This is a genomic window from Streptomyces griseomycini, assembly GCF_014203535.1.
GTDB lineage: Bacteria > Actinomycetota > Actinomycetes > Streptomycetales > Streptomycetaceae > Streptomyces > Streptomyces griseomycini.
The window spans coordinates 1-115343 of sequence record NZ_JACHJI010000007.1 but is presented as its reverse complement, the minus strand read 5'-3'; the positions used below and the strand labels follow the sequence as shown (position 1 = coordinate 115343).

Below are 115343 nucleotides of genomic sequence, written 5' to 3'. Positions count from 1 at the left end.
ATGCCGGGATCCCAGAAGTAGGCACGGATCAGCCGTCCGGCCTCCGCGTACGCCTGGCGCCACTCCGCCGCCGGGTCGGCCTCGTGCAGGATGCGGCGGGCGTCGATCCACACCGTGGAGTCGCTGTCCCCGGGTTCGGTGGAGGGGGCCGCGCGCAGTTCGCCCTCGTCGACCACGACCAGCCGGGTGCCGTCGCCGCTGACGGAGAAGAAGTCGAGGTGGTCGACGAGTTCGGACTTCTTCGCCTTGCTGACGTTGAAGTACTCCAGGGTCGGCCGGCCGCTGACGTCGTTGGGATTGGCGAAGGTCTCGCCGAGCGCGCCGGAGATCGGCCAGCGCAGCCACACCAGGCCGCCGCCCGCGACCGGGTGCAGCGCCGAGTACTTGGAGGCGGTGACCGGGAAGGGGGTGACCCTGCTCTCCAGTCCCTCCGCCTCGATGGTCACCGCACCGCCTTCGCCGCCCTCCTCCGCGTCCTCGCTCTCCACCGGGTCCAGGCCCCCGGCGGCCGGGCGGCCCTCGGGGTTCAGGGCGAACGGGGAGGGGGTCGCCGAGGACAGCGGCACCAGGTAGGGGCGGCAGCCCAGCGGGAAGGACAGGTCGCCGGTGTGCACGTCGTACACCGGGTCGAAGCCGCGCCAGGACAGGAAGGCGAGGTAGCGGCCGTCCCGGGTGAAGACCGGGTTCTCGTCCTCGAAGCGGCCGTTGGTGACGTCGACGACCGTCCGGGCCCCCTCCGTCGTTCCGGCGATCCGGGCGAGCTTGATCTGCCGCAGCGACCGCCCGATCCAGGGGTGCGACCAGGCCAGCCACGCGCCGTCGGGGGAGAAGGCGAGGTCGCGCACCGGCCCGTTGACGGAGCGGATCAGCTCGGTGACCCCGCCGTCCCCCTCCTCGTCCGTGTCGACCAGCAGCAGCCGCCCGTCGTGCGCGGCGACGGCCAGCCGCTCCCCGTCCGGGTCCGCCGCCATCTCCAGCACCCGGCCCACCTGCCCGGAGGCCAGCCGCCGGGGCGGGCGCTGGCCGCTCGCCCGGGGCAGGGAGGCGATCTCGACGGCGTCCTCGCCCTCGGCGTCCGTCACGTACGCCACCCGTCCGCTCGCGCCGAGCATCTCCGGCAGCCGCACCCGCACGCCCGGGGTGTCGGTGAGGGTGCGCGCGGGACCGTCGCGGTGGGTGAGCCAGTACAGGCTGCCGCGGACGACGACGGCGCTCGCCCGGCCGGTCTCGTCGACCGAGATCCCGTCCAGGTGGTGGGCGGCGGGGACCTGGTACCGGCGCCGCCCGGCGCGCGGCCCGCCCAGCCGTACGTCGAGCCGGCGCGGGACGGAGCCGGGGGACAGGTCCTCCACGATCCACAGGTCGCCGGCGCACTGGTAGACGACCCGGGTGCCGTCGCTGGCGGCGTGCCGGGCGTAGAAGGCGTCGTGGTCGGTGTGGCGGCGCAGGTCGGAGCCGTCGTACGCGCACGAGTACAGGTTGCCGACGCCCTCGTGGTCGGAGAGGAAGGCGATCCGGCCGCCGACGAACATCGGGGAGTGCAGATGGCCGTCGACGCCCTCGAGCAGCCGCCGCCCGTGCAGCCACAGCCTGCCCGTGGCCCCGCCCCGGTAGCGCTTCCAGGAGGCCGGCTCGTGCGGCGGGGTGCCGGTGAGCAGCAGCGACCTGCGCTCCCCGGCGAGGTCGGCGACCTGGATGTCGGTCACCGGGCCCCAGGGCAGCTTGCGGCCCGGGCTGCCGTCGCAGGCGATCTTGTAGGCCCAGGTGAAGTGCGAGAAGGGCTCGCCGTACGAGGCGACGGCGAGGATCTCGGCGCTGCCGTCCCCGTCGGGGGGCGCCCAGCCGCAGACCCGGGTGTCGGAGTTGCCCCAGTAGGTCAGCCGGGTGCTCGGGCCGCCGTCCACCGGGACGAGGTGGACCTCGGGGTCCAGACTGCGCCAGCTCGTGTACGCGATGTGACGGCCGTCGGGCGAGAAGCGGGGGTGACCGAGCTTGGTGCGGTCGACGGTGAGCCGCCAGGCCCGGCCAGGGCCGTCGAGCGGGGCCAGCCAGAGGTCGTCCTCGGCCACGAAGCACAGCAGGTCGCCGTTGAGGTGCGGCAGGCGCAGATAGCTCACCCTTCCCATGCTTTTCCGGGGGGCGGGCCGCAGCAACTCGGGCGGGCGGGGGGGGGGGCGGCGGGGACGTGACCCAGAGCACGTACGAAACGGTTTCGTTTCTTTGCGGGAGTGGGGTACATTCGATGTGTACGAAACGGTGTCGTTCGGCGCGATGAGCCGGACCGAGGGAGAAGGTGAGCGGAATGGGCGAAGCCGCGACGGCGCGTCGCAGCCGGATCACCCCCGAGCGTGAGGCCGAGCTGTACCGGGCCGTGCTCGACCTGGTCCGCGAGGTCGGCTACGACGCCCTCACCATGGACGCCGTCGCCGCCCGCACCCGGTCCAGCAAGGCCACCCTCTACCGCCAGTGGGGCGGCAAGGCCGAGCTGGTGGTGAGGGCGATGCGGAACCAGAAGCCGGGCGGCATCGCCGACATCGACACCGGTTCCCTGCGCGGCGACCTGCACGCCATCGTCGCGCGTGAGGACGACTGCTCCATGGAGCAGAACGCCGCCCTGATGCGGGCGTTGGCCATGGCCGTGCACATGAACGACGACCTGCGTCAGGCGTTCAAGGAACTCATGGTCGAACCGGAGGTCGAGGAGTTCCGGCGGATCGTCCGGCGGGCGGTCGACCGGGGCGAGGTCCGCCCCGACAACCCCGCGCCGGACTACATGGTGCACATGCTCGTCGGCGCGTTCGCCACCCGGACGCTGATCGACGACCTGCCGCCCACGCGGGAGTTCCTCGTCTCGTACATCGACGCCGTGGTCCTCCCCGCCCTCGGCGTCCCCACCCACTGACCGTCCCCCCGGTCACCCAGCACCTGACGCCACCGCTCACGTCGTCGGGCTGATCCACCCTGCCCCGAAGTACCCACGACCTGATCGGGAGTACGCCCCCGTGGCCACTTTCCTCTACCGACTCGGCCGGTTCGCCTTCCGGCGACGGCATCTCGTAGCCCTGTTCTGGGTGGCGCTGCTGGCGCTCGCGGGCGCCGGCGCGGCCGGCGCCCCGGCGGCCGGCACCACCTCCTTCTCCATACCCGGCACCGAGGCCCAGAAGGCCTTCGACCTGCTGGAGGAGCGCTTCCCCGGCTCCAGCGCCGACGGAGCGACCGCCCGCGTCGTCTTCAAGGCGCCCGCCGGCGAGAAGATGACCGACGCCGGGAACAAGGCGACCGTCCAGAAGACCGTCCGGGAGCTGTCCGGCGGCTCCGAGGTCGCCCGCGTCACCGATCCCTACCAGGGCGGCGGGGTCAGCCAGGACGGCACCATCGCCTACGCCTCGGTGAGCTACAAGGTCTCCGGCATGGAGCTGGAGGACTCCTCCCGCGACGCGCTGGAGGGCGCCGCCGAGGACGCCCGCGACGCCGGGCTGACCGTGGAGATCGGCGGTGACGCGCTCCAGGCCGTCCCGCACACCGGTACCGCCGAGATCATCGGCATCGGCGTCGCCGCGGTCGTCCTCGTCATCACCTTCGGCTCGCTGCTCGCGGCCGGTCTGCCGCTGCTCACCGCGGTCATCGGCGTCGGCATCGGCGTCGCGACCATCACCGCGCTGGCCTCCGCCCTCGACCTCGGCTCCACCACCTCCATCCTGGCCTCGATGATCGGCCTCGCGGTCGGCATCGACTACGCGCTGTTCGTCGTCTCGCGCTACCGCGCCGAACTGGCCGAGGGCCGCGCGCGCGAGGAGGCGGCCGGCCGCGCCGTCGGCACGGCGGGCTCCGCGGTGGTCTTCGCCGGCCTCACGGTCGTGATCGCCCTGGTCGGCCTGTCGGTCGTCAACATCCCGATGCTGACCAAGATGGGCATCGCCGCCGCCGGCACGGTCGCCATCGCGGTCCTCATCGCCCTCACCCTGGTCCCGGCGCTGCTCGGCCACGCGGGCCGCAGGGTCCGCCCGGCCGGCGAGAAGAGCAAGCTGCTCGGCGGCGGCCGCGCCGCGAAGAAGCCGCAGCGCCCGAACATGGGCACCCGCTGGGCGAGCTTCGTGGTGCGCCGTCCCGTGGCGGTCCTCCTGCTCGGCGTCGTGGGCCTGGGCGCCGCGGCCGTCCCGGCGGCCTCCCTGGAACTGGGCCTGCCCGACGACGGCTCGCAGCCGACGTCCACCACGCAGCGCCGCGCCTACGACCTGCTGTCCGAGGGTTTCGGCCCCGGCTTCAACGGCCCGCTGGTGGTCGTGGTCGACGCCCGGGGCAGCGACGACCCGCAGGCCGTCTTCAAGCGGACCGGCGACGACGTCAAGGCCCTCGACAACGTGGTGAACGTGTCCCCGGCGGCCCCCAACAAGGCCGGCGACACGGCGACGATCACCGTCGTCCCCGACGCCAAGCCCTCCTCGGTGACGACCGAGGACCTGGTGCACGACATCCGTGACGCGGGCGCGGACATCAAGGCCGACACCGAGGCCGACGTCCTGGTCACCGGCGCCACGGCGATGAACATCGACGTGTCCCAGAAGCTCAACGACGCGCTGGTCCCGTACCTGATCCTGGTCGTCGGCCTGGCGTTCCTGCTGCTGATCGTGGTCTTCCGCTCGATCCTGGTCCCGCTGAAGGCGGCCCTCGGCTTCCTCCTGTCGGTGCTGGCGGCCCTCGGCGCGGTGGTCGCGGTCTTCCAGTGGGGCTGGCTGTCCGGCCTGATGAACGTGGAGCAGACCGGTCCGGTCATGTCGATGATGCCGATCTTCATGGTCGGCGTGGTCTTCGGCCTGGCCATGGACTACGAGGTGTTCCTCGTGACCCGGATGCGGGAGGCCTACGTCCACGGCGAGAAGCCGCGCCAGGCCGTGGTGACCGGCTTCCGGCACGGCGCCCGGGTGGTCACGGCCGCCGCGGTGATCATGATCGCGGTCTTCTCCGGCTTCATCGGCTCCAGCGAGTCGATGGTCAAGATGATCGGCTTCGGCCTCGCGGTCGCCGTCCTCTTCGACGCGTTCGTCGTCCGCATGGCGATCGTCCCGGCGGTCCTGTCCCTGCTCGGCGACAAGGCCTGGTGGCTGCCGAAGTGGCTGGACCGGGCCCTGCCCAACGTGGACGTCGAGGGCGAGGGCCTGCGCACGGAGGACGACAGGGACGGGGACCGGGCACTCGCCCGGGTCTGACGGCCCGTCCGACAGGAGAACCGGCCGGTGAGGGCCCCGTGGGAACGGGGCGCCCTCACCGGCTTTCCCGTGCGGCCGGTGCGGAATCCGGTCGCATGGCCGGTACACCGACCGCTAGCGTGCCCTGCATGACGACAGCCGCCACTGACGCCGAGGGATCCGGAGCCCACCCCCGATTCGCCGAGGCCCTGCGCGAGATGGGGCTCACGGAGGTGACCGGGCGGGTCCGCCGCTTCCCGGAGGCCACCCGCACCGCCGCCGAGGCCGCCGCCGCGATCGGGTGCGAGTTGAGCCAGATCTGCAAGTCGCTGGTCTTCGCCGCGGACAAGGTGCCGGTGCTGGTCCTCATGGACGGCGCCTCGCGGGTGGACGTCGAGCGGGTGCGCCGGGAACTCGGTGCCGAGAAGGTCACCCGGGCCAGGGCCGACGTCGTGCGCGAGACCACCGGGTACGCCATCGGCGGTGTGCCCCCCTTCGGCCACCGGACGGCCACCCGCGTCCTCGCCGACCGCTCCCTGCTCGACCACGACATCGTGTGGGCCGCGGCGGGCACCCCCTACACCGTCTTCCCGATGGAGCCCGGAACGCTGATCGCCCACGCCGGCGGCACCCTGGTGGACGTGCGCGAGCGCGCTTCGTGACCCCGCTGGTCACCACGGCCGTCCTGCTCGCCGCGGTCGCGCACGCCGGCTGGAACGCCCTCGCGCACAGGATCACCGACAAGCTGGTCGGGTTCGCGCTGATCTCGGGCGGCGGGCTGCTGATCGGCCTGGCGCTGGTGCCGTTCGTGCCGTTCCCGGCGGCCGGGGCCTGGCCGTACCTGCTGTGCTCGGCCGCGATCCACATCGCGTACTACGCGCTGCTGATGACGTCCTTCAGGCTGGGTGACTTCGGCCAGGCGTACCCCATCGCCCGGGGCAGCGCGCCCCTGGTCGTCACGGTCCTCGCCGCCGTGTTCGCCCACGAGGTGCCGGACGGCTGGGCCGCCGCCGGGATCGTCCTGTCCTGCGCGGGCCTGACCGGCGTCGCCCTGTGGGGGCTGCGCGGGCGCCGGCCCGACTGGGCGGCGCTCGGGGCGGCGCTGGCGACCGGCCTGACCATCGCGGCGTACACGGTCGTCGACGGGCTCGGCGTCCGCGCCTCCGGCTCCCCCCTCGGGTACACCGCCTGGCTGATGGCGGTCCAGGGCACGGTGATCCCGGCGTACGCGCTGTGGCGCTGGCGGCGGCGGACGGGTGCCCTGCTCCGGCCGCACGCGGCCCTCGGGCTGCTCGGCGCCGTGCTGTCCGTCGCGGCGTACGCGCTCGTCCTGTGGGCCCAGACCCGCGCCGAACTCGCCCCCGTCGCGGCGCTGCGCGAGTCGTCGGTCATCGTCGGGGCGGCGATCGGGGCCCTGTTCTTCAAGGAGCGCTTCGGCGCCCCGCGCATCGCCGCGGCCGGACTGCTGGTCGTCGGGATCGGGCTGATGCTGCGCGCGGGGTGACGAGGTGCGCGGCGGAAACCGCCGCCGTGCGGCCGGGTGCGTCCGGGCGGGGGGAGGAGCACCCTGGAATGAGAGCTTCCGGAGGTGATCGTCATGATGCACACCGCAGTGGGATGGCACGTGGAGCTGGAGTTCCAGGAGGACGACCAGCACACGCGCGCGGTCGCGATGGTCCGGCTGCCCGACGGGACCGCGGTGCGGGCGAACGGACACGCGACCCGGCACCACACCGACGCGAATCAGCCCAGGGTCGGAGAGGAGGTCGCCGGCGCACGGGCGCTGAACGAACTCGCCATGCGGCTGCTGACCAAGGCGCACGACGAGATCGACGAGGCGTCGGGGCGCATCTCGCACCCGATCCACGTCTAGGGCGGGCCGCCGCCCCCGGCGGCCGCCGCACCCGGGGCCCTTCGTTCGGATCGGGGAGCGGGGGCCGGTGCCGTGCGTCGCGAGGCGGAGGAGGACGGCAGGGCGGAACCCCGCCGCCCGACGACGACGCGGCGGTGGGGGTCCCTCCCGCGAGGCCGGGCGTGCGGGAGCGGTGCCGGGACCCGCGAGCCCGGCGTGATCCGAACGGGAGACCTAGCGGTCGCCGCCCCGGCCCAGCGCCTGCCGCACCGCCCGGATCAGCGCCTGCGCCCGGGGGTCCGCCGTCACGGTCCTGCGGAAGCCGTTGGTGACGTAGCCGAAGGCGATGCCCGTCTCCGGGTCGGCGAAGCCGAGGGAGCCGCCGCGGCCGGGGTGGCCGAAGGAGCCCGGGCCGAGGAAGGGGGAGGCGCCGCCGTGCAGCATGTAGCCGAGGCCGAAGCGGGTGCCGACGACCAGGACGCGGTCCGGGCCCGCCGACTCCTCGGCGCGGGCGAGGTCGACGGTGGCCGCCTCGAGGAGGCGCACGCCGTTGACCGGCCCGGTCAGTGACGCGTAGAAGCGGGCCAGCCCGTCCGCCGTCGCGATCCCGTTCGCGGCGGGCAGGGCCGCGGCGCGGAACGCCGGGTCGTTCTGGTCCGGGAAGGGGGTGATCGCGGCGAAGGCCCGGCGGGTGAGGGAGGCCGGGTCGGCGTAGGCGTCGGCGACCGAGCGCTTGGGGCGGGCGCGGAGCACGCCGGAGGGCTCCGGCGCGTCGACCGGACCGACCCGGCCCACCCGGCCGGCCTGCGCGTCCGGCAGGCCCACCCACAGGTCCAGCCCCAGCGGGCCGGCGATCTCCGACGCGATCCACTCGCCGGCGCCCCGGCCGGTCACGCGCCGCACCAGTTCGTCGAGCAGCCAGCCGTAGGTGAGGGCGTGGTAGCCGTGGTCCGTGCCCGGCTCCCACGCGGGCGGCTGGGCGGCGAGCGCCTCGGCGCTCCGCAGCGGGTCGGCCGCCTCCCGCGGGGTGAGCGGGCGGTCGAGGACCGGGAGCCCGGCGCGGTGGTTCAGCACGTGCCGGACCAGGACCCGCTCCTTGCCGTGCGCCTTGAACTCCGGCCAGTGCCGGCCGACCGGCGCGTCCAGGTCCAGCTCGCCGCGCTGGTGCAGCAGCAGGAGCACGGCGGCGGCGACGCCCTTGGTCGCCGAGCGCACGACCTGGGCCGTGTCCCGCCGCCACGGCTCGGTGCCGTCGACGTCCCGCGCCCCGCCCCACAGGTCCACGACCCTGCGCCCGTCCCGGTACACGGCGACCGCCGCCCCCCGCTCCCCGAGCGCCTCGAAGTTCCGTGCGAACGCCTCGCCGACCGGCTCGAAGCCCTCGGCCACCGTGCCGTGCACGTCCACACCCACGTCCGTCGGTCCCTTCCCCTCGGCTGCGACAGTGGGTGCAACCGTCGGCGTCCGCCTGCGATTCCTGGGCCGTGCTAACCGAGCACGATCGTTACGTCGATGTTGCCGCGGGTGGCGTTGGAGTACGGGCAGACCTCGTGGGCCGCGTCCACCAGCCGCGCCGCGAGGTCGGCGTCGAGGACCGGGAGGGAGACGCTCAGGGCGACCGCGAGGCCGTAGCCGCGCTGCCGGTTGGGGCCGATGCCGACCTTCGCGGAGACCGTGGAGCCAGCGAGGTCGTAGCCGGCCCGGTTGCCGACCAGGATCAGCGCGTTGTGGAAGCAGGCGCTGAAGCCGGCCGCGAAGAGCTGCTCCGGGTTGGTGCCGTCGCCGTCGCCGCCCAGCTCCGGGGGCATCGCGACCCTCAGGCCGATGTGGCCGTCGTGGCTGGTGACATAGCCGTCCCGGCCGCCGTGCGCGGTGGCCTCGGCGACGTACACGATCTTCGTCGGGCGGGTGTCGGTTGCGGCGGCGGCGCCGTCGGTCATGGCTGGCCCTTCCCGGATCCAGTGTGCGCAAACGTATCGTGCACAAGGTACTGGCCGGTGGCGAGCTGCGGTTACCGGGGGGTAGCAACCGTGGGTAACCGGGCGGTCCGGGTCAGCGCGACCGCCGCGCCGCCGCCTCCGCGCGCCGGGCCAGCCGCCAGAGCTCCTCCCGCAGCCGCGCCGCCTCGGCACCCTCCAGTCCGGTCGCCGCCAGCAGCGCGCCGGGCACCCGCGCCGCCCGCTCCCGCAGCTCCTCCGCGCGCCCCGTGGGCGCGACCAGCACCGAGCGCTCGTCGTGCGCCGCGCGCTCCCGGCGGACCAGACCGGCGCCCTCCAGCCGTTTCAGCAGCGGCGACATCGTGCCGTAGTCCAGGCGCAGGGCGGACGCCAGCTCCTTGACCGTCGTCTCGCCGTGCTCCCACAGCACCAGCAGCACCAGGTACTGCGGATACGTCAGGCCCAGCTCGTCGAGGAGCGGGCGGTACGCGGCCGTCACCGCGCGCTGGGCGGCGTACAGCGCGAAGCACACCTGCTCGTCGAGCAGCAGCGAGCCCTCGGTCTCCTCGTTCGTCACGCGCCCATTGTCACGGACGGCCGGGTACGGCGGGCACCGAGCGCGGACCGGAGCCGTGGGGGAGCTCCAGGCGGCGGGCGCGCACCAGGGCGCCGGCCGCGACCGGTCCGGCCGCGGCGGACACGGGGGCGCCGATGAATCCGTCGGGTGGGTGCGCGGTTCGACGGCGTGGCCGGGTGCGAACGTGCCGCAGGGGCGAGCCGCTCGTCCTCGTCTCCTCCGTGTCCGGCCTGTGACGCCCGCCTCACGGAGGCGCGAATTCCGGAATGGGTGCACGATGGGACCAGGGGGTGGGTACACGGCTTGTACGGCTTCCATGCCGGTGACGCAGCGTAAGGGGCCCACCGATGTCCGCGATCGAGCAGTACGCCCGAGCACACATCCTCACGGATGTCCTGGAAGACGATCGCGGGGCCGTCCCCGTGGTGCTGCGGTACGACCCCGAACGCGATCCCCGGTGCGTCCGGATGCGGCTGCCGGGCACCGGGGCGCGCGAGTGGGCCGTCGAACGGGACCTGCTGGAACGGGGACTGCGCGCCCCCGCGGGCATCGGCGAGGTGCGGGTGTGGCCGTGCGGCCGGGTGCAGACCGTGGTGGAGTTCCACTCCGCGCACGGGGTGTCGGTGGTGCAGTTCGAGAGCAAGGCCCTGACGCGGTTCCTGCGGCGGACGCACGTCGCCGCCGCGGAACCGGTCCCGCACTGACCGCCCGGTCTCCCGGCGTCCTCCGGCTTCCCGGGTCAGCCGCCGCTCTTCAGCAGCGCCGCCACGAGCGGCCCGGCCGTCGAGCCGCCGTGGCCGCCCTGCTGGACCACGCCCGCGGCCGCCAGGTCCCCGCGGTACGCGGTGAACCAGCCGTTGGGCTTCTTCTGCCCGTCGACCTCGGCCGACCCGGTCTTGGCGCCGATCTCGCCGCTCACCCCGGCCATCGCCTCCGCCGCCGTGCCGGAGGTCGCGGTGTACGCCATCAGCTCCCGCAGCTGCGTCAGCGTGCCGGCGGACATGGTGCGCGAGGCCGTCGCCAGCTCGCGTCCGTCCACCTCGGGCGGGACCAGGTACGGCTGGTGGAAGACGCCCGCCCTGACCGTCGCCGACACCGACGCCATGTTCAGCGGGTTCATGCGCACCCCGCCCTGGCCGATGAGCGAGGCCGCCATCGGGGCCTTCGACTGCACCGGAACCGAGCCGTCGAAGGTGGGCACGCCGACCTGCCAGTCGTTCCTCGACAGCCCGAAGACCTGCTGGGCCTGCTCGGTCAGGTCGTCGTCCTCCAGCTCGGGCGCCTGGCTGATGAAGGCCGTGTTGCAGGAGCGGGCGAAGCTCGTCCGGAACGTGCCGTCCTCGATCTGGAACTTGTCGAGGTTCTGGAACTTCCAGCCGCCGTAGCTGAAGTACTTCGGGCACGGGTGCTTCCCGTCCAGGGAGGCGAGGCCCTTCTCGAGCAGCATCGAGGCGGTGACCACCTTCATGGTGGAGCCCGGGGCGAGCGAGCCCTGGAACGCGGTGTTGAAGCCGTGCGAGGAGTTCGCCACCGCCAGGATCTCGCCGGTCGACGCGCGCAGCGCCACCACCGACGCCCGGGCCTTCTTCGCCACCTGCGCCTCGGCGGCCGCCTGCAGGGCCGGGTCCAGCGTGGTCCGCACCGTGCCGGGCGTGCCCTCGCTCAGCTCCAGCAGGGTCTTGTCGGACAGCTTCGCCTTCTCGGACGCCTTGCCGCGCACCACCCGCAGCTCGACGCCCGCCCGGCCGCCCGCCTTCTCCCCGTACTTCTCGCGCAGACCGTCCAGCACCGTGCCCAGGGACGGGTACTTCGCGGTGGTCAGCTCGCCGCCGTTCCGGTCCAGCGCCTTGACCGGCGGGGTGCCGGCCTCCCCGGTGACCAGCCTGTCGCCGTCCTTCAGGTCGGGGTGCACGACGGAGGGCCGCCAGTCGACCCGCGGCGCGCCGTCCCCGGCGCGGCGCACGACGGTCAGCGCGCTGTCGTACGCCAGCGGCTCGCCGAGATCCTCGTACGACACCGTCCCCTTCACGGAGAAGGGGACCTTGTCGCCGGCGCGGGTGCCGGCGGTGAGGGTGACGTCCTTGACGCGGGCGTCCTCGGCGTAGCCGGTGAGCAGGGCGGCGGCGGCCTCCGGGTCGTCGGTGGCGGCGGCGGCCTCGCTCACCTTCCCGGACTGCCAGGCGGTGAGGAAGCGCTCGGCCGCGGCGGTGACCTCGGCGGCGGACAGCGGGCCGGTCCTGACCTCCTCGGCCTGCTGGGCGGAGGCCGTGCGGGTGCCGTCCTCGGCGGCACCGCCGAGCAGCGCGTAGGCGCCGAACCCGGCACCGCCGACGACCACGGCGATCGCCCCGCCGAGTACGGCGGGTCTCGTCTTCCGTCGCTCGGCGACGCGCCCTCTGCTGCCCACTGTGCTCCGTTCCTCCGCTGTTCGCCGGGGTCCCGCCGCCCCGGTGGCGCTCCTGGGCGCCGACGACGGCCCCCACCCTAAAGTCCCGGCCGGCGTGCGGCGCGCTCAGGAGGTCGCTCGTAGCACGGCTGCGACAATCGGACCGGCCGCGTCGCCGCCGTGGCCGCCCTGCTGCGCCATGGCCGCCGCGGCGACGTCGTTCCGGAAGCCGGTGAACCAGCTGTCCGAGGTGGCGTTGCCGTCCACCTCCGCGGAGCCGGTCTTCGCGCCGATGTCCCCGCCGAGCCCGGCCATGGCCTCGGCGGCGGTGCCCTGGGTGGCGGTGAGCCGCATCATCTGCTTCAGCTGGGCGGCGGTGCCCGCGGGCAGGCCCTCGGCCCGTGCCAGCTGCCGGCCGTCGAGGTCCGGGGAGACGAGGTACGGCTGGCGGAAGGTGCCGGTGACGGCGGTGGCCGTCACCGAGGCCATGTTCAGCGGGTTCATCTGCACCTTGCCCTGGCCGATGGCGTTCGCCGCGCGGTCCGGGCCGCTGACGTCGGGGACGCTGCCGTCGAAGGAGACGATGCCGGTCTTCCAGTCGTCCCGGCCGAGCCCGAACCGCTCCTGTGCCTCCCGGGTGAGGGAGGCGGTGGTGAGCGGCTCCTCGTCGATGAGCTTGATGAAGGCCGTGTTGCAGGAGCGCAGGAAGCTGTTGGCGAGGGTGGCGCCCTCGTTCGGCTGCATGCCGGTGAGGTTCTTGAAGGTCTGGCTGTGCCAGGTGGCCGTGGGCGGGCAGGGCGCCGGGCCGTTCATCGTGGTCACGCCGTTGTCGATGAGCATGGCCGCGGTGATGATCTTCATGGTGGAGCCGGGCGCCACCCGGCCCTGGAAGGCCGCGTTGAACCCGTCCTCGCGGTGGTTGGCCACCGCCAGCACCTCACCGGTGCTCGGCTTCACCGCCACCACCGACGACTCGGCGAACCGCTTCACCGCCTTCTCGGCCGCGGCCTGCACCCCGGCGCTGAGCGTCGTGCGCAGCCTGCCCGGCTTCCCCTCGGCGAGGGTCAGCAGCGGGGTGTCGGCGGCGGCCTCGCCCGAGGCCCCTTCGGCGTGCCGGACCACCAGTTCGACGCCGGGGGTGCCGCCCGCCTCGGCGCCGTACTTCTCGCGCAGGGTGTCCAGGATCGGCCCGAGGGAGGGGTACTCCTCCTTCGTCAGCACGGTGCCGTCGCGGTCCACGGCCTCGATGGGCGGCTGCGCGGACTCCTCGGTGACCAGGGTGTCGCCGTCCTTCAGGTCGGGGTGGACGACGGAGGGCCGCCAGTCGACCAGCGCCCGCCCGGTGGTCTTCCCGCGCACGACGGTCAGCTCGCTCTCGTAGGTCAGCGGCTCGGACGTCCCGTCGTGGGTGACGGTCGCCTTCACGGTGAACGGGACGGTGGTGCCGGTGGCCTTCCCGGGCGTGATCCGCACGTCGCCGATGTGCGCCTCGTCGCCGTACGCCGTCAGCAGTGCCCCGGCGTCCTGCGCGTTGTCCGTGTACGACGCCGCCCGGGTCGCCTCCCCCTTCTCCCAGGCCGCGAAGAACTCCCGGCTCGTCTCCGCGACCTCGCCCTCGTCCGGCGGCCCGGACTTCGGCGCCGACGCGCCGGAGCCGCCTCCCCCGTCGCCGCTCACCGCCGACACGAGGTTGTAGGCGCCGTACCCGGCTCCGCCCACCATCACCGCGAACACCCCGCCGACGACGGCGGCCTTGACCCCCTTGCCCATCGGGCCCCTCCCCCTCCGCGCCGAACCCCACGTCTTTCTGAACGTGTTCAGAAAGCTCGGCGGTGAGCACTCTATGCGCAGGGAGTGACAACCGGGATGTTTGTTTCCGTTTGTTGGCCGAACAGAGATCCTCAGGGGACGGAAGGGCTCAGACCCAGGTGTCCAGCCACATCCGCGCCCGCCAGTCGTCCATCGGGATGGCCTGGCCGGTGTAGATCGGCCAGAAGTAGATGAAGTGCGCATGATTCGGCCCTGTAGGGCCCCGACCAGGACGTTCGTCCCTGGCCGGGGCCGGATCAGGCGGCTTGGGCCGTCCCTGGGCCGTGATCTTGAGGGTTCGACGCCAGATAGAGGCTGTCGACGGCCTTCCGAGTGCGTCCCTCACTGCTCGGCATGAGGTGCGTGTACGTCCGGAGCGTGAACCCCGGATCGCTGTGACCGAGGTACTGACTCAGGGCCCGGATGTTCTCGCCGGCGTCCAGCAACACGGACGCGTAGAAGTGCCTGAGCGCGTGCATCCCGTGCTCACGCGCGGACGCGTAACGCTCGCCCGGCTTCGCCTCGGGGATGATGCCGGAGGCGGCCAAAGCGGGCTTCCAGTAGTGATCGTTGAAGTGGCTCACGCGGATGTGGTCGCCCTCAGCCCCGCTGAAGAGGAGCCGCTTGGCCACGAGAGGGCCGTCCGGCGTACGCCAGGGAAGCGTCACGTCGATCGGTTCGCACTCCTTGGCGTGGTCCCGGAGAACGGCCGCCACAGCCTTGGGAAGCGGTACGTCCCGGACCTTGCCGCCTTTGGGGAGGGCGAACACGTACTTGCCCCGGATCCGCTTGAGCTGGTGGCCCACGGCCAGCCACCCGCCCTCGAAGTCGAGTTCGTCAACGGACAGACCGAAGATCTCGCCCTGTCGCAGTCCACATCCCGCTCCGGCATCCACGGCGGCCTGGTAACGCCGGGGGAGGGCCGCGCGCACCCCGAAGACCTGCTTTGCCGTCCACGGGATGACGCGCGGCTTGCCGGCCTTCGGGAGCTGCACCGTGCGGGCCCGGCAGGGGTTCTTGCTCAGAAGCCCGTCGTCGACCGCCGCGCTCAGCGCTGCGGAAACGGTGCCCACGATGATGCGTCGGTGCGACTCCGCCGGCACCGTGGCTTCAAGGGCGGCGATCCAGGCGCGGATGTGCTCGGGCTTGAAGGAGCCGAGCGGGCGCGAACCGAGGTGGGGATAGGCGTGCAGCCGGAGCCGACGCTCCGCGGCCTCACGGCTGTTGATCTCGCCGGTGTGCGTCTGCACCCAGCGTTCCGCGTACTGCCGGAACGTCGTCCGGGAGGCTCGCGGGTCGACGTACTGACCGCGGGACATGTCCGCCTCGATGTGCGCGAGCCACTGCTTGGCGAGCCGCAGTTCCTTGTCACGGAACGACTTGCTCTTCTCGGTGCCGTCCGGGCCGACGTACCGGGCGCGGTAGCGCAGACCCGTTCCGTGACGGTCGGTCTTGGCCTTGACGGGCTTCCCGTTGGCGTCGGTTTCGGTCTTGTACCAGCGGTCTTGGATGTGGCCTGCCATGTGGTGGCGGTCCTCTCTCAACACACAGCAGGGAGAGCCGCTGTGAACGGCTCTCCCTGCTGTCTGTGGTGGTGTCTGGCTAGGCGGCGGTGGCGCTGTTCTTGAGGGTGCTGACGTACGCGCGTACGTCAGCGGGGTCGTAGCGGAGGTGCTTGCCGATGCGGAAACCGGGCGGGCCGGTGCGCTTCTTGCGCCACTGGTAGACGGTCTCCAAGGACACCTCGAAGATCCTGGCGATGTCATCAGGGGTGAGGTACCGGTCGGGGAGACCGCCGCGGAGAGTGGCGCGGGGGTCGAGGACTGCCGGCTGTGCCATAGGGACTCCAAGCGGGGAGGGCATGGCTGCGTCTGTCCGAGGTGCGGATTTCTGCGTCATCGCGTCACCTGCGACGCCTGCTGCTCTGACCTGTGCTTTTACGGTGACGCAGGGATTTGGGGCACGTCATCGGGTGACGCGGGTCTCCGTCACCGGATGACGCAGATGACGCGAGGTGACGCAGCCTCTGGCAGCCTGCGTCACCGCTATAGCGGCAGGTTGTGGACTGCTTGCCGTCGTCGGGTGACGCAGGTGACGCAGAGTCTCTTTTCCTCGGACAAGAGAAGGGGGTGTCTGTTGTGGTGCGGTGCGGCTCAGAGAGTGAAGAGGGAGCCGCTTCGCGGCGCGACCCTTGCAGGGCGGCTGGCGCCGCCGAAAAGCAAGAGGAGCACGCCTGGCCGGGGTGCTCCTCTTGCTTGTGCCGGAGGGCCGTGGTGCCTCCGGTCAGAACGCCGACGGCTGCTCGTGCCCCTGCTGGGGCGGCGTGGCCCGAGGGCGGGTCATCTCGATGTAGCGGGCCGTACTGGTGCGACCCCAGTCGACGAGGACGCCCCGGGCGGCGAGGGTGGGCTGTAGGCGCTTGAGACGGTCGGAGAGCACCTTGCCCGTGGTCGGCCAGCCCTTGGGCAGCGGGCGGCACTCTTCGCCGCTGTACAGGCCGGTGAGGCAGTGCAGCCACTCGGTGGACGTCATCCGTTGCTGTACGCCTGCTTCGAGACCGGCGGCGTGCTTGAGCACGGTCTGCGCCAGCAGGTCGCCCTCGATGACGTCGTCGTTCAGGTCGTCCAGGGCGGCCCGGTAGGCGGTGAGCGCTCCGAGGCCGGTGGCCGCGTCGAGTTGGGCGCACAGGTGGGCGAAGTCGGCCATGCGTAGGTCGGTGGGGATGTCCGCGTCCGCCGCGCGGACCTTGACGGTGAGGTCCAGCAACGAGCCGAGGATGACGGGCAGGACCTCTTCGAACTCCGCCCACAGCTCCGCCTCGGTCCGCCGGACCTGCGGGCGCTCCAGACGCAGCGGCAGGAGGCGTTCGGCGAGGTCGGGACGGATGACGCCGACGTCGATGCCGGTCAGCAGCAGCGGGCGGCGGTAGCGGGCGCGGACGACGTCGCCGTCGGTGTACAGGGCGCGCTTGATGGTCTCGGCGCCAGTGACGATGCAGCACATCAGGTCGGACAGGTCCGGGGCGAGGTGGGAGAGGTTGTCCAGGGCGGTGACCCATCCGGCGGCCACGGCCGCGATCAGGTTCTCCTCGTCCTTCGGGGCTCGGCGCAGGTCGCCGGTCATGCCCTCGATGATCCGCACGAGCATGCGCCCGCCGGTGGACTTCCCCGCGCCCTGGGGGCCGGTGAGGAAGGGGGCGGGGACGGGCACGGACGGTTCCAGGCAGCCGATGAGCCAGGCGATGGCCAGGCACTCGGTCTGGGCGCCGGCGAAGTTGCACAGCCTCAGTAGGAGGTCGATGCCCTTGCCGTCGGTGTCTTTGGCGGGCAGCGGCAGCTCGCCGGTGAGCTGGGTGCGCCGCCAGCACACCTCCCGCGGGTCGGGAACGGCGATGTCCCACCCGGTGGAGTGAATGCGGACCGATCGCCCGTCGTCGCGGCCCAGGTCCAGCCACGTCGCCCCGTCGAACCCGGGAGCTACGCGGATGTGGACGGGCTGCACGTCCTCCGTCAGCGCGAGCGCTTCAATCAAGTCCAACGCCTCCTTGAGGGCGGTGCCGTTGAACACGCCCAGGCCGTCACGGAAGAGGCCGACCATGAGTTCCTGGCGGTGGCTGCCCGTGGTGCCCTGGGAGCGGATCGGGCGGGCCACGGGGTGGCCGTTCTTCTGCGCGTACACGGTGCCGTCGGCGGTGCGGAAGTACCGGAAGTGCTGCTGCGCGTAGTCGGCGATGACCTCGCGTGCGGGGGTCTTGTCGTCGTCGGGCATGGTCACATCCCCAGCCGGATGCGGGCGTTGGCCCACGCGTCGGTGCAGTGCCGCAGGGTCTCGCCCTTGGCCTGCGCGGCGGTGAACAGCCGTGTGATGTGGGTGTCGGTGAGACAGCCGCACCGGCCGTGCCTGGACAGCACCGCGAGGAACGTCCGGTACACGGTCGCGTGGACCGCGCTGGACGCCTCGGTGATGCGCTGCTCGGCCATGGCGATGCCACGCTCCAGGTAGGCGGGCGTGCGGTGCGGGCACTCCCCGCTGCCGGATCCTGCGGGCACGGTGAGGGCGTGCGGCGTCGGCCGGTCCGCGGACGGCTCCTTCACCGCCAGGGCGCGGACGGCGTCCGGCAGGTCGGTCATGGTGCCGGTGCCAGGTCCGAGGTAGCGGGCGTATGCCATGGTCGACTTGATGTCGACGCCGGGGCGGACCGCGTTGCGTGAGGTCATGGCACCCCGGTAGATCCAGTGCTCACCGCGCGTCGTCGGCACGGTCCGCGTGGCAGGCAGAGCGGTACGGGCCCACGCGATGGCTTCCGCGTCGTCCAGGTCCACCACGGTCAGGCCGGTGCCGCCGGGGTGGTAAGCGACGGCGACGGCCCGTCGCCATGTGGCCATCCAGGCTGGGGAGGACAGGACGGCCGGGTCGGTGCTGGCGGCGGCCCACGCGTGGCAGACACCGGGGCACTGGCACGGGCCCGCACACTTCATGTTCGGTCGGCCGCCGCACGCGTTGCCCGCGCAGGTGCGGCAGTTGCCGAACGGCACCTTGCCCCGGCGCAGGGGCAGCACCGGCACACCGGTCGCGGCCAGCGTCAGCGCAGTACGCAGGGGTTCGGGCAGCCGCAGCTGTGGGCCGGGCACTCGCCGGATGGTGGTGGGTTGGGTCATGCTGGGAGACCTCCACAGGTCAGTTGGATGGCAGGTGGACAAGGGCGGCCCCGGACTTTGGCGAGACGGGGGCCGCCCTTGATGTGATCTGGCAGGGAGGGCAGGCGAGCGGGTACGCGTCAAGACATGACGGGTTGGCGCTTAGCTGGACGCGTGTTGGCGGCCTATGCGGTGGGATTCGTGCTGTTTCTCTGCCTGCGGCACTGGCAGGCAGGGCTCCCCTGGCCCGAGGCGGCACAGGATGCGGCGATCTTCGCCTTCGTTCCCACGATCGGCGGGCTGGTGTTCCGTCGGGCTCTTGCCACTGGTGAGAAGCGGCAGGGCTGACGTCAGCCGTGGAAGTGGTTGCGCTTGAACGTGGCCTTGCGGATGTTCACCGTGGCTCCGCCCCGGCTGCCCAGACCGAGGACCTGGACGGCGATCCAGCCGCCGAAGATGACGGCCGCCAGGATGATGAGCTGGGTGATGAACGCGGTCAGGGCGGTGATGAACGAGGTGAGCAGCAGCAGACCGCCGCACACCGCGAGGAATCCGACGCCTCCGAGGGCGAGGTTCACCGCGGTGCGGGAGACGGCCGGCCGGTGGGCGGCCGGGGCGGGCTGGGCGTGGTCGATGGCGTAGCCGGTGACGATCTGGCCGTCGGGCAGGACGACGCTCGCCACCGCCAGAACGGCGCCCGGCTGCACCGGTACGAGCGGTGCCGGCTGGACGACAACCGAGGGCGGGATGGGGGTGGGGCGGTGGACTTCCACGGCCCGCTCGGCGGACGCGCGGCGGACGGGTTCGGGCTGCATACGGAATCCCTTCCGGGGTCGGGTCAGGGATGCGGAGGCACCGCCTTGGGGGTGCCTCGTGGTGTGGGTTTCGGGGGTGGTGACCTGGGGTCCTCCCTGACTCCCTGATGGATCATTCATGCTGGTCAGAGCCAGGGAGGCGGGTCAGGGAGGGGTTCAGGGAGTTCTCCCTGTCTCCCTGATCCGTCGCGGGTCGGCTCCCTGCCGTTAGTCGGCGGAAGCGGAACCGTCCGCGTCGCGGTTGGTGAGGGCGCGGGTGACGCGGTCGTGGGCGACGACCATGCGGCCGTCGGACTTGTAGGGCTCGGCGCCGGTGCCGTCCAGCACGCGCCGCAGGTCGGTGAACGTCCACCGGCCGTAGGCGTCCTCGTTCAGCGCGGTGAGCCGCTTGAGCACGTCCTGGGTGACCAGCCGCGGCGCGTCGCCGAACACGGCCGCGATGTCCGCCAGCGGGTCGCGCTCCTCCCCGTGCTCGATGACCCGCAGCGTGGTCACCCCGTCCCGCAGCCGCTTGGCCCGCTCGGCCACCTCGGTGGCGGTCTCGGTGTCGATGTAGTGCGTCCGCACCGTGATGGACGACTGTCCGGCCGGGATCTCGATGCCGTCCGAGGCGACCACTACCGTGCCCTTGTCCAGGCCGGGGCGCAGCAGGTTGGGGGCGGCGCCGCCGTCGACGGCCTTGTCTCCCAGTGCCATGCGGGCCTGCGACTCGGTGCCCAGCGCGAGGGATGCGCGGGTGTGGGCACCCTCCCGGACGAGCTTGGGCAGGTTCTGGTCGGTGGGGTCCTGGGTGCCCTGCCACAGCAGCACGTTCACCGCCCGCCCCTGGTTGTGGATCTTCCGGGCGGCCATGAAGTACCGGCTGGTGGCCTTGCTGCCCCCGTACGGTCGCTTGTCCTCGTCGGCCAGCGGGCACATGAACGCCACCTGCGCCTCGTCCACCAGCACGATCAGCGGCGGGAACGCGGTGCCGGGCGGCGCCTGGAGGCGGCGTTCCATCTCTGCCACGCCACCCTCGACCATCTCCGTCGCCTGCACCACGTGCTCGTCCGTCGGCCCTTGGATCAGGACCGTGGCGAGGCCGTCGAACATGGCCCAGTCCCCGGCACCCTTCAGGTCCGCCACCCGGAACTCCACCGTGCGGTCCAGGGCGAGCCACAGGGCGAGCGCGCGCAGGGCAGCGGTCTTGCCCTGGTTGGACAGACCGGTGATGAGCAGGTGGCGCTGGTAGAGGGACAGGGCCGCGGCGTCGCCGCGCAGGTCCTGGCCCCACGGGGCGCGGCCCTTGGCGTAGTCCGCGGTCAGCGTCTCGTCGGTGACCAGCGGCGACGGGCCGATCGGCTCATCCAACGCACCCGAGTCGGCGATCCACAGCCGTACCGTGCGGGCCGCAGTCGGGAGGGTGATGAACACTTCGTGCTCGTGCCGGGTCAGGTTCTCGGCGAGCTTGCGCCGGCGGTTCTGTACCTCGATGGTGGAGACGCCGGAGGGGAGGGTGACGTCGACCTCCACGCCGCATCCGGCGATGCGGATCGGCCCGAGCATGGACGCGCCGGCATCCCCCATCTCCTTGATGGCCCGGGCCAGTGCGGGCACTCCGAGGTCGCGCAGGGCCTTGACCACGATGGATGGGGTGATCGGCTCCCCCTCCCCGTTGCGGACGTTGGCGGGCAGCGCCCAGTTCGGGGTGGCCTGCTGCTGGCGGCCGACGGCCCACAGCGCGAGCAGTGCCAGGAACGGGCCGATGGTGACGGCCGGCCCCCACACCACCTGAACGATCCGGATCAGCAGCGCGATGAAGTCGATCGTTGCGCTTAAGGGGGTGATGACGTCCCCGGCGTGGCCCGTGTTGATCGCCATGACGATGCCGAGGGCGACCAGCACCCCGATGCTCATGCCGGTGCCGACCGCGATGCCCTTGGCGGCGTCGACCGGGGAGTGCAGCAGGTCCATGCGGCGGCGGTGCCGGGCGTCGCGGAAGCGCTGTAGCCGCTCCTCCCACTCCTGGGCCACCTCGTAGTTACCGGCGGCCTCCGCCGCGCGCAGCATGCGCTCGTAGCGGGCGCCGGTGCGGCCGTCCCAGGCGCGGCGGGCCACGATCCGCCCGCCGTTGAACGTGTACAGGCCGTGCCGGGCCACCGCCCGGACGGCGGTCGTGGTGCGCTCGTGCGTCACGGCCGTCCGTACGGCGCGGCCGGAGCGCACCCACAGCGGCACTGGCCGCGCCGGCGGGGCGTCGGCGACGACGGTCAGCCGGGTCACGGCCGCCGTGTCGGTGGCCGGGGGGTTGGTGGCCGGGGGGTTGGTGGTCTTGTGCAGGGGGACGACGTTCTCCGCCATGCTGGGAGATCTCCTGACTGCCCCCTGTGGGGGCGGGAGTGAGGAAGAGCCGGGGCGGCCGGGTCCGTGCAGGAAGGCGGCCACCCCGGCGTGCAGGGGGTCGGGGCTGGTCACCACCAGCCGGAGGACTTCTTGGCGGCCTTTTCGTGGGCGGCCTTGGTGATGAGCCGCTGGCGCTCGCCGTGCAGGGCGGTCAGCTCCGCGCTCAGCCGCATCTCCGCGGCGTTGCTGGCGGTCTCGAGCTGCTGCTCGGCGCGGCCGGTGCTGCGACCCCGCAGGGTGCGGTAGGTGCCCCCGGCCACAGCGCGGGCCATTGCCCGGCGCTCGCGGCTGTTCAGCGGCCACAACTCGCCCCGGCGCACGGCATCCAGCTTCTTGGCGGTGTGCCGGATCTCGCGGTCCAAGCGGCGGATGTCGGCGTTGCTCATGGTCGGGTGCTCCTCGGGTCGGTTTCGAGGGGTGCGCCGCTACGGTGTGCGGCATGGGTGGGGGACCAGCGGCCCGGGTGCGACCTTGTCTGTGGTGCGGCACACCGGTGGAACAGCCGCGTAGCCGATGGCGCAGACGACGGCGGTTCTGCAGCAAGGCGCACCGCCGCAGGAACCGCGTCCTGGAGACTGTCTTGAACTTCCTGGACAGCCTGTAGCGATCAGAGGCCCAGAGCCCGTGGTGTCGGGGTGGACGCAGTCATCCGGGCGGGGCGCCACTGGAACACCGGCAGCGCCCCCGTCACGCGGCCACGCGCTTCCACGCGGCCCGCAGCCGGACCTCGGAGGCGGAGTGCCCGGCCGCGCGGAACCGCGTGGCCATCTCGCGGTAGGACAGGGCGGGTGTCTCGCTGGTGCGGATCTCGTCCACGATGACGTCCAGCGCATCATCGGTGAGTGCCGGCGCGGCGTCCAGCGAGCGGGAGCCGACCGGTTCCGTCGGCCCCCACACGGGGAGCTCCCAGCGGGGTGTGACACCGGGTGTGACGCGGGCCGTCACGCTGGTCAGTGCCCTGCCGGTCTCCTCACCGGCGCGGGCCGTCTCCAACGTCGACCACGCGGCGGAAAGGGTCTGGGCGGTCCGTGCCTGGACGCGGGCGATGCGGGCGCCGGCCTCCGTCACGGCCGTCAGCCGGGTCTCCTCGGTGGCTGCCTCCGCCCGTAGGCGAGCGCGGGCCACGGCAGCCTCGTCGCGCGCCTCCTGCTGAATCCCGCGGATCGCATCCAGCGCGACCGGGGTCAGCGCGGTGCGCTCCCACAGACCGTGCACCAGCCACAACGCCTTCGCGGCAACCGGCAGCCACGCCACGGCCAGCCACGCGCCAGCGGAGTGGTCGACGGTCAGGGCGTGCGCGACCAGGACACCGGCCGCAAGGATGCCGAAGGACCAGCCGACGGCGGTCACGGCCGCATTGTGGTCACCCTGCGCAGCAAGGCGGCGCTCATAGGCGAGGGTGGCCAACCATCCCCCGTCGATGCCCAGACCGACGACCACGGCGACCGGCCACGGCACCGCCGTGCCCAGCCACATCACCACCACGGCCAAGGTGAGCACCATGGACACGGCCGTCATCGCGACGGCCGGCAGAACGGTCTTCGCCCTCACGCGGCGCCCCCTTCCCGCTCCCGCACCTCGACGGCCGCGATCAGCAGCACCGGGGTGCTGTCGTCGTCCGGGTCCCGGCTGTCCTCCGACCAGGACCACCCCGCGCCCGACGCCACCTCGTAACCGAGCTCGGCCAGCGCGCGCCGACGCTCCGCCACGGTCGGCACCGGACCCGGGCGCTCCCACCGGACGGTGGGCCACCCGCTCTCGCCGAACAGCACGACGTACAGGCGCCATGTCCTGCCGTCGCTCGACATCTGTGCGGTCAGCGTCTTCACGCCGCACCACCCGGCAGGCTCGCGCCGGCCGCGAGGTTGACCAGCACGACGCGCGCGGCCAGCGCCCGGCGGCGGGCCCGGCGGATGCGCCGGTTGTCCAGCTCGGTCGGCGTGCGGTCGAGGGTGACGATGTGCGCGTCCAGCAGGTCGACGTCCGCCAGGATGACGGGCATCTCCCGCTCGATCGCGTCCAGCTCGACGTCCGTCGGCTCCATGAAGTCGGCGAACGCGGTAACAGCGTCCTGAACAGTGACGATGTGCTCCATTGGGTCGTGTTCCTCTCACAGGGTGAACGGCCCGAGCCGCACCCCCGGTGTTCCAGCACCGGGGGTGCTTGCCGTTGTTTGGAGAAAGCCGCGTGTCACACGCGGCGCGGCCACTGAGCAGCGGCCGCAGTGCCCCGGACCGGACTCGAACCGGTCGGGTGGCCGTACGGGGCACGCCGGTCTTCTCCGCCTTGTTTCCGACCCCTTCGGGCAGGCGGACCACGGGTTACCGGCAGTTCCCTGTGTGGAGTTCTCAAGGCGCTTGCGCTTCCTTCGAGCCCGTTTCACGGAGCCCTCCGGGCGGCATGGGAGCAGACCAGCAGGGACGCTCCTGGCTCGCTGTCCTAGGACTGTGAGCCGTTCGATAAGACCATGACGCACAGTCCCAGGACTGTCAACAGTCCTGGGACTGTGTTTCACTGGTCGATGTCGAGAGGAGTGCTGCATGGCGCCCAAGTGGCGGGAGCTTGCGGACCGACTGGCCGAACAGATCAGGAACGGCGAGTACGCGCCCGGTGCCCAGTTGCCGCAGATCAGGGACCTAGTGGAAGCGGGCGAAGGCTCGAAGTCCACGGTCCACGCGGCCTACAAGGCATTGGAGGCCGAAGGACTGGTCACGTCGTCGCGCGGACACGGCACGGTCGTCCGTGAGCGGACCCCGCTCAAGCGGCTCGGCATCGCGCGGTACGACAAGGCCAAGTGGCGGGACGGCGATGAGGTGGCGTTCATCGCGGACCGCGTGGCGTCCGGACGCACGTACAAGCGGAACGAGCAGACCCAGACCGTCAGCCGTGTCCCGGCGCCGGCCGTTGTCGCCCAGGCGCACGGTCTGCCGGAGGGTGCGGAGGTCTACGCACGTGCGCGCGTGGTCAAGGAGGGCTCGCAGCCGACGCACACGCTGACGAGCTACTACCGCCCCGAACACGTGGAAGGGACGCGCATTGTCGACCCGACGCCGGGGCCCGCCGGCCGGGGCGGTGGCTTCCGCGTCCTGTACGACGCCGGGTACGAGATCGACCACATGCAGGAGACGCTGTTCGCACGCATCCCCACGGCGGACGAAGTCCAGCTCCTCCAGCTCGCGCCGGGTGAATGGGTGGTGGAGCTGCACCGGACGACGTACACGGCCGACGGCACCGTGGTGGAGTTCGCGATCGGCGTGCATGCGGCGACGCGCTTCGCCTGGACGTACGACTTCAAGGTCCCCGACTCAGCGAAAGCGGAGGGCGAGAGTAAGTGATCTCAGCACAGGCATGGGCCGACGCTCAACGGCTCTGGGACTTCCAGCAGATGGGGCACGAGCTGCGCCCATGCTCTGTCGCGATCGGACTCGGCAGCCATGACCTCGGAGTCGCGGACACAACCGCTGATCTCTACCACCGGGGCATGATGCCGTTGATCGTCTTCACCGGGGCGACCAGCCGCACCACACGCGACCGCATGCCGCGTGGCGAGGCTGAGCACTACCGCGAGCGGGCGATGGAACTGGGAGTGCCGGCTGATGCCATCCTCGTTGAGCCGCGGGCCCGGAACACAGGAGAGAACATCCGCTTCTCGCGCGCACTGCTCGAGGAGCACCGGGCCGCCGTGTCGTCCGTCCTGCTGGTCAGCAAGCCCTACGAGGAACGACGGGCCTACGCGACCGCCCGCAAACTGTGGCCCGAAGTCAAGTGGGTCAGCGCGTCCACACCCATGACCCTGGCTGACTACGTCGACTCGATCGGAAACGCGCGCCTGGTCATCGACATGCTGGTCGGCGCGCAGCAGCGGCTCATGATCTACCCACAACAGGGATTCATGATCGAGCAGCGCGTTCCTGATGACGTAATCACAGCATATGAGCGCCTGCGTGATGCCGGGTTCACAAGCCGACTCGTGGCAGATACCGCAGCGCAGAAGTGACGGCATCACGGAAACGCTGTGAAGCCCGTTTGGTTAGTTAGGCAGCTGGGCCGCTGGCTCTTGGTTTTCTTAGTTTCGGAGCCATGCCGTAGGGACCCAGACGGAGCGTCTGGGTCCCTACGACATGTCGCAGGTTGAGAGGCATTATGAGGCTAGGATGCTGCGCCCTGGTCGATTCTGCGGCTAGCCACGGAGAAAGATCGATTTGGTACCGGGGCATCAGCTGAAACTATCTGTGTGTACTCGATATTTAGAGCCTCGACTCTCGACCGTGCATCTTGGAAGTTCAATTCGGCATCAACCGACAGGAAGCGCAATTCGAGATTTATTTTGTGACGCAGGATTGTGTAAGCGCGCGCTGAACTCAGGAAGTCAGCTGCCTTTTTCGTTGTGCCGAGGAAGGCAGCTGTCGCCGCAACTGCACCCGCAACGGCGCTTAGAGCGCCCCAGAGCGGGCGGGATCCGAAGGAAGTCATGAAGCCTGATACTGCCGATAGGCAAGCGGGGGCGAAAACCATGAGTCTGCCCCAAAGCTCGGCGCGTTTCGAGGCTTCAAAGTATGCCTGGGCGCTGTAAAGGCAATTCTCGTGCATCGACTTCAGTTGCTCTTCTAGGGAATCACGCTGTGCGTCAGTTAGTGACATGGGAACCTATCAAGAGACTGGGATGTTCGGGCCGGTACGCAAGTATTTGCACACCCATTTAAGTTGCGGAATGTACTCCTCGACGTCGCGCAAATAACGCTGAGATAGGTTCTGTGACTCATAGAGGGACATGAGAAGTGCTCTACGCATGATAACGTTGGGCTCTTCTTCGAATTTATGGCGGAGCAACTGCGCCTCGGCAACTGAAGCCGATCTACCCAGGTATCGACTAGCGAATTCGCGCGGAAAATCTTCTCGATTCCTGTCCTCCAATATGAGCCAGGCAGACTCTTTCATTCGTTCGTCACTCAAGTCCAACGCAAGGAAGTACCTGAGAATTCTTTGCTCGAGGTAGGGGTAACTTTCACTCGCTCCCGATCTCATAAAGTTAACGAGTTTCTTCTGGACCTCCTCCACTCTGTTTTTGAATACTGCCAGATAGGCGAAAGTCTCCTTGGCGATGTGTGCTATAAACGGAAGGTTGTCCAAGCACCAACTGACCGCATAGTCGTCTTGTAGCTTTGCTAGGCGATTTATGACAAAGCGAAGGCTCCTTGTGTCAGATGGGTCTCCCTTTGTCACCTCGTCGAAATATCGACGAACCTCTATGTGGGCTCCTGGAATGCCTATGTCGCATGCAGCGGACAGTGATGCCTTGCGAACGTCGTGAATCCGCTGAAAGGCGTCGGATGGCTCCAGGATCTGAGTTTTATGGGCGGACATTGAAAGTCTGCGGGCTCTGAGGATCCTGTTAATTTCGCTTAGTACGTCGCGTAGTTCTGTCCAGTCCCGATGGAAGATCATGACGTCGTCTGAATAGCGAAGATACCTCAAATCATTCTTCGCCAGAAACTCGTCGACAGGGGCTAGGTAAAGGTTGGCGAGTATTCCGGATGCATCCGATCCCTGAGGCAGTCCCCATGCGTGATTTATTCGCTGAAAGCTGATAAGAAATTTATTTAAATTTTTGGATTTCTCTGCACTCTGGGACAGGCAGGTCAAGTCGTCCGCAAGTATCTCCACGTCAATGTGTTCATAGAAGGAAGACACGTCCAAGGTAGCCATTCGAAGCCAATTGTCGGACTTGAGGAAATATCGGGCATTGGCCTGCATTTTCTTCCATGGCTTAAACCAGAAGATTGGCCTTCCTGTGTTGTGGTTCCAGCGGTAACTGTAAACAGGGCGTCGTATCTGGCGGTCAATAGATGGAGCTGCCGAGTAGATCAACGCGTCATAAATCAAGCGATCTCTAGCCGAGAATCGGGCTAAGGGGCGGAATGCTATATCGTTCTTCGGGTAATCGACTATTTCGGTATGGCGAGGTATGCAGTCCCCCTCCTTGATCGCGGTTTCGAGATACTCCCGATAGCCTCGAAGCCACTGATGTTCGATGTCGGCGTAAGCGGCCACATCTGGTATTTCGGAGTACTCCTGGTTGCTAACGAGGAGATCTTTAGCGGTCGTCAGCGCCCGCTTCAGCATCAGCGCTTTGACAACATCCCTCATCAAGTCCCCCAAACATGCAGGTCTTTGATGATACGGCCGGTTCAGGAGGCGCCCCGTGAGGCAGGGGCGGCAACTTGCCCTAGGTACACGTGTATAGATGGCTTCACCTGGACGGACACCGGTGTGCTTCGCAGATATTGGGGCCGCCTGCGGGCCGTCCGACGTCGGCCAGCAGCAACCGCTAACGACCAACAACGACCACGAGGGCGCGGCAGACTGCCGCGCCCTCGTGGTGTGTCTGCCCAGCTAGACCCACGTGTCGAGCCACATCCGCGCCCGCCAGTCGTCCATCGGGATGGCCTGGCCGGTGTAGATCGGCCAGAAGTAGATGAAGTTCCAGACGATCAGCAGGGTCAGGACGCCGGCCGCCGTCGCGCCCGCGACACGACGGGTGTCGGTGGAGCGGGGCGGGCCGACGAGCGCGCCCAGGAGCATCGCCACCGCCAGGCACAGGAACGGCAGGAAGACGATGGCGTAGAAGAAGAAGATCGTGCGCTCCTGGTACAGGAACCACGGGGCGTAGCCGGCCGCGATGCCGCAGGCGATGGCGCCCGCGCGCCAGTCGCGGCGGAAGAACCAGCGCCACAGGACGTAGAGGAGGGCGAGGCAGGCCACCCACCACAGCAGCGGGGTGCCGATGGCCAGGACCTCGCGGGCGCACTTCTCGCCCGCGTCGGCGGGGCAGCCGTCCGTGCCGGGGGCCGGGGACTCGTAGAAGTAGGAGACCGGGCGGCCGGTGACGATCCAGCTCCACGGGTTGGACTGGTAGGTGTGCGGCGAGGACAGGCCGACGTGGAAGTCGTACACCTGGTTCTCGTAGTGCCACAGGCTGCGCCACCAGTCGGGGAAGAGCCAGGACCAGGCGCTGTCCTTGCCGTCCCCGGCCGCCCAGTCGCGGTAGTAGCCGCCGGTGCCGTCGGCCGGGGAGAGGATCCAGCCGATCCATGAGGCGAAGTAGGTGAACACCGCCACCGGGACGGTGGACAGGAACGCCCAGCCCAGGTCGCGCCGCAGCACCGCCCGCCGGGGCCGGTGCGCGCCGGCGACCCGGCGGGCACCGACGTCCCAGAGCACCGCCATCACGCAGAACGCGGCCGTGATGTACAGGCCGTTCCACTTGGTGCCGATCGCCAGGCCCAGCATCAGGCCCGCCGCCAGCCGCCAGGGACGGAAGCCGATCCGGGTGTGCTCCGCGACGTACGCGTCCGGGCGGGCCCGGCCGTCGGGGTCCACGGGCAGCGCGGCGGCGAGCCTCTCCCGCGCCCGGTCCCGGTCGACCACCAGGCAGCCGAAGGCCGCGAGCACGAAGAACATCAGCACGCCGTCGAGCAGCGAGGTCCGGCTCATCACGAAGTGCAGCCCGTCCACCGCCATCAGCGCGCCCGCGAGGCAGCCGAGGAACGTGGAGCGGAACAGGCGCCGGCCGATGCGGCACAGCAGCAGGACGGACAGCGTGCCGAGCAGGGCCGTCATGAAGCGCCAGCCGAACGGGGTGAAGCCGAACATCAGCTCGCCCAGTCCGATGACGTACTTGCCGACCGGCGGATGCACGACGTACGCCGCGTCCGTCGGGATGGGGACGCTGCCGCCCGTGGAGAGGATCAGGTCGTTGGCCTTCTTGTCCCAGTTGACCTCGAACCCGCGGTGGACCAGCGCCCACGCGTCCTTGGCGTAGTACGTCTCGTCGAATATCACCGCCTTCGGGCTGCCCAGGTTCCAGAACCGCAGCACCCCCGCCAGCAGCGTGACCAGCAGCGGGCCGCCCCACGCCGACCAGCGGGCGATCCGGTCGGCGAGCACCGGCGGCACCCCGAGCGCCGCCCACAGCCGGTCCGACGGCTTCGTGTAGGGCGGTACCAGGCGGTCGCGGACGTCGCCTCTGGGCCCCGACGCCGAGTAGCCGAAACGGCGCAGCCGCTGCTGCCACGACGGCCGCTGCTCGTGCGGTGCCTGGTCCTGCCGGGTGTCCGTGGAGGACGCGGTACTGGTCACCGCGCCATCGTAGGGAAAGGCGCTGTGGGAGTCCCGTGCATGGGCGGTATGCCCCGTCCGTGCTGCCCCGCGGTCCTGGGAGGATGGGGGCGTGACCGGAATCCTCGTACTCGCAGGCACCCCCATCGGTGACGTCTCCGACGCCCCGCCCCGGCTCGCCGAGGAACTGGCCGGCGCCGACGTCGTCGCCGCCGAGGACACCCGGCGGCTGCGGCGGCTGACCCAGGCGCTCGGCGTCACGCCCAAGGGGCGGGTGGTGTCGTACTTCGAGGGCAACGAGGCCGCCCGGACGCCCGAGCTGGTCGAGGAGCTGGCGGGCGGCGCGCGCGTGCTGCTGGTGACGGACGCCGGGATGCCCTCGGTCTCCGACCCCGGGTACCGGCTGGTCGCGGCGGCCGTCGAACGGGACATCAGGGTCACCGCGGTGCCCGGACCGTCCGCCGTGCTCACCGCGCTCGCCCTGTCCGGGCTGCCCGTGGACCGGTTCTGCTTCGAGGGGTTCCTGCCCCGCAAGGCCGGGGAGCGGCTGGGGCGGCTGCGGGAGGTGGCCGGTGAACGGCGCACCCTCGTCTACTTCGAGGCCCCGCACCGCCTCGACGACACCCTCGCCGCGATGGCCGAGGTGTTCGGGGCGGAGCGCCGGGCCGCCGTCTGCCGGGAGCTGACCAAGACGTACGAGGAGGTCCGGCGGGGCCCGCTGGCCGAGCTCGCCGCGTGGGCGGCCGAAGGGGTGCGCGGGGAGATCACCGTGGTGGTCGAGGGGGCGCCGGAGCGGGGGCCCGAGGAGGTGGACGCCGCCGAGCTGGTGCGCCGGGTGCGGGTGCGGGAGGAGGCCGGGGAGCGCCGCAAGGAGGCGATCGCCGCGGTGGCCGTGGAGGCGGGGGTGCCGAAGCGGGAGGTGTTCGACGCGGTGGTGGCGGCGAAGCGCTCCGCGGAGTAGGCCGCTCCGTCGCGTCCCTCCGGGGCGTCGTCCCAGCCGCCGGGGAAGGGGACGGGACGCCGCGGTGAAGGACGGCCGGGCCCGTCGGGGCGCAGCGGGACGCCGGGGAGGCGTCGGCGGAACACCGTCACCGGCGCCTCCTCGACCTGCTGCACCCTTTCGCCGGGAGGGCCGGGAGGGCCGGTCCCCGCGCCCGGACGGTGCGGCACGTCCCTTCCGTAGGATCGGGGACATGCCTGCGAACGCCCCCGGCAACCCCGGCAACCCCGGCAAGCCCGACAAGAACGCCGCCCCGCCGCTCCCGGAACCCCTGCGGGTGCCGGTCGCGGACTCGCACACCCACCTCGACATGCAGTCCGGCACGGTGGAGGACGCCCTCGCCAGGGCCGCCTCGGTGGGCGTGACGACGGTCGTGCAGGTCGGCTGCGACCTCGCGGGCTCGCGCTGGGCCGCGGAGACGGCCGCGGCGTACGAGAGCGTCCACGCGACCGTCGCGCTGCACCCCAACGAGGCCCCCCGCATCGTCCACGGCGACCCTGGGGGAGGCGGGTCCCGCCAGGGCGCCCGCGCGCCCGGCGGGGACGCGGCGCTGGACGAGGCGCTCGCCGAGATCGACCGGCTGGCCGCGCTGGACCAGGTCAAGGGCGTCGGCGAGACCGGGCTCGACTACTTCCGCACCGGGCCGGAGGGCAAGGAGGCCCAGGAGAAGTCCTTCCGCGCCCACATCGAGATCGCCAAGCGGCACGGCAAGGCCCTGGTGATCCACGACCGCGACGCCCACGCCGACGTCCTGCGCGTGCTGAAGGAGGAGGGCGCGCCCGAGCGCACCGTCTTCCACTGCTACTCGGGGGACGCGGAGATGGCGGAGATCTGCGCTGCCGCCGGGTACTTCATGTCGTTCGCCGGCAACGTCACCTTCAAGAACGCGCAGAACCTGCGCGACGCGCTCGCCGTCGCCCCGCTGGAGCTGGTCCTGGTGGAGACCGACGCGCCCTTCCTGACGCCGGTGCCCTACCGGGGACGGCCGAACGCCCCGTACCTCGTGCCGGTCACGGTGCGCGCCATGGCCGCCGTACGGGGCGTCGACGAGGACACCCTCGCCGCGGCCCTCGGGGCGAACACGGCCCGCGCCTTCGGTTATCCACAGGCGTGACCTGCGGGGTCCCGTGCCCCGTACCCTTGTCCCGTGACCAGCCCCACCCCCGACGCCCTCCTGGGCCCCGCCGACGTCCGCGAACTGGCGGCCGCCCTCGGCGTGCGGCCCACCAAGCAGCGCGGCCAGAACTTCGTCATCGACGCCAACACGGTCCGCCGGATCGTCCGCACCGCCGAGGTCCGCCCCGACGACGTGGTCGTCGAGGTCGGGCCGGGACTCGGCTCGCTCACGCTGGCGCTGCTGGAGGTCGCCGACCGGGTCACCGCCGTCGAGATCGACGACGTCCTGGCCGCCGCGCTGCCCGCCACCGTCGCGGCCCGCATGCCCGGGCGCGCCGACCGGTTCGCGCTGGTCCACTCCGACGCGATGCACGTCACCGAGCTGCCCGGCCCCGCCCCGACCGCACTGGTCGCCAACCTCCCCTACAACGTGGCCGTCCCGGTGCTGCTGCACATGCTCGACACCTTCCCGAGCATCGAGCGCACCCTCGTCATGGTCCAGTCGGAGGTCGCCGACCGGCTCGCCGCCGCGCCCGGCTCGAAGGTGTACGGCGTGCCCTCGGTCAAGGCCAACTGGTACGCCGAGGTCAAGCGGGCCGGTGCCATCGGGCGGAACGTCTTCTGGCCCGCCCCGAACGTCGACAGCGGGCTGGTCTCCCTGGTCCGCCGCGCCGAGCCGCCGAAGACCACCGCCTCCCGGCGCGAGGTGTTCGCCGTCGTCGACGCAGCCTTCGCCCAGCGCCGCAAGACGCTGCGGGCCGCGCTCGCCGGCTGGGCGGGCTCGGCGGCGGCCGCGGAGGCCGCCCTGGTCGCCGCCGGGGTGTCGCCGCAGGCCCGGGGCGAGTCCCTCACGGTGGAGGAGTTCGCGCGCATCGCCGAGCACGCCCCGAGCAAGGAGTCCGGTCAGCAGTGAGCGTCACCGTCCGCGTCCCCGCCAAGGTCAACGTCCAGCTCGCGGTCGGCGCCGCCCGCCCCGACGGCTTCCACGACCTGGCCAACGTCTTCCTCGCGGTCGGCCTCCACGACGAGGTCACCGCCACTCCGTCGCCGGACGGACTGCGGATCACCTGCGACGGCCCCGACGCCGGCCAGGTCCCCCTGGACCGCACGAACCTCGCGGCGCGCGCCGCCCTCGCGCTCGCCGAGCGGTACGGCCGCGACGCCGACGTGCACCTCCACATCGCCAAGGACATCCCCGTCGCCGGCGGCATGGCGGGCGGCAGCGCCGACGGCGCGGGCGCGCTGCTGGCGTGCGACGCGCTGTGGGGGACGGGCGCCTCGCGGGAGGAACTCCTCGACATCTGCGCCGAGCTGGGCAGTGACGTGCCGTTCAGCCTGGTGGGAGGGGCGGCGCTCGGCACCGGGCGGGGCGAGAGGCTGACGGAGCTGGAGGTGGGCGGCACCTTCCACTGGGTGTTCGCGATGGCCTCGCGGGGGCTGTCGACCCCGGCGGTCTTCCGGGAGTTCGACCGGCTGGGGGAGGGGCGGGAGATCCCGGAGCCCGTGGCCTCGCGGGACCTGCTCGACGCGCTCGCCAAGGGCGACCCGGACGCGCTCGCCGCCACCGTCTCCAACGACCTCCAGCCGGCGGCGCTGTCGCTGTTCCCCGAGCTGGCCGACACGCTGGCGGCGGGGCGCGCGGCGGGGGCACTGGCCTCGCTGGTCTCGGGCTCGGGGCCGACCACCGCGTTCCTGGCGCGGGACGCGGGGGCGGCCGATGCCGTCGCGGGTGCCCTGAGGTCTTCGGGCACCTGCCGGACGGTGCGTGCGGCGGCGGGTCCGGTGCCGGGGGCGACGGTGATCCGAGAGGAACCGGATCAGAGCTCGTCGACGGCCGTGAGATCGATGCCGACGGTGTAGGGCTCGTCGACCTTGATCCGGTCGCGGTGCGACGGGACCCTGCTGCCCGCCCTCCACGGCAGCCGTCCGTACCCGGTCACGTCATCACGACGAGTGACTGTCGCCTCGCGCGTCGGACACCCTCCGCCAGGGCCTACGCTTGAAAGCTGATCGATCCACCGGGCAGGAGAGAAATGGCCGTCAACCTGGTCAATGTCGAGAACGTCAGCAAGGTGTACGGGACGCGTGCGCTGCTCGACGGGGTCTCCCTCGGCGTCTCCGAAGGGGACCGGATCGGGGTCGTCGGCCGCAACGGCGACGGCAAGACCACCCTCATCCGGATGCTCGCCCGGCTGGAGGACGCCGACACCGGACGGGTCACCCACTCCGGCGGGCTGCGCCTCGGGGTGCTCACCCAGCACGACTCCCTCGACCCCGAGGCCACCGTCCGGCACGAGGTCATCGGCGACATGGCCGACCACGAGTGGGCCGGGAACGCCAAGGTCCGCGACGTGCTGACCGGGCTGTTCGGCGGGCTCGACCTGCCCGGCTTCCCCAAGGGACTGGACACCGTCATCGGGCCGCTGTCCGGCGGCGAGCGGCGTCGGATCGCGCTCGCCAAGCTGCTCATCGAGGAACAGGACCTGATCGTCCTCGACGAGCCGACGAACCACCTCGACGTCGAGGGCATCGCCTGGCTCGCCCAGCACCTGCGGGCCCGCCGGTCCGCACTCGTCTGCGTCACCCACGACCGCTGGTTCCTCGACCAGGTCTGCACCCGCATGTGGGACGTGCAGCGCGGTGACGTGTACGAGTACGAGGGCGGCTACTCCGACTACGTCTTCGCCCGCGCGGAGCGCGAACGCATCGCCGCCACCGAGGAGGTCAAGCGGCAGAACCTGGTCCGCAAGGAGCTGGCCTGGCTGCGCCGCGGGGCGCCCGCGCGGACGTCCAAGCCGCGCTTCCGCGTCGAGGCGGCCAACGAGCTCATCAAGGACGTCCCGCCGCCCCGCGACAGCAGCGAGCTGATGAAGTTCGCCTCCTCGCGGCTCGGCAAGACGGTGTTCGACCTGGAGGACGTCACCGTCCAGGCCGGTCCCAAGGTGCTGCTCAAGCACGTCACCTGGCAGCTCGGCCCCGGCGACCGCGTCGGCCTGGTCGGCGTCAACGGCGCCGGCAAGACGTCCCTGCTGCGGGCGCTCGCCGAGGCCGCCCGCACCGAAGGCGAGGCGCAGCCCGCGGGCGGGCGGGTCCGCGTCGGCAAGACGGTCAAGCTCGCCTACCTCTCCCAGGAGGTCGCCGAACTCGACCCCACCTGGCGGGTGCTGCAGGCCGTGCAGCAGGTGCGCGAGCGCGTCGACCTCGGCAAGGGGCGCGAGATGACCGCCGGGCAGCTGTGCGAGACGTTCGGGTTCAACAAGGAGAAGCAGTGGACGCCGGTCGGCGACCTGTCGGGCGGTGAGCGGCGGCGGCTGCAGCTGCTGCGCCTCCTCATGGACGAGCCCAACGTCCTCTTCCTCGACGAGCCCACCAACGACCTCGACATCGAGACCCTCACCCAGCTCGAGGACCTCCTCGACGGCTGGCCCGGCTCGATGATCGTCATCTCCCACGACCGGTTCTTCGTCGAGCGCACCACCGACCGGGTGTTCGCCCTCCTCGGCGACGGCACCCTGCGGATGCTGCCGCGCGGCATCGACGAGTACCTGGAGCGGCGCAAGCGGATGGAGGAGGCCGCCGCGGCCAACGCCCCGGCGGCGGCCAAGCCGGTCGCGGAGGCGCCCGAGAAGAGCGCCGCCGACCTGCGCGCCGCCAAGAAGGAACTGCAGAGGATCGAGCGGCAGCTGGACAAGGTCTCCGAGAAGGAGACCAGGCTGCACGCCGCCATCGCCGAGCACGCCACCGACTTCGCGAAGGTGGCCGAACTCGACGCCGAGCTGCGGGAACTGGCCGGTCAGCGGGAGGAACTGGAGCTGCGCTGGCTGGAACTGGCGGAGGACGCCTGACCCGCGCGCGCGGACCCGTCCGCGCGCCTGCGCAGGGGAGCGCACGGCGCGTGAAGAGGGCGTGAAGGCGCGTAACGGGCGCATCACGGGCCGGTTCTCCCTTGGGAACAGGGGCGGACGCGGCCCGGTGGGCCGTCGGTGCCGGGTGATAGAAAGAGCCGTCTGAGAACCGTCTGAATACGACTCTGGGTCCATCACGTGCCTCAGGGCGTGGCTAAAAATCAGTGAGTGAGGGGGAACGCGCTGATGACTCAGCCGCCCAACCAGCCGCCTCAGGGTGGTTTCGGAGCGCCGCAGGATCCGCCGCCGGGTGGTGGCTTCGGGGCTCCGCAGACCCCGCCGCCTCCGCAGGGACCGCCGTCCGGCGCCCCGCAGCCCGGGTACGGCTACCCGCAGCAGTCCCCGCAGCAGCCGGGACCGTACGCCTCCGGGCCGTACGCCTCCGGCCCCTACGGGCAGCCGCAGCAGCCGGGGCCCTACGGCCAGCCCGGGTACGGCTACCCGCCGCAGCCGCAGTTCCCCGGTGCGCCCGGCACGCCGCCCCCCGGATCCGGTTCCCGTAACCCCTTCAAGGGCAAGCCGGTCCTCGTCGTCGGCGCCGCGGTGGCGGCGCTGCTGGTCGTCGGCGGCACCGTGTGGGCGGTCTCCGGCGGCGACGACGGCAAGAAGGACGGGAAACCGGTCGCCGGGAAGAGCGACGACCCCAAGCCCGGCTCCTCCGGCGCCCCCGTCAACCCCGGTGACGGCAGCGGTGACGGCGGCGAGGACCCGGAGAACCTCAACGAGGGCCGCAAGGCCGGCGAGTCGAAGGTGCTCTGGTACAAGGAGGCGCCCGACGCGCCCGGCTCCGGCGCCGACGCCCCCGGCATGTGGATCACCGACAAGACGGCGGTGAAGGCGGCCTACAAGCAGCTGTCCGCGTACAACGTCGGTGACGGCAGGCCCACCTGGGACCCCATCACCTTCCCGCACAAGATCTGCGCGGTCACCCCGGAGAAGACGGCCGACGACAAGGTCGTCGTCGCCCACATGAGCGGCGACAGCGACCGCGCCAAGTGCAACCAGCTCCAGCTCGTCGACCTCGACACCGGCGAGAAGGGCTGGACCGGAGAGGTCGCCGACGGTGACCTGTTCGACTCCGCGATCACCATCGAGCTGACGCTCACCGGCAACACGCTGATGGTGGGCCGCTCGCAGTCCGGCACGGCGTACGACGTGACGAGCGGCAAGAAGCTGTTCGACGCGAAGAAGTACGGCGACGCCTGCTTCCCCGCCGGCTTCGCGGGCGGCGAGCGGCTGATCCAGGTCGCCTCCTGCGGCGCCGGCGGCAGCAACGCGCACGACGAGGTCCGGGAGCTCGACCCGAGGACCGGCAAGACGAAGTGGACCTACACGTACGAGAAGGGCTGGAGGATCGAGCGGGCCTACTCCGTCGACCCGCTCGTCCTCTACAGCACCAAGGAGGAGGACGGCGACAAGAAGCTCTGGAACATCGCCGCCTTCACCGCCGACGGCAAGGTGCGCTCGCAGGTCGGGGTCGACGAGGACTTCGCCCCCGTGTGCGGCTGGGCCATCCTCGCGCGTGAACTCCAGGGCTGCGAGGGCGTCGCCGTCGACGCCGACACCCTGTACCTGCCCACCAAGGCGACCACCGGCGCCAACGAGATCGTCGCGATCAACCTCGCCGACGGCAAGGAGAAGTGGCGGGTCGAGTCCCCGGCGGAGGAGTCGATGCTGCCCATGAAGGTCGAGGGCGGCAAGCTCATCGCCTACGTGGAGCCCTCGTACGACTCGGGCGGCCGGGTCGTGTCCGTCCCGACCGCCGGCAGCAGCCACGAGCCGGTCGGGCTGATGCAGAACCCGCAGGGCGTCGCGGAGATCGAGAACAGCTTCTACAGCAAGTCGATCGACTGGGTCGACGGGCGCTTCTACCTCTCGACCACCCGGCTGACCGGCAATGACGACTCGAAGGAGAAGTTGATGCTCGCCTACGGCAAGTGAGGCGCGTGACGGCGGCGAGGCGCGCCGGCCCGGACGGTCGGCGCCCCCGCCCCGTCCGGTCCTCCCCCGTCGCCGCCCGTCCCCTTCCCCGAGGTACTCACGTCATGACCCAGCCGCCCCAGCCGCCCCAACCGCCCCAGCAGCCCCCGCAGCAGCCGGGCTTCGGACCGCCGCAGGGCGCGGCGCAGCCGCCCGCCCAGCCTCCGCAGCAGCCGCCCGCGCCCGGTGGCCCCGGTCTCCACAAGGCTCCCGAGCCCGGGTACGGGTACCCGCAGGTCCCGCAGTCGCCTCCGGCCGCCCCCGCCACCCCGCCGACGCCTCCGCCGTCCGCCCCGCAGGGGCCCGGGTACGGCTACCCGCAGCAGCCTCCGGGCGGTTACGGCTACCCGGGGCAGCCGCAGCAGCCGGGTCCGTACGGGCAGCCGCAACAGCCGGGTCCGTACGGGCAGCCGCAGCCGCAGCAGCCGGGGCCCTACGGCCAGCCCGGGTACGGCCAGCCCGGATACGGCTATCCCCAGGCGACCATGCCGATGCAGCCGCAGCCGGGCCAGCCGGGCGGCGGCGGGCGGAAGTTCGGCGCACCGCTGGTCATCATCGTCGCCGCGGTCGTGGTCATCGCCCTGATCGTCGGCGGCGGCGTCTGGTACGCGTCCTCCGGCAAGGACGACGACAAGAACAACTCCGCGGACTCCGGCGACAAGGGCTCCAAGGACGCCAAGAACGGCGACGGCGGCACGACCGCCGGTGCCGAGGAGAAGGCGCCGGCCGACCCCGACTCCAAGCTCCTCTTCCAGGTGCCGGCGCCCAAGGTGCCCAAGGGCGTCTCGACCGTCGTCACCTCGGGTTCCTGGCTGACCGACACGGTGTACGCCAAGAGCGGCATCGCCGAGATCGTCGGTTACGACCGCGACAAGGGCACCGAGAAGTGGACGATCGACCTGCCCGGCCCGGTGTGCGCGGCCAGCAGGCACTCCACCGAGGACAACAAGACGGCGATCGTCTACAAGCCGGCCATGCCGACCGAGGAAGATCCCCAGTCGTGCACGCAGGTGGGGCTGATCGACCTGGAGGCGGGCAAGGAGCTGTGGTCCAAGAGCGCCAAGACCGGCACCATGCCGATCAACTTCAACAACGTCACCCTCAGCGGGGGCACCGTCGCCGCGGGCAGCAGCAGCGGCGGCGCCGCCTGGGAGATCGCCTCCGGCGAGCAGCTGTGGGCCCCCAAGACCTCTGACTCCTGCTACGACTCCGGGTACGGCGGCGGGGAGAAGCTGGTCGCGGTGCGCAAGTGCGGCTCGTACGAGCAGCGCCAGCTGCACATCCAGACCATCGACCCGAAGTCCGGGAAGGTGATCACGGAGTACAAGATGGACGAGGGCATCGAGTACGCCGCCGTCGTGTCCACCGACCCGCTGGTCGTGGCCGCCGACGTCGGTGACTCCGCGGGTGACGGCAGCGGCGTCTCGGACTTCTTCTCCGTCGACAACAAGACCGGCAAGCTGCGCACGCGCATCTCCGCTCCGGGCGACGAGTACGAGGTCCGCTGCGACGCCATCTACAAGCTCGAGAACTGCAGCGGGCTGGCGGTCGGCGGCGACCGGCTGTACATCGCGACCGAGGAGCACGAGGGCACGGGCGAGTACAGCCGGACCAACGAGATCGTCACCTTCGACCTGTCGACCGGCAAGCAGACCGGTCAGCGCGCCGACGCGGGTGAGGACTACACGATCACCCCGCTGCGGATGGACGGCGGCAACGTCCTGGCGTACAAGCGCGGCCCGTACGACAAGGGCGGGCAGGTCGTGAGCATCGACGGGGGGTCCTTCAAGCAGACGAAGCTGATGGAGAACCCGGCGACGGAGTCCGTGCGGGACGCGGAGCGGCGGTTGCTGCCGGACAGCGCCGAGATCCTGTTCTCGCAGGGGAGGCTGTACATGTCGGACGTGTACGCCAGTGACTTCTCGACCTCGGAGGAGCAGTACCTGGTGCTCGCCTTCGGCACGGGCTGATCGTCCGTCCGGTCCGTTTCCACGGCCCCGCCCCTGCTCAGGGGCGGGGCCGTGCGCGTACCGCCCAACATGCGCTCATCGCCATCGAACACGAGAATTTCGGCGATCCGGGGCGATTCTCGCCGGTAGGGGGAGCGGAACGTCGAACAAGCGTGTAGCTTCCGGGGGCATCCACGGGGATCCGCAGGAGGGTCCGGGCGGGGATTCGTACGGGGCGGTGGCGCACGGGGGTGCGCGCGGTATGGGGGGTTGGTTGTTCGATGGGAGTGCGGCTGATGGTGGTCGACGACCACCGGTTGCTCGCGGAGGCGTTGGCCTCGGCGTTGAAGCTGCGAGGGCACCGGGTGCTGGCCGCGGCGGCGCCGGCGGCGGGGGCGGCGGATCTGGTGATCAGCCGGGCGCCGGAGGTCTGTCTGCTGGGGACGGCGGTGCCGGCGGAGCCGGGGATCTTCGACCCGGTGGTGAAGATCAAGCGGGAACGGCCGCAGGTGGCGGTGGTGGTGCTGGGGCCGGTGCCGAGCCCGCGCGGGATCGCGGCGGCGTTCGCGGCCGGGGCGTCGGGGTACGTGCGGCACGACGAGCGCATCGAGGGCGTCGAGCGGGCGATCATGAAGGCGCGGGCGGGGGAGGCGGCGGTGGCGCCGCAGTTGCTGCAGGGGGCGTTCGGCGAGCTGCTGAACCCGGCGGCGCAGCCGGACGACGAGGGGCAGCGGCTGTTGCAGATGCTGACGCCGAGGGAGGTGGAGGTGCTGGTGCGGGTCGCCGACGGTGAGGACACCCGTCTGATCGCGGCGGGCATGGGCATCGCCCCGTCGACGGCGCGGACGCACGTGCAGCGGGTGCTGATGAAGCTGGGCGTGGGATCACGGTTGGAGGCGGCGGCACTGGCGGCACGGACGGGCCTGCTGGACCGGGCGGGACCGGTACGCAGGCTGATGTCCGCGGAGGACTGACCCGGCGCCGGGGACGAGCGCGGCGCCCGCGCCCGCTCGGCCGCGGGCAGTCGTGCCTCCCCCTGCTCGAGCGGGGTCGAGAGCGGGGGAGGCACCCCGGCAGCGCCGGCTACTCGTCCCGCCCGTCCGGCGGGACGGCCGGCGGCGGGGCCGTCGGCCTCAGCTTCAGCCAGAGCAGGAACAGCAGGCCCAGGACCAGCATCCCCAGCCCGGTCCACAGGTTGATGTTGACGCCCTCGGCCTTGTCGATGTCCGCGTCGGACGCGACGAGGCCCGCGATCGTGACGATGACGCCGTACACGACGAACAGGCCGCCGATGATGCGCCGGATGTCGAAGAGGCGGGCAGCGGTCGCGGACTTGGTCTCCAGGTCGGTGATCTCCCGCTGGAGGTCGCGCTCGGAGTAGTGGTCGGACATGGTCTCTCCAGCTCCCCAGTCGGAACGTGGTCAGAACGAGAACGGGATGTAGCAGGCGGCGGCCAGGATCACCGCGCCCCAGCCGAGCAGCGCCGGCTTGCGGTACCAGGCGTCGTCGCCCTCCGCGGGCGGCTCGGCCATGCCGGGGGAGCGCGTGCCGTACACCAGGCCCTGGAGCTCCTCGGCCGGCTTGGGGGCGGTGAAGAGGGACACCGCCACCATGACGACGGCGCCGGCGACGAAGCCCGCGATCGCGGAGACGAAGTTGGCGCCCTGGTCGGAGGGGATGTCGACGATCCCCTGCTTGTAGATGACGAAGTAGTTGACCATCGCGGCGGTGGTGCCGGCGACCAGGCCCCAGAAGCCCGACTTCATCGACGCGCGCTTCCAGAACATGCCGATGATGAAGACCACGAACATCGGCACGTTGAAGAAGGAGAACAGCGTCTGGAGGTAGCTCATGATGTTGGAGAACGAGGAGGCCAGGAACGCCGTGCCGATGGAGGCCAGCACACCGACCGCGGTGATCAGGCGGCCGAAGCGGACGTAGTACGCGTCCTCGCGGTGCTTCACCACGTACTTCGCCCAGATGTCGGCGGTGAAGACCGTGTTGAAGGAGGAGACGTTCGCCGCCATGCCCGCCATGAACGCGGCCAGCAGGCCCGTCACCGCGATGCCCAGGACGCCGTTGGGCAGGAGCTGCTGCATCAGGTACGGGATCGCGTCGTTGTACTGGTAGTCCGAGCCGGGCGTGCCGAACCGGGGGATCAGCGCGGCGACGACCAGGCCCGGGATCATCACCAGGAAGACGATGAAGATCTTGGGGAAGGCGGCGATGAGCGGGGTGCGCTGGGCCGCCGAGAGGTTCCTCGCGGACAGGGCGCGCTGCACCTCGGCGAAGTTGGTCGTCCAGTAGCCGAAGGACAGCACGAAGCCGAGGCCGAGGACGATGGTCAGCCAGTTGGCGCCGAGCGGGTTGTCGCTGCCGATGCCGGTGCCGCCCCAGGCGGTCATGAAGTTGTCGCCGTGTGACGCGGTGAGCTTGTCGGACAGGCCGTCCCAGCCGCCCACGCTCCTCAGGCCGAGCACGGTGATCGGGATGAGGGCCGCGAGGATCACGAAGAACTGCAGGACCTCGTTGTAGATCGCGGAGGACAGGCCGCCGAGGGTGATGTAGGCGAGCACGAAGAAGCCGGCGACGACGATCGCCACCCACTCCGGCCAGCCGAGCAGGGCCTCGACGACGATCGCGAGGGCGTAGAGGTTGACGCCGGCGATGAGGACGGCGGCGAAGGCGAACAGCACCGAGCTGAGCAGGTGGGCCGCCCTGTCGAAGCGGAGCAGCAGGAACTCGGGGACCGAACGGACCTTGGAGCCGTAGTAGAACGGCATCATCACCAGGCCCAGGAAGACCATGGCCGGGATGGCGCCGATCCAGTACCAGTGCGTGGTGTAGACGCCGTACTGGGCGCTGTTCGCGGCCATGCCCAGGATCTCGGTGGCGCCCAGGTTGGCGGCGATGAACGCCAGACCGGTCACCCAGGCGGGCAGGGAGCGGCCGGAGAGGAAGAAGTCGAGGCTGGTCTTCACCGAGCGGCGGGCGGCGAAGCCGATGCCCAGGACGACGACGAAGTAGATCCCGAGGATCGTGTAGTCGAGCCAGTTGGTCGGCAGCCGCAGCTCGGCCGCCAGGTGGACGGGGGCCGCCGGACGGGTGAGGGGGGTGAGGGCTGTGGGGGTGTGCATGCGTACTCGCTTCGTTGCGCGAACCGATACCTTGCGGAACCTATGCCTCCGCGTTCAGTGGGTGAACGGTTTTGGTGGTGTTCTCCGTTTGGTCGTGATGAGTGTTGGCTCTGATGGGTTGTGTTTTGGTATGTTGGGTTCTGTTGGAAGAGTGTGAAGCGGTGTGTGCAGTGCCGCGGTGAGCGGCCCGAATGGAGCGTCCGGCGTGAAGAAGACCTCGACCCGGCTGGCCGACGGTCGCGAGATCGTCTACTACGACCTGAGTGACGACATCGTGCGCGACGCGGTCGACCGCCGCCCGCTGGACGCCACCGTCACCACCTCCGAGATCCGCCGCGACCCGCTCCTGGGTGACAGCGTCGCCGTCGCCTCGCACCGGCAGGGCCGCACCTATCACCCGCCGGCCGACGAGTGCCCCCTGTGCCCCTCCGCGGGCGACCGCCTGAGCGAGATCCCGGACTCCTCGTACGACGTGGTCGTCTTCGAGAACCGGTTCCCCTCGCTGGCCGGGGACTCGGGCCGGTGCGAGGTCGTCTGCTTCACCTCCGACCACGACGCCTCCTTCGCCGACCTGAGCGAACGGCAGGCGCGGCTGGTCCTGGAGGCCTGGACGGACCGGACGTCCGAGCTGTCGCATCTGCCCTCCGTGGAACAGGTGTTCTGCTTCGAGAACCGGGGCGCCGAGATCGGTGTCACCCTCCAGCACCCGCACGGGCAGATCTACGCCTACCCCTTCACCACCCCCCGCACCGCCCTGATGCTGCGCCAAGTGGCGGCGCACAAGGAGGCGACCGGCGGGGAGAACCTCTTCGACGCCGTGCTGGAGCGGGAACTCGCCGGGGAACGGGTCGTCCTGGAGGGTGAACACTGGGCCGCCTTCGTGCCGTACGCGGCGCACTGGCCCTACGAGGTCCACCTGTACCCGAAGCGCCGCGTGCCCGACCTGCTCGGACTCGACGAGGCGGCGCGCACGGAGTTCCCCCAGGTCTATCTGGAACTGTTGAGGCGCTTCGACCGGATCTTCGACGGGGGGGACGGGGGGGAGGAAGGCGCGGGGGAGCCCCCGACGCCGTACATCGCGGCCTGGCACCAGGCGCCGTTCGGCGCGCTGGAGGAGTTCGACGGCGTCACGCGCGACGACTTCGCGCTCCACCTGGAGCTTTTCACCATCCGCCGCACGTCCGGCAAGCTGAAGTTCCTCGCGGGCTCCGAGTCCGGCATGAACGTGTTCATCAACGACGTGCCGCCGGAGCGCGCGGCCGAGCGACTGCGGGAGGTAGCGAGTTCATGAGCGGGAAGTACCTGGTGACGGGCGGTGCCGGTTACGTCGGCGGTGTCGTCGCCCAGCATCTGCTGGAGGCCGGTCACGAGGTCGTCGTGCTCGACAACCTCTCCACCGGCTTCCGCGAGGGCGTCCCCGCGGGCGCCTCCTTCGTCGAGGGCGACATCCGCGACGCCGCGCAGTGGCTGGACCCGTCCTACGACGGCGTCCTGCACTTCGCCGCGTCCTCGCAGGTCGGCGAGTCGGTGGTGAAGCCGGAGAAGTACTGGGACAACAACGTCGGCGGCACCATGGCGCTGCTGGCGGCCATGCGCGCGGCGGGCGTGCGCCGGCTGGTGTTCTCCTCCACGGCGGCGACCTACGGCGAGCCGGAGCAGGTCCCGATCGTCGAGTCCGCCCCGACCCGGCCCACGAACCCCTACGGGGCCTCCAAGCTCGCCGTCGACCACATGATCACCGGCGAGGCGGCGGCGCACGGCCTGGGCGCGGTCTCCCTGCGCTACTTCAACGTGGCCGGCGCGTACGGCGCGCACGGCGAGCGCCACGACCCCGAGTCGCACCTGATCCCGCTCGTGCTGCAGGTGGCGCAGGGCAGGCGGGACGCCGTCTCCGTCTACGGCGACGACTACCCGACGCCGGACGGCACCTGCGTGCGCGACTACATCCACGTCGCCGACCTGGCCGAGGCCCACCTGCTGGCCCTGGAGGCGGCCGCCCCCGGCGAGCACCTGATCTGCAACCTCGGCAACGGCAACGGCTTCTCCGTCCGCGAGGTGATCGAGACGGTCCGCGAGGTGACCGGCCACCCGATCCCCGAGGTCGTGGCCCCGCGCCGGGGCGGCGACCCGGCGGTCCTGGTGGCGTCGGCCGCCACGGCCCGCGAGAGGCTGGGCTGGAAGCCGTCGCGCACGGACCTCACGGGGATCGTCGCCGACGCGTGGGAGTTCGCGCAGCGGCGCGCCGGGGAGAACGTGACGAAGGGTCGGGAGGCCGGGGCATGAGCGAGTCCAGCGAGGTCGCCGCGCGGTCCGTCGCCGAGCGGTTCGAGCAGCTGTACGGTGCCGCGCCGGACGGGGTGTGGGCGGCGCCGGGCCGGGTCAACCTCATCGGCGAGCACACCGACTACAACGACGGCTTCGTCATGCCGTTCGCCCTGCCGCACACCGCTCTCGCCGCGGTCGCGCGCCGCGACGACGGCGTCCTGCGCCTGCACTCGGCCGACGTCGACGGCCCGGTGGTGGAGCTGGCACCGGACGCCCTCGCCCCCGGGTCCGACAAGCGGTGGACCGCCTACCCGGCGGGCGTGGTCTGGGCCCTGCGCGAGGCCGGCCACGCGGTGACCGGCGCGGACGTCCACCTCGCCTCCACGGTCCCGGCGGGCGCGGGCCTGTCGTCGTCGGCCGCCCTGGAGGTCGTCGTGGCGCTCGCGCTGAACGACCTGTTCGGCCTGGGCCTGCGCGGCTGGCAGCTGGCCCGCCTGTGCCAGCGCGCGGAGAACGTCTACGTCGGCGCCCCCGTCGGCATCATGGACCAGACGGCCTCGGCCTGCTGCGAGGCCGGTCACGCCCTGTTCCTCGACACCCGCGACCTCTCCCAGCGGCAGATCCCCTTCGACCTGGCCGCCGAGGGCCTGCGCCTGCTCGTCGTCGACACCCAGGTCAAGCACAGCCACAGCGAGGGCGAGTACGGCAAGCGCCGCGCCGGCTGCGAGAAGGGCGCGGCCCTGCTGGGCGTGGACGCGCTCAGGGACGTGCGGTACGCGGAACTGGACGCGGCGCTGGCGCGGCTGGGCGACGAGGAGGAGGTCCGCCGCCTGGTCCGGCACGTGGTCACGGAGGACGAACGCGTCGAACGGGTCGTCGCGCTCCTGGAGTCGGGCGACACCCGGGCCGTCGGCCCCGTCCTGGTCGAGGGCCACGCCTCCCTGCGCGACGACTTCCGCGTCTCCTGCCCGGAACTCGACCTGGTCGTCGACACGGCGCTGGGCGCGGGCGCGCTGGGCGCCCGGATGACCGGCGGCGGCTTCGGCGGCTCGGCCGTCGTCCTGGCCGAGGAGGCCGACGTCCCGGCGATCACCAAGGCGGTGGAGGAGGCGTTCGCGGCGGCCGGCTTCCAGGCCCCCCGCGCCTTCGAGGCCGTCCCGGCGGCGGGGGCGCGGCGACTGGTCTGAGCCCGGGGCGTCCGAGCCCGGGGCGCCGCGGGACGGCCGGCGAGGCGTCCTCGCCGGCCGTCCCGGTCAGCCCAGCCGCTTCGTCAGGGTGTACTCCGTGATGCCCGGCGGGTAGTCGGGGATCACGCAGACCACCTCGTAGCCCTGCTTCCGGTAGAAGTCCGGGGCCTGGAAGTCCCAGGTCTCCACCCGGGAGGACGTGCAGCCGCGTCCGGCGGCGACGCGTTCCGCCTCCGCCAGGAGGCGGGAGCCCAGGCCCGCCCCCCGGTGGCGGCCGTCGACCCAGAGGTAGGTCACGTGCAGCCAGGCCGTCCAGGTGTGGCCGACCAGACCGCCCGCCAGCTCGCCGTCGGCGTTCGACGCCCACACGTGCAAAGCCGACTCGCGTTCGTCCGGCGTTCCGCGCAGGGCGCGCAGCACCGGGGAGGCCGCCGTGTTGGTGTCCCGTAGGCGCCTGCGGAGCAGATCACGTCGGGCCTTGTCGACTTCTGTCTCAAGACGGAACATGCGGCACACCATAAACGCGCAAGGCCGCCAGTTCTGCAAATAACCTTCCGCTCCCGGCCCCCGCCCGTACCCTGATGAACAGCGCCGGTGGGGGCCGGCGTCGATCAGGGGGCGAGAGAAGTCGGGTACGGCGTCCGGGGCGGGGTGGCGGACGGCGCGCGGCGGCGGCCGTGCGGTCGAGGCGACCCGTCCCATGTCCGGTGAGTCCATGACGGGGGCCTCGGCGCCGTACCCGCGCCGGCGCCGTCCCCCGACGATGGGGTGATCCCCTGCTCTGCGGAGAGCTCGGGGAAGGGGGTTTCGTGGTTCGCATCCGAGTCCTGGTCGTCGACGACCATCGCATCTTCGCCGAGTCGCTGGCCGCGGCACTGGCCGCAGAGCCCGACGTCGAGGTGTCCGCGGCGGGCAGCGGCCCGGCCGCGCTGCGCTGCCTGGAGCGGGCGGCCGCCGAGGGGCGGCGGTTCGACGTCTTGCTCGTCGACGCCGACCTGGGCGGCAAGGTGCCGGGCGGGCGGCCGGCCGTGCCGGTGCAGGACGGCGACGAGGACGGGCTCGTCGACGGGATAGCGCTGGTCACCGGGGTGCGCTCCGCGCAGCCGCAGGCGCGGACCGTGGTCCTCGCCGAGAAGGACGACCCGCGCCGGGCCGCGCTCGCCCTGCAGGCGGGCGCCTCCGGATGGGTGGCCAAGGACTGCTCGCTGAACCGGCTGCTCACCGTGATCCGCGGGGTGCTGCGCGACGAGACGCACCTGCCGCCCGCCCTGCTCACCGGCGTCCTGCGCGAACTGACCGCCGCCCGCAGGCACCGCACCGAGAGCGAACGGCTCGTGGAGTCCCTGACCCCGCGGGAGCGGGAGGTGCTGCGGTGCATGGTCGCGGGGCTGGGGCGCAAAGCGGTCGCCGAGCGCCTGTTCCTGTCCCCGCACACCGTGCGCACGCACATGCAGAACGTCCTCGGCAAACTGGGGGTGCACTCCACCCTCGCCGCCGTCGCCCTCGCCCGCCGGGCGGGCGTCGGGCCCGTCGACCTGGACCGGCCGTCAACCGGGGATGTTGTCGAACGGGGCGGTCAACCGGCGTAGCAGCCCGGCCAGCTCCCCGCGCTGCCCGTGGGAGAGTTCCGCGAGGATGGCCCGCTCCTGCGCCAGCAGCCCGGCCAGTGCCTGGTCGGCGCGGTCGCGGCCCTCGTCCGTGAGCCGGACCAGGACACCGCGCCGGTCACTGGGGTCGGGCAGCCGCTCCACCAGCCCCTTCTTGGTGAGGCGGTCGATGCGGTTGGTCATCGTGCCCGACGTGACCAGGGTCTGGGTGAGGAGCTGCCCCGGCGACAGCTGGTACGGGGTGCCCGCGCGGCGCAGCGCGGTCAGGACGTCGAACTCCCAGGACTCCAGTCCGTGTTCGGCGAAGGCGAGCCGACGTGCCCGGTCCAGGTGCCGGGCCAGCCTGCTCACCCGGCTGAGCACCTCGAGCGGTTCCACGTCGAGGTCCGGGCGCTCCCGGCGCCACGCTGCGACCAGCCGATCGACCTCGTCCTCCATGCGGATCAGTGTAGTGGTTGTGTCGACGTGAAGTCTCTTGATGTCAAGTGTCTTGACGTCGAGGTAAATGGGGGTGAGACTGGGTACCGGTCCGTCAGCACCGGGAGGCTCCGTGTCCGCGCCCGCCAGTCCCGCCAGTCCCACCGGCCCCGTCTGGGACCCCGCCCAGTACCTGCGCCACGCCGGCCATCGCGCCCGGCCCTTCACCGACCTGCTCGCCCGGGTCCCCGGCCTCCCGGGTGATCCGCCCCGCATCGCCGACCTGGGCTGCGGCGCCGGCAACGTCACCGCGCTGCTCGCCGACCGCTGGCCCACCGCCCGCGTCACCGGCTACGACAACTCGCCCGAGATGCTCGACGCGGCCCGCACCGGCCACGGGGGCCCCACCCCCGGGGGCGGCCGGCTCGACTTCGCCCCCGCCGACGCCCGCACCTGGACCCCCGACCGGCCGTACGACCTGATCGTCAGCAACGCCACGCTGCAGTGGGTCCCGGGGCACGCGGACCGCTTCCCCGACTGGATCGCCGGACTCGCCCCCGGCGGCACCTTCGCCTTCCAGGTGCCCGGCAACTTCGACGCCCCCAGCCACAGCCTCATGCGCGACCTCGCCGCCTCCCCGCGGTGGCGCGCCCGCCTCGGCGGCGTCCTGCGCCACGCCGGGGCCGTGCTCCGGCCGGAGGCGTACCTGGAACGGCTGGCCGGCCTCGGCTGCACCGCCGACGTGTGGGAGACGACGTACGTCCACCTGCTGACCGGGGAGGACCCCGTCCTGGACTGGGTGAGGGGCACCGGCCTGAGGCCCGTCCTGACCGCCCTCGCCGACGACCCCGGGGCGCGGGACGCCTTCCTGGAGGAGTACCGCACCGCCCTGCGCGCGGCCTACCCGACCGGCCCGCACGGCACCCCGTTCCCCTTCCGGCGGATCTTCGCCGTCGCCGTCAAGGAGGTGTGACCGTGACCACCGCCGTCGACCACGTCCAGCCGGCCGCGCCGCCCGGCTCCGAGGCCCGTCTCCGCACGTACCGCGCCGGCGTCCTCGGCATGACCGAGGTCCCAAGCCGCCGGCCCTCGCCGCACGCGGCGGCTGCTGGTTCCGGGCCGGATCCGTACAGCTCCACCCGGGGATCGAACTGGACTTCCGGCCCGCGGGGGAGGCCCACCCCGGCCTGAGGGGCACCGGGGTCGACGCGTGCGCCGCCCGGCCGGCGGCCCACGGGCCCCGTCACCCGGGACGACGACCTGCCGGGCCACCGCCGCTCCTGCTCGGAGGCCCCGGCGGCGACCGCCTGGAGTTCCTGGAGCCCCGCTAGCTCTTCCGGTGCCCTATCAGCCGCGGCTTGGGCTCCAGCCCGTCCAGGCCGTGCCAGGCCAGGTTCACCAGGTGGGCCGCCACCTCCGCCTTCTTCGGCCTGCGCACGTCCAGCCACCACTGGCCGGTCAGCGCGACCATCCCGACCAGGGCCTGCGCGTACAGCGGGGCCAGCTTGGGGTCGAAGCCCCGGCTCTTGAACTCGCGGCCCAGGATGTCCTCCACCTGGGTGGCGATGTCCGAGATCAGGGAGGCGAAGGAACCCGTCGACTGCGGGATGGGCGAGTCGCGGACCAGGATGCGGAAGCCGTCCGTGTACTCCTCGATGTAGTCCAGCAGTGCGAACGCCGCCTGTTCGCACAGCTCGCGCGGGTGGCCGGCGGTCAGGGAGCTGGTCACCATGTCCAGCAGCCGCCGCATCTCACGGTCCACCACCACCGCGTACAGCCCCTCCTTGCCGCCGAAGTGCTCGTACACCACCGGCTTGGACACCCCGGCCTTCGCCGCGATCTCCTCCACCGAGGTGCCCTCGAAGCCCTTGGCGGCGAACAGGGTGCGACCGATCTCCAGCAGCTGCTGGCGGCGCTCGGCACCGGTCATCCGGGTGCGGCGCGCGCGCCGCGGCTTGTCGTTGCTCGGGGTGCTGGAGTCGGTCGCCACGGCGACCATCATGCCGCCTTCACGGCTTCCTTCCCCCGCCGGGCACCGCCTTCTGCCGCATTGCGGCGCGAATCGATACGCGAGCGTGACGGCCACCGCACGTCGTACGCCCAGCCCAACTGCTCGAACCAGCGGATCAGTCGGGCGCTCGAGTCGAGCTGCCCCCGCTCCACCCCGTGCCGCGCCGAGGTCGGGTCGGCGTGGTGCAGGTTGTGCCAGGACTCACCGCAGGACAGCACCGCCAGCCACCACACGTTGCCCGAACGGTCCCGCGACTTGAACGGGCGCTTGCCGACCGCGTGGCAGATCGAGTTGATCGACCACGTCACGTGGTGCAGCAACGCCACCCGGACGAGTGACCCCCAGAAGAAGCCCGTGAACGCCCCCCACCACGACATGGTGACCAGGCCGCCGATCAGCGCCGGCAGCGCCAGCGACACGACCGTCCACAGCACGAACTGGCGGGAGATCGCCCTGAGCGTCCTGTCCTTGATCAGGTCCGGCGCGTACTTGTCCTGCGGCGTCTGCTCCTCGTCGAACATCCAGCCGATGTGCGCCCACCACAGGCCCTTGATCAGCGCCGGGACCGTCTCCCCGTACCGCCACGGCGAATGCGGGTCGCCCTCGGCGTCGGAGAACTTGTGGTGCTTGCGGTGATCGGCCACCCAGCGCACCAGCGGGCCCTCGACCGCCATGGAACCGGCGATGGCCAGCGCGATCTTCAACGGACGCTTGGCCTTGAACGACCCGTGGGTGAAGTGCCGGTGGAAGCCGATGGTGATGCCGTGGCAGCCCAGGAAGTAGAAGAAGACCAGCAGACCGAGGTCCAGCCAGCTCACCCCCCAGCCCCACGCCAGCGGGACCGCCGCCAGCAGCGCCAGGAACGGGACGGTGATGAAGAGCAGCAGCGTGACCTGCTCCACCGAACGCTTCTGCTCCCCGCCCAGCGTGGCGGAGGGCGGTGCCGCGTCCCCGGGCCGGTCCTTGCGCGAGTCTTCTTCGATCACATCGGGAGTAGAGGTCATGCGTGTCCCCTGTGGGGTGTGTGGAATGGGGGTGGTGTGCCCGGCTGCGGAGACCGTGCGGTCTTCCTACGGTTCCGTAACCTACGGCAACGTAAGTATGGCAGTGCGTCGCCCGGCGGCAAGGGCCCGTCGGCCTGCACCTCCGGATCGACACCTATCCTGGAGTCGGTCGGACAGCGCGGTCCGCTCTGATTTCTTCCCGGACGTCCGGCCCGTATGCGGTGCCCGCCGCGCGAGACGCCGTCCGGGTTCCCTCCCAGACGAGCTTCAACACTGCAAGGAGCCGCACCTGTGAGCAGTGCCGACGACCAGACCACGACGACGAGCAGCGAGCTGCGCGCCGACATCCGCCGCCTGGGCGATCTCCTCGGGGAGACCCTCGTGCGGCAGGAGGGCCCGGAGCTGCTGGACCTCGTCGAGAAGGTCCGCCGCCTCACCCGAGAGGACGGCGAGGCCGCCGCCGAGCTGCTGCGCGGCACCGAACTGCGGACCGCGGCCAAGCTGGTCCGCGCCTTCTCCACCTACTTCCACCTGGCCAACGTCACCGAGCAGGTCCACCGCGGCCGCGAACTGCGGGCCCGTCGCGCGGCCGAGGGCGGACTGCTCTCCCGCACCGCCGACCGCCTCAAGGACGCCGACCCCGAGCACCTGCGCGAGACCGTGCGCCACCTCAACGTGCGGCCCGTCTTCACCGCCCACCCCACCGAGGCCGCCCGCCGCTCCGTCCTGAACAAGCTCCGCCGGATCGCCGCCCTCCTCGACACCCCGGTCATCGCCTCCGACCGGCGCCGCCTGGACACCCGGCTCGCCGAGAACATCGACCTCGTCTGGCAGACCGACGAACTGCGCGTGGTCCGTCCCGAACCCGCCGACGAGGCCCGCAACGCCATCTACTACCTCGACGAACTGCACGCCGGCGCGGTCGGCGACGTCCTCGAGGACCTCACCGCCGAACTGGAGCGCGTCGGCGTCCACCTCCCCGACGACACCCGCCCCCTCACCTTCGGCACCTGGATCGGCGGCGACCGCGACGGCAACCCCAACGTCACCCCCCAGGTCACCTGGGACGTCCTCATCCTCCAGCACGAACACGGCATCAACGACGCCCTGGAGATGATCGACGAGCTGCGCGGTTTCCTCTCCAACTCCATCCGCTACGCCGGCGCCACCGAGGAACTGCTCACCTCCCTGCAGGCCGACCTCGACAACCTCCCCGAGATCAGCCCCCGCTACAAGCGCCTCAACGCCGAGGAGCCCTACCGGCTCAAGGCCACCTGCATCCGGCAGAAGCTGGAGAACACCAAGCTCCGCCTCGCCAAGGGCACCCCCCACGAACCCGGCCGCGACTACCTCGGCACCGGCGACCTCCTCACCGACCTGCGGATCGTCCAGGCCTCCCTGCGCGAACACCGCGGCGGGCTGTTCGCCGACGGGCGTCTCGCCCGCACCATCCGCACCCTCGCCGCGTTCGGCCTCCAGCTCGCCACCATGGACGTCCGCGAACACGCCGACGCCCACCACCACGCCCTCGGCCAGCTCTTCGACCGGCTCGGCGAGGAGTCCTGGCGCTACGCCGACATGCCCCGCGAGTACCGGGCCAAGCTCCTCGCCAAGGAGCTGCGCAGCAGGAGGCCCCTCGCCCCCACCCCCGCGCCCGTCGACGCGGCCGGCGAGAAGACCCTCGGCGTCTTCCAGACCGTCAAGCGCGCCCTGGAGGTCTTCGGACCCGAGGTCATCGAGTCGTACATCATCTCCATGTGCCAGGGCGCCGACGACGTCTTCGCCGCCGCCGTCCTCGCCCGCGAGGCCGGCCTCGTCGACCTGCACGCCGGCTGGGCGAAGATCGGCATCGTCCCGCTGCTGGAGACCACCGACGAGCTCAAGGCCGCCGACACCATCCTCGAGGACATGCTCTCCGACCCGTCCTACCGGCGCCTCGTCGCGCTCAGGGGCGACGTCCAGGAGGTCATGCTCGGCTACTCCGACTCCTCCAAGTTCGGCGGCATCACCACCAGCCAGTGGGAGATCCACCGCGCCCAGCGCCGGCTGCGCGACGTCGCCCACCGCTACGGCGTACGCCTGCGCCTCTTCCACGGCCGCGGCGGCACCGTCGGCCGCGGCGGCGGCCCCACCCACGACGCCATCCTCGCCCAGCCCTGGGGCACCCTCGAAGGCGAGATCAAGGTCACCGAGCAGGGCGAGGTCATCTCCGACAAGTACCTCATCCCGTCCCTCGCCCGCGAGAACCTCGAACTGACCGTGGCCGCCACCCTGCAGGCCTCCGCCCTGCACACCGCGCCCCGCCAGTCCGACGAGGCCCTCGCCCGCTGGGACGCCGCCATGGACGTCGTCTCCGACGCCGCCCACGCCGCCTACCGCGCCTTCGTCGAGGACCCCGACCTGCCGACGTACTTCCTCGCCTCCACGCCGGTCGACCAGCTCGCCGAGCTGCACCTGGGCTCCCGGCCCTCCCGCCGCCCCGGTTCCGGCGTCTCGCTCGACGGCCTGCGCGCCATCCCGTGGGTGTTCGGCTGGACCCAGTCCCGGCAGATCGTCCCCGGCTGGTTCGGCGTCGGCTCCGGCCTCAAGGCGCTGCGCGAGGCCGGCCTGGACACCGTGCTCGACGAGATGTACGAGCAGTGGCACTTCTTCCGCAACTTCGTCTCCAACGTCGAGATGACCCTCGCTAAGACGGACCTGCGGATCGCCCAGCACTACGTCGACACCCTCGTCCCCGACGAACTCAAGCACGTGTTCGACACCATCAGGGCCGAGCACGAACTGACCGTCGCCGAGGTGCTGCGGATCACGGGCGAGACGGAACTGCTGGACGCCCAGCCCGTCCTCAAGCAGACCTTCGCCATCCGCGACGCCTACCTGGACCCGATCTCCTACCTCCAGGTCGCCCTCCTCAAGCGCCAGCGCGACGCCGCCGCCGCGGGCGAGCAGCCCGACCCGCTGCTCTCCCGGGCCCTGCTGCTGACCGTCAACGGCGTGGCGGCCGGCCTGCGCAACACCGGCTGACCCGGCAACCGGCCATACGACGGGGGTTTCCCCGGACCTCGTACGAGGTCCGGGGAAACCCCCGTCGCCGTCCGCGCCCGCTCACACGGCCAGGAAAGCCGCCGTGAGCAACGCCGTCCCCGACAACGCCAGCACCCACGCGGCCCGCGTCCGCAGCAACCCGCCCGCCACCACCACCGACGCCAGCAGCAGCGCCCCGCCCAGCGGAACCCACGCGTACAGGATCCCGGCCGGACCGGAACGGACCGCGTGCTCGCCGCCCGGCTTCAGCACCACCGTGTAGGTCTCACCCCTGTCCACGGCCACCGAGTCCTCCAGCACGACCCGCGCCCGCGGCTGCGACCCCTGCGACAACGGCGCATAGGGCCCCGTGCACGTCTTCGCCCCGCACCGCGTCACCTCGACCGTGCCGCGCTCGCGCCCCTTCGTCAGCATCGCGTGCTGCGCCGTGCCCCACGACGCCCACACACCGGCGATCAGGATCAGCGCGGCGACCGTGCCCATCGCCGCGAACCGGCACAGCCGCAGCACGGTGGAGGCACCCCGGGAGGCCCGGGAGGAGAGGACCGCAGAAGGCATGGCCGCGATCCTTGGCCATGACCTTGCGGTCGGTCAACTCCGGTGGGGGCGGACGGAGAGACCCCCACCGGACAAGTCGACAGATGTGCCCATCGGCACCTCACGAGTTGTACGCGCTCTGCGCCCGCTCCAACCCCTCCGTCACCAGACACTCCACCGCGTCCGCCGCCCGGTCCACGAAGTAGTCCAGCTCCTTGCGCTCCGCCGACGAGAAGTCCTTCAACACGAAATCCGCCACCTGCATCCGCCCCGGCGGCCGCCCGATCCCGAACCGCACCCGGTGATAGTCCCGCCCGAACGCCTTCGTGATCGACTTCAACCCGTTGTGCCCGTTGTCCCCGCCCCCCAGCTTCAGCCGCAGCACGCCGTAATCGATGTCCAGCTCGTCATGGACCGCCACCACATGCGCCACCGGCACCTTGTAGAACTCCCGCAGCGCGTTCACCGGTCCGCCCGAGAGGTTCATGTACGACATCGGCTTCGCCAGGACCACCCGCCGGTTCGCCGGCCCCGGCGGCCCGATCCGCCCCTCCACCACCTGTGCCTGGGCCTTCCCGGCCCGCTTGAACCGGCCCCCCACCCGCTCCGCCAGCAGGTCCGCCACCATGAACCCCACGTTGTGCCGGTTCATCGCGTACTCCGGCCCCGGATTGCCCAGACCCACGATCAACCAGGGAGCCGCCGCGTCGATCACCGCATCGGTCGTCACGTCCATGTCTCCTTCATACGCGTCGGCCGCTGCCCCGCACGGGAACAGCGGCCGACGAAACGACGACTACGAGGAGGATCAGGCCTCGGCGGCCTCTTCACCCTCGGCACCCTCGGGCGCCTCCTCCGCCTGCGCGGCCAGCACCTGCAGCACCACGGCGTCCTCCTCCACGGCCAGCTTCACACCGTTCGGGAGCGCGATGTCCTTCGCGAGAACCGAGGCACCGGCCTCCAGACCCTCGATGGACACGGAGACCTGCTCCGGGATGTGCGTCGCCTCGGCCTCGACCGGCAGCGCGTCCAGAACGTGCTCCAGCAGGTAGCCGCCCGGGGCCAGCTCACCCTCGGTCTGCACCGGGATCTCGACCTGGACCTTCTCGCCGCGCTTCACCAGCAGCAGGTCCACGTGCTCCAGGAAACCCTTCAGCGGGTCACGCTGCACGGCCTTCGGGATCGCCAGCTCGCTGGTCTTGCCGTCGATGTCCAGCGAGATCAGCACGTTCGGCGTACGCAGCGCCAGCAGCAGCTCGTGGCCCGGGAACGTCAGGTGCAGCGGGTCCGAACCGTGCCCGTACAGCACACCCGGAACCTTGTTGTCACGGCGGATACGGCGCGCGGCACCCTTGCCGAACTCGGTGCGCGTCGCGGCGGAGATCTTCACCTCGGACATGATCACTCCTCGAAGTCAGAAAACGGACGTGGTCACCCGGCCACGAACGGCCTGCTACGAAGAGCGCGTCGATAACGGACCGCCGCACCAGCCTCACATGAAGCGGAACGGCCTCCCTCGCCGAGCAACTGCAGCAGTCTACTCGGACCGGGAGGCCGCACCCAAAACGATCACCGGACGACGCCGGCCACCGGAAACGGTCGCAGAACCCTTACTGCTCGTCGAACAGGCTCGTCACCGAACCGTCCTCGAACACCTCACGCGCCGCACGCGCGATCGTCGGCGCGATCGACAGCACCTTGATCTTGTCCAGCGTCTCGCTCAGCTCCGTCGGCGTCGGCAGCGTGTTCGTGAACACGAACTCGCTCACCCGCGAATTCTTCAACCGGTCCGCCGCCGGACCCGACAGCACACCGTGCGTCGCCGTCACGATCACGTCCTCCGCACCGTGCGCGAACAACGCGTCCGCCGCGGCACAGATCGTGCCACCGGTGTCGATCATGTCGTCCACCAGCACACACACGCGGCCCCGCACCTCACCGACCACCTCGTGCACGGTGACCTGGTTCGCCACGTCCTTGTCCCGGCGCTTGTGCACGATCGCCAGCGGCGCACCCAGCCGGTCGCACCAACGGTCCGCCACCCGCACACGACCCGCGTCCGGCGACACCACCGTCAGCTTCTCCCGGTCCACCTTCGCCCCCACGTAGTCCGCCAGCAGCGGCAACGCGAACAGGTGGTCCACCGGACCGTCGAAGAACCCCTGGATCTGATCCGTGTGCAGATCCACCGTCAGCAGGCGGTCCGCACCCGCCGTCTTCATCAGATCCGCGATCAGACGCGCCGAGATCGGTTCACGACCCCGGTGCTTCTTGTCCTGCCGCGCGTAACCGTAGAACGGCACGATGACCGTGATGGACCTGGCCGACGCACGCTTCAACGCGTCGATCATGATCAGCTGCTCCATGATCCACTTGTTGATCGGAGCAGTGTGGCTCTGGATCAGGAAACAGTCGGCACCACGAGCCGACTCCTGATACCGCACGTAGATCTCACCATTGGCGAAGTCGAAGGCCTTCGTCGGGACGACCCCGACACCCAGCTGCTGGGCGACCTCCTCGGCAAGCTCGGGGTGGGCGCGGCCGGAGAAGAACATCATCTTCTTCTCGCCGGTCGTCTTGATCCCGGTCACAGCACTTTCTCCTCAGAGGTCTCGCAGCCGGATGTCCGACAACCTCGTCGCCGCCATGCGAGAGGCCATCACAGCTGGTAGGGGGTGCAGGTGTGCACTTATCACGGTACGCCGTGTTCGGAGCACCGTTTTCCGGTCAGTCCTCCTCGACCGACCCCCGGGAAGCCTCCTCCGCAGCCTTCGCGGCAGCACTCCCCGGACGCTTACGAGCCACCCAACCCTCGATATTCCGCTGCTGACCACGGGCCACGGCCAGCGAACCGGGCGGCACATCCTTCGTGATCACCGAGCCGGCAGCCGTGTAAGCGCCGTCCCCGATCGTGACAGGAGCCACAAACATGTTGTCCGAACCCGTCTTGCAGTGCGACCCGACGGTCGTGTGGTGCTTGTGCTCCCCGTCATAGTTCACGAACACACTCGCCGCACCGATGTTCGAGAAGTCGCCGATCGTCGCGTCCCCGACGTACGACAGATGCGGGACCTTCGTCCCCTCGCCGATCGACGCGTTCTTCGTCTCCACGAACGTACCGACCTTGCCCCCACGACCCAGCCGCGTCCCCGGACGCAGGTACGCGTACGGCCCCACCGACGCCCCGGGACCCACCTCCGCACCCGACGACACCGTGTTGTCCACCCGCGCACCGGCACCCACACGGGTGTCCGCCAACCGCGAGTTCGGACCCACCTCACACCCCTCGGCCAGATGCGTCGACCCCAGCAACTGCGTCCCCGGATGCACGATCACATCCTGCTCGAACGTCACGGTGACGTCGACCCACGTCGTCGCCGGATCCACCACCGTCACCCCGGACAGCATGGCGGCCGTCAGCAACCGGTCGTTCAGGATCCGCCGCGCCTCCGCCAACTGCACCCGGTTGTTGATCCCCGCGATCTCCCGGTGGTCCCCCGCCACCGACGCACCCACCCGGTGCCCCGCCTCACGCAGGATCCCGAGCACATCGGTCAGGTACTCCTCACCCTGACTGTTGTCCGTCCGCACCCTCTTCAGCGCATCCACCAGCAGCGCACCGTCGAACGCGAACACACCCGAATTGATCTCCCGGATCGCCCGCTGCTCCTCCGAGGCGTCCTTGTGCTCCACGATCGCGGTCACCGCACCCGTGCCGTCCCGCACGATCCGCCCGTACCCGGTCGCGTCCGGCACCTCCGCCGTCAGCACCGTCACCGCGTTCCCGTCGGCGGAGTGCGCGGCGGCCAGCTGCCGCAACGTCCCACCCGTCAGCAGCGGGGTGTCACCGCAGACCACCACCACGGTCCCCTCGACCGCGCCGCCCAGCTCCTCCAGGCCCATCCGCACGGCGTGACCGGTGCCGTTCTGCTGCTCCTGGACCGCGGTGCGGACCTCGGGCGCGACCCCGGCGAGGTGGGCGGTCACCTGCTCGCGGGCGTGCCCCACGACGACGACCAGGTTCTCCGGCTCGAGCTCACCGGCGGCGGCGAGCACGTGGCCCACCAGGGAACGGCCACAGATGTCGTGCAGGACCTTCGGTGTGGCCGACTTCATACGGGTGCCCTCACCCGCTGCGAGAACGACGACGGCTGCCGGGCGATTGGCGCTCACGGGATGCCCTTCGGCTGTGATGGGGGTGGGGGATGGACAACCGCAGGATACCGGGGCGCTGGTGGGGGGACATGAGAGCGGGGCCCCGACAGTGCTGTCGGGGCCCCGCGGCCGGCTCCCGGGGCAGGAGTCGAACCTGCGTCTTACCTGGATTCAAAGTCCAGTCGCCCCTACCGACAGAGCAACCCGGGAATGCCGGGGCTAGCCTACGGGGTTCGTTGTTCGGCTGCCACCACCGTTCCGGACCACCGTCCTTCGACGCGGCGGTACGACCCGGCGCCGCGCAGGACGCTGATCACCAGGCAACCTCGGTGGTTCTCGCCTGCGTTCCTGCGGATGGTTCTGGGGTTGTGCTCCTTGATCGTTGTCTGCCGCAACTGGGAGATGCCGGTTCCTGCCAAGTCCGCCCAGCGGTTCTCAGCGCCCTCGACGTCGGCCGTCACGCGGATCACGACTCGGTACCGCAGGCGTTCACGATCCACCCCGAGCACGTCGAGCCAAGCCAGGGAGATCCGGACTACGTTGGGGTCGCTGTTGACGAACTGCACGTTCTCACGCCTGGCGTACGGCTTGTCCTCCGCGCCCTCGGCCCGACGGAGGGCCCCACCGGTCATGAACAGCTCGCGGTCGGTCGTCGTGCCGATCCGACCCGCAGCGACCGCCTTGGTCCGCTGACGCTCTTCGCCGCGCACCGCCAGCTCGTGCTCCCACCTCTTCCGAGCGGCCGGCTTCGCTTGCTCCGTCGGGGCGCGCCGCAGCGCCACCGCCCGTTCCCGCAGGCCCTCGGAGTCGGCGTACTTGCCGGGTGCATGTGTCACACGCATACCGTCCGGGCGGAATGGCCGGTTCCCCTCTCGAACGGTGACCGGTTCGGCAGTTCGAGGGATTTCGGGCCGTACCGCATCCGAACGGTCACCCTGGGTGGTGGGGCCCGGTCGTGGAAACTCGCCGGAAAAGCGGCGTCGACCGCCCGTAGGCTGGAGGCATGACCACGACGGGGGAAGACCATGTGACGGCCCGGGGCGGGCCGTGGTGGTGGGCCAGGCGGCGTAGTGCCGCGCTCGATGTGAGCCTCGCGGTGGTGTCCGCCGTGGAGTGCGGGCTGGAGGGGATCCCGTTCGCGCGGGAGGCGGGGCTTCCGGTGGCCGCGGGGGTGGTGTTCGGGCTGCTGGCCGGTTCCGTGCTGCTGGTGCGGCGGAAGTGGCCGATCGCGGTGGTGCTGGTGGCGGTCGCGGTGACGCCGGCGGCGATGGGCTTCCTGTTGGGCATCGTCGGTCTGTACTCGCTGGCCGCTTCGGACGTGCCGCGCCGGATCATCGCCTCGCTGGCCGGGATGCAGCTGGTGGGGACGCTGATCGTGATGTTCGTGCGGTTGCGGCAGGACATCGCGCGGGAGGACCTCGAGGTCGGGGACTGGATCGTGCCGTTCGCGGCCGTCACGACCTCGTTGGGGCTGACGGCGCCGCCGTTGCTGCTGGGTCTGTACGTCGGGGCGCGGCGGCGGTTGATGGAGAGCTTGCGGGAGCGGGCGGACAGTCTGGAGCGGGAGCTCCAGCTGCTCGCGGAGCGGGCGGAGGAGCGGGCCGAGTGGGCGCGGAACGAGGAGCGGACGCGGATCGCCCGTGAGATGCACGACGTGGTCGCGCACCGGGTGAGCCTGATGGTGGTGCACGCGGCGGCGCTGCAGGCGGTGGCGCGGAAGGATCCGGAGAAGGCGGTGCGGAACGCCGCGCTGGTGGGGGACATGGGCCGGCAGGCGTTGACGGAGTTGCGGGAGATGCTCGGGGTGCTGCGGTCCGGCACCGGTACCGGCACCGGCACCGGTGCCGGTGGGGAGGGTGCCGGGCGGCGGGAGGCGCGGGCGTCGTCGGTCTCGTCGGTGCCGTTGGCGGCGGTGGGGGCGGCGGCTGCGGCTGCCGCGTCGCGGGCGGTGGGTGTGGCCGGCGGGTCGGGGGAGGGTGTGGCCGAGGGGCCGTGCCTGTCGGAGATCGACGAGCTGGTGGGGCAGTCGGCGGCTGCGGGGATGGTCGTGGACCTGTCGGTGGAGGGGGAGGTCCGTTCGTACGCGCGGGAGGTGGAGTCGACGGCGTACCGGGTGGTGCAGGAGGCGTTGACGAACGTCCACAAGCACGCGGCGGGCGCGAAGACGTATGTGCGGCTCGCGCACCGGGTGTCGGAGATCGCGATGCAGGTGGAGAACGAGCCGCCGCCGGAGGCGGCGTCGTCGGCGCGGTTGCCGTCCGGGGGGAACGGCCTGGTGGGGATGAAGGAGCGGGTGTCGGCGTTGGGCGGGGTGTTCGTGTCGGGGCCGACGGAGGCGGGGGGTTTCCGGGTGTCGGCGGTGATTCCGGCGTCGTAGGCCGGGGTGTGGGGCCGGGGGCGGGTTCAGCCGGCGGTGAGGCGTACGGGCTGGATGCCGGAGACGAGGGCGGCGAGGGCTCGGTCGATGTCGGGGCCGAGGTACCAGTCGCCGGTGTGGTCGAGGGCGTAGACGCGGCCCTGGGCGTCGATGGCGAGGAGGGCCTGGGTGTCGGTCTCGGCGCCGAGGGGGCAGACCTCGGTGTCGAGGGCGCGGCCGAGGTCGCCGAGGGTGCGGGCCATGTGGAGGCCGTGCAGGGGGTCGAGGTCGAGGGCGACGGGGGCGACCTGGCGGCCGGGGCCGGTGGGGTCGATGTGGAGTCCGCCGAATTCGGCCCAGGCTTCGACGGCCGCGGGGAAGACGGTGTGGCGGTGTCCGGCGGGTGAGGTGTGGTCGCGGAGGGTGTCGGCCCAGATCTCGGCCTGTTTGATGTCCCAGCGCCCGGGTTGCCATCCGGCGGCGCGCAGGGCGGCGTCGACGGGGACGGCGAAGCGGGTGGAGGAGGTGCGGTCGGTGTGCATCTGCTCTTCGATCGTCGGTGGTCGGGGGTGGGGCCGGGTGTGGGGGCGGGTCAGCCGTCGGTGGCGGCCGGGTCGACGATGCGGATGCCGAAGTGGGCGCTGAGGGCGGTGCAGGCGCGGCAGGGGGTGGCGAAGCTGCCGTGGAGGGGGTCGCCGTCCTCGCGGATGCGGCGGGCGGTGAGTTTGGCCTGTTTGAGTGCTTTGCGGGCTTCGCCGTTGGTCATGGGTTTGCGTGCGGCGCGTTTGCTGCGTGCGGCGTCGGCGGCGGCGATGTGCCGGGAGATGAGGATGGTCTCGGCGCAGCGGCCGGTGAAGCGGTCGCGTTGGGTGCTGGTGAGGGTGTCGAGGAAGTCCTGGACGAGGGGGTGCAGGGCGGGGGGTGTGTCGCCGCGGGCGGCGGTGCCGGTGAGGGTGGTGCCGCGGACGGAGAGGGCGGCGGCGATGGTGGGGAGGATGCCGTCGCGGCGGTGGCGCAGGCTGGGGACGTGGGTGCCGTCGAAGGTGCTCCAGCCGATGCGGGGGTCGCCGGTCCGGGGGTCACCGGTACGGGGGTCACCGGTACGGGGGTTTCCGATGCGGGGGTCGCCGGAGCGGGGGTCGCCGGATGGGCCGGTGTGCGTCCCCGTCTGTGTCACGTTCATGATCGCCATTCCCTCCCGAGCATCCCCTCGGAGGTCACAGGGTGCCAAATGGCGTGGCTGATGCGGAAGCTGGGGCCGGGCGACACGCCCGGGTTTGGGCGGGCTGTCACGGGAGGGTGACGGTTGGTCACGGAAGCGGAGGGGTGGGTCACCGGTGCCGGTGACCGGTGTCGTCGTACCGCATAGGCTGTCGGCACCGCGATTCGTGCGGTGATCCGTGCGGTGGTGCGTGCGGGACGCCGTGGGGGTCGTGGCGGTAAGCAGTCGAGACAGACGTGACAGTCGAATACGTTCCGTGACGGCCTGAGGTGGCCGGTGGGGGCGTACAGAGTGCCGCAGGGGGCAACCGCCATGACGACAGGTCGGCTCGGGCTGGGGGTACCACCCGGCCGCCAGGCCGGGGGACAAGCCGCGCCGCCGAACGCGGCCTACGCCGGGCAGGTCGTGCACTTCCCGGATCCGGTGCGGGCGGCCCGTCACCCGAGAGGGGTGCGGGTGGACGAGCGCGGTTACCCCGATTTCTCGCCGTACGCGCGGGCGGCCGCGGAGGTCGCGGAGCCGCCGGAGGGTTTCGGCGTCGACGAGTTGCGGTTGACGGACTACGTGTCGGCGAACGCGGCGTTGGCGGCGAGCGGCCACGAGCTGTGGGACACGGTGCCGGCGGTGGCGACGCCGCACGGCTGGACGTGGCACCACGTGGTGGGGTCGCGGCGGCTGGAGCTGGTGCCGGTCGAGGTGAAGGCGCTGCTGCGGCACCACGGCGGGCTGGCGACGGCGAACGTGGACCAGGACAAGCGGGGCACGCGGCCGTTGCAGGAGACGCGTCCGGCGCACTTCGGGCTGCCGAAGTCGGGTGTGGCGGTGTCGGAGTCGCAGGTGCTGGGGGTCGAGGAGGACCTCGGGTACCGGCTGCCGGGTGCGTACCGGTCGTTCCTGAAGGCGGCGGGTGGTTGTGCGCCGGTGGGGACGGCGCTGGACGCGGAGTTGGGTCTGCTGGTGGACCAGCCGTTCTTCACGGTGCGGGACGAGGCGGCGGTCAACGACCTGGTGTACGTCAACAAGTGCCTGCGGGATCACCTCACCAAGGACTACCTGTGCGTCGGCTTCGTGCAGGGCGGTCTGCTGGCGGTGAAGGTGAGGGGCGACCGGGTGGGTTCGGTGTGGTTCTGCGCGTACGACGACGCGCGGGACGTGGATCCGTCGTGGCCGCCGGCCGAGCGGGTGGAGCGGTTGCTGCTGCCGTGCGGGGACGACTTCGACGCGTTCCTGTCGCGGCTCGCGGGGTCTCCGCCGGAACTGGAGACGGTGGCGAATCTGATGGTGGACGGCGGGTTCGCGCGTGCCGTTCCGGTTTCTTCCGCGGGGGAGTGAGCTTCGGCGATGGTGACGTTCGCGCAGGCGCAGGAGCGCGCGGAGGAGTGGGTCAACGGGGACGTGCCGTCGTACCAGCACCGTGAGGTGCGGGTGCGGGAGTTCGACCTCGGGTTCGTGGTGTGGGCGGAGGACCGTGCGGACGGGCCCCGTTCGGACGGCGGTGCGCAGCGGCTGGTGATCGCCCGGGACAGCGGTGAGGCGACGCTGTGGCCGGCGCTGCCGGTGGGCGAGGTGATCCGCCGGTACGAGGAGGAGTACGGCCGTGACGACGCGGCGCCCGAGCCGGTGCCGGCGCCTGCGGCGCGGGTGGATCTGAACCAGACGTCGTTCTTGCTGAGTCCGCCGGAGTGGCTGCAGGAGGCGGCGGATCGGCTGGGGATTCCGGACCGGCGGGGGGCGGGGTCGGCTTCGGCCTCGGGGACCGCGGGGGCGGATTCCGGTTCCGTTTCTGCTTCCGGTGCCGGGGCTCCGGCGTCGGGCGTGCCCGCCGGGGCGGGGAGCGGGGCGGAGTGGCCCGCCGCCGGGGGGAGTGACTCCCCGGCGGGTGGCGGTGCGTCGGCCGGGGCGACGCCGTGGGCCGGTACGGACACCAGCGCCGATGCCGGTGAGGACCGTTCCGTGCCGCTGCCGGAGACCGTGTTCGCCCCGCAGTTGAACGAGTCCGGTGACGCCGCCCCGCCGTCCGCGGTGGCGCCGGAGGCCAGGACGACGCTGATGTCGGGCGGCAGCCAGCTTCCGTCGACGGCTGTCGCACCGGCGCTTCCGGAACCCGGTGCGCCGGGCACGCCGCTTCCGGGGGTTCCGGGTACGCCGCCCGCCGGTGTACCGGGTACGCCGCCCGCCGGTGTGCCGGGCACCCCTCCGCCGGGTGCGCCGCAGGGCAGTACGCCGCCTCCGGCTGCTCCCGAGCGGCCGCTCGCGCCGCACGCCGGGGACATCGCCGACGCCGCGACCAGCAAGGCGACACCGCCGCCGCGTCGTGGCTCGGGTCCGACGCCGCCGCCTCCGCCGGGCGCCCCCGGGACGCCGGGCGCACGGCCGGGCGCCACGCCCCCGCCCGCTCCCGGTGCGCCGGGTGCTCCGGCGGGCGGCGGGTACGTACCGACGCAGATGGTGTCGGCGTTCGGCCCCGACGGCCCGGAGGGGCCCGGGGGCGCGCCGGCCCCGCAGCCGCCGGGTGCCGCGACGCCGCCGCCCGGTGCTCCGACCCCGCCTCCCCCGGGTGCGCCGAACGCGCCCGGCACGCCGCCCGGTGGTGTCCACCACGCCGCGACGATGCTCGCCGATCCCGGCGGGACGGGCCCGGGCGCTCCCGGCGCGCCGCAGCCCCCGGGTCCGCCGCCCGGCGCCCCGGCCGCTCCCGGTGCGCCGCATCCTCCGGTCGCCCCCGGCGCTCCCGGTGCCCCCGGTGCTCCGGGGGGTGCGCGCGGCCCCGTGCACCACGCGGAGACGGTGCTGGCCGCGCCCCCGGTGGGGGGTCCCGGTGCGCCTCCGCCGCCGCCCCCGCCGGCCCCGGGGAGGCCGCCCGGTGCGATGGCTCCCGGTGCGCCTCCGCACGGCGCGCCCGTGCCCGGGCAGCCGCCGGCGTACGGGTATCCGCAGCAGCCCACCGGTCAGCCGACCGTCGGCCCCGGCTACCAGGCCGTGCTGCGCTACCGCGCGCAGGACGGTTCCGAGCAGCAGCTGATCCGGCGTTCGGCGCCGGGCACGCCGCACCCGGAGTGGCAGATCTTCCACGAGCTGCGTGCCATGAACGTGCCGCCGGGCCAGGTGCTGGAACTGCACACCGAGCTGGAGTCGTGCGAGCTGCCGGGCGCGTACTGCGCGCGGATGATCCGGGAGCAGTGGCCGCAGGCGCGGATCACGTCCATCGCGCCGTACGGCACGGATCACGCGAGCCGGCAGCAGGGCATGCAGCAACTGCTGGCCCACCAGGGTGAGTTGCACCAGGTGGCGGACGGTCCGGCGCGTCCGGCCCCGGTGCGCGCACCGTTGCCGCCGGTGCAGCCGGCGCCGCCGGTTCCGCCGGAGGGCATCGCCCAGGAGCTGGCGGGGGCGTTCGGGCCGGGGGTGTTCCGGTTCGAGCAGGCGGCGGTGTCGCGGCAGGGGGTGCCGCCGATCGTGGCGCACACGCTGGTGGTGGCCGGGCTGCCGCTGGACATGGGCCCGTTCTTCTGGGCGCAGGCCCAGCCGGGCCGGCCGGTGCCGACGCTGGCGGAGCTGGCGGCCGAGCGGGGGGTGCAGCCGGCCTCGGACGCGGGCTCGTACCTGGTGATGGGCAGCGACTTCGGCAAGGCGATCTGCGTGCAGTACGGCACGGCGCACATCGTCGCGGTGCCGGTGGAGGCGGGGCCGGGCGGGGCGCCCGTGCCGCCGCAGTTCGTGAACACCGGTCTGCCGGAGTTCGCCCGCTGCCTGGCGCTGCTGGGGCGGATGTGGCGGCTGCGGTACGGGCTGAACCAGGAGCAGGCGGGTCGCTGGACCGTCGACTTCCAGGCCCAGTTGGCCGCGCTGGACCCGGCGGCGCTGGGTTCGCCGGAGAGCTGGTGGTCGGTGCTGCTGGAGCAGATGTGGGACGGCCTGCTGTGAGCCGCCGCTGACCTCCGTGCTCGGCGCGGACGTCAGGGCCGGGCCCGGTCGACATGTCGACCGGGCCCGGCTTTTGCGTGCCCTCTTCGCGGAGTGTCGCGTTATGAACACTTCCGTGTGTTCCACCAAGATGTGCGCGAATCATCCCATTTCGTGCCCGGTCGTCGTACCGGGCCTCGGGTCCGTCCGTCCGGTGAAGAGGGGTTCCAGGATGAGCAGCGCATCGGTGTCGTCGCAGGGCTTCGAGGTCGTGCGGGGGCGCGGCTACCGCCCCCTGCAGGTGATCGCGTACGTCGATGCCCTCTCCGCTGACCGTGATGCCGCCTGGGAGCGGGCCGCGCGGCTCACCGTGCTGGCCCGCGAGATGGAGGAGGAGCTGGAGCGGCTGCGGGAGCGGGTGGCGGGGCTGGCCCCGCAGACGTACGAGTCGCTCGGGGAGAGCGCGCGGCGGCTGTTCGAGCTGGTCGAGGAGGAGGCGGAGGCCGTGCGGGAGGGGGCCCGCCGGGAGGCGCAGCGGATGGGGGACCTGGCGCGGGAGGAGGCGGCCGGCGTGCGGGAGGCCGCGCAGGCGTGCGCCGACACGCTGCGCGCCGATGCCGACGAGGACGCCCGGCAGCGGCTGCTCGCGGCCCGCGCGGAGGCCGACGAGATCCGCGTCGCGGCCCGGGCCGAGGTGAAGGAGCAGCGCGCGGAGACGCTGGAGGCGTTGCGGGAGGTGCGCCGGCGCACCTCCGGGATGCTGGCCGAGCGGACCGCGGAGCAGCAGCGGCGGCTGGCCGAGGTGGAGCGGGAGGAGGCCGAACGGGTGGCCGCCCTGGAGGCCCGGCACACGGAGGCGGTGGAGCGGGCCGAGGGCGCGCTGGCCGAGGCGAAGCAGGTCTTCGCCGAGGCGGAGGAGGAGGCCCGGCGCCGTCAGGAGGAGGCGGAGGAGCGTGCGGACGAGCTGCTCGCCCAGGCGCGGGTGCGCGCGGAGGGCATCGCGCGGGAGACCGAGCGGGTGCTGCGCGAGCACGAGGAGTCGCGGGAGGTCGTGCAGGCGCACATGGACCACGTGTGCGCCAGCCTCAGCGCGCTGACGGGGCGGGTGGTGGAGTGAGGCAGGGGCGGGTGGTGGAGCGGGAGGAGGGGCGGTGGGCGGCCGTCCCGTCCGCCGCCCGCCGCGTGCCGTTTCAGTTCCTCCTGCGCACCGCCCCCGCGAGGATCCGTGCCTCCACCGCCTCGTACTGCCGCCGCTGTTCCTCCGTCCCGGCCCGGCCGGAGGCCATCGTGCCGATCCAGCCGCAGGCGAAGCCGGCGGGGATGGACAGCAGCCCGGTGGTGGTGAAGGGGAACCAGTTGAAGTCGGCACCGGGGAAGGCGGAGACGGGGGAGCCGGAGACCAGGTTGGTGCCCGGCATCAGCAGCAGCACGGCGAGGGAGCCGCCGATGAGGGTGGCGAGCAGGCCGGTGCGGGTGTAGCGGCGCCAGAAGAGGCCGTAGACGAGGGCGGGCGCGATGGCGGAGGCGCCGATGCAGAAGGACAGGGTGACCAGGGGCTGCAGGCTGTGGTGCTGCACCAGGGTGGCGAGCAGGATCGCGGGGACGCCCACCGCGAGCGCGGAGAGGCGGGCCAGGGTCATCTCGCGGCGCGGTGACAGCTCCTGGAGGCGGGAGGCGAAGACGTCGTGGGCGAGGGAGTTGGCGCAGGCGAGGATCATGCCGGCGACGGAGGCCAGGACGGTGAGGAAGATCGCCGTGGTGACGGTGGTGAGGAGGAAGGTCTCGGTCGTGGTCACCTCCGGGCCGAACGCGGCCTGGGAGCCGAGGAGGTAGGCGGTGTTGCCGCGCGGATCCGCCTCGGCGATCGCGGCCCGTCCGACCAGCGCGGTCGCGCCGAAGCCGACGACGGTGAGGACGAGGACGAACAGGGCCACGCTCGACACCGCCCAGGACATCGAGCGGCGCACCTGACGGGCGCTGGAGGCGGTGTACATGCGCATGGTGACGTGGGGGAGGCAGGCGCCGCCGAGGACGACCGTCAGCTGTGAGGTGATCATGTCCAGGCCGGGGCTGGCCCCTCCGGCGAACTGGAGGCCGGAGGAGAGGAAGGCGGAGCCGACCCCGCTGTTGTCGGCGGCCGCGTCGAACAGCGCGCCCGGGTTCCAGTCGAACCGGTCCAGGACGAGGGCGGCGACGACGGTGCCGGAGCCGAGCAGCATCACCATCTTCAGGATCTGGATGAGGGCGGTGCCCTTCATGCCGCCGATCGCCGCGTAACTGATCATCAGCGCGCCCACCCCGATGATGCAGCCCGTCTGCAGCGACTCCCCGGAGAAGCCCAGGATGAACGCCATCAGCTGTCCGGTGCCGGCGAGTTGCACCAGCATCATCGGCAGCAGCGCGGCGAGGGTGACGGCGCTGGCGGTGACGCGTATGCCGCGCTCCCGCGGCATGCGCCGGGTCAGTGCGTCGCCCATGGTGAACCGGCCCGCGTTGCGCAGCGGTTCGGCCAGCAGGAACATCAGCAGCATCAGTGACAGCGCGGTGCTCAGGGCGAGGACGATGCCGTCGTACCCGAACAGGGCGATGACGCCGCCGGTGCCGAGGACGGTCGCGGCGGAGATGTAGTCGCCGGCGATGGCCAGGCCGTTACGGAAGGGGGACAGGGAGCCGTAGCCGGTGTAGAACTCGTCGAGGTCGTCGCGGTCGGGGCCGGTCATCACGCACAGCAGCAGGGTGACCGTGGCGACGGCGGAGAAGCCGACGAGGGCCATGGCCTGTGCGTTCCCGCTGAACTCGGGGTTCACCGCGTCGCCCCCCGCTTGGCGTCCAGCTCGGTCTGCCTGCGGATGAGGTCCGCGAGGGGGTCGACGTGGCGGCGGGCGGTGCCTTCGTACATCGCGATCGCCAGCCAGGTGACGGGTACCTGGAGCAGGGCGAGCAGCAGGCCGGTGGGGACTCCGTCGGTGACGGTGCCGGTCATGAAGGAGGGGGCGGACGCGGACAGGATCAGGAAGAGGACGAAGTACCCGAGCGCGGTGAGGGTGGCGGTGCGGCGCTGCCAGCGGTAGGCGCTGCGCAGGCGGCGGAGGTCGCTGTGGTGTCCGAGCGGGGGGTGGAGGGGGGCGCGCCGCGGGTCCGGGGCGGGCGGGGCGGGGGTGCGGGGGTACGGGTTCCGGCGCGGAGGCGGGGGCGGGCCCCACGGGGACGGGTACGGGTCGAAGGACATCCCGTGCTCCTTGCAGGCTCGGGTCCGTGCGGGGACGGCAGGGAGTTGGGGGGAAGCGGATCCCGCACGTTACTCCCGCGCCCCGGGAAGCGCTGCGTTTTGGCCAAACTGATCGGTCGGTATGCGGGTGGCGGGCTGACCTGGGGTGTTACCCGCGTTAACTCAGACTTTTGGCCGCCCGTCACTCTCCCGCGGACGCGGACCTCTTGTCGGCGGACGTGCCGGGGGCAGGCGGAGGCGGGCGGAGGGAGAGCGCCCGTGAGCTCCGCGCACCCCACCGGCCCCAGGAGCACCGTCGTCTTCGGGGCGACCGGGCCGACCGGGCGGCGGACCGTCGAACGGGCGGTCGCCGAAGGGCACACGGCCACAGCCGTCACGCGCCTCCCCGGAGCCTTCCCGGTCCGGCGACCGCGGGTCAGCGCGTACCGGGTCGGCACGCCGTCGGCACGTCGCGTCCGCCCGGGCGGTACACGAGCCGGGCGGACCCGGCGCACGCGGTGCTCCGGCAGGCCGTCGGGGGCGGTCACGTCCGCGCGTTCGTCGACGTGCGGACGACGGAGGGCACGCCGACCTTCCGGGAACTGATGCGGAAGGGGGCCTTCGGGAAGTAGGGGCGCGACAGGGGCCCTCGCCGGAGAGGGCGGCGGTCACTGGTCGAGCACGGGGAACCTGCGGGGGGCCAGGAACAGCAGGACCAGGAACGCCAGCGCCGCCGCGCCCGCCGCGCCCAGGTAGACCGCGTGGACGGCGTCGGCGACGGCCCGGCGGGTCGCCTCGGGGACGGTGCCCGCGTCCAGGGCGCGGGTCACCGCGTCCAGGTCGCTCGCGCCGCCGAGGCGGGCGGCCAGCACCCCGTTGGCGACCGCGCCGAAGAGGGCCGCGCCGACGGTCTGGCCGGTCTGGCGGCAGAAGAGGATCGACGCCGTCGCCGTGCCGCGTTCCTCCCACACCACCGACGACTGCACGCCGACGATGAGCGGGAGCTGGAAGAGCCCCAGCGCCGCGCCCAGCAGCAGCATCAGCAGGGTGGGCTGCCAGGCCTCGCCGGGGTAGGGGAGGAAGGGGAACGCGGAGAGGATCAGCGCGGCCGTGCCGATGCCGAGCATCGCGGTGCTGCGGAAGCCGATCCTGCGGTAGACGTGCTGGCTGAGGGCCGCCGAGACCGGCCAGGTCAACGTCCACACGGAGAACACGAATCCGGCGGCCACGGGGGCGAGGCCGAGCACCGACTGGGCGTAGGTGGGCAGGAAGACGGTCGGGGCGACCATGAGCAGGCCCAGGGCGCCCAGGGCGAGGTTGACCGCGGCGATCGTGCGGCGGCGCCACACCCAGCCGGGGATGATCGGGTCCGCCGCGCGGCGTTCCACGACCACCACCACCGCCAGGAGCACGAGTCCCGCCGAGGTCAGGGCCAACGAGGGCGCGGACAGCCAGGGCCAGGCCACTCCGCCCTGGACGAGGGCGGTGAGCAGGACGCCGCCGCAGGCGAAGACCGCCAGCGCGCCCGCCCAGTCGACACGCGCGCGTGCCGCCCGTTCCCTCGCCGGCTCCCGCAGGTGACGCACGATCAGCCACAACGCCACCGCCCCGACGGGCAGGTTGACCAGGAAGATCCAGCGCCAGTCGGCGTAGGAGGCGAGCAGGCCGCCGAGGCCGGGGCCGGCGACCGCGGAGACCGCCCAGACCGTGGAGAGGCGGGCCTGGATCTTCGGGCGCTGCTCGAGCGGGTACAGGTCGGCGGCGAGGGTCTGCACCGTGCCCTGGAGTGCGCCGCCGCCCAGGCCCTGCACGATGCGGAAGGCGACGAGCGCGGCCATGTTCCAGGCCAGGGCGCACAGCAGCGAGCCCAGCAGGAACAGCACCGCGCCCGCGACGAGGACCGGTTTGCGGCCGAAGGTGTCGGACAGCCTGCCGTAGACGGGGAGGGTGACCGTGACGGCCAGCAGGTAGCCGGAGAACAGCCAGGAGAAGTAGGAGAACCCGCCGAGGTCGCCGACGATCTGCGGGACGGCGGTGGAGACGACGGTGGAGTCGAGGGCGGCCAGCGCCATCGCCAGCATCAGGGCGGCGACGACGGCTCCGCGGCGGTCGGTTCGGGGCTCCTGCGGGGTGTCCCGTGTCGCCGGTCTGGTGCTGTCCACCCGGAATCCTTCCCTCGCGGTTGTCTGTCCCTTGCACCTATCTGTGTCGGACAGCTTCGCACTTGACCCTGACGTCGCGGGAGGGCGGAGGCTCGGGTGGGCCGGTGGGAGGAGCCGACCCCGAGAAGGCCTCCGCCCGCCGGAGGACAGCCCTTAGGGGTACCTCCGTACTACGGCTCGGGGAGGGTTCGTACCGACGGAGGACGAGACGCGCGGGAACCGTCCTTAACCTGGCTTTATGCCGCTGGGGGGCGGCTGAGCACACCGGCGGGGGTGGGGTTTTCCTCAGGGAAGGACTGCGCTGAACACCAGTGCGCGGGCCCCTCCCCGTCGCCAGACTGAACCACGTCGTACGGAACTGCGCGAAGCGGCCGCCAGGCATGACGGCGGGCGTCGCGGCACCGCTTTCTCATCTGCTGACCGACATAGGAGACTTACCGTGACATCGGCTGTGACCATTCCCAGGCACGGGGGTACTGGAGGGCGTACGGCCGTTGCCGCGCGGGCGCGGCAGGTCGTGAAGGCGTACGGGGCCGGGGAGACCCGTGTGGTCGCCCTGGACCACGTCGACGTGGACATCGCCCGCGGCCGGTTCACCGCGATCATGGGCCCCTCGGGGTCCGGCAAGTCCACGCTGATGCACTGCCTGGCCGGGCTCGACACCGTGACGTCCGGGCAGATCTACCTGGACGAGACCGAGATCACCGGCCTGAAGGACAAGAAGCTCACGCAACTGCGCCGGGACCGGATCGGGTTCATCTTCCAGGCGTTCAACCTGCTGCCGACGCTGAACGCGATCGAGAACATCACGCTGCCCATGGACATCGCCGGCCGCAAGCCCGACAAGGCGTGGCTGGACCGGGTGGTGGAGACCGTGGGGCTCGCCGGGCGGCTGAAGCACCGGCCGACCCAGCTGTCCGGCGGCCAGCAGCAGCGGGTCGCGGTGGCGCGGGCGCTGGCGGCCCGGCCGGAGATCATCTTCGGTGACGAGCCGACCGGGAACCTCGACTCGCGCGCCGGCGCCGAGGTGCTGGGCTTCCTGCGCCGCTCGGTGGACGAGCTGGGGCAGACCATCGTGATGGTCACCCACGACCCGGTCGCCGCCTCCTACGCGGACCGGGTGCTGTACCTCGCCGACGGCCGCATCGTCGACGAGATGCTCCAGCCGACGGCCGAACAGGTCCTGGACCGCATGAAGGACTTCGACGCCCGGGGGCGCACGTCATGACCGTCCTGAAGACCTCGATGCGCAACTTCTTCGCGCACAAGGGGCGCATGGCGCTGTCGGCGGTGGCGGTGCTGCTGTCGGTGGCGTTCGTGTGCGGGACGCTGGTGTTCACGGACACGATGAACACGACGTTCGACAAGCTGTTCGCGGCCACCTCCTCGGACGTCACGGTGAGCGCCGAGAACGCCTCCGACAGCGGCGAGACCACCTCCGACAACGGCAAGCCGCCGGTGATACCGGCCTCCGTGCTCGCCGACGTGCGCGAGGTGGACGGGGTGAAGTCGGCCGAGGGCACGGTGTTCTCCACCTCGGTGACCGTCGTCGACGGCGACAAGGACAGCCTCTCGCCGACCAGCGGCGGCCCGACCATCGTCGGCAGCTGGAACGCCAACGACGCCCGCACCATGGAGATCACCTCCGGTGCGGCGCCCGGGGGCCCGGACCAGATCATGGTCGACGCCGACACCGCCGACAAGCACGACCTGAAGCTCGGTGACGAGATCGGTGTCATCAACGTCGTCGGCACGCACACGGCGAAGATCTCCGGCATCGCCGACTTCACCGTCACCAACCCCGGTGCGGCGATCTTCTACCTGGACACGAAGACCGCGCAGCAGGTCCTGGTCGGTGAGAGCGGCGTCTACACCAACGTCAACGTCACCGCCGCGGCCGGCGTCAGCGACGTGCAGCTGAAGAAGAACGTCCTGGCCGGGCTCGGCGGCGACTACAAGGTGCAGACCGCCGAGGAGACCGCGGAGGCCAACCAGAAGGACGTCGAGGAATTCATGAACGTCATGAAGTACGCGATGCTCGGCTTCGCCGGGATCGCCTTCCTCGTCGGGATCTTCCTGATCGTCAACACCTTCTCCATGCTGGTCGCCCAGCGCACCCGCGAGATCGGCCTCATGCGGGCCATCGGCTCCTCCCGCAAGCAGGTCAACCGCTCGGTGCTGGCCGAGGCGCTGCTGCTCGGTGTGACCGGCTCGGTCCTGGGCGTCGGCGCGGGCGTCGGACTCGCCGTCGGGCTGATGAAGCTCATGGGCATGATGGGCATGGAGCTGTCCACGGACGACCTCACGGTCGCCTGGACGACCCCGGTGGTCGGTCTGGTCCTGGGCGTCGTCGTCACCGTGCTGGCCGCCTACCTGCCCGCGCGGCGGGCCGGGAGGATCTCCCCGATGGCCGCCCTGCGCGACGCCGGGACCCCGGCGGACCGCAAGGCCGGCTGGACACGGGGCGTCGTCGGTCTGGTCCTCACCGGTGCCGGCGGTGCCGCCCTGTACCTGGCGGGGACCGCGGACAAGGCCGCGGACGGCTCCCTGTGGCTGGGCCTGGGCGTGGTGCTGTCCCTGATCGGCTTCGTCGCCGTCGGCCCGGTGCTGGCGAGCGGTGTGGTCCGGGTCCTCGGCGCGGTCCTGCTGCGGGCCTTCGGCCCGGTGGGCCGCATGGCCGAGCGCAACGCCCTGCGCAACCCGCGCCGCACCGGTGCGACCGGCGCCGCGCTGATGATCGGGCTCGCGCTGGTGGCGTGCCTGTCGGTGGTCGGCTCCTCCATGGTCGCCTCCGCCACCGAGGAGCTCGACAAGACGGTCGGCACGGACTTCATCATCCAGAACGACCGAGGTCAGCCGATCACCCCGCAGGCCGTCGAGGCCGTGAAGTCGGTGCGGGCGCTGGACCGGGTCACCGAGTACAAGTGGACCGAGGCCGACTTCACCACGCCCGACGGCAAGACGGTGAAGGACACCGCGATCACGGCGGCCGACCCGACGTACGCGACCGACCTGCGGGTCGAGACGGTCGCCGGGAAGCTCGCCGACGCCTACCGGCCCGGCTCGATGTCCGTCCACGAGGACTTCGCGAAGGACCACCGCATCGACATCGGCTCGAAGATCGAGGTCGCCTTCAAGGAGGGCTCGACGGGCACGCTGACGGTCCGGGCGATCACCAGCAGCGAGGCCGTCGTCGACGCCGGCGCGATGTACACGTCCATCGACACCCTCGCCGCGTACGTCCCGGCCGACAAGATGCCGCTGGACCGGCTCCTCTTCGCCTCGGCGAAGGACGGGCAGAAGGACGCCGCGTACAAGGCGCTCAAGGAGTCGCTGCACGACTTCCCGCAGTACAAGGTGCGCGACCAGACCGACTACAAGCAGGCGCTGAAGGACCAGATCGGCCAGCTGCTGAACATGATCTACGGTCTGCTGGCCCTGGCGATCGTCGTCGCGATCCTCGGTGTGGTGAACACGCTGGCGCTGTCGGTGGTGGAGCGCACCCGGGAGATCGGCCTGATGCGGGCCATCGGCCTCTCGCGCCGGCAGCTGCGCCGCATGATCCGCATGGAGTCGGTCGTGATCGCCCTCTTCGGCGCCCTGCTGGGCCTGGGGCTGGGCATGGGCTGGGGCGCCACCGCACAGCAGCTGCTCGCCCTGGAGGGCCTGAAGGTCCTCGACATCCCGTGGCCGACGATCATCGGCGTGTTCATCGGTTCGGCCTTCGTGGGTCTGTTCGCCGCGCTGGTCCCGGCGTTCCGGGCGGGCAGGATGAACGTGCTCAACGCCATCGCCACCGACTGACGGGGGAGGGGACGGCCCCGCCCCGGAGGGTGGGGCCGTCCCCGGTGGCCGGGCGGGGCGTGGGATCCGATCCCACGCCCCGCCCGCTCATGTGTGCCGCTGTCCGGCGTACCGCACCCGTCAGCCGAGGGCGACGACCGCCTCGTAGTACTTCTTGGCCGTCTTGAGGCATGCGGACTTCAGCTTCTTCCGCTGCGACGGCGTGTACGGGTCGGCCCAGAACTTCTTCCCGCAGACGAACTTCATGTCGGTGTGGAAGGCCTTGTCGATACGGGGCTTGTGGTAATTCTTGAAGGCCTTCTTGCCGACGGTCTTCTTGTAGTTCCGGTAACCGAAGTCGTGGCGGTAGCAGGCGAACGTGAAGTCGTAGCCGCCCGAGATTTTCTCGGGTGCCCCGGAGCAGTAGTCGGTCCCCCAGTCGAAGCGGTACTTCTTGATGGACGCCTTGCCCTTCTTGTGCTGGGTGAGCGCGTCGAACCAGCGGTCCCTCGACGCGCCCGAGTTGCCCGTGAGGGAGCCCAGCTTCTTGACCTTCTGGGCCTTGGTCACCATGGGGCCGACCTGAGCGGTCACGGTCTCGGCCGGCGCGTCGGAGGCGGCGACGGCGGGGGTCACACCGGTCACGAGGAGGACACCGGAGAGGGCTGCACCGGGGAGGGCCAGACGTAGCGTGTTCACGACTCCCGTCCTTTCTGTTCGATGACTGTTCGAGGTCTGTTCGAGGTGGCGGCAACGATGGCACGCCCTCTTCCCGTCGGGCAATCGTTAATTCCGTGACGACTCCGGGACCGAACCGGAATTGAATAATCCGCGGCCCCTGACCAGCAATGACCGAAGAGGGCCGCTACGGTATGCCGGTTGTGCTATATGCGGCGGACGGAATATTCGCCAGGATTGCCGCGGCCCGTCGCGGCGTCCGCGGGCGAGCTCAGATCTTGCTCAAGTGGAGGGAGCCCCCGGCCGCTTCCCGCATAGCCTGACCGCGTTCTTCGGAGGCTGAATACGACTGTTGCGCAGTAAACATTCGGGGAGTGGTTGTCATTCACGGACCGCGGGGGAAATATCAGGAAACAAGGGGCATCGCCGAGAAATTACCGGGACCCTCGGCGAGGGAGTCGATCGAGGAGTCCCTGGGTCGGGCGGTACGCCGCAGGCGCGAGGAGTCCGGGATGACACAGGTGGACCTGGCCGCCCGCTCCGGCCTGACGCAGGCCGCCGTCTCCCGGCTCGAGTGCGGGCGGAACATGCCGACACTGCCCCTGCTGGAGCGGATAGCGGAGGCATTGGGCGCGGTGCTGTACCTGACGGTGCGACCGGGGCGAGGCGTGACCATCTCCTTCCTCGGTCCGGAGGAGGCACGAGCCGCCGAGGACGGCACTGCTCTGACCAGGCAGAACCCGTACCGGTCACGGCCGGTGCACCTCGCGGGCCACGCATCTCGCCACCGCCCGGCACCAGGTCCCGCCCCGGGGCCGCGCCCGGCGGGCTGACCGCCCGGGACGTCACCGGGGGCCCGACGCCGAGCGCCTCCGGAGGGGGCCGGCGGCGGGTCCCCGGCTTCCGGGGCCGCACGGTGGTTCCGGCGGCAGCGTGGCTGCCGCCGGGGACGGCGTGGGGGCGGACGGCCGCCGGGACGCCCGCAGCCGGGCCACGTGCCCGGGGAACCCGGCCGGCGGCGGAGCGGTGCGACGGGTGAGCGCGCCCGCCGCGGGAATCCGGTGTCGTCGGCACACCACGGCGGGCAGTCGTACGCTGGACACCCCCGGCCCGCAGCGCGCGTCGGGCCCGTCGTGTTGCACACCCCCGGACGGAAAGCGCCCCGAATGAGCCTGCACGGTCTGCTCGACGCCGTCGTCAAGGACACCGCCCTCGCGGAAGCGATCTCGGCGGCCTCCGACGGCAACCGCATGCACGTCGACCTGGTCGGCCCTCCCGCGGCCCGCCCCTTCGCGGTCGCCGCCCTGGCCCGGGACGCGGGCCGCCCCGTCCTGGCGGTGACGGCGACGGGACGCGAGGCGGAGGACCTGGCCGCGGCGCTGCGCTCCCTGATCCCGCCGGAGGGGGTCGTGGAGTACCCGTCGTGGGAGACGCTGCCGCACGAGCGGCTCAGCCCCCGCAGCGACACCGTCGGCCGCCGCCTGGCCGTGCTGCGCCGCCTGGCCCACCCCCGCCCCGACGACCCCGAGACCGGCCCGGTCTCCGTCGTCGTGGCGCCCGTGCGCTCCGTACTCCAGCCGCAGGTCAAAGGGCTGGGCGATCTGGAGCCCGTCTCCTTGCGGACCGGGCAGAGCGCCGACCTGAACGAGGTCGTCGAGGCGCTCGCCGCCGCCGCGTACGCGCGCGTGGAGCTGGTCGAGAAGCGCGGCGAGTTCGCGGTGCGCGGCGGCATCCTCGACGTGTTCCCGCCCACCGAGGAACACCCGCTGCGGATCGAGTTCTGGGGCGACGACGTCGAGGAGATCCGCTACTTCAAGGTCGCCGACCAGCGGTCCCTGGAGGTCGCCGAGCACGGCCTGTGGGCGCCGCCGTGCCGTGAGCTGCTGCTCACCGAGGACGTACGGGCACGCGCGCGTGCCCTCGCCGAGGCCCACCCCGAGCTCGGCGAACTGCTCGGCAAGATCGCCGAGGGGATCGCCGTGGAGGGCATGGAGTCCCTCGCGCCGGTCCTGGTCGACGACATGGAGCTGCTGCTCGACGTGCTGCCCGAGGGCGCCATGGCCGTCGTGTGCGACCCGGAGCGGGTGCGCACGCGGGCCGCCGACCTGGTGGCGACGAGCCAGGAGTTCCTGCAGGCCTCCTGGGCGGCCACCGCCGGGGGCGGCGAGGCGCCCATCGACGTCGGCGCGGCCTCCCTGTGGTCCATCGCGGACGTCCGCGACCGGGCGCGCGAGCTGGACATGATGTGGTGGTCGGTGTCGCCGTTCGCCGCCGACGACGCCCTCGAGGAGGCCGACACCCTCAAGCTCGGCATGCACGCCCCCGAGGCCTACCGCGGCGACACCGCGCGGGCGCTCGCCGACACCAAGGGCTGGCTCGCCGACGGCTGGCGCACGGTGTTCGTCACCGAGGGCCACGGCCCGGCCTCCCGCACGGTCGAGGTGCTGGGCGGCGAGGGCGTCCCGGCCCGTCTGGACAACGACCTCGGCGAGCTCAGCCCCTCCGTCGTGCACGTCTCCTGCGGCTGCATCGACCACGGGTTCGTCGACCCGGTGCTCAGGCTCGCCGTGCTCACCGAGACCGACCTGACCGGGCAGAAGGCGGCGGGCCGCGACGGCGCCCGGATGCCGGCCCGGCGGCGCAAGACCATCGACCCGCTCACCCTGGAGGCGGGCGACTACATCGTCCACGAGCAGCACGGCGTCGGCCGGTACATCGAGATGGTGCAGCGCACCGTGCAGGGCGCCACCCGCGAGTACCTGGTCGTGGAGTACGCCCCCGCCAAGCGCGGCCAGCCCGGCGACCGCCTCTACATCCCCACCGACCAGCTGGAGCAGATCACCAAGTACGTCGGCGGCGAGGCGCCCACCCTGCACCGCCTCGGCGGCGCGGACTGGACCAAGACCAAGGCGCGCGCCAAGAAGGCCGTCAAGGAGATCGCGGCCGACCTGATCAAGCTGTACAGCGCGCGGATGGCGGCGCCGGGCCACGCCTTCGGCGCCGACACCCCCTGGCAGCGGGAGCTGGAGGACGCCTTCCCCTACGCGGAGACGCCCGACCAGCTCACCACCATCGCCGAGGTCAAGGAGGACATGGAGAAGTCGGTCCCCATGGACCGCCTGATCTGCGGCGACGTCGGCTACGGCAAGACCGAGATCGCGGTGCGGGCCGCCTTCAAGGCCGTCCAGGACGGCAAGCAGGTCGCCGTCCTCGTCCCGACGACGCTGCTGGTGCAGCAGCACTTCGGGACGTTCAGCGAGCGGTACGCGCAGTTCCCCGTCAACGTGCGGGCGCTGTCCCGCTTCCAGACCGACACCGAGGCGAAGGCGGTCCTGGAGGGCCTGCGGGACGGCTCGGTGGACGTCGTCATCGGCACCCACCGGCTGTTCTCCTCCGAGACCAAGTTCAAGGACCTGGGCCTGGTCATCGTCGACGAGGAGCAGCGCTTCGGCGTCGAGCACAAGGAGCAGCTGAAGAAGCTGCGCGCCAACGTCGACGTGCTGACCATGTCCGCCACCCCGATCCCGCGCACCCTGGAGATGGCGGTCACCGGCATCCGCGAGATGTCGACGATCACCACCCCGCCGGAGGAGCGCCACCCGGTGCTCACCTTCGTCGGCCCCTACGAGGAGAGGCAGATCGGCGCCGCCGTCCGCCGCGAACTGCTGCGCGAGGGCCAGGTCTTCTACATCCACAACCGCGTCGAGTCGATCGACCGCGCGGCGGCGAGGCTGCGCGAGATCGTGCCCGAGGCGCGGATCGCCACCGCCCACGGCCAGATGTCGGAGTCGGCGCTGGAGCAGGTCGTCGTCGACTTCTGGGAGAAGAAGTTCGACGTGCTGGTGTCCACGACGATCGTCGAGTCCGGCATCGACATCTCCAACGCCAACACCCTGATCGTCGAGCGCGGCGACAACTTCGGCCTCAGCCAGCTGCACCAGCTGCGCGGCCGCGTCGGCCGGGGCAGGGAGCGCGGCTACGCGTACTTCCTGTACCCGCCGGAGAAGCCGCTGACCGAGACCGCGCACGAGCGCCTCGCGACCATCGCCCAGCACACGGAGATGGGCGCGGGCATGTACGTGGCGATGAAGGACCTGGAGATCCGCGGCGCCGGAAACCTCCTCGGCGGCGAGCAGTCCGGGCACATCGCGGGCGTCGGCTTCGACCTGTACGTGCGGATGGTCGGCGAGGCGGTCGCGGACTACCGCAGGCAGCTGGAGACCGGCGGGATCGAGGAGGAGCCGCCGCTCGAGGTGAAGATCGAGCTGCCCGTCGACGCGCACGTCCCGCACGACTACGCCCCCGGCGAGCGGCTGCGGCTCCAGGCGTACCGGGCGATCGCCTCCGCCAACACGGAGGAGGACATCAAGGCCGTGCGCGAGGAGCTCGTCGACCGCTACGGCAAGTTGCCGGAGCCGGTGGAGAACCTGCTGCTGGTGGCGGGCCTGCGCATGCTCGCCCGCGCGTGCGGCGTCGGCGAGATCGTCCTGCAGGGCACCAACGTCCGCTTCGCCCCGGTGGAGCTGCGCGAGTCCCAGGAACTGCGCCTCAAGCGCCTCTACCCCGGCACGGTCGTCAAGGCGGCCGCCCACCAGGTGCTGGTGCCGCGTCCCAAGACCGCGAAGGTGGGCGGCAGGCCGCTGGTCGGGCGCGAGCTGCTCGGCTGGGTCGGGGAGTTCCTGACGTCGGTCCTGGGGTCGTAGGACGGCACCGTCCCGGGCCGCGGGAAGGCGCGGGGAAACGCGGAGGGCACGGAAAGCGCGGGAAGCCGTCCACGGGGACGTCGCCGTGGACGGCTTCTGCGGTGAACAGGGGCCGGCGCGACCTCGGGTCGACGCGGGACCTACGGCTGGTCGGGGCGGTCGCGGTCCATGCCGAGACGGCGTTCGGCCTGCTGCTGCCCGGTGTCGACCTGCTGCTCGTACTTGCCGCCGGTCCTCTCGTTGACCTTCTTCTCGGCGGTGTCCGAGGCGTGCTTGGCCTTCTCGCGTGCCGTCTTGTTGCCCTTGAGCTTGTCGAAGATACCCATGCAGAGCTCCTTCGGATGGTGACTCAGAAGAGACGATACGCGCGACAGGCGAGGAATGCCCGTTTGGGCCATGTATGGTCTGGACCTTTCGCTCGTTACGGTGGAGCGGACGTCACCGGGCATCGCACGGTCCGGGCGGGGGCAGGCGACAGGGGAGCGAGGGAGGACGTCGTGGCGGGGTACGGAAGGCGGGGCCGGGCGGTCGGACGCACCGGGGCGGCGGTGTGCGCCGCCGTCGTGCTGCTCGCCGGCTGCCAGGGGATCCAGGACGGGGACTCCCCCGCCGGTGACGAGAGCGGGGGCGCCGCGGCGGACGGGCGGGCCGCCGGCCCGCTGGACAACCCGGACGGGACGAAACCGGGCCTGGCGCCCGTGACGGGCGAGGCCGACAGGGCGGAGGCCCGCGAGCTCATCGAGACGGTGCCCACGAGGGGACGCGGTCCGAGGACGGGCTACGACCGGGACGACTTCGGGTACGCGTGGATGGACACGGCCGACGGGGTCCCGCTGGCCCGGAACGGCTGCGACACCCGCAACGACCTGCTCCGGCGCGACGGCCAGGACCTCCGCTTCCGGTCCGGTTCCGACTGCGTGGTCATCGCCATGACCCTGGCCGACCCCTACACCGGCAAGACCATCGAGTGGCGCAAGCAGGAGGCCGCCGAGGTGCAGATCGACCACGTCGTGCCGCTCTCCTACAGCTGGCAGATGGGCGCCTCCCGCTGGCCCGAGGACAAGCGGGAGCGGCTGGCGAACGACCCCCTCAACCTGATCCCGGTCGACGGCCCCGCCAACTCGGCCAAGGGGGACTCCGGTCCGGCGGCCTGGCTCCCGCCGAACAGGTCCGTGCGGTGCGCGTACGCGGTCCGCTTCGCCCAGGTCGCCGTCAAGTACGAGATGCCGGTGACGTCGGCCGACAGGCGGATGATGCTGGCGCAGTGCGGCGGCTGAACGGCGGCCGGGCACCGGAAACCCGTTCCGCCGCGCGCGGACTCACGTCTACGGTGACGCCATGGACTTCAGGGTTTCGAGCCTCGCGGACCGCCCCCTCATGGCGCAGCCGGTGCGGGACATGGCGGACACCTGGCCGCAGTTCGTGCTCGAGGACCTCGTGGGCGCCGCGTACTTCCCGCGCATCGCCGCCGAACTGCCCGAGTACGTGCTGTTCGCCGAGGACGCGCGGGGCGAGGTCGTCGCCACCGCCCACAGCGTGCCGTTCGCCCTCGGTGCCGAGGGCCGTGGGGAGCTGCCCGCGCGCGGCTGGGACGAGGTCCTCGTGTGGGCCTTCTCCGATCTGCGCCGCGGGGTCCGCCCCGACACCGTCAGCGCGATCTCGGTCTCCGTCGCCCCGCACGCCCAGGGCCGCGGACTGTCCGCGCTGATGCTCTCCGCGATGCGCGACAACGCCCGCCTCCACGGCTTCCGTGAGGTCGTCGCCCCCGTCCGCCCGAGCGCCAAGCACCTGGAACCGCGCACCCCCATCGAGGAGTACGCCCGCCGGGTGCGCCCCGACGGGCTGCCGCACGACCCCTGGCTGCGCGTCCACGCCCGGGCCGGCGCCACCCTCGCCTCCGTGGCGCCGGCGTCCATGACGGTGTCCGCCGCGCTGGAGGAGTGGCGCCGCTGGACGGGCCTCCCCTTCGACGCCGAGGGCGACGTCGAGGTGCCCGGGGCGCTGGTGCCGGTGCGCTGCGAGCCGGCCCGCGGACACGCGGTGTACGTCGAGCCGAACGTGTGGATGCGGCACCCCCTGTGAGCGGCCCGGCGGGGACGCCCCGCGGGCGGGTCAGCCCAGGGCGTCCAGGTCCAGGACGTCTCCGGCGGGCTTGTCGGCCGGGACCGGCTCGTCGTAGTCGGCGAAGGAGATCGAACCCGGGTCCGCGGCGGACGCGCTGTCGATCCGCAGCAGGTACGGCTCGCCCTCCGTGGCGACGTAGACGGTGTAGCGGTCCCTGCCCTCCCGCTCCTCCAGCGTGATCGCGGGCGTGCCGTCGACGGTCGTCGTCTTCCCCCGGGTCGCCTCCGACCGTTCGTCCTCCAGGTCCCCGAGCACCAGGTCGAGGTCGCAGAAGCCGGCGATGTCCCCGGCGTCCGCGCCCTTCGCGGACGTCTTGGTCCACTTGCCGGCCAGCAGGGCCACGGCGGCGTCCACGTCGGCCTCGGGCTCGCCCTTGCTCTGGGCCCGCAGGAACGCCTCGTCGTACTTCATGTAGAGGGTGTCGCCGGTCTTGATCAGCTCGGCCTCGCCCTGGCCCTCCAGGCCCATCGTGCCGGCGCACTCGCCCTGCTCGTTCAGGGCCATGTCGATGTGGATGGTGCCGCCGGTCTCCTCGTCGGGGACGTCGCCCTTCATCCGCAGGGACGAGGCGCCGGTGGTGGCCTTCAGGGCCCGTTCCGCGATCTCGCCGCCGGTCAGTCCGGCGAAGGGTTCCTCCTTCGGCTCCGGGGAGCTCTTCCGCTCCTTCGCCGTGTTCTGTCCGGCCGAATCGCTCGAGGTGCCGCTGTTCGCCCCGCCCTCGCCGCCACAGCCGGTGAGACCGGCGGTGGCCACGGCGGCCAGGCAGAGGGCGGCGAGTGCGGTGCGACGCATGGTGGGTCCCCCCGGAGTTCTCGGTGAACGGATGGTGAGCACGGGTCAGAACTCGCCGTTGCCGAGCAGTTCGCCGTCGGCGTCGTAGACGGTGACGAGGCCGTTCTCGCTCTGCTTCCAGTCGGCGAACGCGGAGGCGATGAGCTTGGCGGGGCCCGTGCCCTCGCCCATGACGCCGCCGGTGAAGTCGGTGTAGACGTCGGCGGTGTCGAGGATGTCGTTCTGCTCGTCGGCGCCCTGGACCTTGGTGACGTGCGCGACGGCCTCCTTCTCCTGGGCCGTCCCGTTCTTCTGCACGAACGCCTTGAACTGCTCGGACTGGGACGCCTTCTCGGCGCCCTTGTCGTCGGCGGGCTTCGCGTCGGACCCGCCCCCCGACTTCGCGCCGCCGGACTGCCGCTCCGCGGACGCCGAGGAGCCCTTGCCGCCGGTTCCGCCCTCCGTGTCACCGGAGTTCGCCGAGACGGCACCGATGACGACGATCCCCACGACGGCGCCCAGCGCGATCTTGCTCTTCATGCCCATGGCTGTGTCCCTCCCGACGCGGCAACCGCCACCTGCCGACGGCTGCTCGTTCACGGGGTCAATCACAGCAGAGACTGTAAACCGAGTCAACACGGTTCACATTGACAAGTGAGTGCACGCTCGTGAACCCCTGGATCTTGCACGCATCGGTATGCTCGTCGCCACACAGGGAACAGAGGGGGAGCGGGGCGAGTGCCGGGAATGCAGGACAGCACGACAGAAGTGACCGCCGCCGGGATCGCACGGCTGGCCGGGGTCGGCCGCGCCGCCGTCAGCAACTGGCGCCGTCGGCACGCCGACTTCCCCAAGCCGGTCGGCGGCACCGAGACCAGCCCCTCGTTCGCCCTCGCCGAGGTCGAGCACTGGCTGCGCCGGCACAGCAAGCTCGCCGAGGTCCCCCTGCGGGAACGCGTCTGGCAGCAGCTCGCCGGCCACCCCGACGGACCGGTCACCGCCCTCACCCACGCCGGCTGCGTCCTGCTCCTGATCCACGACCGCTCCCCCGTCTGGCTGGAGGTGAGTTCCGGCTCCGACGAGCGGCTCGCCGCGATGCTGCCCGGAGCGCTGGACCACGTGCTCGCACCGAGGCTGGGCGGGGTCGCCGGATCGCGTGTGAACAGTGCGGGCGCTGTGAACACCCCCACCGCTCCCCGGTTGCTCCCCTCCGTCCCCCTCCTCCGCGGAGCCGCCGAGCTCGCCGCCGAGCTGGGCGCCCGGCAGACCTTCGAGTTCCTGCTCGGCCGGCACCTCGACGCCCATCCGCGCCAGTACACGCTCACCCCCGCCGACCTCGCCGGTCTCATGGCCGACCTGGCCGGCCCCGCCCGCACCGTCCTGGACCCGGCCTGCGGCACCGGCGCCCTGCTGCGCGCCGTCGCCCCCCGCCCCGACCAGCGGCTGTACGCGCAGGACAGCGCCCCCGAACTCGCCGCGCTCACCGCGCTCCGCCTCGCCCTGCACACCCGCGCCCCCGTGCACGCCGCCGCCGGCGACACCCTGCGCACCGACGCCCACCCGGGGGTGCGGGCCGACGCCGTCCTGTGCCACCCGCCGTTCAACGAGCGCAACTGGGGGCACGACGAACTCGCCTACGACCCGCGCTGGGAGTACGGCTTCCCGGCCCGCACCGAGTCCGAACTGGCCTGGGTGCAGCACGCGCTCGCCCGGGTGCGGGACGGCGGCACCGCCGTGCTGCTGATGCCGCCCGCCGCCGCGTCCCGCCGTTCCGGCCGCCGCATCCGGGCCGACCTGCTGCGCCGGGGCGCACTGCGCGCCGTCGTCGCGCTGCCGGCCGGCGCGGCACCCCCGTACAACGTCCCGCTGCACCTGTGGGTGCTGCGCCGCCCCGAACAGGCGCCCGCGCACCCGGAGGTGCTGCTCGCCGACGCGGGGCGGTTCACCGGCGAGGGACGCGGCGGGCCCGACTGGCAGGGGGTGCGGGAGGCGGTCCTCGACGCGTGGCGCGCCCACGACCGGGCCGGCCGCCTCGACGAACGTCCGGGACTCGCCCGCTCCGTGCCCGTCATCGAACTCCTCGACGACGACGTCGACCTCGCCCCGGCCCGCCACCTTCCGCCCCCGGCCGCGGCGGACGGCACCGGCCTCCTCGCCGAGGTGCACGAGCGGCTCGGCGAGACGCTGCGGCTGACCGCCGAGCTCACCCCACCGCCCGTGGACCCCGCGCGGCCCGCCGCCCCCGGGCGCCGGCCGCTCACCACCGTCGGCGAACTCGCGCGCGCGGGCGCGCTGGTGGTGCGCACGGGCGGAAACGGCGGGCACGCGCGCGTGCCCGTCCTCACCGACCACGACGTCCTCTCCGGCACCGGCCCCTCCGGGACGCTCCCGGAGAGCGACGAGGAGGCGGTGCTCACCGAACCCGGCGACGTCGTCGTCCCCGTGCTCGGCGGCGGCTCGGTCGCCCGGGTGATCGACGAGGCGACCGCCGGGGCCGCGCTCGGCCGCAACCTCGTGCTGCTGCGGCCCGACCCGGCGGCGCTCGACGCGTGGTTCCTCGCCGGGTTCCTGCGCGGCACCGCCAACAACCGCCAGGCCAGCAGCTACGCGTCCACCGCCACCCGGCTCGACGTACGGCGCCTCCAGCTGCCCCGGATCCCCCGGGACGAGCAGCGGCGCTACGGCGCGCGCTTCCGGGACCTCGACGCGTTCGAGCGGGCGCTCCGGCGGGCGGGCCGGCTCGGCGAGCAGCTCGTCCGCGGGATGTACGACGGTCTGACCGACGGGACGATCGCGCCCGACTGAGCCGGTACGGCAACGGTTCGGTACATCCCGGGACCGGTTGTCCCCATCGGCCTATACGCTCGGACCCTCATCCGAGTTCCCATCGGCTACACCTGTCCAGGAGCAGTCATGTACGGCCACGGCGCGACGCCGCCCACCCGCAGCGCGGCAACGGTCATCACCCTGCGCGTGCTGTTCGTCGCCGCCGGTTTCCTGTCGTGCGGCCTGCTGGCCTGTGTGCCGCTGTTCCGGATCGCGTTCCTGCGGGGGCGGATCCTGGACTGGACACTGGCCTGGGTGAGCATCCCGGTGTCGATCACCTGCCTGGCGGTGGTCGGTTCGCTGCCGGAGACGGACCCCCGGACCGACGTCGCCCTGGCCGCGGTCCTGATCCTCGGCGCGGCCGCCGGCGCCTACTTCCTGACCGTGGACATACGCCTCCACCGGCAGCCGTACCCGTACGCGGTCCAGGCGCCGCCGTCGCCCCACGCCACGACGATGCACTCCCCGGGCGTCCACTCCCCGTACGGCTACCCGCAGCCCGCCTCGCCGTACGCGCCCACCCCCGTGCCGCAGCCCCCGGCGCCCCACACCCCGGTCCCCCACACCCCGGTCCCCCACACCCCCGTACCGCAGCCGCAGCGTCCCGCGCCCGCCCGGATCGACCAGGTGCGGGCCGAACTCGACGAACTCAGCGACTACCTGCGCCGCCAGGACGGACAGAGCGGGCAGCACGGCGACCACGAAGGCGGAAGGTGACCGTGACGGCGGGACGTGTCGTCGCCGGCCGCTACGAACTGTCCACGCTCATCGGACAGGGCGGCATGGGACAGGTCTGGACGGCCTACGACAAGCGGCTGGACCGGCGCGTGGCGGTGAAGCTGCTGCGTCCCGACAAGGTGGCCGGGCAGGAGGCCGACGAGCTGCGCCGCCGCTTCGTGCGCGAGTGCCGGGTGACCGCCCAGGTCGACCACCCCGGCCTGGTCACCGTGCACGACGCGGGCAGCGAGGGCGAGGAGCTGTTCCTCGTCATGCAGTACGTCGACGGCGCCGACCTCGGCGACCACCTCGCCGAGCACGACCCGTACCCGTGGCAGTGGACCGTGGCGGTGGCCGCGCAGCTGTGCGCCGTGCTGAGCGCCGTGCACGCCGTGCCGATCGTCCACCGCGACCTCAAGCCGCGCAACGTGATGGTGAAGCAGGACGGCACCGTCACCGTGCTCGACCTCGGCGTCGCCTCCGTCATGGACAGCGACACCACGCGCCTGACGCACACCGGCTCGCCCATCGGCTCGCCCGCCTACATGGCCCCCGAGCAGGCGATGGGCGGCGCGGTCGGCCCGTACACCGACCTGTACGCGCTCGGCGTGCTCATGCACGAGCTGCTCAGCGGCGACGTGCCGTTCGCGGGCTCGACGGCGCTCGGCGTGCTGCACCGCCACCTGTACGAGCCGCCGGTGCCGGTGCGCCGGATCCGCCCGGAGGTCCCCGAGGCCCTGGAGACACTGGTGCTGCGGCTGCTCGCCAAGGACCCGCAGCACCGCCCGGGCTCCGCGCAGGAGGTCTACGAACACCTGGCGCAGCTGCTGCCCGCGCGGGGCACGCCCACCGGGGCGCCCCTGGACCCCACCCGCCCCTTCCTGCGCCCGCACGCCCCCTGGCCGGACCGCGCACGCACGCCCGCGCCGCAGCCCGCCCCCGCCGCGCCGCCCGCGCCGGTGGCGGAGAAGGCCGACGTCGCCGCCGCGGTCGACGAGGTCAAGCGACTGCTCGGCGAGGGCCGCATCACCCAGGCCGTCGACATCCTCGGCGCGATCCTGCCCGTCGCCGCCGAGCAGCACGGCGAGCACTCCCCGGTCGTCCGCACCCTGCGCAAGCAGTACGCGGCCACCCTCCTGGACGACGGCCAGTACCGGCGCGCGCTGCCCGAACTGCGCCGCCTCGCCGACGAACGCGCCGCCGAGGCCGGCCAGGCCGACCCGCAGGCGCTGCGCCACCGCTACGAGGTCGCCCAGTGCCTGGAGCAGCTCGGCGAACCGGCGGCGGCGCTCGCCGAGTACCGGGCGCTGCTGACGTACTACGAGAACCGGTACGTGGCCGTCGGCGACCCGCAGCTCGCCCACGACGTCCGCCGCCGCGTCGGACACCTCCTGCTCGCCCTCGGCGACCGTGCCGCCGCGCACGACACGCTGGTCCGGCTGCTGCACGACGTGGAACGCGTCCAGGGCCCCGGGCACCCGATGGCCGCGGAGATCCGGCGGACGCTGCAGTGGCTGGGGCAGGTGCGCGGCTGACCGGCGCCACCCCGACGGGTGCCGTGCCGGTGCCGACGGGTGTCGTGTCGGTGCCGCGCCGGTGCCGGAAGTCGTCGTGAATCGTTGGTCGAATGGGTTGGCCAGAGCTTGGCCGATGCCTACCATCGATCACCGCAAGACTTTGTGCACCGCCGCACAAACTCTCCTCGGGAGGTTTCCTTGCACCGCCGCCGTCGCACCGCGCTCCTGCTCACCGCCGCGATCGCCGCGGCGGCGCCCCTGCTCACCGCCTGCGGAAACGATGCGCATCCGGGCGCGGCGGCCGTCGTCGGCGACCAGCGGATCACCGTGTCGCAGCTGGAGGACCGGGTCGACGAGGTCCGCGAGGCCCAGCGGGCTGCCGTACCGGACGAGGCCCAGTACGAGCAGGTCGTCGCCCGCACCGGAAGTCTCACCCGCGACACCCTGCACAGCATGGTCCTGGACCGGGTGCTGCAGCACGCCGCCCGGGACGCCGGGGTGACCGTCACCCCCCGGGAGGTCCAGCGGATGCGGTCCGGGCTGGAGGAGCAGGCCGGCGGCCCCGAGGCGCTCGAGACGGCCTGGCTGCAGCAGTACGGCGTGCCGCCGCAGCGCCTCGACGAGAACCTCCGGATCCAGCTCGAGGCCCAGAAGCTCGCCGAACGGCTGGGCACCGAGACCGGCCGGCCCGAGTTCTGGCAGGCGCTGTCCGAGGCGGGCGAGGACCTCGGCGTCGACCTCAACCCGCGCTACGGCGCCTGGGACGCCGAGAAGAGCAGCCGCGTCGACGCCCGGACCCCGTGGGTGCGGGACGTCACGTCGGCCGGGACCCAGCAGCCCCTGTGACGTCCGGGCCGCCCCGCCGGCCGCCCTGTGGACGACTTCCGGGACCACCGGCGGGGTGCGTTAGTTTCGGACCGTGAACGCAACCAGCCGCGCACCCCGTCCCGACGCCGGCCCCGGCCGCATCGTCCTGCTCACCACCAGCCACCGCGTCGCGCCCGGACTGCTGTCCTGGCCCGCCTGGCAGGCCCTGCACGCGGCCGACCGGGTGCTGTGCGCGGACGGCGCCCACCCGCAGCTGCCGTACCTGCGCGAGGCGGGGGTACGGGTCGAGGAGGCGTCCCCCACGGCTCAGGAACTGGTGGACGCCTGCGCCGACGGGCGGACGGTGGTGGTCGTGGCCACGGGCGAGGGTGAGCCCGCCCTGACCGACGGGCTGGCGCGCCTGGCCGGGACCGGCCGGTCCCGGATGCCCGAGCTGGAGCTGCTGCCCGCCTCCTACGACCTGCCGGGCGCCCGGCTGCTCGACCTGGTGCAGGTCATGGACCGCATCCGCGCGGAGTGCCCCTGGTCCTCCCGGCAGACCCACGAGGGCCTGGCGAAGTACGGCATCGAGGAGGCGTACGAACTCGTCGAGGCCATCGAGGAGGGCGACCGGGACGAATTGCGCGAGGAGCTGGGGGACGTCCTGCTCCAGGTCGTCTTCCACGCCCGGATCGCCGAGGAGCACCCCGAGGAGCCCTTCTCCGTCGACGACGTGGCCGGCGGCATCGTCGCCAAGCTCGTCCACCGCCACCCCCACGTCTTCGGCGACGCGACGGCGACCACCCCCGAGGAGGTCAAGGAGCACTGGCTGCGCACCAAGGCGGTCGAGAAGCGGCGCACCTCGGTCACCGAGGGCATCCCCCTCGGCCAGCCCGGACTGGCCCTCGCCGCCAAGCTCGCCTCCCGCGTCCGCACGGCGGGCCTGGACGTCCCCCTGCCCCGGGTGGAGGGCGTCGGCTACGACCTGCTCACCCTCGCGGTGCGGGCCGAGGCGGAGGGCGTCGACCCGGAGGCGGCGCTGCGCGCGGCGGCCCGCGCCTACCGGGACGCGGTACGGGCCGCCGAGGGCGTGGGCGAGGGCGTGGGGGAGTAGGCCGCGTCCGCCCGGGCCGTGCCGCCCGTCCGCCGCCGGATACGGTCGAAAGGTGACCGACCAGCACCCGCACCCGTCCCGGCCCGAGAACGGCGCCCCCGAGCTCTTCACCTGGGAGTTCGCGAGCGACCCGTACCCCGCCTACGCCTGGTTGCGCGAGCACGCGCCCGTGCACCGGACGCGGCTGCCCAGCGGGGTCGACGCCTGGCTGGTCACCCGGTACGCCGACGCCCGGCAGACCCTCGCCGACCCCCGCCTGTCCAAGAACCCGGCGCACCACGACGAGCCCGCGCACGCCAAGGGCAGGACCGGCATCCCCGGTGAGCGCAAGGCGGAACTGATGACGCACCTGCTCAACATCGACCCGCCGGACCACACGCGGCTGCGCCGGCTGGTCAGCAAGGCGTTCACACCGCGCCGCGTCGCCGAGTTCGCGCCCCGGGTGCAGCAGCTCACCGACGGGCTCATCGACCGGTTCGCGGCCGTCGGCTCGGCCGACCTCATCCACGAGTTCGCCTTCCCCCTCCCCATTTACGCCATCTGCGACCTGCTCGGCGTGCCCCGGGAGGACCAGGACGACTTCCGCGACTGGGCGGGCATGATGATCCGTCACCAGGGCGGTCCGAGGGGCGGGGTCGCGCGGTCCGTGAAGAAGATGCGCGGCTACCTCGCCGACCTGATCCACCGCAAGCGCGAGGCCCTGCCCGCCGGGCCCGCCCCCGGCGAGGACCTCATCTCCGGCCTCATCCGCGCCTCCGACCACGGGGAGCACCTCACCGAGAACGAGGCCGCCGCGATGGCGTTCATCCTGCTGTTCGCCGGCTTCGAGACCACCGTCAACCTCATCGGCAACGGCACCTACGCCCTGCTCACCCACCCCGGGCAGCGCGACCGCCTGCAGAGGTCGCTGGCCGCCGGGGAACGCGCGCTGCTGGAGACCGGTGTCGAGGAACTGCTGCGCTACGACGGCCCGGTGGAGCTGGCCACCTGGCGGTTCGCCACCGAGCCGGTCACCATCGGCGGGCAGCGCATCGCGGCCGGCGACCCGGTCCTCGTCGTCCTGGCCGCGGCGGACCGGGACCCGGAGCGGTTCGCCGACCCGGACGTGCTCGACCTCGGGCGGCGCGACAACCAGCACCTGGGGTACGGCCACGGCATCCACTACTGCCTGGGCGCACCGCTGGCCCGCCTGGAGGGCCAGACCGCGCTCGCCACCCTGCTGACCCGCCTGCCGGACCTCCGGCTCGCGGTGGACCCCGCCGAACTGCGCTGGCGCGGCGGGCTCATCATGCGCGGACTGCGCACCCTGCCGGTGGAGTTCACCCCGCCGGGGGCCTGACCGGGGGCCCCGGAGGAGCCTAGGGGCCGCCGGTCCCCGGGCCGGCTCCCCGCGGCCCTTCCCGACGCCCCGCGAGGACCAGCGCAAACGTGACACACGCTCACCTCTGTGATCTTCACGTGATCTGCGCGGCATGAACTTGTGACAAGTGATCGTCTGCCGATACGTTCACCCATCAAGTGCGGTGCCCCCACTTCGGCCGCCGCGCGGGTAACTGCTGTCTTGTGAAAGGTTTCCGCATGCTCTCCGGAAACGGTCGGCACCGTCGCCCCCGCCAGGCTCCGGCACTCATCGTCGCGGCCGGAGTGACCGGCTCCGCCATCGCGATCCCGCTCCTCGGGGCCGGCAGTGCCAGCGCGGCCGACGGCGCGACCTGGGACCGGGTCGCGGAGTGCGAGAGCGGCGGCTCCTGGAGCCAGAACACCGGCAACGGCTACTACGGCGGCCTGCAGTTGACGCAGGACGACTGGGAGGGCTACGGCGGACTCGACTACGCGCCGAGCCCCGACCAGGCCAGCCGCGGCCAGCAGATAGCCGTGGCCGAGAGAATCCTCGCCGACCAGGGGGTCGGCGCATGGCGCACCTGCGGGCTGCTGGCGGGCCTGGAGCAGGGTTCCGGACCGGCCGGCGTCGACACGGGCGTGGCGGGAGACTCCGCGCGGAGCGCGTCGGAAACACCGGATGCGTCCGGCTCTCCGGACTCGTCCGGTTCGCCGGAATCCGGCGAGTCGTCCGGTTCCGACTCCGCTTCCACCTCCGCTCCCGGTTCCGCCTCCCCGTCGCCTTCGTCGTCGCCTTCGTCGTCCGGCCCGTCGACGGACGCGAAGGACACGGCCGACGAATCGGCCAAGTCCGACAAGTCCACCGACTCGGATGCCGGAACCGACGCATCCCCCTCCGCCTCGGCCACCCCGAAGAGCGACGACCCGGACAAGTACGGACGGACCGACGGCTCTTCGGTGCTCACCGACACCGACACCGAGGGTGCCGGGACCGGCCGCCACCGCGGCGCCAGCGCCGAGGAGGGCGTGCGGGAGGGCCGTGCGGCCGAGGCGTCCGGCCGGCACGCCTCGCGCGGCGCCGACGCCTCCCGGGACGCCGCCGGCGGCTCCTACACCGTGCGGTCCGGCGACAGCCTCTGGTCCATCGCCGACTCCCTTGAGCTCGACGGCGGATGGCGTGCCCTCTACGCGGAGAACGAGCGGACCGTCGGGACCGACCCGGATCTCATCCTGCCCGGTCAGAAGCTCGAGGTCGGGGTCGAACCGGGCGAAAAGTGACGCTCGAAGAGGCGGGCGGACGACGGCAGTTGGCGTCACGATTCGAGCCTAATGTCCGGTTTAAAGACTGTGAGAGATAGGTCTCAGAAGCCCTGATCGTCTTTGAAATTCGGCCGATCGCGTGTCTACGGTCGTGATCGCTCGCCACCGCGGGCCCCGGCTGCCGCCACGCCGAATCCTGCCAGTGGCAGCACGGGAACAGTCGTCGCGTCATGCGCCGCAGGCAGGAGCGGGGGACCCAAGGTAAGCGCCGTGTCCGGGCAGTTGACGCCGGATCCGGCTTGGGGTGGAGCCGCGTCCCGTGAGGGACGCGGCCGGGCAACTCAACCGGCCCGAACCCGACAGCTCACCTCGTAGGCGTCGGTGAGGGGATCCATCCATGCTGTTCTCCGGCAAGGGCAAGCACCGTCGTCCGTCCAAGGCCACCCGCGCCATCGCCGTCGCCGGTGTCACCGGCGCCGCCGTCGCCGCCCCGCTGATGGCGGCCGGCAACGCCTCCGCCGCCACCGCCTCCGAGTGGGACGCCGTCGCCCAGTGCGAGTCCGGCGGCAACTGGTCCATCAACACCGGCAACGGCTACTACGGCGGTCTGCAGTTCTCCGCCTCCACCTGGGCCGCGTACGGCGGCACGCAGTACGCCGCCACCGCCGACCAGGCCAGCAAGGCCCAGCAGATCGAGATCGCCGAGAAGGTCCTCGCGGGCCAGGGCAAGGGCGCCTGGCCGGTCTGCGGCGTGAACCTGTCGAACGCCCCCTACGGCGGCGGCTCCGCCCAGACCCAGGACAACGGCTCCTCGCAGGGCTCGCAGGGCTCGCAGAGCTCGCAGGGCCAGGGCCAGGAGCAGAGCACCGGTTCCACCGGGACCCGTGAGGCCGAGCAGAAGGCCTCCCGCTCCGCCGAGCGCCCGGAGGCGAAGAAGACCGTCACCACCCCGACCGGCGAGAAGGTCGCGAAGGGCGACGGCGAGTACAAGGTCGTCAAGGGCGACACCCTCAGCTCGATCGCCGAGGAGCGCGACGTCGAGGGCGGCTGGGCCAAGCTGTTCGAGCTCAACGACGACATCGTCGAGGACGCGGACCTCATCTACCCGGGCCAGCAGCTGCACCTGAAGTAAGAGCGGCGGCCGCGCGGCCCCCCTCCCCGTCCCCACGGGCTCCCCGCCCCGGTGCGTGTTCCCCCGTACGCACCGGGGCGGGGTTTTTCACGGGCTCCGCAAGGTCACGGTTTCCGTCACGGTTTCCGGGAACGGCTTTGTTCCGTTCAGAAACAATCTAAGCTCGCTCCTGTCCACGAGACGGGCGACCGGATGCCGATCGCCCGAAGCCGGTTAGGCTCGGACCCGCAGGGCCTTTGCGGTCCTGCTCACCCGCGTCACATCCAAGAAGGAGATGCTCGTGCCGTCCATCGACGTCGTCGTAGCCCGGGAAATCCTGGACTCCCGAGGCAACCCCACGGTCGAGGTCGAGGTCGGCCTCGACGACGGCAGCACGGGTCGTGCCGCCGTCCCGTCCGGCGCCTCCACCGGCGCCTTCGAGGCCATCGAACTCCGTGACGGCGATGCCAACCGTTACCTGGGCAAGGGCGTCGAGAAGGCGGTCCTGGCCGTCATCGAGCAGATCGGCCCGGAGCTCGTCGGCTACGACGCCACCGAGCAGCGCCTGATCGACCAGGCCATGTTCGACCTGGACGCCACCGACAACAAGGGCTCGCTCGGCGCCAACGCCATCCTCGGCGTCTCGCTGGCCGTCGCCCACGCCGCCTCCGAGGCGTCGGACCTGCCGCTCTTCCGCTACCTGGGCGGCCCGAACGCGCACCTGCTGCCGGTGCCGATGATGAACATCCTGAACGGCGGCTCGCACGCCGACTCCAACGTGGACATCCAGGAGTTCATGATCGCCCCGATCGGCGCGGAGACCTTCTCCGAGGCCCTGCGCTGGGGCGCCGAGGTGTACCACACGCTGAAGAAGGTCCTGAAGAGCAAGGGCCTGGCCACCGGCCTCGGCGACGAGGGCGGCTTCGCCCCGAACCTCGGCTCCAACCGCGAGGCCCTCGACCTCATCCTCGAGGCCATCAAGGAGGCCGGCTACACCCCCGGCGAGCAGATCGCCCTCGCCCTCGACGTCGCCGCCTCCGAGTTCTACAAGGACGGCTCCTACGTCTTCGAGGGCAAGGAGCGCTCCGCCGCCGAGATGACCGAGTACTACGCCGAGCTCGTCGAGGCGTACCCGCTCGTCTCCATCGAGGACCCGCTGTTCGAGGACGACTGGGAGGGCTGGAAGACCATCACCGCCAAGCTCGGCGACAAGGTCCAGCTCGTCGGCGACGACCTGTTCGTCACCAACCCGGAGCGCCTGGCCCGCGGCATCGAGGAGGGCGCCGCCAACGCCCTGCTGGTCAAGGTCAACCAGATCGGCTCGCTGACCGAGACCCTGGACGCCGTCGAGCTGGCCCAGCGCAACGGCTTCAAGTGCATGATGTCCCACCGCTCCGGCGAGACCGAGGACGTCACCATCGCCGACCTGGCCGTCGCCACCAACTGCGGCCAGATCAAGACCGGCGCCCCGGCCCGCTCCGAGCGCGTCGCCAAGTACAACCAGCTGCTGCGCATCGAGGAGATCCTCGACGACGCCGCGGTGTACGCCGGCCGCAGTGCGTTCCCGCGGTTCAAGGGCTGAGCTCCGCACCCGTAGGAAGCGTCGTACGTACGTCCCCGTACTCGGTCCCGTACCGTGTGCGGGGACGTACGCACGTATGAACACGCGCGAACAGGGACGAAGGCGAACGGGAGGCGGGGGACATGGCCGTGAAGGACCGGGACCGTTTCTCCACCGCGACCAGGATCCGGCTGATCGGTGAGCAGACCGCGGCCCGGGTCTACCGCTCGCAGACCAAGCGCCAGGCCCGCCGCTCCCGGCTGACCGGCCGGGCCGCCCTGCTCGCCCTGGTGGTCTGCTCGCTGATCGTGGCCCTCGCCTATCCCATGCGGCAGTACGTCTCCCAGCGCGCCGAGATCGCCGACCTCCAGCAGGAGCAGGAGGAGGCCCGGGAGCGCGTCGAACAGCTGCGCGACCTGAAGGCGCGCTGGCAGGACGACGCCTACGCCGAGCAGGAGATCCGCCGGCGGCTGCACTACGTCATGCCCGGCGAGACCGGCTACATCGTCGTCGACCCGGGCACGGCCACGAAGTCGCGCACCGACCTGGGGGCGGCGGACCGCCCCTGGTACTCGAACGTCTGGGACGGCGTCGACAAGGCCGACGCCGCCGACCAGTGACCCCTGTTGGAAGCCGCAGAAAGACACGTATGGAAACGCCCGCCCGCCGCCCGGCCACCACCCCCGACGGACAGCCCTCCGCGCTGGCACTGTTCGAACTGCCCACGCCCCCGCGCACCGAGCCCACCGACGCGGACGTCGAGGCCTTCAAGCAGCAGCTCGGCCGCCCCCCGCGCGGGCTGCGCGCCATCGCGCACCGCTGCCCCTGCGGGCAGCCGGACGTCGTGGAGACCGCGCCCAGGCTGCCCGACGGCACCCCCTTCCCGACGCTGTACTACCTCACCTGCCCGAAGGCGAACTCCGCGATCGGGACGCTGGAGGCCAACGGCGTGATGAAGGAGATGACGGAGCGGCTGGGCACCGACCCGGAGCTGGCCGCCGCGTACCGCGCGGCGCACGAGGACTACGTCCGGCGCCGCGACGAGATCGAGGAGCTGAAGAACTTCCCGAGCGCGGGCGGCATGCCGGACCGGGTGAAGTGCCTGCACGTCCTGGTCGCCCACTCGCTGGCCGCCGGCCCCGGGGTCAACCCGCTGGGCGACGAGGCGCTGGCGATGCTGCCCCAGTGGTGGCGCAAGGGCGCCTGCGTGACGCTTCCCGTGAAGGAGGACGACCAGTGACCCGGGTCGCCGCCGTCGACTGCGGTACGAACTCCATCCGGCTCCTGGTGGCCGACGCCGACCCGGGGACGGGGGAACTGACCGACCTGGACCGGCGGATGACGATCGTGCGGCTCGGCCAGGGCGTCGACCGCACGGGCCGGCTGGCCCCCGAGGCGCTGGAGCGCACCTTCGCCGCCTGCCGCGAGTACGCGAAGGTCATCGAGAGGCACGGCGCGGAACGCCTCCGCTTCGTCGCCACCTCCGCCTCCCGCGACGCCGAGAACCGGGACGAGTTCGTGCGCGGGGTGCTGGACATCCTGGGCGTGGAGCCCGAGGTCATCACCGGCGACCAGGAGGCCGAGTTCTCCTTCACCGGCGCCACCAGGGAACTGGCGGGACGCGCGGACCTGCGCCGCCCGTTCCTGGTCGTGGACATCGGCGGCGGCTCGACCGAGTTCGTCGTCGGGGACGACCACGTCCGCGCCGCCCGCTCCGTCGACGTGGGCTGCGTACGGATGACCGAGCGGCACCTGGTGCGGGACGGGGCCGTGACGGACCCGCCGACCGAGGAGCAGATCGCGGCGATGCGCGCCGACATCGAGGCCGCCCTCGACCGCGCCGAGGAGACGGTCCCGCTGCGCGAGGCGCACACCCTGGTCGGCCTGGCGGGCTCCGTCACGACCGTGTCGGCGATCGCGCAGGACCTGCCCGAGTACGACTCGACGGCCATCCACCACTCCCGGATCTCCCGCGACCGCGTCCGCGAGATCACCGACTGGCTGCTGCGCTCCACCCACGCCGAGCGCGCGGCGGTGCCCTCCATGCATCCGGGCCGGGTCGACGTGATCGGCGCCGGGGCCCTCGTCCTCCTGTCGATCATGGAGCGGATCGGCGCGGCGGAGGTCGTGGTCAGCGAGCACGACATCCTGGACGGCATCGCCTGGTCCGTGGCCTAGGCCTCCTTCGCCGCCGGTCAGGGGCGTTCCGCCGGGCACTCCGCTGAGCGGCCCGGACGGCGTTTGAGCGGGCTCCGGAGGGCTTCGAGGGGCTCCGCGGGGCCCCTCGGCCGGACCCCGCCGGGAAAGTTCGTGAAGTTCTTCACAAGGAATTGGCCCCCGAGGGGCGAAGAACTGAGTGGCATTGACCCTTTCGGGGGCTCAACACCCCTTTGAACACGTTCAGAAGGCGTCGGAGAGGGCCTTCCGGGTGGTCGCCCCGAGGTGGCGACGGTCGGCCTCACATCCCGCTCGACCTGCCAGAGAGGCAGCTCACGCGGCATTGACAACGGAGTGCGAGGTGCTCCGGTTCCCGTGGAGCGCCATGGCGTGGATCACAAAAGCGCGGGAGTGTAGCACAGGCCCTGTGCAAGCTTGTGAAGGGGCGCACGAACCACCCCCCTGGGACGGGTGGATACTCGATGGCATGAGCACCACGGAGCGTCCCAGGATCCTCGTAGTAGGCGGTGGGTACGTAGGCCTGTACGCAGCTCGGCGCATCCAGAAGAAGATGCGTTACGGCGAGGCGACCGTCACCGTCGTCGACCCGCGGTCGTACATGACCTACCAGCCCTTCCTCCCCGAAGCCGCCGCCGGCAGCATCTCCCCCCGGCACGTCGTCGTCCCGCTGCGACGCGTGCTTCCCAAGGCGGAGGTCCTCACCGGCCGGGTCACCACCATCGACCAGGACCGCAAGGTCGCCACGATCGCCCCGCTGAGCGGCGAGTCGTACGAGCTGCCCTTCGACTACCTGGTGATCGCCATGGGCGCGGTCTCCCGCACCTTCCCGATCCCCGGCCTCGCCGAGCAGGGCATCGGCATGAAGGGCATCGAGGAGGCCATCGGCCTGCGCAACCACGTCCTCGAGCAGCTCGACAAGGCCGACTCCACCACGGACGAGGAGATCCGGCGCAAGGCGCTCACCTTCGTCTTCGTCGGCGGCGGCTTCGCCGGCGCGGAGACCATCGGTGAGGTCGAGGACATGGCCCGGGACGCGGCCAAGTACTACAAGAACGTGTCCCGCGAGGACATGCGCTTCATACTCGTCGACGCCGCCGACAAGATCCTCCCCGAGGTCGGTCCCAAGCTCGGCCAGTACGGCAAGGAGCACCTCGAGAGCCGCGGTGTCGAGGTCTACCTGTCCACGTCGATGGACTCCTGCGTCGACGGCCACGTGGTGCTGAAGAACGGCCTCGAGGTCGACTCCAACACCATCGTGTGGACGGCGGGCGTCAAGCCGAACCCGGCCCTGGCCCGCTTCGGCCTCCCGCTCGGCCCGCGCGGCCACGTCGACACCGAGCCCACGCTCCAGGTGAAGGGCACGGACTACATCTGGGCCGCGGGCGACAACGCCCAGGTGCCGGACCTCGTGGGCCGCAAGGCCGGCAACGAGAACGCCTGGTGCCCGCCGAACGCCCAGCACGCGCTGCGCCAGGCCAAGGTCCTCGGCGACAACGTGGTCTCCGGCATGCGGGGCTTCCCGCAGAAGGAGTACAGCCACGCCAACAAGGGCGCGGTGGCGGGCCTCGGCCTGCACAAGGGCGTGGCGATGATCGTCATGGGCAAGATGAAGATCAAGCTCAAGGGCCGTCTCGCCTGGTACATGCACCGTGGTTACCACGGCATGGCGATGCCGACCTGGAACCGCAAGATCCGCGTCTTCGCCGACTGGACCCTCGGCATGTTCCTCAAGCGCGAGGTCGTGTCGCTCGGCGCGATCGAGTCCCCGCGCGAGGAGTTCTACGAGGCCGCGAAGCCGGCGCCGGTGCCCGCGGCCAAGCAGGAGAAGACCGAGGAGAAGGCCAAGGCCTCCTGACCCCCGGCACCTCCGGCCACTGAACACCCCGAAGGGGCCGCCCGCCATCCGTGGTGCGGGCGGCCCCTTCGGCGTCCCCGGGCGGGACGCGGCGGTGGAGGGGAGGGCCCCGCAACCGGACGGCGCGGCACTCGGCCGGGACCCGACGGGGATGCGGGACGGGGTCCGGCGGGCTGCGGGGAGCCCGCCGGAGTGCGGAGGCGGCCCGCCGGGGGCCTGACGGGGCCTGTCGGGACGGGGAGCTCTGCCGGGGGTCCGGGGCGGAGCCCCGGGGACGTGTGCGCGCCGGGGGAGTGAACCCCCGTCCCCCGCGGTGGCGCTTTGCCCGGTCCCGGCGCGCGCCGGGGACTGCCAACCGGCCCCGCAGGTGTTTACGTGGTGGCGACATTCCGGGATTCTCCTTCCCCGAGCTCCCGACTTCGCTCGAGCAGGGGAGACCCCTATCGGAGGTGCACACCATGGCAGACGCCGCGCCCCGGCTGAAGGGCCTTGTCGAACAGTTGCTGGGCACACCCCTCCCCCTGCGCGTCCGCGCCTGGGACGGCTCGCAGGCCGGCCCCCCGGGTGCGCCGACCCTGGTCGTCCGCAACCGGCGCGCCCTGCGCCACCTGCTGTGGAAGCCGGGCGAACTCGGCCTCGCCCGTGCCTGGGTGGCCGGCGACCTCGCGATCGACGGCGACCTGTACACCGCCATCGACCTGCTCTCCGGCCTGATCTGGGAGCGCGACGACGCACCCACCCTCGCCCGGTCCCTGCGCGACCCGGAGTTCCGCGCCGCCGTCCGCGGGCTCCTCCTGATCGCCGGCCCCCCGCTCCCGCCCGCCCCGCCCCCGGAGGAGGCCCGCCGGCCCCGCCGCGGGCTGCACACCAAGCACAGCGACCGGCGCGCCATCAGCCACCACTACGACGTCGGCAACGACTTCTACGAACTCGTCCTCGGCCCGTCCATGGTGTACTCCTGCGCCTACTGGCCGGTCCCGCCCCCGCAGGGCACCCTCGAACAGGCCCAGCGCGACAAACTCGAACTGGTCGCCCGCAAACTCGCCCTGAAACCCGGTCAGCGCCTGCTGGACGTCGGCTGCGGCTGGGGCTCCATGGCCGTCCACGCCGCCCGCGACCACGGCGTGGACGTCGTCGGCGTCACCCTCTCCCAGGAGCAGGCCGCCTACGCCCGCAAGCGCGTCGCCGACGAGGGGCTGGCCGACCGCGTCGACATCCGCGTACAGGACTACCGGGACGTCACGGACGGGCCGTACGACGCCGTCTCCTCCATCGGCATGGCCGAGCACGTCGGGTCCGACCGCTACCTGGAGTACGCCACCGCCCTGCACCGCCTCCTCAAGCCGGGCGGACGGCTGCTGAACCACCAGATCGGCCGACGCCCGCAGCGGGACGAGTCGTCGTACCGCCTGAACCCGTTCATGGACGCCTACGTCTTCCCCGACGGCGAACTCGCCCCGCTGGGCACCACGGTGTCCCTGCTGGAGCGCTCCGGGTTCGAGGTGCGCGACGTCGAGTCGATCCGTGAGCACTACGCGCTCACCCTGCGCCGCTGGGTGGCGAACCTGGAGGCCGGCTGGGACCGCGCGGTGAGCCTCGCCGGCCCCGGCCGGGCCCGCGTCTGGCTGCTGTACATGGCCGCCTCCGCGCTCGCCTTCGAACACAACCGCATCGGCGTCAACCAGGTCCTCGCCGTGAGGACCCCCGAGTCCGGTGCCTCCGGCCTCCCCCTGCGCACCCGCACCTGGAACTGACGGCGCGGCACGCGCCCGGACACGACGACGGGCCCCGTTCCGTCCACCGGAACGGGGCCCGCGCCCTTCGCCGTACGCCTACTCGGCCTTGATCGCCTGCAGCATGTTCAGCCGTGCCGCCCGCCGGGCCGGCCACAGCGCCGCCAGGACGCCCACCGCCGCGGCCAGCAGCAGGAAGACCACCATCCGGCCCCACGGCAGGACCAGCTCGTACGTGGCCATCCTCGTGCCCAGCAGCTGGCCGGCGGCCCAGCCGAAGAACACGCCCAGGCCGATGCCGAGCACCCCGCCGAACAGGGAGATCACCAGGGACTCCAGACGGACCATCCGCTTGACGCCCTTGCGGTCCAGGCCGATCGCGCGCAGCATGCCGATCTCCTGCGAGCGCTCGAACACCGACATGGCCAGGGTGTTGATCACGCCGAGGACCGCGACGATCACCGCCATGGCCAGCAGGCCGTAGACCATGTTCAGGATCAGGGTGAACATCTTCGCGATCTCGTTGGAGAGGTCCTGCTTGTCCTGGACCTTGATCGCGGGGTTGGTGCCGAGGGCCTTCTCCAGCCGGTCCTTCACCGCGTCGGAGGCGCCGTCGGAGGTCTTCACCAAGACCAGCATGTCGGCCGGCTCCGCGGTGTGCGGGGCGAGGGTCGCGGTGTCGACCATGATGCCGCGGATCATCTCGTTGGCCTCGTAGACGCCGGCGACCGTCAGCTCCTGCTTCTCGCCGTCCTCGTAGGCGACGGTGAAGTCCGAGCCGGCCTTCCAGCCGTACGACTCGGCCGTGTCCCGGTCCACGACCACCCGCGCGCCGCCGACCTCGAAGGCGCCGTCCTCGACCTTCAGCTCGGTCAGCCCGCCGATCGTGGAGCCGTCGACACCGGTCAGGAACTCGGTCTCGCCGTCGATGCGGGAGGGCGCGTTGCGCATCGGGCTGGTGGCGGTGACGTCACCGGCCTCCTTCAGCCGCCGCTCGACGTCCGGCGAGAGCCCGTTGCCGTTCGCCATCGAGACCACGTAGTCCGCCTCGATCGCGGCGGCCGCCATCTTGTCGATGGACTTCTGCAGGCTGCCCGCCATCACCGTCATCCCGGTGATCAGGGTGAGCCCGATCATCAGCGCGGACGCGGTCGCCGCGGTGCGGCGCGGGTTGCGCACCGAGTTCTGCCGGGCCAGCTTCCCGGAGACCCCGAAGAGGCGCAGCACCGGGGCCGCCGCCGCGATCAGCGGACGGGACAGCAGCGGGGTCAGGATGAACACGCCGATGATCAGCAGCACCGCGCCGAGCCCCATGGGCGCCTGGCCGTCGGAGCCGTCCATCGTCGTGGCCGCGAGGACCACCGCGACACCGGCCGCCGAGAACAGCGCGCCCAGCGTGTTGCGCAGCACCAGGGACCTGGTGGTCGCCTGGGCGTGCACGGAGCCCATCGCCGCCACCGGCGGGATCTTCGCGGCCCGGCGGCCGGGCAGCCACGCGGCGAGCATGGTGACCAGGATGCCGACGGCGAACGCGGTGCCGATCGTGCCCGGGCTGATCACCAGCGGCCCGTCGGGCACGGTCGCGTCCAGCGTCCCCATCAGGGACCGCAGCCCGACGCCGATGCCGACGCCGGCGACCAGACCGGCCACGGCGGCGACCGCGCCGACCACGAACGCCTCGATCAGCACCGACCGCGTGACCTGCCGACGGGAGGCGCCGACCGCCCGCATCAGCGCCAGCTCCTTGGTGCGCTGGGCGACCAGCATGGTGAAGGTGTTGGCGATGATGAAGGTGCCGACGAACAGCGCGATCCCGGCGAACACCAGCAGGCCCTGCTTCAGCCCGCTCATCGAGGAGGCGATCGCCTCCGCCTGGTCGTCGGCGAGCTTCTGCCCGGTGGTGGTCTCGACGACGTCGGAGGGCAGCGCCTTCTCCAGCTGCGCCTGCAGCGCGGTCTCGCTGACGCCGTCCTTCGCCTTGACGGCGATCTCGTCGAAGGTGCCCTCCTTGCCGAACAGCTTCTGCGCGGTCGCCGTGTCGAACAGCGTGAGGCTGCCGCCGGCCGCGACGTTGCCGTCGTCCGTGGTGAAGATGCCGGAGACGACCGGCTCCAGGACGGGGCCGTCGATCGAGAGCCGTACGGTGTCGCCGACCTCGTAGCCGGTGCGCTCGGCCGTCCTCGAGTCGATGAGGACCTCGCCCGCGCCCTTCGGCGCGTGCCCCTCGACCAGCGGGTAGCGGGGGTCCTCGGTGCCCCAGTAGTTGCCGCCCTGCGACTGGAAGCCGCCGCCGATGAGCTTGCCGTCCTTGTCGGCCATGGCGGTGAAGCCGGTGACCACCCCGACGGCCCGCTCGGCGCCGGGCACCCGGGCGCTGTCGTCGACCAGGGCGCGGGTCAGCTCCTGGCTCTCGCCGACCTCGTCGCCCTTCGCGTCCTTCCACTCGGGCGTGACGGCGACGTCGACGTGGTCGAAGCCCTTGGCGGACTGCTTCTGCAGGGCGTCGGAGATGGTGTTGGTGAAGACCAGGGTCCCCGACACGAAGGCCACGCCGAGCATCACGGCGAGCACGGTCATCAGGAGCCGGGCCTTGTGCGCGAGCACGTTGCGCAAGGCGGTACGGAACATGGGTGTCTTCTCGAGTCCAGACGTACGGGGGAGGGCGCGGAACGGGGAAGGGGGGAGGGGGCGGGTCAGCTGGTGCGGCCCTTGGCGTCGAACTGCTTCATCCGGTCCAGCACCGAGTCGGCCGTCGGCCCGTGCACCTCGTCCACGATCCGGCCGTCCGCCAGGAAGACCACCCGGTCCGCGTAGGCGGCGGCCACCGGGTCGTGGGTCACCATGACGACCGTCTGCCCCAGCTCCCGCACGGAGTTGCGCAGGAAGCCCAGGACCTCGGCGCCGGAGCGGGAGTCGAGGTTCCCGGTGGGCTCGTCACCGAAGATGATGTCCGGCTTGGAGGCCAGCGCCCGGGCCACGGCCACCCGCTGCTGCTGACCGCCGGACAGCTGCGCGGGCCGGTGGCTCAGCCGGCCCGACAGGCCGACCATCTGGATCACGGTGTCCAGCCACTGCCGGTCCGGCCTGCGGCCCGCGATGTCCATCGGGAGGGTGATGTTCTCCAGCGCCGTCAGCGTCGGGAGCAGGTTGAACGCCTGGAAGATGAACCCGATCTTGTCCCGGCGCAGCTTGGTCAGCTGCTTGTCCTTCAGCGAGCCCAGCTCCGTCTCGCCGATGCGCACGGAACCGGAGGAGAAGGTGTCCAGGCCGGCCACGCAGTGCATCAGCGTGGACTTGCCGGAGCCGGAGGGCCCCATGATCGCGGTGAACTCGGCCTGCCGGAAGTCGACGGAGACCCGGTCCAGGGCGACCACCCGGGTCTCGCCCTGGCCGTAGATCTTCGACAGCTCCGTGGCGCGTGCGGCCACGGCGGTGGTCCGGTCGGCGAGGGGTGCGGTGGTCACGGATGACACTCCTGTCAGGACGACGTGCTCTCGGGACGTCCCGGAACGTTTCGGGGACGTGATCCATCGTTCCGCCGGTTTGCCGCCGTGTAGTCAGCCGCTGTTCCGGTTCCGGGGGGCGACTTCGGGCGGACCGCCGGGGGAGGCGTCATACCTGGGGATGACGGCGGCCCCTGGGGGCGGCCGTGACGAGAACGGGTGGAGTCTCCATGCCCAGACGGTGAAATTCCGTCAATCCGCATGCGCGGCCGATCGTCACGCGCAAGGCTGTCGGCACGTGCTGACGGCGCGTTCCGATTGCTGATGCTCCCTCAGGCGCCAATAAAATAAGACAAGATCGGCTCATCCCGCCGCTGTCCGGGGGAGGGGTCCCGATAGGCTCGGAACCGCGAAGCGGGGCCCATGGCCTGCCCGGATGGTGGAATGCAGACACGGCGAGCTTAAACCTCGCTGCCCCTGAGCGGGCGTGCCGGTTCGAGTCCGGCTCCGGGCACCACCGCGCGCGCCTCCCCTTAACGCGTGCACACTCCCGACCCCGACCCGGCGACGCGGCGCCGCGCTGCGCGGGGGGTGCGGGACGGTCGCGCGGGAGACCGTCCCCCGGGGAACCGTTGACACCGGGCGCACGAGGCTGGAGACTCACGCCCGGTTCGAGTGAAGGAAATTTCACCAGACGAACCACGGGTCCCGTACCGCACGCGCGAAGGGAACGACCGATGCGCACCACCGTCGGCATCATCGGAGCCGGCCCCGCCGGCCTCCTGCTCGCCCGGCTGCTGCACGGCGCCGGCATCGACTCGGTCGTCCTGGAGGCCCGCGACCGCGCCTACGTCGAGCACCGGCAGCGGGCCGGGATCCTCGAGCAGGGCACGGTGGACGTGCTGCGCGCGGCCGGGGCCGGGGCGCGGATGGACCGCGAGGGGCTGCGGCACGACGGCATCGAGCTGCGCTTCGGGCGCCGCCGCCACCGGGTCGACTTCCCCGCCCTCACCGGCGGCCGGTCGGTCATGGTCTACGCGCAGACCGAGGTCTGCAGGGACCTCATCGCCCTCCGGTTCGCCGAGGGCGGCCCGCTGCTCTTCGAGGCCGAGGCGCTGGCCGTCGAGGGCGCCGACACCGCCGCCCCGCGCGTCCGCTTCCGCCACCAGGGCCGCGAGGACGTCCTGGAGTGCGACTACGTGGCCGGCTGCGACGGCTTCTGGGGCGTGTCCCGCGCGGCCGTCCCCGCCGGGGTCTCCCGGGTCTTCGAGCGGACGTACCCCTTCGGCTGGCTCGGCATCCTCGCCGACGTGCCGCCCTCCCACGACGAGCTGGTCTACGCCCGCCACGACCGCGGCTTCGCCCTGCTGTCCATGCGCTCCCCGTCCGTCTCCCGCCTCTACCTCCAGGTGCCGGAGGGGACGGAGCCGGAGGAGTGGAGCGACGAGGACGTCTGGCGGGAGCTGGAGCGCCGCCTCGGGACCGCCGACGACTGGACGCTGCGACGCGGCCCCGTCACCCAGAAGTCGGTCACCCCCATGCGCTCCTACGTCCACGAGCCGATGCGGTACGGCCGGCTCTTCCTGGCCGGGGACGCGGCGCACATCGTGCCGCCGACCGGGGCCAAGGGGCTGAACCTCGCCGTCGGGGACGTGGTGACCCTCGCGCGGGCGCTGGCGCACCGGAAGGAGACGGGGTCCGACGAGCTTCTCGACGCCTACTCCGCGACCTGCCTGCGCCGGGTCTGGCAGGCCGAGCGGTTCTCCCACGACATGACCGCCCTGCTGCACCGCGCCCCGGACGCCACCGCCTTCGAGGACCGCCTGCAGCTGGCCCGGCTGGAACGGATCACCTCCTCCCGCGCCGCCGAGACCGACCTCGCCGAGGCCTACACCGGCTTTCCCCTGGGGTGAGCGCGTGCCGGAGCGCGGACGTGCGGCCGCGGCCGGGGCGAGCGGACGATCTCCGGCCGGTTCCGGACGGGTACCGGGTCGGTCATGGTTCGGGTCCCCGCGGTGAGGGGAATCACGAACCCGCGTAGCGTGTTGCGCAGCACGACGAGGGAAAGATCCTCCCCAAGCATTAGGGTCATTCCTTTGCCTACCTATTACTCTTGAGCCAAGGCCGCGCTGTGCGGCCATGGAGGAGTGAAATGAGGAGCAGAAACCCGGTCTTCTCGCGACGGGGGTTCAGCCGCGACAACGGCTACGCGGGCTTCAACACCGCGCCGCAGGCCGGGGGTCCCGCTGTCGCCACCCAGGGCAACCCGTACGCGCAGCCGACGGGCAACCCCTACGCGCAGAACCCGTACGCCCAGAACCCCTACGCGCAGCAGGACCTGCAGCACGGCGCGCCGCCGCAGGCGCCGGCCACCACCGGCCGGATGACCATCGACGACGTCGTCATGCGCACGGGGAGCACGCTCGGCGTGCTCATCGTGACCGCGGCGCTGTCCTGGGCCCTGCTGCCGGTCGACGACGCCAACATCGGCCGGTCCTACGGCATCGGCATCGGCGCCGCGCTGATCGGCATGGTCCTGGCGCTCGTCCAGTCCTTCAAGCGCAAGGCCTCGCCCGCGCTGATCCTGACGTACGCCGCGTTCGAGGGCGTCTTCCTCGGCGTCATCTCCAGCATCGTCGACAACCGCATCGCCGACGGCGCGGCCATGCAGGCGGTGATCGGCACCATGGCGGTCTTCGCCGGTGTGCTGGTGGCGTACAAGGCGGGCTGGATCCGCGTCAACCGCCGCTTCTACGGCTTCGTGATGGCGGCCGCGCTCGGCTTCATCCTGCTGATGTCCGTGAACCTGCTGTTCGCGGTGTTCGGCGGCGGTGACGGCCTCGGCTTCCGCAGCGGTGCGCTCGGCGTCCTCTTCGGCGTCGTCGGCATCATCCTCGGCGCCTGCTTCCTCGCCCTGGACTTCAAGCAGGTCGAGGACGGCATCGCCTACGGCGCCCCGCGCGAGGAGGCCTGGTTCGCGGCCTTCGGCCTGACGCTGACGCTGGTGTGGCTCTACCTGGAGTTCCTGAGGCTCATCTCGATCCTCAGCAGCAACGACTAGCGGCAGCGACGACCAGCGGTCCGCACGGCAGGTGCCGGACACGTGTGAGGGCCCCGGGTTCACCCGGGGCCCTCCGTCGTCCACGGCCGTTCACGGCATGCGGGAAAACGCGCGCTAGAGCAGTTTGCGCGCGGCCCTCCTCAGGTCGTACTCGTGGATGATCGCCTTGGCGTGGCCGTACGCCAGGTCGTACTCGTGCCGGAGCCAGCTGACCTTCTCCTCGAAGCGGAGAGCCGGGCCTTCCTCGACGGTGCGCAGCCAGTCGGCGATCTCACGACCGGTGCAGTGGGGGATGCGGGCGAGCATGTTGCGGTGGGTCTCTTCGGAGAAGACTTGGGACATCGGCGCCTCCGGACGCAGGGGATGTAAGCCGGTCCTTCAGCTCACCGTGCCTGAGCGCTCGCACGTTGGCAACAGTCCCGCCGGTCCGCGTACGCTCGCCGCGTGGTTGATACGACGCCCCTCACCCGTGCCGTGGATCATTTCGCCGACCGTCTGCGGGCCGCGCCGCAGAGCCGCCTGCAACGGGGAGCGGCCGCCGAAGCGCTCGCCCTGGCCAGGGAGTTGGCGCGGCGGACGCAGCTCGTCGAGGAGCCGGGCACCGAGCCCCGCGAGATGCCCGACGCCGGGATGTTCGCCGCCGCCGACCAGATCACCGTCGCCGGTCACGACCTGGCCCTCGTACTGAAGTCCGAGGACGAGGTCGAGGAGGCGGCGCGGCTGGTGGAGGAGGCGCGCAAACGCGCCGGCGTCTGACGGCGGCGACCGGCGCGCGAACGGTCCGGCGGCGGCCCCGAGGCGCGCCGGAGGGTGTCGGAGAGGCGTCGGAGAGGGACGTCGGCGGGAGGTCAGAGGGACGCGATGACGCGGTCCGCCAGGACGTAGACGTTCTCCTCGCCGCAGGAGAAGGTCAGCGTGTACGCCCCCGAGACGCCCGAGCCGCCCAGCAGGAACGGGGTCTCGCCCGCCCGCAGGGCCGCGGCCAGGCGTTCGGCGGTCTCGCGGTGGCCCGGCGTCATGCACAGCGTCGTCCCGTCGGCGAACACGTAGACGTCCAGGGTGCCCAGCGGGCCCGGGCGGACGTCGGTCAGCTCCACGCGGGAGGCGGCCAGTTCCTCCAGCGTGGCCACCGTGCGCTCGTGGTCGTTCACGGTCGGCGACGGGTTCGGCACGAAGTCCGGGTGCGAGGGGTGGCGGCGGCGGGCCGCGGCCAGCTCCGGGGAGTCCCCCGGGTGCTCGTCGGCGTCGGCGGCCGCTTCGGCCACCGGCTCCAGGCCCGCGAAATCGGCCTGTCGGGGCAGGAACAGCTCGCTGTCGGCCAGACCCAGCAGCAAGGGCGTGTCGGCCCCGTCGCGGGCCTCCTGGGCGGCCCAGAAGGCCCGTGCCTCGGCGAGCTCCCGCTCCCGTTCCTCGGCGAGCGCGTCGGCCACGGCCGCGCGTATCTCGTCGGCGTCGGCGGCGCGGGCGGAGGGGACGAGCCCGCGCGCCGTGCCGGCGCGGTACCCGGCCAGCTCGGTGTGCAGGGCCGCGACCTGTCGGCGCAGCACCATGATGCTGCGCAGGACCGCGACGCCCACGGCGCCGGTGGCGGCCGTGGTGATCAGCAGGGCGATCGGCATGGCGCTCACTGACGTACTCCCGGTTCAAAGTCGACCCCCGACTTCCTACATCAGCTTGAAGGGCGGACTAACCATCTGTCAGTGCGTAACGTCACGAAACGGACAGAGGAGTGGTTCCGGGCCTGGTAGGGGAACGCTTCTGACCTGCGTGGATCCCCTCGGAGGGGGAGATAGGTCACATCCTGGGGGAGATTGGATCACGGAACGGCCCGGGACCCCGGAGCGACCGGGATCCCGGGCCTGTGCCTCACGGGCCGTGCCGCGACGGCTACGGTGCGGACGCGGGGCTCAGCTCAGACGCTCGATGACCATCGCCATGCCCTGGCCGCCGCCGACGCACATCGTCTCCAGGCCGAACTGCTTGTCGTGGAACTGGAGGGAGTTGATGAGCGTGGTGGTGATGCGGGCGCCGGTCATGCCGAAGGGGTGGCCGACGGCGATGGCGCCGCCGTTGACGTTCAGCTTCTCCAGCGGGATGCCGAGGTCGCGGTAGGAGGGGATCACCTGGGCGGCGAACGCCTCGTTGATCTCGACCAGGTCGATGTCGTCGACGGTCAGGCCGGCGCGGGACAGGGCCTGCCTGCTCGCCTCGACCGGGCCGAGGCCCATGATCTCCGGGGAGAGGCCGGAGACGCCGGTGGAGACGATCCGGGCGAGCGGGGTGAGGCCGAGCTCGCGGGCCTTGGTGTCGCTCATGATGACGAGCGCGGCGGCGCCGTCGTTCAGCGGGCAGCAGTTGCCGGCGGTGACCAGGCCGTCGGGGCGGAAGACCGGCTTCAGGCCCGCCACGCCCTCCATGGTGACGCCGGGGCGGGGGCCGTCGTCCTTGCTGATCACCGTGCCGTCCGGGAGCGTCACCGGGGTGATCTCGCGCTCCCAGAAGCCGTTCTTGATGGCTTCCTCGGCGAGGTTCTGCGAGCGGACGCCGAACTCGTCCATCTCCTGGCGGGTGACGCCCTTCCACCGGGCCAGGTTCTCGGCGGTCTGGCCCATCGCGATGTACGGGTCGGGCAGCAGGCCGTCCTCGCGCGGGTCGTGCCAGGTGGTGCCCTCCTGCTCCGCGACGGCGGCGGTGCGGGCCTCGGCCTCCGCGAACAGCGGGTTGCGGGTGTCCGGGAGGCTGTCGGAGTTGCCCTTGGCGTAGCGGGAGACCGTCTCGACGCCGGCCGAGATGAAGACGTCGCCCTCGCCGGCCTTGATGGCGTGCAGGGCCATGCGGGAGGTCTGCAGGGACGAGGAGCAGTACCGGGTGACGGTGCAGCCGGGGAGGTGGTCCATCCCCATCTGCACGGCGACGACCCGGCCGAGGTTGTTGCCCTGCTCGCCGCCGGGGAGGCCGCAGCCGAGCATCAGGTCGTCGATGTCCTCGGGGTCCAGCTCGGGGACCTTGGCGAGGGCGGCCTGGATGATCGTGGCGGTCAGGTCGTCCGGGCGCAGGTCCTTCAGGGAGCCCTTGAAGGCACGGCCGATGGGGGAGCGGGCGGCTGAGACGATCACGGCTTCGGGCATCACGGCTCCTGAGGGGTGGTCGGACGACGGGCGGGCGTACCCGGTGGTCGGGCAGGGCTGCTTGGGAAGTTACCCGGACGTACGGACGGGGTCACGGGTGTCGCGGTGTGACATGGACCGCAACTTTCTAAGCGCTTGCTTGGCTCCCTGTCCGCGGCTGCGGACGGTCGGGACTCCCCGGCCGCGGCACCGTTCACCCCTACACCGGCGGAGCCGCGGGCTCCGGCTCCGGCACCCGCCGGCGGCGACGGCGCTTGAGCAGGGCCCAGGGGCCGCGCGGCCCCGCGGGCATCGCGGCGGTGACCTCCGTGCCGGCCTCCGACGCGGCCTCGGCCGCCGCCCGCGCCACCGGGAGGAAGCCCTCGCGGCGGGCGGCGTCGGGCCGCTCCTCCTCGGCGGGCCACAGGCCCAGGGCGGCGCAGACGGTCGGCAGCACCGCCATCGCGGCCGTGGCGTACCCCTCCGCGGAGGGGTGGTAGCTGTCCGGGCCGAAGAGCTCGCGCGGATTGGCGGCGAACTCGGGGCCCAGCAGATCGCCCAGCGACACCGTGCGCCCGCCCTGCTCGACCACGCCGATCGTCTGGGCCGCCGCCAGCTGACGGGAGGCGCGGCGGGCCAGCCAGCGCAGCGGCTGCCGGACGGGCTCGACCGAGCCGAGGTCGGGACAGGTGCCGACGACGACCTCCGCACCGGCGGTGCGCAGCCGGCGCACCGCCGAGGACAGGTGGCGCACCGAGCGGGTGGGCGGCATGCGGTGGGTGACGTCGTTGGCGCCGACCATGATCACGCAGATGTCGGGCACCCGGGACGGGTCCGCGAGGGCCAGCGTCACCTGGCGGTCCAGATCGTCGGAGCACGCACCGGGCACCGCGACCGTGCTCAGCCCCACGGGACGCTCCGCGATCGCGGCGACGCCCGACGCCAGCAGCGCGCCCGGGGTCTGCCCGGCCCGGCGCACGCCCTGGCCGGCGGCCGTGGAGTCGCCCAGCATGGTCAGCCGCAGCGCCGGTTCGCCGGGCACCGTGTAGGCGGCGCCGTACAGGCCGTCCGCGTTCGGTACGTGAGGAGTCGCGCCATTGCCCACCCGACGCCGCGCCAGCTGGGCCTGGGCGACCAGCAGGCCCACGGTGGCCGCTCCGGCCAGTCCGATGCCCCCGCCGCCGTACGCCGCGCCGGCCGCGATCCGCCGGGCCACCCTCGCCCTCGCCATGCTCGTCATGCCTCGCCGCCACCTCCTCGAACCCGTACACCCAGTGCTTGCCCCGTACGGACCGTCGTCCAATCGCGACGACGAGTGAACGACCCGGCCGGGGTCGGCACCCGGAGGGCCTAGGCTGGCGTCACCACCACGACCACATCCTTTGCAGCATCCGGAGACAACGGTGCAATTCCACGACTCGATGATCAGCCTCGTCGGCAACACCCCGCTGGTGCGGCTCAACAGCGTGACCAAGGGCATCAGGGCGACCGTCCTGGCCAAGGTGGAGTACTTCAACCCCGGCGGTTCCGTGAAGGACCGCATCGCCCTGCGCATGATCGAGGCGGCCGAGAAGAGCGGGGAGCTGAAGCCCGGTGGCACCATCGTCGAGCCGACCAGCGGCAACACCGGGGTCGGGCTCGCCATCGTGGCCCAGCAGAAGGGCTACAAGTGCATCTTCGTGTGCCCGGACAAGGTGTCCACGGACAAGATCAACGTGCTGCGGGCCTACGGGGCCGAGGTCGTCGTCTGCCCCACCGCCGTGGCGCCCGAGCACCCCGACTCCTACTACAACGTCTCCGACCGGCTGGTGCGGGAGACGCCGGGGGCCTGGAAGCCGGACCAGTACTCCAACCCCAACAACCCGCTCTCCCACTACCACTCCACCGGCCCGGAGCTGTGGGAGCAGACGGAGGGGAGGATCACCCACTTCGTGGCCGGCGTCGGCACCGGCGGCACCATCTCCGGGACCGGGCGCTACCTGAAGGAGGCCAGCGAGGGCCGCGTCCAGGTCGTCGGCGCCGACCCCGAGGGCTCGGTGTACTCGGGCGGCTCCGGGCGGCCGTACCTGGTGGAGGGCGTCGGCGAGGACTTCTGGCCGACCGCCTACGACCGCACCGTGGCGGACGAGATCGTCGCCGTCTCCGACAAGGACTCCTTCCAGATGACCCGGCGCCTGGCCAAGGAGGAGGGCCTGCTGGTCGGCGGCTCCTGCGGCATGGCGGTCGTGGCGGCGCTGCGGGTGGCCGAGCGGCTCGGCGAGGACGACGTCGTGGTGGTGCTGCTGCCGGACAGCGGGCGCGGCTACCTCAGCAAGATCTTCAACGACGAGTGGATGGCCGACTACGGCTTCCTGGAGGACGCGGGCCCCAGCGCCCGCGTCGGCGACGTCCTGAACGACAAGGAGGGCGGTTCCATCCCCTCCCTCGTCCACATGCACCCCGACGAGACGGTCGGCCAGGCCATCGAGGTGCTGCGCGAGTACGGCGTCTCGCAGATGCCGGTCGTCAAGCCGGGCGCCGGCCACCCCGACGTGATGGCCGCCGAGGTCGTCGGCTCGGTGGTGGAGCGGGAACTGCTGGACGCGCTGTTCAACAGGAGCGCCTCGCTCGACGACCCGCTGGAGAAGCACATGTCCGCACCGCTGCCGCAGGTCGGCTCCGGCGAGCCCGTGGGTGACCTGATGGCCGTCCTGGGCAAGGCGGACGCGGCGATCGTCCTCGTCGAGGGCAAGCCGACCGGTGTGGTCAGCCGCCAGGACCTGCTGTCCTTCCTCGCCAAGGGCGGGAAGTGACGGGGCGCCGGGTGAACCGGCCGTGAACGGCGGGCGGCCGGGGTGTTCGCGATCTTCGTGGACTTCGCGGAAGCGGTACGAGGGTGTCACGTCCGCGCAGCACTCGCTTAACACGCGTCCGGCAGATTGAGGGATGTCGGCGGAGTGGGAGCGGCTCCCCGCTCCGGCCGGCTGCACAGCGGCGTCAAGGACCTCCGGAGCGGCTCCCGGACCTCCACGGACGCCCAGGGACGCGCACCCCGGCCCGGCCGGCCCGCGTCCCCCCGCGGGGACCGCCGTCGTCCCGCCCCCCGGTGACGGGGGTGCGGCGGTCCCCGCGCACGCACTCCCGGTCAGTCGTCCCAGTCGCCGTCCTGCCCGGACCCGCGGCGGCCGAACAGGCCCGGACGGGTGCGGGCGGCCTGCACGACGTTGACGCCGACGATGCCCAGCCAGGCGACCAGCAGGCCGGGCAGGTGAGCCACGCCCCCGCCGATCGCGGACAGCGGAACCGCGAGGACCAGGGAGACGATCCCGAAGCCGAAGCGCTCGCCCCAGGTGTCCGTGGCCCTCGGCGCCCGCGAGTCCCGGGCCACCGTCATCTGCTGCTCGGCGAACTGCCGGCGGACCCGGCGCTCCACCGCGCCGTCGATGCGCTGGTCGACCTTCTCCAGGAACGAGTCGACCAGCGCGGACTCGTACTCCTCGCCCAGTTCCCTGCGGGCCTGCAGGGTGGCGCTGAGTTCCTTCTTCAGGTCGGCGTCCCGCGCGTCCATTCCGGTCATGCGGCCCACGGTAGGCAGCCGGGGGACCCGCCGCACTGGGGCTAGCCCCCCTTGCCGTCCGGGGGTTCACCGGGGGCGGGAACACCCGCCGGCGCTCGCGGGCAGTGCCGCCGGGAAGGACGCCGACGGAGCGGAGTAAGAGGTCCTAACAGAAGTTGTTGATCAAGTGACCGTCGACTTGTCCGCTCGTTGGTCGGGGCATGGAGAAGCGTCAGTCGCGGCCGTGGATCG

At 71.9% G+C, this 115343-nt stretch carries 98 protein-coding genes, 2 tRNA genes, 1 pseudogene and 1 riboswitch (1 of these 102 running past the window's edge); of the genes and pseudogenes, 53 read left to right on the top strand and 48 right to left on the bottom strand.

Features of this window, described 5'->3' with window-relative positions:
• Positions 1-2117, bottom strand: the 5' portion of a protein-coding gene (locus FHS37_RS20740; RefSeq protein ID WP_184823471.1) for a S41 family peptidase. The gene continues 1204 nt to the left of window position 1, outside the view; only the first 2117 of its 3321 coding nucleotides appear in the window; its start codon is at positions 2115-2117; its stop codon lies off the left edge, out of view.
• A gap of 185 nt (positions 2118-2302) precedes the next feature.
• Here FHS37_RS20740 and FHS37_RS20735 point away from each other — a divergent pair, with 185 nt between their 5' ends.
• The 5 genes from FHS37_RS20735 (at position 2303) to FHS37_RS20715 (ending at position 7059) form a co-directional block, all read left to right on the top strand.
• Positions 2303-2902 carry a TetR/AcrR family transcriptional regulator gene (locus tag FHS37_RS20735; protein WP_184823469.1) on the top strand — a complete coding sequence of 200 codons (600 nt, stop codon included), beginning with the start codon at positions 2303-2305 and terminating at the stop codon, positions 2900-2902.
• Positions 2903-3002: 100 nt separating this feature from the next.
• Positions 3003-5207 (top strand): MMPL family transporter, encoded by a 2205-nt coding sequence (locus tag FHS37_RS20730; RefSeq protein WP_184823467.1) that lies wholly within the window; start codon positions 3003-3005, stop codon positions 5205-5207.
• A 128-nt stretch (positions 5208-5335) separates the two neighbouring features.
• Positions 5336-5848 (top strand): YbaK/EbsC family protein, encoded by a 513-nt coding sequence (locus tag FHS37_RS20725; RefSeq protein WP_184823465.1) that lies wholly within the window; start codon positions 5336-5338, stop codon positions 5846-5848.
• Complete coding sequence (locus FHS37_RS20720; RefSeq protein WP_184823463.1) at positions 5845-6690, top strand: EamA family transporter; 846 nt, start codon at positions 5845-5847, stop codon at positions 6688-6690. Before FHS37_RS20725 ends, FHS37_RS20720 begins: the two co-directional genes overlap by 4 nt.
• Positions 6691-6783: 93 nt before the next feature.
• On the top strand, positions 6784-7059 hold the full coding sequence (locus tag FHS37_RS20715) for a DUF1876 domain-containing protein (protein ID WP_184823460.1): 276 nt from the start codon (positions 6784-6786) through the stop codon (positions 7057-7059).
• 213 nt (positions 7060-7272) lie between these two features.
• On the opposite strand, the gene FHS37_RS20710 is transcribed toward FHS37_RS20715, so the two are convergent.
• The 3 genes from FHS37_RS20710 to FHS37_RS20700 all read right to left on the bottom strand — a co-directional run bounded on the left by FHS37_RS20710 (position 7273) and on the right by FHS37_RS20700 (position 9552).
• Entirely contained in the window at positions 7273-8445 is a 1173-nt protein-coding gene (locus FHS37_RS20710) for a serine hydrolase domain-containing protein (RefSeq protein WP_184824074.1), read from the bottom strand.
• An 80-nt stretch (positions 8446-8525) separates the two neighbouring features.
• On the bottom strand, positions 8526-8978 hold the full coding sequence (locus FHS37_RS20705; protein ID WP_184823457.1) for an organic hydroperoxide resistance protein: 453 nt from the start codon (positions 8976-8978) through the stop codon (positions 8526-8528).
• Positions 8979-9090: 112 nt separating this feature from the next.
• The gene (locus FHS37_RS20700) at positions 9091-9552 is read right to left on the bottom strand and encodes a MarR family winged helix-turn-helix transcriptional regulator (protein ID WP_184823455.1); all 462 of its coding nucleotides are present in this window, start codon (positions 9550-9552) and stop codon (positions 9091-9093) included.
• Between the two features lie 347 nt (positions 9553-9899).
• Between FHS37_RS20700 and FHS37_RS20695 the strand changes: the two genes are divergently transcribed.
• Positions 9900-10256: an SsgA family sporulation/cell division regulator gene (locus FHS37_RS20695; RefSeq protein ID WP_184823453.1), complete on the top strand. Its 357-nt coding sequence runs from the start codon at positions 9900-9902 to the stop codon at positions 10254-10256.
• 35 nt (positions 10257-10291) lie between these two features.
• Here FHS37_RS20695 and FHS37_RS20690 read toward each other — a convergent pair whose 3' ends face one another.
• The 6 genes from FHS37_RS20690 to FHS37_RS20665 form a co-directional block, all read right to left on the bottom strand.
• Positions 10292-11959 (bottom strand): penicillin-binding transpeptidase domain-containing protein, encoded by a 1668-nt coding sequence (locus tag FHS37_RS20690; protein WP_184823451.1) that lies wholly within the window; start codon positions 11957-11959, stop codon positions 10292-10294.
• 105 nt (positions 11960-12064) lie between these two features.
• Entirely contained in the window at positions 12065-13708 is a 1644-nt protein-coding gene (locus tag FHS37_RS20685; RefSeq protein WP_184823449.1) for a penicillin-binding transpeptidase domain-containing protein, read from the bottom strand.
• A gap of 296 nt (positions 13709-14004) precedes the next feature.
• Complete coding sequence (locus FHS37_RS20680) at positions 14005-15270, bottom strand: tyrosine-type recombinase/integrase (protein WP_184823447.1); 1266 nt, start codon at positions 15268-15270, stop codon at positions 14005-14007.
• A 79-nt stretch (positions 15271-15349) separates the two neighbouring features.
• Positions 15350-15586 carry a helix-turn-helix transcriptional regulator gene (locus FHS37_RS20675; protein ID WP_184823445.1) on the bottom strand — a complete coding sequence of 79 codons (237 nt, stop codon included), beginning with the start codon at positions 15584-15586 and terminating at the stop codon, positions 15350-15352.
• A 444-nt stretch (positions 15587-16030) separates the two neighbouring features.
• The gene (locus FHS37_RS20670; RefSeq protein ID WP_184823443.1) at positions 16031-17515 is read right to left on the bottom strand and encodes an AICE element replication initiation protein; all 1485 of its coding nucleotides are present in this window, start codon (positions 17513-17515) and stop codon (positions 16031-16033) included.
• A gap of 2 nt (positions 17516-17517) precedes the next feature.
• Entirely contained in the window at positions 17518-18405 is an 888-nt protein-coding gene (locus tag FHS37_RS20665) for a bifunctional DNA primase/polymerase (RefSeq protein WP_184823441.1), read from the bottom strand.
• Between the two features lie 153 nt (positions 18406-18558).
• Between FHS37_RS20665 and FHS37_RS20660 the strand changes: the two genes are divergently transcribed.
• Positions 18559-18732, top strand: coding sequence for a hypothetical protein (locus FHS37_RS20660; protein ID WP_184823439.1), 174 nt, complete (start codon positions 18559-18561; stop codon positions 18730-18732).
• Positions 18733-18734: 2 nt separating this feature from the next.
• Here FHS37_RS20660 and FHS37_RS20655 read toward each other — a convergent pair whose 3' ends face one another.
• The 6 genes from FHS37_RS20655 to FHS37_RS20630 form a co-directional block, all read right to left on the bottom strand.
• Entirely contained in the window at positions 18735-19199 is a 465-nt protein-coding gene (locus tag FHS37_RS20655; protein ID WP_184823437.1) for a hypothetical protein, read from the bottom strand.
• A 207-nt stretch (positions 19200-19406) separates the two neighbouring features.
• Positions 19407-21539, bottom strand: coding sequence for an ATP-binding protein (locus tag FHS37_RS20650; protein ID WP_184823434.1), 2133 nt, complete (start codon positions 21537-21539; stop codon positions 19407-19409).
• Positions 21540-21649: 110 nt separating this feature from the next.
• A complete protein-coding gene (locus FHS37_RS20645) occupies positions 21650-21967 on the bottom strand; it encodes a hypothetical protein (RefSeq protein WP_184823432.1) in 318 nt (105 codons plus the stop codon).
• Positions 21968-22268: 301 nt separating this feature from the next.
• Positions 22269-23132: a protein spdB gene (locus FHS37_RS20640; protein WP_308439470.1), complete on the bottom strand. Its 864-nt coding sequence runs from the start codon at positions 23130-23132 to the stop codon at positions 22269-22271.
• Complete coding sequence (locus FHS37_RS20635) at positions 23129-23410, bottom strand: DUF6303 family protein (RefSeq protein ID WP_184823430.1); 282 nt, start codon at positions 23408-23410, stop codon at positions 23129-23131. Before FHS37_RS20635 ends, FHS37_RS20640 begins: the two co-directional genes overlap by 4 nt.
• A complete protein-coding gene (locus FHS37_RS20630) occupies positions 23407-23676 on the bottom strand; it encodes a DUF6284 family protein (protein ID WP_184823428.1) in 270 nt (89 codons plus the stop codon). Before FHS37_RS20630 ends, FHS37_RS20635 begins: the two co-directional genes overlap by 4 nt.
• A gap of 445 nt (positions 23677-24121) precedes the next feature.
• On the opposite strand from FHS37_RS20630, the gene FHS37_RS20625 reads away from it, so the two are divergent.
• Both FHS37_RS20625 and FHS37_RS20620 read left to right on the top strand, forming a co-directional pair.
• Positions 24122-24916 carry a GntR family transcriptional regulator gene (locus FHS37_RS20625; RefSeq protein WP_184823426.1) on the top strand — a complete coding sequence of 265 codons (795 nt, stop codon included), beginning with the start codon at positions 24122-24124 and terminating at the stop codon, positions 24914-24916.
• Entirely contained in the window at positions 24913-25578 is a 666-nt protein-coding gene (locus tag FHS37_RS20620; protein WP_184823424.1) for a YdcF family protein, read from the top strand. The genes FHS37_RS20625 and FHS37_RS20620 overlap by 4 nt, the downstream gene beginning before the upstream one ends.
• 152 nt (positions 25579-25730) lie before the next feature.
• Here the strand turns inward: FHS37_RS20620 and FHS37_RS41125 are convergent, their stop codons facing one another.
• The 3 genes from FHS37_RS41125 to FHS37_RS20605 all read right to left on the bottom strand — a co-directional run bounded on the left by FHS37_RS41125 (position 25731) and on the right by FHS37_RS20605 (position 29720).
• Positions 25731-26171, bottom strand: coding sequence for a hypothetical protein (locus FHS37_RS41125; protein WP_375372316.1), 441 nt, complete (start codon positions 26169-26171; stop codon positions 25731-25733).
• Positions 26172-26231: 60 nt separating this feature from the next.
• Positions 26232-27728, bottom strand: coding sequence for an RNA-directed DNA polymerase (locus FHS37_RS20610; protein ID WP_184823420.1), 1497 nt, complete (start codon positions 27726-27728; stop codon positions 26232-26234).
• Between the two features lie 246 nt (positions 27729-27974).
• Positions 27975-29720, bottom strand: coding sequence for a dolichyl-phosphate-mannose--protein mannosyltransferase (locus tag FHS37_RS20605; protein ID WP_184823418.1), 1746 nt, complete (start codon positions 29718-29720; stop codon positions 27975-27977).
• 91 nt (positions 29721-29811) lie between these two features.
• On the opposite strand from FHS37_RS20605, the gene rsmI reads away from it, so the two are divergent.
• From rsmI to FHS37_RS20565, 8 genes are all read left to right on the top strand, one after another.
• On the top strand, positions 29812-30660 hold the full coding sequence (gene rsmI / locus FHS37_RS20600; protein ID WP_184823409.1) for a 16S rRNA (cytidine(1402)-2'-O)-methyltransferase: 849 nt from the start codon (positions 29812-29814) through the stop codon (positions 30658-30660).
• Between the two features lie 232 nt (positions 30661-30892).
• Entirely contained in the window at positions 30893-31813 is a 921-nt protein-coding gene (locus FHS37_RS20595) for a TatD family hydrolase (RefSeq protein WP_184823407.1), read from the top strand.
• A gap of 33 nt (positions 31814-31846) precedes the next feature.
• A complete protein-coding gene (gene rsmA, locus FHS37_RS20590; RefSeq protein ID WP_184823405.1) occupies positions 31847-32728 on the top strand; it encodes a 16S rRNA (adenine(1518)-N(6)/adenine(1519)-N(6))-dimethyltransferase RsmA in 882 nt (293 codons plus the stop codon).
• Positions 32725-33675 carry a 4-(cytidine 5'-diphospho)-2-C-methyl-D-erythritol kinase gene (locus FHS37_RS20585; RefSeq protein ID WP_184823403.1) on the top strand — a complete coding sequence of 317 codons (951 nt, stop codon included), beginning with the start codon at positions 32725-32727 and terminating at the stop codon, positions 33673-33675. The genes rsmA and FHS37_RS20585 overlap by 4 nt, the downstream gene beginning before the upstream one ends.
• Positions 33676-33848: 173 nt before the next feature.
• Positions 33849-35660 (top strand): ABC-F family ATP-binding cassette domain-containing protein, encoded by a 1812-nt coding sequence (locus FHS37_RS20580; RefSeq protein WP_184823400.1) that lies wholly within the window; start codon positions 33849-33851, stop codon positions 35658-35660.
• A 246-nt stretch (positions 35661-35906) separates the two neighbouring features.
• Complete coding sequence (locus FHS37_RS20575; protein WP_184823398.1) at positions 35907-37661, top strand: outer membrane protein assembly factor BamB family protein; 1755 nt, start codon at positions 35907-35909, stop codon at positions 37659-37661.
• Positions 37662-37765: 104 nt separating this feature from the next.
• Positions 37766-39670: an outer membrane protein assembly factor BamB family protein gene (locus FHS37_RS20570; RefSeq protein ID WP_184823396.1), complete on the top strand. Its 1905-nt coding sequence runs from the start codon at positions 37766-37768 to the stop codon at positions 39668-39670.
• Between the two features lie 260 nt (positions 39671-39930).
• Positions 39931-40623 (top strand): helix-turn-helix transcriptional regulator, encoded by a 693-nt coding sequence (locus FHS37_RS20565; protein ID WP_184823394.1) that lies wholly within the window; start codon positions 39931-39933, stop codon positions 40621-40623.
• A 109-nt stretch (positions 40624-40732) separates the two neighbouring features.
• On the opposite strand, the gene FHS37_RS20560 is transcribed toward FHS37_RS20565, so the two are convergent.
• Entirely contained in the window at positions 40733-41041 is a 309-nt protein-coding gene (locus FHS37_RS20560) for a hypothetical protein (protein ID WP_184823392.1), read from the bottom strand.
• Positions 41042-41071: 30 nt separating this feature from the next.
• Positions 41072-42787, bottom strand: coding sequence for a sodium:solute symporter family protein (locus tag FHS37_RS20555; RefSeq protein WP_184823390.1), 1716 nt, complete (start codon positions 42785-42787; stop codon positions 41072-41074).
• Positions 42788-42992: 205 nt separating this feature from the next.
• On the opposite strand from FHS37_RS20555, the gene galT reads away from it, so the two are divergent.
• From galT to galK, 3 genes are read left to right on the top strand one after another with little or no spacing between them, the layout of a single operon-like run.
• The gene (gene galT / locus FHS37_RS20550) at positions 42993-44078 is read left to right on the top strand and encodes a galactose-1-phosphate uridylyltransferase (protein WP_184823388.1); all 1086 of its coding nucleotides are present in this window, start codon (positions 42993-42995) and stop codon (positions 44076-44078) included.
• The gene (gene galE / locus FHS37_RS20545; RefSeq protein WP_184823385.1) at positions 44075-45070 is read left to right on the top strand and encodes a UDP-glucose 4-epimerase GalE; all 996 of its coding nucleotides are present in this window, start codon (positions 44075-44077) and stop codon (positions 45068-45070) included. The genes galT and galE overlap by 4 nt, the downstream gene beginning before the upstream one ends.
• Positions 45067-46239: a galactokinase gene (galK, locus tag FHS37_RS20540; RefSeq protein ID WP_184823383.1), complete on the top strand. Its 1173-nt coding sequence runs from the start codon at positions 45067-45069 to the stop codon at positions 46237-46239. The genes galE and galK overlap by 4 nt, the downstream gene beginning before the upstream one ends.
• Positions 46240-46305: 66 nt before the next feature.
• Here the strand turns inward: galK and FHS37_RS20535 are convergent, their stop codons facing one another.
• The gene (locus FHS37_RS20535; protein WP_184823381.1) at positions 46306-46758 is read right to left on the bottom strand and encodes a GNAT family N-acetyltransferase; all 453 of its coding nucleotides are present in this window, start codon (positions 46756-46758) and stop codon (positions 46306-46308) included.
• A gap of 290 nt (positions 46759-47048) precedes the next feature.
• On the opposite strand from FHS37_RS20535, the gene FHS37_RS20530 reads away from it, so the two are divergent.
• The gene (locus FHS37_RS20530; protein WP_184823379.1) at positions 47049-47828 is read left to right on the top strand and encodes a LuxR C-terminal-related transcriptional regulator; all 780 of its coding nucleotides are present in this window, start codon (positions 47049-47051) and stop codon (positions 47826-47828) included.
• Here the strand turns inward: FHS37_RS20530 and FHS37_RS20525 are convergent.
• A complete protein-coding gene (locus FHS37_RS20525) occupies positions 47787-48284 on the bottom strand; it encodes a MarR family winged helix-turn-helix transcriptional regulator (protein WP_184823377.1) in 498 nt (165 codons plus the stop codon). The genes FHS37_RS20530 and FHS37_RS20525 overlap by 42 nt on opposite strands.
• Before the next feature lie 67 nt (positions 48285-48351).
• Between FHS37_RS20525 and FHS37_RS20520 the strand changes: the two genes are divergently transcribed.
• Positions 48352-49236 carry a trans-aconitate 2-methyltransferase gene (locus FHS37_RS20520; protein ID WP_184823375.1) on the top strand — a complete coding sequence of 295 codons (885 nt, stop codon included), beginning with the start codon at positions 48352-48354 and terminating at the stop codon, positions 49234-49236.
• Between the two features lie 2 nt (positions 49237-49238).
• Positions 49239-49594 (top strand): annotated as a pseudogene (locus FHS37_RS39710) (VOC family protein).
• On the opposite strand, the gene FHS37_RS20515 reads toward FHS37_RS39710, so the two are convergent.
• The gene (locus tag FHS37_RS20515) at positions 49591-50265 is read right to left on the bottom strand and encodes a TetR/AcrR family transcriptional regulator (RefSeq protein WP_184823373.1); all 675 of its coding nucleotides are present in this window, start codon (positions 50263-50265) and stop codon (positions 49591-49593) included. The pseudogene FHS37_RS39710 and the gene FHS37_RS20515 sit on opposite strands and share 4 nt — an antisense overlap.
• Positions 50262-51278: an acyl-CoA desaturase gene (locus FHS37_RS20510; protein WP_184823371.1), complete on the bottom strand. Its 1017-nt coding sequence runs from the start codon at positions 51276-51278 to the stop codon at positions 50262-50264. The genes FHS37_RS20515 and FHS37_RS20510 overlap by 4 nt, the downstream gene beginning before the upstream one ends.
• Positions 51279-51569: 291 nt before the next feature.
• On the opposite strand from FHS37_RS20510, the gene ppc reads away from it, so the two are divergent.
• Complete coding sequence (gene ppc, locus FHS37_RS20505; RefSeq protein WP_184823369.1) at positions 51570-54302, top strand: phosphoenolpyruvate carboxylase; 2733 nt, start codon at positions 51570-51572, stop codon at positions 54300-54302.
• An 81-nt stretch (positions 54303-54383) separates the two neighbouring features.
• Here the strand turns inward: ppc and FHS37_RS20500 are convergent, their stop codons facing one another.
• From FHS37_RS20500 to FHS37_RS20470, 7 genes are all read right to left on the bottom strand, one after another.
• Complete coding sequence (locus FHS37_RS20500) at positions 54384-54881, bottom strand: hypothetical protein (RefSeq protein WP_184823367.1); 498 nt, start codon at positions 54879-54881, stop codon at positions 54384-54386.
• Between the two features lie 100 nt (positions 54882-54981).
• Positions 54982-55596, bottom strand: a complete 615-nt coding sequence (gene pth / locus FHS37_RS20495; protein ID WP_184823365.1) for an aminoacyl-tRNA hydrolase — start codon at positions 55594-55596, stop codon at positions 54982-54984.
• Between the two features lie 72 nt (positions 55597-55668).
• Complete coding sequence (locus FHS37_RS20490; RefSeq protein WP_184823363.1) at positions 55669-56259, bottom strand: 50S ribosomal protein L25/general stress protein Ctc; 591 nt, start codon at positions 56257-56259, stop codon at positions 55669-55671.
• A 211-nt stretch (positions 56260-56470) separates the two neighbouring features.
• Entirely contained in the window at positions 56471-57451 is a 981-nt protein-coding gene (locus tag FHS37_RS20485; RefSeq protein WP_184823361.1) for a ribose-phosphate diphosphokinase, read from the bottom strand.
• Positions 57452-57587: 136 nt separating this feature from the next.
• Positions 57588-59033, bottom strand: coding sequence for a bifunctional UDP-N-acetylglucosamine diphosphorylase/glucosamine-1-phosphate N-acetyltransferase GlmU (gene glmU, locus FHS37_RS20480; protein WP_184823359.1), 1446 nt, complete (start codon positions 59031-59033; stop codon positions 57588-57590).
• Positions 59034-59148: 115 nt separating this feature from the next.
• Positions 59149-59225 (bottom strand) — tRNA-Gln (locus FHS37_RS20475).
• A 14-nt stretch (positions 59226-59239) separates the two neighbouring features.
• A complete protein-coding gene (locus tag FHS37_RS20470) occupies positions 59240-59857 on the bottom strand; it encodes a hypothetical protein (RefSeq protein ID WP_184823357.1) in 618 nt (205 codons plus the stop codon).
• 161 nt (positions 59858-60018) lie between these two features.
• Between FHS37_RS20470 and FHS37_RS20465 the strand changes: the two genes are divergently transcribed.
• Positions 60019-61392, top strand: a complete 1374-nt coding sequence (locus FHS37_RS20465; protein ID WP_184823354.1) for a sensor histidine kinase — start codon at positions 60019-60021, stop codon at positions 61390-61392.
• A 26-nt stretch (positions 61393-61418) separates the two neighbouring features.
• On the opposite strand, the gene FHS37_RS20460 is transcribed toward FHS37_RS20465, so the two are convergent.
• On the bottom strand, positions 61419-61913 hold the full coding sequence (locus tag FHS37_RS20460) for an SUKH-3 domain-containing protein (RefSeq protein WP_184823352.1): 495 nt from the start codon (positions 61911-61913) through the stop codon (positions 61419-61421).
• A gap of 50 nt (positions 61914-61963) precedes the next feature.
• Positions 61964-62563, bottom strand: coding sequence for a YwqJ-related putative deaminase (locus tag FHS37_RS20455; RefSeq protein WP_375372310.1), 600 nt, complete (start codon positions 62561-62563; stop codon positions 61964-61966).
• 342 nt (positions 62564-62905) lie between these two features.
• On the opposite strand from FHS37_RS20455, the gene FHS37_RS20450 reads away from it, so the two are divergent.
• The 3 genes from FHS37_RS20450 (at position 62906) to FHS37_RS20440 (ending at position 67613) form a co-directional block, all read left to right on the top strand.
• On the top strand, positions 62906-63925 hold the full coding sequence (locus FHS37_RS20450) for an SMI1/KNR4 family protein (protein ID WP_184823349.1): 1020 nt from the start codon (positions 62906-62908) through the stop codon (positions 63923-63925).
• A 9-nt stretch (positions 63926-63934) separates the two neighbouring features.
• A complete protein-coding gene (locus FHS37_RS20445) occupies positions 63935-66517 on the top strand; it encodes an SUKH-4 family immunity protein (protein WP_184823347.1) in 2583 nt (860 codons plus the stop codon).
• Between the two features lie 211 nt (positions 66518-66728).
• On the top strand, positions 66729-67613 hold the full coding sequence (locus FHS37_RS20440; RefSeq protein ID WP_184823345.1) for a cellulose-binding protein: 885 nt from the start codon (positions 66729-66731) through the stop codon (positions 67611-67613).
• Positions 67614-67686: 73 nt separating this feature from the next.
• On the opposite strand, the gene FHS37_RS20435 is transcribed toward FHS37_RS20440, so the two are convergent.
• From FHS37_RS20435 to FHS37_RS20425, 3 genes are all read right to left on the bottom strand, one after another.
• Positions 67687-69303: a sodium/solute symporter gene (locus tag FHS37_RS20435; protein WP_184823343.1), complete on the bottom strand. Its 1617-nt coding sequence runs from the start codon at positions 69301-69303 to the stop codon at positions 67687-67689.
• Complete coding sequence (locus FHS37_RS20430; protein WP_184823342.1) at positions 69300-69725, bottom strand: DUF485 domain-containing protein; 426 nt, start codon at positions 69723-69725, stop codon at positions 69300-69302. The genes FHS37_RS20435 and FHS37_RS20430 overlap by 4 nt, the downstream gene beginning before the upstream one ends.
• Positions 69726-70372: 647 nt before the next feature.
• Positions 70373-71866, bottom strand: coding sequence for an MFS transporter (locus FHS37_RS20425; RefSeq protein ID WP_184823340.1), 1494 nt, complete (start codon positions 71864-71866; stop codon positions 70373-70375).
• 439 nt (positions 71867-72305) lie between these two features.
• Between FHS37_RS20425 and FHS37_RS20420 the strand changes: the two genes are divergently transcribed.
• Both FHS37_RS20420 and FHS37_RS20415 read left to right on the top strand, forming a co-directional pair.
• Positions 72306-73094, top strand: a complete 789-nt coding sequence (locus tag FHS37_RS20420) for an ABC transporter ATP-binding protein (protein ID WP_184823338.1) — start codon at positions 72306-72308, stop codon at positions 73092-73094.
• Positions 73091-75670, top strand: coding sequence for an ABC transporter permease (locus FHS37_RS20415; RefSeq protein WP_184823336.1), 2580 nt, complete (start codon positions 73091-73093; stop codon positions 75668-75670). The genes FHS37_RS20420 and FHS37_RS20415 overlap by 4 nt, the downstream gene beginning before the upstream one ends.
• 120 nt (positions 75671-75790) lie before the next feature.
• Here the strand turns inward: FHS37_RS20415 and FHS37_RS20410 are convergent, their stop codons facing one another.
• Complete coding sequence (locus tag FHS37_RS20410; protein WP_184823334.1) at positions 75791-76348, bottom strand: phospholipase A2; 558 nt, start codon at positions 76346-76348, stop codon at positions 75791-75793.
• A 353-nt stretch (positions 76349-76701) separates the two neighbouring features.
• Here FHS37_RS20410 and FHS37_RS20405 point away from each other — a divergent pair, with 353 nt between their 5' ends.
• A complete protein-coding gene (locus FHS37_RS20405) occupies positions 76702-77160 on the top strand; it encodes a helix-turn-helix domain-containing protein (protein ID WP_268254587.1) in 459 nt (152 codons plus the stop codon).
• Positions 77161-77493: 333 nt separating this feature from the next.
• Positions 77494-81030: a transcription-repair coupling factor gene (mfd, locus tag FHS37_RS20400; protein ID WP_184823330.1), complete on the top strand. Its 3537-nt coding sequence runs from the start codon at positions 77494-77496 to the stop codon at positions 81028-81030.
• A gap of 140 nt (positions 81031-81170) precedes the next feature.
• Here mfd and FHS37_RS20395 read toward each other — a convergent pair whose 3' ends face one another.
• Positions 81171-81356, bottom strand: coding sequence for an antitoxin (locus FHS37_RS20395; RefSeq protein ID WP_184823328.1), 186 nt, complete (start codon positions 81354-81356; stop codon positions 81171-81173).
• A gap of 171 nt (positions 81357-81527) precedes the next feature.
• On the opposite strand from FHS37_RS20395, the gene FHS37_RS20390 reads away from it, so the two are divergent.
• Both FHS37_RS20390 and FHS37_RS20385 read left to right on the top strand, forming a co-directional pair.
• Positions 81528-82307: an HNH endonuclease family protein gene (locus tag FHS37_RS20390; RefSeq protein WP_184823326.1), complete on the top strand. Its 780-nt coding sequence runs from the start codon at positions 81528-81530 to the stop codon at positions 82305-82307.
• Between the two features lie 61 nt (positions 82308-82368).
• The gene (locus tag FHS37_RS20385) at positions 82369-83112 is read left to right on the top strand and encodes an N-acetyltransferase (RefSeq protein WP_184823323.1); all 744 of its coding nucleotides are present in this window, start codon (positions 82369-82371) and stop codon (positions 83110-83112) included.
• A 30-nt stretch (positions 83113-83142) separates the two neighbouring features.
• Here the strand turns inward: FHS37_RS20385 and FHS37_RS20380 are convergent, their stop codons facing one another.
• Both FHS37_RS20380 and FHS37_RS20375 read right to left on the bottom strand, forming a co-directional pair.
• The gene (locus tag FHS37_RS20380) at positions 83143-83946 is read right to left on the bottom strand and encodes a hypothetical protein (RefSeq protein WP_184823321.1); all 804 of its coding nucleotides are present in this window, start codon (positions 83944-83946) and stop codon (positions 83143-83145) included.
• 45 nt (positions 83947-83991) lie between these two features.
• The gene (locus tag FHS37_RS20375; RefSeq protein ID WP_184823319.1) at positions 83992-84471 is read right to left on the bottom strand and encodes a hypothetical protein; all 480 of its coding nucleotides are present in this window, start codon (positions 84469-84471) and stop codon (positions 83992-83994) included.
• Positions 84472-84672: 201 nt separating this feature from the next.
• Here FHS37_RS20375 and FHS37_RS20370 point away from each other — a divergent pair, with 201 nt between their 5' ends.
• The 14 genes from FHS37_RS20370 to FHS37_RS20305 all read left to right on the top strand — a co-directional run bounded on the left by FHS37_RS20370 (position 84673) and on the right by FHS37_RS20305 (position 101966).
• A complete protein-coding gene (locus FHS37_RS20370) occupies positions 84673-86730 on the top strand; it encodes an N-6 DNA methylase (protein WP_184823317.1) in 2058 nt (685 codons plus the stop codon).
• 108 nt (positions 86731-86838) lie between these two features.
• Entirely contained in the window at positions 86839-87468 is a 630-nt protein-coding gene (locus FHS37_RS20365; protein ID WP_184823315.1) for a hypothetical protein, read from the top strand.
• Between the two features lie 38 nt (positions 87469-87506).
• Positions 87507-89003: a serine/threonine-protein kinase gene (locus tag FHS37_RS20360; protein WP_221500096.1), complete on the top strand. Its 1497-nt coding sequence runs from the start codon at positions 87507-87509 to the stop codon at positions 89001-89003.
• Positions 89004-89183: 180 nt separating this feature from the next.
• Positions 89184-89831: a SurA N-terminal domain-containing protein gene (locus tag FHS37_RS20355; protein WP_184823309.1), complete on the top strand. Its 648-nt coding sequence runs from the start codon at positions 89184-89186 to the stop codon at positions 89829-89831.
• Between the two features lie 73 nt (positions 89832-89904).
• Positions 89905-90906, top strand: a complete 1002-nt coding sequence (locus tag FHS37_RS20350; RefSeq protein WP_184823307.1) for a nucleoside triphosphate pyrophosphohydrolase — start codon at positions 89905-89907, stop codon at positions 90904-90906.
• Positions 90907-90958: 52 nt separating this feature from the next.
• Entirely contained in the window at positions 90959-92245 is a 1287-nt protein-coding gene (locus tag FHS37_RS20345) for a cytochrome P450 family protein (protein WP_184823306.1), read from the top strand.
• 239 nt (positions 92246-92484) lie between these two features.
• Positions 92485-93525 (top strand): transglycosylase family protein, encoded by a 1041-nt coding sequence (locus FHS37_RS20340; RefSeq protein WP_184823304.1) that lies wholly within the window; start codon positions 92485-92487, stop codon positions 93523-93525.
• Between the two features lie 205 nt (positions 93526-93730).
• Positions 93731-93900, top strand: a riboswitch (cyclic di-AMP (ydaO/yuaA leader).
• A gap of 4 nt (positions 93901-93904) precedes the next feature.
• Positions 93905-94639 carry a LysM peptidoglycan-binding domain-containing protein gene (locus FHS37_RS20335; protein ID WP_184823302.1) on the top strand — a complete coding sequence of 245 codons (735 nt, stop codon included), beginning with the start codon at positions 93905-93907 and terminating at the stop codon, positions 94637-94639.
• 280 nt (positions 94640-94919) lie between these two features.
• Complete coding sequence (gene eno / locus FHS37_RS20330) at positions 94920-96200, top strand: phosphopyruvate hydratase (RefSeq protein ID WP_159533580.1); 1281 nt, start codon at positions 94920-94922, stop codon at positions 96198-96200.
• A gap of 122 nt (positions 96201-96322) precedes the next feature.
• On the top strand, positions 96323-96799 hold the full coding sequence (locus FHS37_RS20325; protein ID WP_184823300.1) for an FtsB family cell division protein: 477 nt from the start codon (positions 96323-96325) through the stop codon (positions 96797-96799).
• Positions 96800-96828: 29 nt separating this feature from the next.
• Entirely contained in the window at positions 96829-97419 is a 591-nt protein-coding gene (locus FHS37_RS20320; RefSeq protein ID WP_229889923.1) for a DUF501 domain-containing protein, read from the top strand.
• A complete protein-coding gene (locus FHS37_RS20315; protein WP_184823298.1) occupies positions 97416-98357 on the top strand; it encodes a Ppx/GppA phosphatase family protein in 942 nt (313 codons plus the stop codon). Before FHS37_RS20320 ends, FHS37_RS20315 begins: the two co-directional genes overlap by 4 nt.
• Before the next feature lie 466 nt (positions 98358-98823).
• Complete coding sequence (locus tag FHS37_RS20310; protein ID WP_184823296.1) at positions 98824-100212, top strand: NAD(P)/FAD-dependent oxidoreductase; 1389 nt, start codon at positions 98824-98826, stop codon at positions 100210-100212.
• Positions 100213-100670: 458 nt separating this feature from the next.
• Complete coding sequence (locus tag FHS37_RS20305; protein ID WP_184823294.1) at positions 100671-101966, top strand: SAM-dependent methyltransferase; 1296 nt, start codon at positions 100671-100673, stop codon at positions 101964-101966.
• Positions 101967-102044: 78 nt separating this feature from the next.
• Here FHS37_RS20305 and FHS37_RS20300 read toward each other — a convergent pair whose 3' ends face one another.
• Together FHS37_RS20300 and FHS37_RS20295 are read right to left on the bottom strand one after the other, a co-directional pair.
• Positions 102045-104573: an ABC transporter permease gene (locus tag FHS37_RS20300; RefSeq protein ID WP_184823292.1), complete on the bottom strand. Its 2529-nt coding sequence runs from the start codon at positions 104571-104573 to the stop codon at positions 102045-102047.
• A gap of 65 nt (positions 104574-104638) precedes the next feature.
• Positions 104639-105409: an ABC transporter ATP-binding protein gene (locus FHS37_RS20295; protein ID WP_184823291.1), complete on the bottom strand. Its 771-nt coding sequence runs from the start codon at positions 105407-105409 to the stop codon at positions 104639-104641.
• Positions 105410-105818: 409 nt separating this feature from the next.
• Here FHS37_RS20295 and FHS37_RS20290 point away from each other — a divergent pair.
• The 3 genes from FHS37_RS20290 (at position 105819) to FHS37_RS20280 (ending at position 108449) form a co-directional block, all read left to right on the top strand.
• A tRNA-Leu gene (locus tag FHS37_RS20290) sits at positions 105819-105905 on the top strand.
• Positions 105906-106125: 220 nt separating this feature from the next.
• The gene (locus FHS37_RS20285; protein ID WP_184823289.1) at positions 106126-107301 is read left to right on the top strand and encodes a 4-hydroxybenzoate 3-monooxygenase; all 1176 of its coding nucleotides are present in this window, start codon (positions 106126-106128) and stop codon (positions 107299-107301) included.
• A gap of 239 nt (positions 107302-107540) precedes the next feature.
• Positions 107541-108449 (top strand): Bax inhibitor-1/YccA family protein, encoded by a 909-nt coding sequence (locus FHS37_RS20280; RefSeq protein ID WP_184823287.1) that lies wholly within the window; start codon positions 107541-107543, stop codon positions 108447-108449.
• 114 nt (positions 108450-108563) lie between these two features.
• On the opposite strand, the gene FHS37_RS20275 is transcribed toward FHS37_RS20280, so the two are convergent.
• Positions 108564-108791 carry a DUF4287 domain-containing protein gene (locus FHS37_RS20275; RefSeq protein WP_184823285.1) on the bottom strand — a complete coding sequence of 76 codons (228 nt, stop codon included), beginning with the start codon at positions 108789-108791 and terminating at the stop codon, positions 108564-108566.
• A 102-nt stretch (positions 108792-108893) separates the two neighbouring features.
• On the opposite strand from FHS37_RS20275, the gene FHS37_RS20270 reads away from it, so the two are divergent.
• Positions 108894-109205: a hypothetical protein gene (locus FHS37_RS20270; protein ID WP_184823283.1), complete on the top strand. Its 312-nt coding sequence runs from the start codon at positions 108894-108896 to the stop codon at positions 109203-109205.
• Between the two features lie 92 nt (positions 109206-109297).
• Here the strand turns inward: FHS37_RS20270 and FHS37_RS20265 are convergent, their stop codons facing one another.
• The 3 genes from FHS37_RS20265 to FHS37_RS20255 form a co-directional block, all read right to left on the bottom strand.
• Positions 109298-110077, bottom strand: coding sequence for a hypothetical protein (locus tag FHS37_RS20265; RefSeq protein WP_184823282.1), 780 nt, complete (start codon positions 110075-110077; stop codon positions 109298-109300).
• Positions 110078-110356: 279 nt separating this feature from the next.
• Positions 110357-111577 carry an acetyl-CoA C-acetyltransferase gene (locus tag FHS37_RS20260; protein ID WP_184823280.1) on the bottom strand — a complete coding sequence of 407 codons (1221 nt, stop codon included), beginning with the start codon at positions 111575-111577 and terminating at the stop codon, positions 110357-110359.
• Between the two features lie 199 nt (positions 111578-111776).
• Positions 111777-112796 carry an SGNH/GDSL hydrolase family protein gene (locus FHS37_RS20255; protein ID WP_184823278.1) on the bottom strand — a complete coding sequence of 340 codons (1020 nt, stop codon included), beginning with the start codon at positions 112794-112796 and terminating at the stop codon, positions 111777-111779.
• A 163-nt stretch (positions 112797-112959) separates the two neighbouring features.
• Here FHS37_RS20255 and FHS37_RS20250 point away from each other — a divergent pair, with 163 nt between their 5' ends.
• Positions 112960-114348, top strand: coding sequence for a cystathionine beta-synthase (locus FHS37_RS20250; protein ID WP_184823276.1), 1389 nt, complete (start codon positions 112960-112962; stop codon positions 114346-114348).
• Between the two features lie 332 nt (positions 114349-114680).
• Here the strand turns inward: FHS37_RS20250 and FHS37_RS20245 are convergent, their stop codons facing one another.
• Positions 114681-115103 (bottom strand): hypothetical protein, encoded by a 423-nt coding sequence (locus FHS37_RS20245; protein WP_184824068.1) that lies wholly within the window; start codon positions 115101-115103, stop codon positions 114681-114683.
• Positions 115104-115343: the final 240 nt, after the last annotated feature.

Bases quoted from the DNA above. Each gene is read 5' to 3' on its own strand.
- FHS37_RS20300 (WP_184823292.1), bottom strand. From the start codon at position 104,573: ATGTTCCGTACCGCCTTGCGCAACGTGCTCGCGCACAAGGCCCGGCTC.
- FHS37_RS20645 (WP_184823432.1), bottom strand. From the start codon at position 21,967: ATGAGCAACGCCGACATCCGCCGCTTGGACCGCGAGATCCGGCACACC.
- FHS37_RS20595 (WP_184823407.1), top strand. From the start codon at position 30,893: ATGCCTGCGAACGCCCCCGGCAACCCCGGCAACCCCGGCAAGCCCGAC.
- FHS37_RS20665 (WP_184823441.1), bottom strand. From the start codon at position 18,405: ATGACCCAACCCACCACCATCCGGCGAGTGCCCGGCCCACAGCTGCGG.
- FHS37_RS20285 (WP_184823289.1), top strand. From the start codon at position 106,126: ATGCGCACCACCGTCGGCATCATCGGAGCCGGCCCCGCCGGCCTCCTG.
- FHS37_RS20370 (WP_184823317.1), top strand. From the start codon at position 84,673: ATGCAGGACAGCACGACAGAAGTGACCGCCGCCGGGATCGCACGGCTG.
- FHS37_RS20575 (WP_184823398.1), top strand. From the start codon at position 35,907: ATGACTCAGCCGCCCAACCAGCCGCCTCAGGGTGGTTTCGGAGCGCCG.
- FHS37_RS20415 (WP_184823336.1), top strand. From the start codon at position 73,091: ATGACCGTCCTGAAGACCTCGATGCGCAACTTCTTCGCGCACAAGGGG.
- FHS37_RS20630 (WP_184823428.1), bottom strand. From the start codon at position 23,676: ATGGAGCACATCGTCACTGTTCAGGACGCTGTTACCGCGTTCGCCGAC.
- FHS37_RS20255 (WP_184823278.1), bottom strand. From the start codon at position 112,796: ATGACGAGCATGGCGAGGGCGAGGGTGGCCCGGCGGATCGCGGCCGGC.
- FHS37_RS20685 (WP_184823449.1), bottom strand. From the start codon at position 13,708: ATGGGCAAGGGGGTCAAGGCCGCCGTCGTCGGCGGGGTGTTCGCGGTG.
- pth (WP_184823365.1), bottom strand. From the start codon at position 55,596: ATGGACGTGACGACCGATGCGGTGATCGACGCGGCGGCTCCCTGGTTG.
- FHS37_RS20245 (WP_184824068.1), bottom strand. From the start codon at position 115,103: ATGGACGCGCGGGACGCCGACCTGAAGAAGGAACTCAGCGCCACCCTG.
- FHS37_RS20695 (WP_184823453.1), top strand. From the start codon at position 9,900: ATGTCCGCGATCGAGCAGTACGCCCGAGCACACATCCTCACGGATGTC.
- FHS37_RS20670 (WP_184823443.1), bottom strand. From the start codon at position 17,515: ATGCCCGACGACGACAAGACCCCCGCACGCGAGGTCATCGCCGACTAC.
- FHS37_RS20380 (WP_184823321.1), bottom strand. From the start codon at position 83,946: ATGCGTCGCACCGCACTCGCCGCCCTCTGCCTGGCCGCCGTGGCCACC.
- FHS37_RS20440 (WP_184823345.1), top strand. From the start codon at position 66,729: ATGAGCAGCGCATCGGTGTCGTCGCAGGGCTTCGAGGTCGTGCGGGGG.
- FHS37_RS20655 (WP_184823437.1), bottom strand. From the start codon at position 19,199: ATGCAGCCCGAACCCGTCCGCCGCGCGTCCGCCGAGCGGGCCGTGGAA.
- FHS37_RS20460 (WP_184823352.1), bottom strand. From the start codon at position 61,913: ATGCACACCGACCGCACCTCCTCCACCCGCTTCGCCGTCCCCGTCGAC.
- FHS37_RS20515 (WP_184823373.1), bottom strand. From the start codon at position 50,265: ATGATGGTCGCCGTGGCGACCGACTCCAGCACCCCGAGCAACGACAAG.
- FHS37_RS20375 (WP_184823319.1), bottom strand. From the start codon at position 84,471: ATGGGCATGAAGAGCAAGATCGCGCTGGGCGCCGTCGTGGGGATCGTC.
- FHS37_RS20705 (WP_184823457.1), bottom strand. From the start codon at position 8,978: ATGACCGACGGCGCCGCCGCCGCAACCGACACCCGCCCGACGAAGATC.
- mfd (WP_184823330.1), top strand. From the start codon at position 77,494: ATGAGCCTGCACGGTCTGCTCGACGCCGTCGTCAAGGACACCGCCCTC.
- FHS37_RS20310 (WP_184823296.1), top strand. From the start codon at position 98,824: ATGAGCACCACGGAGCGTCCCAGGATCCTCGTAGTAGGCGGTGGGTAC.
- FHS37_RS20725 (WP_184823465.1), top strand. From the start codon at position 5,336: ATGACGACAGCCGCCACTGACGCCGAGGGATCCGGAGCCCACCCCCGA.
- FHS37_RS20335 (WP_184823302.1), top strand. From the start codon at position 93,905: ATGCTGTTCTCCGGCAAGGGCAAGCACCGTCGTCCGTCCAAGGCCACC.
- FHS37_RS20525 (WP_184823377.1), bottom strand. From the start codon at position 48,284: ATGGAGGACGAGGTCGATCGGCTGGTCGCAGCGTGGCGCCGGGAGCGC.
- galK (WP_184823383.1), top strand. From the start codon at position 45,067: ATGAGCGAGTCCAGCGAGGTCGCCGCGCGGTCCGTCGCCGAGCGGTTC.
- FHS37_RS20320 (WP_229889923.1), top strand. From the start codon at position 96,829: ATGGAAACGCCCGCCCGCCGCCCGGCCACCACCCCCGACGGACAGCCC.
- FHS37_RS20340 (WP_184823304.1), top strand. From the start codon at position 92,485: ATGCTCTCCGGAAACGGTCGGCACCGTCGCCCCCGCCAGGCTCCGGCA.
- FHS37_RS41125 (WP_375372316.1), bottom strand. From the start codon at position 26,171: ATGCACGAGAATTGCCTTTACAGCGCCCAGGCATACTTTGAAGCCTCG.
- FHS37_RS20735 (WP_184823469.1), top strand. From the start codon at position 2,303: ATGGGCGAAGCCGCGACGGCGCGTCGCAGCCGGATCACCCCCGAGCGT.
- FHS37_RS20455 (WP_375372310.1), bottom strand. From the start codon at position 62,563: ATGGCGATCATGAACGTGACACAGACGGGGACGCACACCGGCCCATCC.
- FHS37_RS20325 (WP_184823300.1), top strand. From the start codon at position 96,323: ATGGCCGTGAAGGACCGGGACCGTTTCTCCACCGCGACCAGGATCCGG.
- FHS37_RS20555 (WP_184823390.1), bottom strand. From the start codon at position 42,787: ATGCACACCCCCACAGCCCTCACCCCCCTCACCCGTCCGGCGGCCCCC.
- FHS37_RS20490 (WP_184823363.1), bottom strand. From the start codon at position 56,259: ATGTCCGAGGTGAAGATCTCCGCCGCGACGCGCACCGAGTTCGGCAAG.
- FHS37_RS20520 (WP_184823375.1), top strand. From the start codon at position 48,352: ATGGGGGTGAGACTGGGTACCGGTCCGTCAGCACCGGGAGGCTCCGTG.
- FHS37_RS20260 (WP_184823280.1), bottom strand. From the start codon at position 111,577: ATGCCCGAAGCCGTGATCGTCTCAGCCGCCCGCTCCCCCATCGGCCGT.
- FHS37_RS20385 (WP_184823323.1), top strand. From the start codon at position 82,369: ATGGACTTCAGGGTTTCGAGCCTCGCGGACCGCCCCCTCATGGCGCAG.
- galE (WP_184823385.1), top strand. From the start codon at position 44,075: ATGAGCGGGAAGTACCTGGTGACGGGCGGTGCCGGTTACGTCGGCGGT.
- FHS37_RS20465 (WP_184823354.1), top strand. From the start codon at position 60,019: ATGACCACGACGGGGGAAGACCATGTGACGGCCCGGGGCGGGCCGTGG.
- FHS37_RS20565 (WP_184823394.1), top strand. From the start codon at position 39,931: ATGGGAGTGCGGCTGATGGTGGTCGACGACCACCGGTTGCTCGCGGAG.
- FHS37_RS20680 (WP_184823447.1), bottom strand. From the start codon at position 15,270: ATGGCAGGCCACATCCAAGACCGCTGGTACAAGACCGAAACCGACGCC.
- FHS37_RS20715 (WP_184823460.1), top strand. From the start codon at position 6,784: ATGATGCACACCGCAGTGGGATGGCACGTGGAGCTGGAGTTCCAGGAG.
- FHS37_RS20280 (WP_184823287.1), top strand. From the start codon at position 107,541: ATGAGGAGCAGAAACCCGGTCTTCTCGCGACGGGGGTTCAGCCGCGAC.
- FHS37_RS20570 (WP_184823396.1), top strand. From the start codon at position 37,766: ATGACCCAGCCGCCCCAGCCGCCCCAACCGCCCCAGCAGCCCCCGCAG.
- FHS37_RS20535 (WP_184823381.1), bottom strand. From the start codon at position 46,758: ATGGTGTGCCGCATGTTCCGTCTTGAGACAGAAGTCGACAAGGCCCGA.
- FHS37_RS20430 (WP_184823342.1), bottom strand. From the start codon at position 69,725: ATGTCCTTCGACCCGTACCCGTCCCCGTGGGGCCCGCCCCCGCCTCCG.
- FHS37_RS20500 (WP_184823367.1), bottom strand. From the start codon at position 54,881: ATGCCTTCTGCGGTCCTCTCCTCCCGGGCCTCCCGGGGTGCCTCCACC.
- FHS37_RS20305 (WP_184823294.1), top strand. From the start codon at position 100,671: ATGGCAGACGCCGCGCCCCGGCTGAAGGGCCTTGTCGAACAGTTGCTG.
- FHS37_RS20365 (WP_184823315.1), top strand. From the start codon at position 86,839: ATGTACGGCCACGGCGCGACGCCGCCCACCCGCAGCGCGGCAACGGTC.
- FHS37_RS20470 (WP_184823357.1), bottom strand. From the start codon at position 59,857: ATGCGTGTGACACATGCACCCGGCAAGTACGCCGACTCCGAGGGCCTG.
- FHS37_RS20275 (WP_184823285.1), bottom strand. From the start codon at position 108,791: ATGTCCCAAGTCTTCTCCGAAGAGACCCACCGCAACATGCTCGCCCGC.
- FHS37_RS20610 (WP_184823420.1), bottom strand. From the start codon at position 27,728: ATGAGGGATGTTGTCAAAGCGCTGATGCTGAAGCGGGCGCTGACGACC.
- FHS37_RS20395 (WP_184823328.1), bottom strand. From the start codon at position 81,356: ATGGGTATCTTCGACAAGCTCAAGGGCAACAAGACGGCACGCGAGAAG.
- FHS37_RS20650 (WP_184823434.1), bottom strand. From the start codon at position 21,539: ATGGCGGAGAACGTCGTCCCCCTGCACAAGACCACCAACCCCCCGGCC.
- FHS37_RS20445 (WP_184823347.1), top strand. From the start codon at position 63,935: ATGGTGACGTTCGCGCAGGCGCAGGAGCGCGCGGAGGAGTGGGTCAAC.
- FHS37_RS20510 (WP_184823371.1), bottom strand. From the start codon at position 51,278: ATGACCTCTACTCCCGATGTGATCGAAGAAGACTCGCGCAAGGACCGG.
- FHS37_RS20560 (WP_184823392.1), bottom strand. From the start codon at position 41,041: ATGTCCGACCACTACTCCGAGCGCGACCTCCAGCGGGAGATCACCGAC.
- FHS37_RS20450 (WP_184823349.1), top strand. From the start codon at position 62,906: ATGACGACAGGTCGGCTCGGGCTGGGGGTACCACCCGGCCGCCAGGCC.
- FHS37_RS20625 (WP_184823426.1), top strand. From the start codon at position 24,122: ATGGCGCCCAAGTGGCGGGAGCTTGCGGACCGACTGGCCGAACAGATC.
- FHS37_RS20675 (WP_184823445.1), bottom strand. From the start codon at position 15,586: ATGGCACAGCCGGCAGTCCTCGACCCCCGCGCCACTCTCCGCGGCGGT.
- FHS37_RS20580 (WP_184823400.1), top strand. From the start codon at position 33,849: ATGGCCGTCAACCTGGTCAATGTCGAGAACGTCAGCAAGGTGTACGGG.